This window comes from Rhizobium sp. SRI_017 (genome assembly GCF_057586295.1).
Window position 1 is genome coordinate 169962 of sequence record NZ_JBYCZP010000003.1, and the last position, 112094, is coordinate 282055.

The 112094-nt window shown below is 61.1% G+C and carries 113 protein-coding genes and 1 riboswitch (2 of these 114 cut by a window edge); of the genes, 64 read left to right on the forward strand and 49 right to left on the reverse strand.

Features of this window, described 5'->3' with window-relative positions; genetic code table 11:
* The 5 genes from AC2YI2_RS08515 to AC2YI2_RS08535 form a co-directional block, all read left to right on the forward strand.
* Positions 1 to 465: the 3' portion of a UPF0280 family protein gene (locus AC2YI2_RS08515; RefSeq protein WP_487386030.1), read on the forward strand. Its footprint begins 450 nt before the window's first position; 465 of the gene's 915 nt are visible here — the last part of the coding sequence; its start codon lies beyond the left edge, outside the window; it ends in the stop codon at positions 463 to 465.
* Complete coding sequence (locus tag AC2YI2_RS08520; protein WP_487386031.1) at positions 458 to 1042, forward strand: amino acid synthesis family protein; 585 nt, start codon at positions 458 to 460, stop codon at positions 1040 to 1042. The genes AC2YI2_RS08515 and AC2YI2_RS08520 overlap by 8 nt, the downstream gene beginning before the upstream one ends.
* Entirely contained in the window at positions 1039 to 1623 is a 585-nt protein-coding gene (locus tag AC2YI2_RS08525; RefSeq protein ID WP_487386032.1) for an amino acid synthesis family protein, read from the forward strand. Before AC2YI2_RS08520 ends, AC2YI2_RS08525 begins: the two co-directional genes overlap by 4 nt.
* A 64-nt stretch (positions 1624 to 1687) precedes the next feature.
* The gene (locus AC2YI2_RS08530; protein WP_487386033.1) at positions 1688 to 3751 is read left to right on the forward strand and encodes a hydantoinase/oxoprolinase family protein; all 2064 of its coding nucleotides are present in this window, start codon (positions 1688 to 1690) and stop codon (positions 3749 to 3751) included.
* Complete coding sequence (locus tag AC2YI2_RS08535; RefSeq protein ID WP_487386034.1) at positions 3748 to 5481, forward strand: hydantoinase B/oxoprolinase family protein; 1734 nt, start codon at positions 3748 to 3750, stop codon at positions 5479 to 5481. Before AC2YI2_RS08530 ends, AC2YI2_RS08535 begins: the two co-directional genes overlap by 4 nt.
* Here the strand turns inward: AC2YI2_RS08535 and AC2YI2_RS08540 are convergent.
* Positions 5475 to 6371, reverse strand: a complete 897-nt coding sequence (locus tag AC2YI2_RS08540; protein WP_487386035.1) for a L,D-transpeptidase — start codon at positions 6369 to 6371, stop codon at positions 5475 to 5477. The two genes, AC2YI2_RS08535 and AC2YI2_RS08540, sit on opposite strands and share 7 nt — an antisense overlap.
* A 247-nt stretch (positions 6372 to 6618) precedes the next feature.
* Between AC2YI2_RS08540 and ggt the strand changes: the two genes are divergently transcribed.
* Complete coding sequence (gene ggt / locus AC2YI2_RS08545; RefSeq protein ID WP_487386036.1) at positions 6619 to 8205, forward strand: gamma-glutamyltransferase; 1587 nt, start codon at positions 6619 to 6621, stop codon at positions 8203 to 8205.
* Here ggt and AC2YI2_RS08550 read toward each other — a convergent pair.
* Positions 8199 to 8726, reverse strand: coding sequence for a cupin domain-containing protein (locus AC2YI2_RS08550; protein ID WP_487386037.1), 528 nt, complete (start codon positions 8724 to 8726; stop codon positions 8199 to 8201). The genes ggt and AC2YI2_RS08550 overlap by 7 nt on opposite strands.
* A gap of 207 nt (positions 8727 to 8933) precedes the next feature.
* Between AC2YI2_RS08550 and AC2YI2_RS08555 the strand changes: the two genes are divergently transcribed.
* The gene (locus AC2YI2_RS08555; RefSeq protein WP_487386038.1) at positions 8934 to 11027 is read left to right on the forward strand and encodes a putative bifunctional diguanylate cyclase/phosphodiesterase; all 2094 of its coding nucleotides are present in this window, start codon (positions 8934 to 8936) and stop codon (positions 11025 to 11027) included.
* Here AC2YI2_RS08555 and AC2YI2_RS08560 read toward each other — a convergent pair whose 3' ends face one another.
* Positions 11028 to 12032: a serine hydrolase domain-containing protein gene (locus tag AC2YI2_RS08560; protein WP_487386039.1), complete on the reverse strand. Its 1005-nt coding sequence runs from the start codon at positions 12030 to 12032 to the stop codon at positions 11028 to 11030. It abuts the gene before it with no gap.
* Between the two features lie 175 nt (positions 12033 to 12207).
* Positions 12208 to 13134, reverse strand: coding sequence for a DMT family transporter (locus AC2YI2_RS08565; protein ID WP_487386040.1), 927 nt, complete (start codon positions 13132 to 13134; stop codon positions 12208 to 12210).
* Positions 13135 to 13590: 456 nt separating this feature from the next.
* Here AC2YI2_RS08565 and AC2YI2_RS08570 point away from each other — a divergent pair, with 456 nt between their 5' ends.
* On the forward strand, positions 13591 to 13821 hold the full coding sequence (locus AC2YI2_RS08570; protein ID WP_487386041.1) for a hypothetical protein: 231 nt from the start codon (positions 13591 to 13593) through the stop codon (positions 13819 to 13821).
* Here AC2YI2_RS08570 and AC2YI2_RS08575 read toward each other — a convergent pair.
* The 3 genes from AC2YI2_RS08575 to AC2YI2_RS08585 all read right to left on the reverse strand — a co-directional run bounded on the left by AC2YI2_RS08575 (position 13818) and on the right by AC2YI2_RS08585 (position 16210).
* On the reverse strand, positions 13818 to 14186 hold the full coding sequence (locus tag AC2YI2_RS08575; protein WP_487386042.1) for a response regulator: 369 nt from the start codon (positions 14184 to 14186) through the stop codon (positions 13818 to 13820). The genes AC2YI2_RS08570 and AC2YI2_RS08575 overlap by 4 nt on opposite strands.
* A 73-nt stretch (positions 14187 to 14259) precedes the next feature.
* Positions 14260 to 15087 (reverse strand): SDR family NAD(P)-dependent oxidoreductase, encoded by an 828-nt coding sequence (locus AC2YI2_RS08580; RefSeq protein WP_487386043.1) that lies wholly within the window; start codon positions 15085 to 15087, stop codon positions 14260 to 14262.
* 1 nt (position 15088) lies between these two features.
* Positions 15089 to 16210 carry a class II histone deacetylase gene (locus tag AC2YI2_RS08585; protein WP_487386044.1) on the reverse strand — a complete coding sequence of 374 codons (1122 nt, stop codon included), beginning with the start codon at positions 16208 to 16210 and terminating at the stop codon, positions 15089 to 15091.
* A gap of 21 nt (positions 16211 to 16231) precedes the next feature.
* On the opposite strand from AC2YI2_RS08585, the gene AC2YI2_RS08590 reads away from it, so the two are divergent.
* On the forward strand, positions 16232 to 16414 hold the full coding sequence (locus tag AC2YI2_RS08590) for a Fe-Mn family superoxide dismutase (RefSeq protein ID WP_487386045.1): 183 nt from the start codon (positions 16232 to 16234) through the stop codon (positions 16412 to 16414).
* A 50-nt stretch (positions 16415 to 16464) separates the two neighbouring features.
* Here AC2YI2_RS08590 and AC2YI2_RS08595 read toward each other — a convergent pair whose 3' ends face one another.
* The 3 genes from AC2YI2_RS08595 to AC2YI2_RS08605 all read right to left on the reverse strand — a co-directional run bounded on the left by AC2YI2_RS08595 (position 16465) and on the right by AC2YI2_RS08605 (position 19080).
* A complete protein-coding gene (locus tag AC2YI2_RS08595; protein ID WP_487386046.1) occupies positions 16465 to 16938 on the reverse strand; it encodes a group II truncated hemoglobin in 474 nt (157 codons plus the stop codon).
* A 75-nt stretch (positions 16939 to 17013) separates the two neighbouring features.
* On the reverse strand, positions 17014 to 18498 hold the full coding sequence (locus AC2YI2_RS08600) for a S10 family peptidase (protein WP_487386047.1): 1485 nt from the start codon (positions 18496 to 18498) through the stop codon (positions 17014 to 17016).
* A 150-nt stretch (positions 18499 to 18648) separates the two neighbouring features.
* On the reverse strand, positions 18649 to 19080 hold the full coding sequence (locus AC2YI2_RS08605) for a hypothetical protein (protein ID WP_487386048.1): 432 nt from the start codon (positions 19078 to 19080) through the stop codon (positions 18649 to 18651).
* Positions 19081 to 19304: 224 nt separating this feature from the next.
* On the opposite strand from AC2YI2_RS08605, the gene AC2YI2_RS08610 reads away from it, so the two are divergent.
* Entirely contained in the window at positions 19305 to 19757 is a 453-nt protein-coding gene (locus tag AC2YI2_RS08610; RefSeq protein WP_487386049.1) for a calcium-binding protein, read from the forward strand.
* A 43-nt stretch (positions 19758 to 19800) separates the two neighbouring features.
* Positions 19801 to 20382 (forward strand): hypothetical protein, encoded by a 582-nt coding sequence (locus AC2YI2_RS08615; protein ID WP_487386050.1) that lies wholly within the window; start codon positions 19801 to 19803, stop codon positions 20380 to 20382.
* 41 nt (positions 20383 to 20423) lie between these two features.
* Here the strand turns inward: AC2YI2_RS08615 and AC2YI2_RS08620 are convergent, their stop codons facing one another.
* From AC2YI2_RS08620 to AC2YI2_RS08630, 3 genes are all read right to left on the reverse strand, one after another.
* Positions 20424 to 21434, reverse strand: a complete 1011-nt coding sequence (locus AC2YI2_RS08620; RefSeq protein ID WP_487386051.1) for an NAD-dependent epimerase/dehydratase family protein — start codon at positions 21432 to 21434, stop codon at positions 20424 to 20426.
* 277 nt (positions 21435 to 21711) lie between these two features.
* A complete protein-coding gene (locus AC2YI2_RS08625) occupies positions 21712 to 22149 on the reverse strand; it encodes a cupin domain-containing protein (RefSeq protein ID WP_487386052.1) in 438 nt (145 codons plus the stop codon).
* Between the two features lie 27 nt (positions 22150 to 22176).
* Positions 22177 to 23484: a M10 family metallopeptidase C-terminal domain-containing protein gene (locus tag AC2YI2_RS08630; protein ID WP_487386053.1), complete on the reverse strand. Its 1308-nt coding sequence runs from the start codon at positions 23482 to 23484 to the stop codon at positions 22177 to 22179.
* Positions 23485 to 23755: 271 nt separating this feature from the next.
* Between AC2YI2_RS08630 and AC2YI2_RS08635 the strand changes: the two genes are divergently transcribed.
* Complete coding sequence (locus tag AC2YI2_RS08635; RefSeq protein ID WP_487386054.1) at positions 23756 to 26350, forward strand: mechanosensitive ion channel family protein; 2595 nt, start codon at positions 23756 to 23758, stop codon at positions 26348 to 26350.
* Here the strand turns inward: AC2YI2_RS08635 and AC2YI2_RS08640 are convergent.
* The gene (locus AC2YI2_RS08640; RefSeq protein WP_487386055.1) at positions 26347 to 27111 is read right to left on the reverse strand and encodes a class I SAM-dependent methyltransferase; all 765 of its coding nucleotides are present in this window, start codon (positions 27109 to 27111) and stop codon (positions 26347 to 26349) included. The two genes, AC2YI2_RS08635 and AC2YI2_RS08640, sit on opposite strands and share 4 nt — an antisense overlap.
* A gap of 83 nt (positions 27112 to 27194) precedes the next feature.
* Here AC2YI2_RS08640 and AC2YI2_RS08645 point away from each other — a divergent pair, with 83 nt between their 5' ends.
* From AC2YI2_RS08645 to AC2YI2_RS08660, 4 genes are all read left to right on the forward strand, one after another.
* A complete protein-coding gene (locus AC2YI2_RS08645; protein WP_487386056.1) occupies positions 27195 to 27965 on the forward strand; it encodes a helix-turn-helix transcriptional regulator in 771 nt (256 codons plus the stop codon).
* A 134-nt stretch (positions 27966 to 28099) separates the two neighbouring features.
* On the forward strand, positions 28100 to 28930 hold the full coding sequence (locus AC2YI2_RS08650; protein ID WP_487386057.1) for a response regulator: 831 nt from the start codon (positions 28100 to 28102) through the stop codon (positions 28928 to 28930).
* Positions 28927 to 29148: a hypothetical protein gene (locus AC2YI2_RS08655; RefSeq protein ID WP_487386058.1), complete on the forward strand. Its 222-nt coding sequence runs from the start codon at positions 28927 to 28929 to the stop codon at positions 29146 to 29148. Before AC2YI2_RS08650 ends, AC2YI2_RS08655 begins: the two co-directional genes overlap by 4 nt.
* A 91-nt stretch (positions 29149 to 29239) precedes the next feature.
* On the forward strand, positions 29240 to 30514 hold the full coding sequence (locus AC2YI2_RS08660) for a GGDEF domain-containing response regulator (protein ID WP_487386059.1): 1275 nt from the start codon (positions 29240 to 29242) through the stop codon (positions 30512 to 30514).
* Positions 30515 to 30530: 16 nt separating this feature from the next.
* Here AC2YI2_RS08660 and AC2YI2_RS08665 read toward each other — a convergent pair whose 3' ends face one another.
* From AC2YI2_RS08665 to AC2YI2_RS08675, 3 genes are all read right to left on the reverse strand, one after another.
* A complete protein-coding gene (locus AC2YI2_RS08665) occupies positions 30531 to 31574 on the reverse strand; it encodes a GlxA family transcriptional regulator (protein ID WP_487386060.1) in 1044 nt (347 codons plus the stop codon).
* Between the two features lie 253 nt (positions 31575 to 31827).
* Positions 31828 to 32016: a hypothetical protein gene (locus AC2YI2_RS08670; protein ID WP_487386061.1), complete on the reverse strand. Its 189-nt coding sequence runs from the start codon at positions 32014 to 32016 to the stop codon at positions 31828 to 31830.
* Positions 32017 to 32100: 84 nt separating this feature from the next.
* The gene (locus tag AC2YI2_RS08675; RefSeq protein WP_487386062.1) at positions 32101 to 32286 is read right to left on the reverse strand and encodes a hypothetical protein; all 186 of its coding nucleotides are present in this window, start codon (positions 32284 to 32286) and stop codon (positions 32101 to 32103) included.
* Positions 32287 to 32409: 123 nt separating this feature from the next.
* Between AC2YI2_RS08675 and AC2YI2_RS08680 the strand changes: the two genes are divergently transcribed.
* Positions 32410 to 33321 carry a LysR family transcriptional regulator gene (locus tag AC2YI2_RS08680; RefSeq protein WP_487386063.1) on the forward strand — a complete coding sequence of 304 codons (912 nt, stop codon included), beginning with the start codon at positions 32410 to 32412 and terminating at the stop codon, positions 33319 to 33321.
* Between the two features lie 60 nt (positions 33322 to 33381).
* Here AC2YI2_RS08680 and AC2YI2_RS08685 read toward each other — a convergent pair whose 3' ends face one another.
* The 9 genes from AC2YI2_RS08685 to AC2YI2_RS08725 form a co-directional block, all read right to left on the reverse strand.
* A complete protein-coding gene (locus AC2YI2_RS08685) occupies positions 33382 to 35460 on the reverse strand; it encodes an ASKHA domain-containing protein (protein ID WP_487386064.1) in 2079 nt (692 codons plus the stop codon).
* 129 nt (positions 35461 to 35589) lie between these two features.
* A complete protein-coding gene (locus tag AC2YI2_RS08690) occupies positions 35590 to 35892 on the reverse strand; it encodes a hypothetical protein (protein ID WP_487386065.1) in 303 nt (100 codons plus the stop codon).
* Between the two features lie 33 nt (positions 35893 to 35925).
* Positions 35926 to 36888, reverse strand: coding sequence for a methyltetrahydrofolate cobalamin methyltransferase (locus AC2YI2_RS08695; RefSeq protein ID WP_487386066.1), 963 nt, complete (start codon positions 36886 to 36888; stop codon positions 35926 to 35928).
* A gap of 73 nt (positions 36889 to 36961) precedes the next feature.
* Positions 36962 to 38017: a methylenetetrahydrofolate reductase gene (locus AC2YI2_RS08700; protein WP_487386067.1), complete on the reverse strand. Its 1056-nt coding sequence runs from the start codon at positions 38015 to 38017 to the stop codon at positions 36962 to 36964.
* A gap of 3 nt (positions 38018 to 38020) precedes the next feature.
* A complete protein-coding gene (locus AC2YI2_RS08705; protein WP_487386068.1) occupies positions 38021 to 38596 on the reverse strand; it encodes a methylenetetrahydrofolate reductase C-terminal domain-containing protein in 576 nt (191 codons plus the stop codon).
* The gene (locus AC2YI2_RS08710; protein ID WP_487386069.1) at positions 38589 to 38891 is read right to left on the reverse strand and encodes a virulence factor; all 303 of its coding nucleotides are present in this window, start codon (positions 38889 to 38891) and stop codon (positions 38589 to 38591) included. The genes AC2YI2_RS08705 and AC2YI2_RS08710 overlap by 8 nt, the downstream gene beginning before the upstream one ends.
* A gap of 121 nt (positions 38892 to 39012) precedes the next feature.
* Positions 39013 to 39681: an exopolysaccharide biosynthesis protein gene (locus AC2YI2_RS08715; RefSeq protein WP_487386070.1), complete on the reverse strand. Its 669-nt coding sequence runs from the start codon at positions 39679 to 39681 to the stop codon at positions 39013 to 39015.
* 156 nt (positions 39682 to 39837) lie between these two features.
* Complete coding sequence (locus AC2YI2_RS08720) at positions 39838 to 40452, reverse strand: DUF1638 domain-containing protein (RefSeq protein ID WP_487386071.1); 615 nt, start codon at positions 40450 to 40452, stop codon at positions 39838 to 39840.
* Between the two features lie 99 nt (positions 40453 to 40551).
* Complete coding sequence (locus AC2YI2_RS08725) at positions 40552 to 41211, reverse strand: hypothetical protein (protein WP_487386072.1); 660 nt, start codon at positions 41209 to 41211, stop codon at positions 40552 to 40554.
* A gap of 250 nt (positions 41212 to 41461) precedes the next feature.
* Between AC2YI2_RS08725 and AC2YI2_RS08730 the strand changes: the two genes are divergently transcribed.
* A complete protein-coding gene (locus tag AC2YI2_RS08730) occupies positions 41462 to 41605 on the forward strand; it encodes an entericidin domain-containing protein (protein WP_487386073.1) in 144 nt (47 codons plus the stop codon).
* Between the two features lie 32 nt (positions 41606 to 41637).
* Positions 41638 to 41781: an entericidin domain-containing protein gene (locus AC2YI2_RS08735; protein ID WP_487386074.1), complete on the forward strand. Its 144-nt coding sequence runs from the start codon at positions 41638 to 41640 to the stop codon at positions 41779 to 41781.
* A 72-nt stretch (positions 41782 to 41853) separates the two neighbouring features.
* Here the strand turns inward: AC2YI2_RS08735 and AC2YI2_RS08740 are convergent, their stop codons facing one another.
* Entirely contained in the window at positions 41854 to 42555 is a 702-nt protein-coding gene (locus tag AC2YI2_RS08740) for a corrinoid protein (protein ID WP_487386075.1), read from the reverse strand.
* A 373-nt stretch (positions 42556 to 42928) separates the two neighbouring features.
* Here AC2YI2_RS08740 and AC2YI2_RS08745 point away from each other — a divergent pair, with 373 nt between their 5' ends.
* Together AC2YI2_RS08745 and AC2YI2_RS08750 are read left to right on the forward strand one after the other, a co-directional pair.
* Positions 42929 to 44485 (forward strand): trimethylamine methyltransferase family protein, encoded by a 1557-nt coding sequence (locus AC2YI2_RS08745; RefSeq protein WP_487386076.1) that lies wholly within the window; start codon positions 42929 to 42931, stop codon positions 44483 to 44485.
* Between the two features lie 101 nt (positions 44486 to 44586).
* Positions 44587 to 45261, forward strand: coding sequence for a 4Fe-4S dicluster domain-containing protein (locus tag AC2YI2_RS08750; RefSeq protein WP_487386077.1), 675 nt, complete (start codon positions 44587 to 44589; stop codon positions 45259 to 45261).
* A gap of 9 nt (positions 45262 to 45270) precedes the next feature.
* Here the strand turns inward: AC2YI2_RS08750 and AC2YI2_RS08755 are convergent, their stop codons facing one another.
* Positions 45271 to 46152: a DMT family transporter gene (locus tag AC2YI2_RS08755; protein ID WP_487386078.1), complete on the reverse strand. Its 882-nt coding sequence runs from the start codon at positions 46150 to 46152 to the stop codon at positions 45271 to 45273.
* Entirely contained in the window at positions 46152 to 47024 is an 873-nt protein-coding gene (locus AC2YI2_RS08760) for a DMT family transporter (protein WP_487386079.1), read from the reverse strand. The genes AC2YI2_RS08755 and AC2YI2_RS08760 overlap by 1 nt, the downstream gene beginning before the upstream one ends.
* A 225-nt stretch (positions 47025 to 47249) precedes the next feature.
* On the opposite strand from AC2YI2_RS08760, the gene AC2YI2_RS08765 reads away from it, so the two are divergent.
* Complete coding sequence (locus AC2YI2_RS08765; protein WP_487386080.1) at positions 47250 to 47771, forward strand: RNA polymerase sigma factor; 522 nt, start codon at positions 47250 to 47252, stop codon at positions 47769 to 47771.
* Positions 47772 to 47967: 196 nt separating this feature from the next.
* Positions 47968 to 50013, forward strand: a complete 2046-nt coding sequence (locus AC2YI2_RS08770) for a vWA domain-containing protein (protein ID WP_487386081.1) — start codon at positions 47968 to 47970, stop codon at positions 50011 to 50013.
* 89 nt (positions 50014 to 50102) lie between these two features.
* On the opposite strand, the gene AC2YI2_RS08775 is transcribed toward AC2YI2_RS08770, so the two are convergent.
* Both AC2YI2_RS08775 and bmt read right to left on the reverse strand, forming a co-directional pair.
* Entirely contained in the window at positions 50103 to 50444 is a 342-nt protein-coding gene (locus AC2YI2_RS08775; protein ID WP_487386082.1) for a hypothetical protein, read from the reverse strand.
* Positions 50445 to 50509: 65 nt separating this feature from the next.
* Complete coding sequence (gene bmt / locus AC2YI2_RS08780; RefSeq protein WP_487386083.1) at positions 50510 to 51520, reverse strand: betaine--homocysteine S-methyltransferase; 1011 nt, start codon at positions 51518 to 51520, stop codon at positions 50510 to 50512.
* A gap of 198 nt (positions 51521 to 51718) precedes the next feature.
* Between bmt and AC2YI2_RS08785 the strand changes: the two genes are divergently transcribed.
* Positions 51719 to 52123: a host attachment family protein gene (locus tag AC2YI2_RS08785; protein ID WP_487386084.1), complete on the forward strand. Its 405-nt coding sequence runs from the start codon at positions 51719 to 51721 to the stop codon at positions 52121 to 52123.
* A 77-nt stretch (positions 52124 to 52200) separates the two neighbouring features.
* On the opposite strand, the gene AC2YI2_RS08790 is transcribed toward AC2YI2_RS08785, so the two are convergent.
* The 7 genes from AC2YI2_RS08790 to AC2YI2_RS08820 form a co-directional block, all read right to left on the reverse strand.
* Complete coding sequence (locus AC2YI2_RS08790; RefSeq protein WP_487386085.1) at positions 52201 to 53187, reverse strand: aldo/keto reductase; 987 nt, start codon at positions 53185 to 53187, stop codon at positions 52201 to 52203.
* 33 nt (positions 53188 to 53220) lie between these two features.
* Entirely contained in the window at positions 53221 to 53568 is a 348-nt protein-coding gene (locus AC2YI2_RS08795; protein WP_487386086.1) for an MmcQ/YjbR family DNA-binding protein, read from the reverse strand.
* 102 nt (positions 53569 to 53670) lie between these two features.
* Positions 53671 to 55278, reverse strand: a complete 1608-nt coding sequence (locus tag AC2YI2_RS08800; protein WP_487386087.1) for an ABC transporter ATP-binding protein — start codon at positions 55276 to 55278, stop codon at positions 53671 to 53673.
* Between the two features lie 3 nt (positions 55279 to 55281).
* A complete protein-coding gene (locus AC2YI2_RS08805; RefSeq protein ID WP_487386088.1) occupies positions 55282 to 56124 on the reverse strand; it encodes an ABC transporter permease in 843 nt (280 codons plus the stop codon).
* A gap of 13 nt (positions 56125 to 56137) precedes the next feature.
* Positions 56138 to 57085, reverse strand: a complete 948-nt coding sequence (locus AC2YI2_RS08810) for an ABC transporter permease (protein WP_487386089.1) — start codon at positions 57083 to 57085, stop codon at positions 56138 to 56140.
* Positions 57086 to 57230: 145 nt separating this feature from the next.
* Positions 57231 to 58826 carry an ABC transporter substrate-binding protein gene (locus tag AC2YI2_RS08815; RefSeq protein WP_487386090.1) on the reverse strand — a complete coding sequence of 532 codons (1596 nt, stop codon included), beginning with the start codon at positions 58824 to 58826 and terminating at the stop codon, positions 57231 to 57233.
* Positions 58827 to 59721: 895 nt separating this feature from the next.
* Positions 59722 to 60060, reverse strand: a complete 339-nt coding sequence (locus tag AC2YI2_RS08820; protein ID WP_487386091.1) for a hypothetical protein — start codon at positions 60058 to 60060, stop codon at positions 59722 to 59724.
* A 227-nt stretch (positions 60061 to 60287) separates the two neighbouring features.
* Between AC2YI2_RS08820 and AC2YI2_RS08825 the strand changes: the two genes are divergently transcribed.
* From AC2YI2_RS08825 to cobO, 10 genes are all read left to right on the forward strand, one after another.
* Positions 60288 to 61748, forward strand: coding sequence for a cobyric acid synthase (locus AC2YI2_RS08825; protein WP_487386092.1), 1461 nt, complete (start codon positions 60288 to 60290; stop codon positions 61746 to 61748).
* A 194-nt stretch (positions 61749 to 61942) separates the two neighbouring features.
* Positions 61943 to 63481 carry a peptidoglycan-binding domain-containing protein gene (locus AC2YI2_RS08830; protein ID WP_487386093.1) on the forward strand — a complete coding sequence of 513 codons (1539 nt, stop codon included), beginning with the start codon at positions 61943 to 61945 and terminating at the stop codon, positions 63479 to 63481.
* A 114-nt stretch (positions 63482 to 63595) separates the two neighbouring features.
* Positions 63596 to 63969: riboswitch (cobalamin riboswitch) on the forward strand.
* 43 nt (positions 63970 to 64012) lie between these two features.
* A complete protein-coding gene (locus AC2YI2_RS08835; RefSeq protein ID WP_487386094.1) occupies positions 64013 to 64201 on the forward strand; it encodes a CbtB domain-containing protein in 189 nt (62 codons plus the stop codon).
* A gap of 12 nt (positions 64202 to 64213) precedes the next feature.
* Positions 64214 to 64966 (forward strand): CbtA family protein, encoded by a 753-nt coding sequence (locus AC2YI2_RS08840; RefSeq protein ID WP_487386095.1) that lies wholly within the window; start codon positions 64214 to 64216, stop codon positions 64964 to 64966.
* 1 nt (position 64967) lies between these two features.
* Positions 64968 to 65492, forward strand: a complete 525-nt coding sequence (gene cobU, locus AC2YI2_RS08845; RefSeq protein ID WP_487386096.1) for a bifunctional adenosylcobinamide kinase/adenosylcobinamide-phosphate guanylyltransferase — start codon at positions 64968 to 64970, stop codon at positions 65490 to 65492.
* Between the two features lie 6 nt (positions 65493 to 65498).
* Positions 65499 to 66548 carry a cobalamin biosynthesis protein CobW gene (gene cobW / locus AC2YI2_RS08850; protein ID WP_487386097.1) on the forward strand — a complete coding sequence of 350 codons (1050 nt, stop codon included), beginning with the start codon at positions 65499 to 65501 and terminating at the stop codon, positions 66546 to 66548.
* 63 nt (positions 66549 to 66611) lie between these two features.
* Positions 66612 to 66893: a type II toxin-antitoxin system RelE/ParE family toxin gene (locus AC2YI2_RS08855; protein ID WP_487386098.1), complete on the forward strand. Its 282-nt coding sequence runs from the start codon at positions 66612 to 66614 to the stop codon at positions 66891 to 66893.
* Positions 66893 to 67204 (forward strand): HigA family addiction module antitoxin, encoded by a 312-nt coding sequence (locus tag AC2YI2_RS08860; protein ID WP_487386099.1) that lies wholly within the window; start codon positions 66893 to 66895, stop codon positions 67202 to 67204. The genes AC2YI2_RS08855 and AC2YI2_RS08860 overlap by 1 nt, the downstream gene beginning before the upstream one ends.
* 1 nt (position 67205) lies before the next feature.
* Positions 67206 to 70928: a cobaltochelatase subunit CobN gene (cobN, locus tag AC2YI2_RS08865; RefSeq protein ID WP_487386100.1), complete on the forward strand. Its 3723-nt coding sequence runs from the start codon at positions 67206 to 67208 to the stop codon at positions 70926 to 70928.
* Positions 70925 to 71557, forward strand: a complete 633-nt coding sequence (gene cobO, locus AC2YI2_RS08870) for a cob(I)yrinic acid a,c-diamide adenosyltransferase (protein WP_487386101.1) — start codon at positions 70925 to 70927, stop codon at positions 71555 to 71557. Before cobN ends, cobO begins: the two co-directional genes overlap by 4 nt.
* Positions 71558 to 71713: 156 nt before the next feature.
* Here the strand turns inward: cobO and AC2YI2_RS08875 are convergent, their stop codons facing one another.
* Both AC2YI2_RS08875 and AC2YI2_RS08880 read right to left on the reverse strand, forming a co-directional pair.
* Positions 71714 to 71992 carry a type II toxin-antitoxin system ParD family antitoxin gene (locus AC2YI2_RS08875; RefSeq protein WP_487386102.1) on the reverse strand — a complete coding sequence of 93 codons (279 nt, stop codon included), beginning with the start codon at positions 71990 to 71992 and terminating at the stop codon, positions 71714 to 71716.
* Between the two features lie 61 nt (positions 71993 to 72053).
* Positions 72054 to 72839, reverse strand: coding sequence for a TSUP family transporter (locus AC2YI2_RS08880; protein WP_487386103.1), 786 nt, complete (start codon positions 72837 to 72839; stop codon positions 72054 to 72056).
* A 145-nt stretch (positions 72840 to 72984) separates the two neighbouring features.
* Here AC2YI2_RS08880 and AC2YI2_RS08885 point away from each other — a divergent pair, with 145 nt between their 5' ends.
* From AC2YI2_RS08885 to AC2YI2_RS08920, 8 genes are all read left to right on the forward strand, one after another.
* Positions 72985 to 73899 carry a hypothetical protein gene (locus tag AC2YI2_RS08885; RefSeq protein WP_487386104.1) on the forward strand — a complete coding sequence of 305 codons (915 nt, stop codon included), beginning with the start codon at positions 72985 to 72987 and terminating at the stop codon, positions 73897 to 73899.
* 7 nt (positions 73900 to 73906) lie between these two features.
* A complete protein-coding gene (locus AC2YI2_RS08890; RefSeq protein ID WP_487386105.1) occupies positions 73907 to 74290 on the forward strand; it encodes a cobalamin biosynthesis protein in 384 nt (127 codons plus the stop codon).
* 118 nt (positions 74291 to 74408) lie between these two features.
* Positions 74409 to 75359: a nucleoside hydrolase gene (locus tag AC2YI2_RS08895; RefSeq protein ID WP_487386106.1), complete on the forward strand. Its 951-nt coding sequence runs from the start codon at positions 74409 to 74411 to the stop codon at positions 75357 to 75359.
* A 134-nt stretch (positions 75360 to 75493) separates the two neighbouring features.
* Positions 75494 to 76333 carry a uroporphyrinogen-III C-methyltransferase gene (gene cobA, locus AC2YI2_RS08900; RefSeq protein WP_487386107.1) on the forward strand — a complete coding sequence of 280 codons (840 nt, stop codon included), beginning with the start codon at positions 75494 to 75496 and terminating at the stop codon, positions 76331 to 76333.
* Positions 76330 to 77622, forward strand: coding sequence for a cobyrinic acid a,c-diamide synthase CobB (locus tag AC2YI2_RS08905; RefSeq protein WP_487386108.1), 1293 nt, complete (start codon positions 76330 to 76332; stop codon positions 77620 to 77622). Before cobA ends, AC2YI2_RS08905 begins: the two co-directional genes overlap by 4 nt.
* Entirely contained in the window at positions 77619 to 78632 is a 1014-nt protein-coding gene (cobD, locus tag AC2YI2_RS08910) for a threonine-phosphate decarboxylase CobD (protein ID WP_487386352.1), read from the forward strand. The genes AC2YI2_RS08905 and cobD overlap by 4 nt, the downstream gene beginning before the upstream one ends.
* The gene (gene cbiB / locus AC2YI2_RS08915) at positions 78633 to 79613 is read left to right on the forward strand and encodes an adenosylcobinamide-phosphate synthase CbiB (protein ID WP_487386109.1); all 981 of its coding nucleotides are present in this window, start codon (positions 78633 to 78635) and stop codon (positions 79611 to 79613) included.
* 155 nt (positions 79614 to 79768) lie between these two features.
* Positions 79769 to 80194, forward strand: coding sequence for a L,D-transpeptidase (locus AC2YI2_RS08920; RefSeq protein ID WP_487386110.1), 426 nt, complete (start codon positions 79769 to 79771; stop codon positions 80192 to 80194).
* Here the strand turns inward: AC2YI2_RS08920 and AC2YI2_RS08925 are convergent.
* Complete coding sequence (locus tag AC2YI2_RS08925) at positions 80184 to 80909, reverse strand: Crp/Fnr family transcriptional regulator (RefSeq protein WP_487386111.1); 726 nt, start codon at positions 80907 to 80909, stop codon at positions 80184 to 80186. The two genes, AC2YI2_RS08920 and AC2YI2_RS08925, sit on opposite strands and share 11 nt — an antisense overlap.
* Before the next feature lie 301 nt (positions 80910 to 81210).
* Here AC2YI2_RS08925 and AC2YI2_RS08930 point away from each other — a divergent pair, with 301 nt between their 5' ends.
* A complete protein-coding gene (locus AC2YI2_RS08930; RefSeq protein ID WP_487386112.1) occupies positions 81211 to 82131 on the forward strand; it encodes a glutaminase in 921 nt (306 codons plus the stop codon).
* A gap of 220 nt (positions 82132 to 82351) precedes the next feature.
* Here the strand turns inward: AC2YI2_RS08930 and AC2YI2_RS08935 are convergent, their stop codons facing one another.
* Positions 82352 to 82681, reverse strand: coding sequence for an ArsR/SmtB family transcription factor (locus AC2YI2_RS08935; protein ID WP_487386113.1), 330 nt, complete (start codon positions 82679 to 82681; stop codon positions 82352 to 82354).
* A 2-nt stretch (positions 82682 to 82683) separates the two neighbouring features.
* Positions 82684 to 83316 (reverse strand): SRPBCC family protein, encoded by a 633-nt coding sequence (locus AC2YI2_RS08940; RefSeq protein WP_487386114.1) that lies wholly within the window; start codon positions 83314 to 83316, stop codon positions 82684 to 82686.
* A gap of 167 nt (positions 83317 to 83483) precedes the next feature.
* On the opposite strand from AC2YI2_RS08940, the gene gndA reads away from it, so the two are divergent.
* The 3 genes from gndA to AC2YI2_RS08955 all read left to right on the forward strand — a co-directional run bounded on the left by gndA (position 83484) and on the right by AC2YI2_RS08955 (position 86525).
* The gene (gene gndA, locus AC2YI2_RS08945; protein WP_487386115.1) at positions 83484 to 84920 is read left to right on the forward strand and encodes an NADP-dependent phosphogluconate dehydrogenase; all 1437 of its coding nucleotides are present in this window, start codon (positions 83484 to 83486) and stop codon (positions 84918 to 84920) included.
* 199 nt (positions 84921 to 85119) lie between these two features.
* Positions 85120 to 85659: a YbhB/YbcL family Raf kinase inhibitor-like protein gene (locus tag AC2YI2_RS08950; protein WP_487386116.1), complete on the forward strand. Its 540-nt coding sequence runs from the start codon at positions 85120 to 85122 to the stop codon at positions 85657 to 85659.
* A gap of 29 nt (positions 85660 to 85688) precedes the next feature.
* On the forward strand, positions 85689 to 86525 hold the full coding sequence (locus AC2YI2_RS08955; protein WP_487386117.1) for a helix-turn-helix transcriptional regulator: 837 nt from the start codon (positions 85689 to 85691) through the stop codon (positions 86523 to 86525).
* A gap of 121 nt (positions 86526 to 86646) precedes the next feature.
* Here AC2YI2_RS08955 and AC2YI2_RS08960 read toward each other — a convergent pair whose 3' ends face one another.
* On the reverse strand, positions 86647 to 87687 hold the full coding sequence (locus AC2YI2_RS08960; RefSeq protein WP_487386118.1) for a LacI family transcriptional regulator: 1041 nt from the start codon (positions 87685 to 87687) through the stop codon (positions 86647 to 86649).
* Between the two features lie 441 nt (positions 87688 to 88128).
* On the opposite strand from AC2YI2_RS08960, the gene AC2YI2_RS08965 reads away from it, so the two are divergent.
* From AC2YI2_RS08965 to AC2YI2_RS09005, 9 genes are all read left to right on the forward strand, one after another.
* Positions 88129 to 89361 (forward strand): ABC transporter substrate-binding protein, encoded by a 1233-nt coding sequence (locus tag AC2YI2_RS08965; RefSeq protein WP_487386119.1) that lies wholly within the window; start codon positions 88129 to 88131, stop codon positions 89359 to 89361.
* Between the two features lie 68 nt (positions 89362 to 89429).
* Complete coding sequence (locus tag AC2YI2_RS08970; protein WP_487386120.1) at positions 89430 to 90326, forward strand: carbohydrate ABC transporter permease; 897 nt, start codon at positions 89430 to 89432, stop codon at positions 90324 to 90326.
* Entirely contained in the window at positions 90319 to 91215 is an 897-nt protein-coding gene (locus tag AC2YI2_RS08975; protein WP_487386121.1) for a carbohydrate ABC transporter permease, read from the forward strand. The genes AC2YI2_RS08970 and AC2YI2_RS08975 overlap by 8 nt, the downstream gene beginning before the upstream one ends.
* 4 nt (positions 91216 to 91219) lie before the next feature.
* Positions 91220 to 92308 carry an ABC transporter ATP-binding protein gene (locus AC2YI2_RS08980; RefSeq protein ID WP_487386122.1) on the forward strand — a complete coding sequence of 363 codons (1089 nt, stop codon included), beginning with the start codon at positions 91220 to 91222 and terminating at the stop codon, positions 92306 to 92308.
* 56 nt (positions 92309 to 92364) lie between these two features.
* A complete protein-coding gene (locus AC2YI2_RS08985; protein ID WP_487386123.1) occupies positions 92365 to 94815 on the forward strand; it encodes a beta-mannosidase in 2451 nt (816 codons plus the stop codon).
* A gap of 49 nt (positions 94816 to 94864) precedes the next feature.
* A complete protein-coding gene (locus AC2YI2_RS08990; protein WP_487386124.1) occupies positions 94865 to 95626 on the forward strand; it encodes a sugar phosphate isomerase/epimerase family protein in 762 nt (253 codons plus the stop codon).
* Positions 95627 to 95636: 10 nt separating this feature from the next.
* Positions 95637 to 96770 (forward strand): Gfo/Idh/MocA family protein, encoded by a 1134-nt coding sequence (locus tag AC2YI2_RS08995; protein ID WP_487386125.1) that lies wholly within the window; start codon positions 95637 to 95639, stop codon positions 96768 to 96770.
* Between the two features lie 205 nt (positions 96771 to 96975).
* Positions 96976 to 98028 (forward strand): L-glyceraldehyde 3-phosphate reductase, encoded by a 1053-nt coding sequence (mgrA, locus tag AC2YI2_RS09000; RefSeq protein WP_487386126.1) that lies wholly within the window; start codon positions 96976 to 96978, stop codon positions 98026 to 98028.
* A 272-nt stretch (positions 98029 to 98300) separates the two neighbouring features.
* Positions 98301 to 99911 (forward strand): glycoside hydrolase family 43 protein, encoded by a 1611-nt coding sequence (locus AC2YI2_RS09005; protein ID WP_487386127.1) that lies wholly within the window; start codon positions 98301 to 98303, stop codon positions 99909 to 99911.
* 54 nt (positions 99912 to 99965) lie between these two features.
* Here the strand turns inward: AC2YI2_RS09005 and AC2YI2_RS09010 are convergent, their stop codons facing one another.
* Positions 99966 to 100211, reverse strand: a complete 246-nt coding sequence (locus AC2YI2_RS09010; RefSeq protein ID WP_487386128.1) for a hypothetical protein — start codon at positions 100209 to 100211, stop codon at positions 99966 to 99968.
* Between the two features lie 442 nt (positions 100212 to 100653).
* Here AC2YI2_RS09010 and AC2YI2_RS09015 point away from each other — a divergent pair, with 442 nt between their 5' ends.
* Positions 100654 to 101478 (forward strand): c-type cytochrome, encoded by an 825-nt coding sequence (locus AC2YI2_RS09015; RefSeq protein ID WP_487386129.1) that lies wholly within the window; start codon positions 100654 to 100656, stop codon positions 101476 to 101478.
* 24 nt (positions 101479 to 101502) lie between these two features.
* Here AC2YI2_RS09015 and AC2YI2_RS09020 read toward each other — a convergent pair whose 3' ends face one another.
* Positions 101503 to 102447: a zinc ABC transporter substrate-binding protein gene (locus AC2YI2_RS09020; RefSeq protein WP_487386130.1), complete on the reverse strand. Its 945-nt coding sequence runs from the start codon at positions 102445 to 102447 to the stop codon at positions 101503 to 101505.
* A gap of 95 nt (positions 102448 to 102542) precedes the next feature.
* Between AC2YI2_RS09020 and AC2YI2_RS09025 the strand changes: the two genes are divergently transcribed.
* The 4 genes from AC2YI2_RS09025 to AC2YI2_RS09040 all read left to right on the forward strand — a co-directional run bounded on the left by AC2YI2_RS09025 (position 102543) and on the right by AC2YI2_RS09040 (position 107770).
* Positions 102543 to 103442, forward strand: a complete 900-nt coding sequence (locus AC2YI2_RS09025; protein WP_487386131.1) for an ATP-binding cassette domain-containing protein — start codon at positions 102543 to 102545, stop codon at positions 103440 to 103442.
* Positions 103432 to 104250 carry a metal ABC transporter permease gene (locus AC2YI2_RS09030; RefSeq protein ID WP_487386132.1) on the forward strand — a complete coding sequence of 273 codons (819 nt, stop codon included), beginning with the start codon at positions 103432 to 103434 and terminating at the stop codon, positions 104248 to 104250. Before AC2YI2_RS09025 ends, AC2YI2_RS09030 begins: the two co-directional genes overlap by 11 nt.
* Entirely contained in the window at positions 104247 to 104648 is a 402-nt protein-coding gene (locus AC2YI2_RS09035) for a Fur family transcriptional regulator (protein ID WP_487386133.1), read from the forward strand. Before AC2YI2_RS09030 ends, AC2YI2_RS09035 begins: the two co-directional genes overlap by 4 nt.
* Positions 104649 to 104830: 182 nt before the next feature.
* Positions 104831 to 107770, forward strand: a complete 2940-nt coding sequence (locus tag AC2YI2_RS09040; RefSeq protein ID WP_487386134.1) for a putative bifunctional diguanylate cyclase/phosphodiesterase — start codon at positions 104831 to 104833, stop codon at positions 107768 to 107770.
* 2 nt (positions 107771 to 107772) lie between these two features.
* Here AC2YI2_RS09040 and AC2YI2_RS09045 read toward each other — a convergent pair whose 3' ends face one another.
* Positions 107773 to 108300 carry a gamma carbonic anhydrase family protein gene (locus AC2YI2_RS09045; protein ID WP_487386135.1) on the reverse strand — a complete coding sequence of 176 codons (528 nt, stop codon included), beginning with the start codon at positions 108298 to 108300 and terminating at the stop codon, positions 107773 to 107775.
* A 169-nt stretch (positions 108301 to 108469) separates the two neighbouring features.
* Here AC2YI2_RS09045 and AC2YI2_RS09050 point away from each other — a divergent pair, with 169 nt between their 5' ends.
* On the forward strand, positions 108470 to 109159 hold the full coding sequence (locus AC2YI2_RS09050) for a TerC family protein (protein ID WP_487386136.1): 690 nt from the start codon (positions 108470 to 108472) through the stop codon (positions 109157 to 109159).
* A gap of 87 nt (positions 109160 to 109246) precedes the next feature.
* Here AC2YI2_RS09050 and AC2YI2_RS09055 read toward each other — a convergent pair whose 3' ends face one another.
* On the reverse strand, positions 109247 to 109507 hold the full coding sequence (locus AC2YI2_RS09055) for a hypothetical protein (RefSeq protein ID WP_487386137.1): 261 nt from the start codon (positions 109505 to 109507) through the stop codon (positions 109247 to 109249).
* Between the two features lie 161 nt (positions 109508 to 109668).
* On the opposite strand from AC2YI2_RS09055, the gene dusA reads away from it, so the two are divergent.
* Complete coding sequence (dusA, locus tag AC2YI2_RS09060) at positions 109669 to 110694, forward strand: tRNA dihydrouridine(20/20a) synthase DusA (RefSeq protein WP_487386138.1); 1026 nt, start codon at positions 109669 to 109671, stop codon at positions 110692 to 110694.
* 193 nt (positions 110695 to 110887) lie between these two features.
* Positions 110888 to 111178 carry a DUF1236 domain-containing protein gene (locus tag AC2YI2_RS09065; protein WP_487386139.1) on the forward strand — a complete coding sequence of 97 codons (291 nt, stop codon included), beginning with the start codon at positions 110888 to 110890 and terminating at the stop codon, positions 111176 to 111178.
* A gap of 66 nt (positions 111179 to 111244) precedes the next feature.
* On the opposite strand, the gene AC2YI2_RS09070 is transcribed toward AC2YI2_RS09065, so the two are convergent.
* On the reverse strand, positions 111245 to 111736 hold the full coding sequence (locus AC2YI2_RS09070) for a histidine kinase (RefSeq protein WP_487386140.1): 492 nt from the start codon (positions 111734 to 111736) through the stop codon (positions 111245 to 111247).
* 184 nt (positions 111737 to 111920) lie between these two features.
* Here AC2YI2_RS09070 and AC2YI2_RS09075 point away from each other — a divergent pair, with 184 nt between their 5' ends.
* Positions 111921 to 112094, forward strand: partial view of an ArsR/SmtB family transcription factor gene (locus AC2YI2_RS09075; protein WP_487386141.1) — the beginning only. It continues 192 nt past the right edge of the window; 174 of the gene's 366 nt are visible here — the first part of the coding sequence; the start codon lies at positions 111921 to 111923; its stop codon lies off the right edge, out of view.

Genomic DNA, 112094 nt, shown 5'->3' on the forward strand with positions numbered 1-112094 from the left:
ATCGGCATCGCGCGCGAGGACGGCGCTGATCTCGGCGCCTTCGCCATCTCCGCCGACAGCCCGACACGCGGCGTCGCGACGAGCGGCCGGGGCGGCCGCAGCCTGTCCATGGGCATTGCCGACTCGGTCACGGTGTTGGCGCGCAGCGCCGCCGAGGCCGACGCGGCTGCGACGATTGTTGGAAATGCCGTCGACTTGCCCGGTCACGCCGCGGTGACTCGCATGCCGGCGAGCGAGATCAAGGACGACAGCGATCTCGGACATCGGCTGGTGGTGGCCGGCTGCGGACCTTTGACCGCCGCCGAGATTGCGATCGCCTTGAATGCGGGTGTGCAGACATCCGAGCGCCTGATGGCGAGCGGGCTGATCCATCGCGCTGCGCTTTTCCTGCGCGATCAGGGCCGCGTGGTGAGCGAGGACGACCACATCATTCCTGATATGCTGGAGACGAGACATTATGCCTGAGCCGAAAGTGCGGAAATTCGTCACCGTGGTCGAGGAAATCCGCCACGAGGGCGGTCCAGTCGCCGACAAGCCGCTGCTCCGAGGCGCCGTATTGGCGGTGATCGAAAACCCGTTCGCCGGCAGCTATCACGAGGAGATCGCCGGCTTCATGAAGGATCTCGAGCCGCTCGGCCTCGAAATGGCGACGCGTCTGATCAAGTCGCTCGGCGGTGACAAGGGTGCGATCCAGGGCTATGGCAAGGGTGCTATCGTTGGGCAGGGCGGCGAACTGGAACATGGCGCGCTTTGGCATGTGCCGGGCGGCTATGCCATGCGCGAGGCGCTGGGCGATGCAAAGGCCATCGTGCCCTCGACGAAGAAGGTCGGTGGCCCCGGCACCCGGCTCGACGTACCGGTTACGCATATCAACGCGTCGTACGTCCGCAGTCATTTTGACGCGATGGAGGTCGGCGTGCCGGACGGGCCGCGTGCCAACGAGATCGTGCTCGCGCTGGTGATGACCACGGGTTCGCGCATCCACGCCCGTGTCGGCGGCTTGAAGGCAGCAGAGATCAAGGGCGAGGACGGATTGCGGTGAGCGCCGAGATCCGCAAGATCGCGGTCTTCGTTGAGGAAACCCGATCGGAGATGGGGCAAGCTGTATCGCCGCCCACGCGCAAGGCAGCCGCCGTTGCCGTGATCCGCAATCCCTTTGCCGGCCGTTATCAGGCGGATCTGACGGAACTCATGGATATCGGCGCAGAACTCGGCGGGTTGCTCGGCCGCAGATGCGTCGAAGCACTCGGCATTTCACCATCCGAAGTCGAGAGCTATGGCAAAGCGGCGCTCGTTGGTGAGAACGGCGAACTGGAACACGCCGCCGCGGTCTTGCATCCGTCTCTTGGTAAGCCGTTGCGCGACGCCGTCGAGAAGGGTGCGGCGCTGGTGCCATCCTCCAAGGCGATGGGTGGCCCGGGTACAATCCTCGACATCCCGCTCGGACACAAGGATGCAGCCTATGTCCGCAGCCATTTCGACGGGATGCGGGTGATGCTGAACGACGCACCACGCGCCGGTGAGATCATGGTCGCCGTGGCGGTGACCGATAGTGGCCGGCCGCTGCCGCGTGTCGGAGGTCTCAAGGCGAACGAGGTCCAGGGCAAAGACGGGCTGCGATAGCGCTTGACAGCGCCACATCGTCTCGTCAAATTCGTTCGTACACAAATGATATTGGGGATAAGACGTGAGCGAACCCGTAACGCGGCAAAGCCAGGTTGCCGGCATCGATGTCGGCGGCACCTTTACAGATCTCGTCCTGTTCGATGCCGTTAGTGGCACGGTGCGGCTCGCCAAGACCCCGACGACGCTGGAAAATCAGGCTTTCGGCGTGTTGAACGCGCTGGACGCGGCGGAAGCCGATATCGCGGCGCTCGATCTGATTGTCCATGGCACGACAACCACAACCAACGCCGTGCTGGAGCGCAATCTGTGTCGCACCGGCCTGATTACTACAATGGGCTTCCGCGACATTCTGGAACTCGGCCGCCGCACCCGTCCGCAACCCTATGGCATGAAGGGCGAGTTCCGGCCGATCATTCCGCGCGACCTGCGACTGGAAATTCCGGAGCGCATGGATGCGTCAGGACGCGTGCTCACCGTTCTCGACGAGGCAGCGTTGTGCGCCGCGCTTGAAGAACTGATCGCCAAGGATTGCGAGGCGCTGGTCATTCATTTCCTCCATGCCTATGCCAATCCGGCGCATGAACTGCGCGCTGCCGAGATCGCCAGAGAAATCTGGCCGAATGGCAATATTACGATGGGCCATGCGCTGCTCTCCGAAAGTCGGGAGTTCGAACGCGGTGTGACGGCGGCTGTCAACGCATCCGTGCAGCCGCTGCTGCGCCGCTATGTCGAGCGATTGGCCGACCAACTCGCTGGCCGCGGCTACAAGCATGACGTCCTGGTTATGAATGGCAATGGCGGCATGGTCTCGGCCCGTTTCGTGGCCAACGAGGCGGCAAAGACGGTCATGTCCGGCCCGGCGTCAGGCGTCATGGCCGCGGCCTACACCGGACGACGCGCTGGCATTCCCAACCTGATCACTTATGATATGGGCGGCACTTCGACCGATGTCGCGTTGATCCGAGACGCGGAACCCGCGGTATCCAACGAGATCGAGATCGAATATGCGATGCCGATCCATGTGCCGATGGTCGATGTCCGCACCGTAGGCGCGGGCGGCGGCTCGATCGCTCGTGTCACTGCGGCGGGACTTCTGCAAGTCGGGCCGGAAAGCGCCGGCGCTTCACCTGGTCCGATCTGTTATGGCCGTGGTGGCACGCGGCCGACGATTTCGGATGCCAATCTTCTGCTTGGCCGGCTCAATCCGGCGCGGCTGAATTCTGTCCCGGGTGGCATGTCGCTCGACGATATCCGCGCCATCTTCCAGAAGGAACTCGGCGACAAGCTTGGGCTCGATGCGATTGCCGCAGCCGACGCCGTGATCCGCATCGCCAATGCCCGCATGTCGGATGCCGTGCGCATGGTTTCTGTCAGCCTTGGCGAGGACCCGCGCGATTTTGCACTCTTCGCCTTCGGCGGTGCTGGCCCGCTGCATGCTTCGGCCATCGCTCGCGAGCTCGGCATCCCCAGAGTGCTCACGCCATCGCGCCCCGGTATCACCAATGCGCTCGGCTGCGTGGTGGCCGACCTCCGGCACGATTTCGTCAACACCGTCAACAAGCCGCTCGCCTTGGTCGATATCGCGGCCGTGCATGCGCTCTTCGCCAGGCAGTCGGAGGAGGGCAGGCGGCTGATCGGCAAGGAGGCGGTGGAGATTCGCGCAATCCGGGAGATCTGGTCGGTCGACATGCAGTTCATCGGCCAGACGCATCTATTGCGCGTAGCGCTGCCAGGGCCGACCCCTGATCTCGACGAATTGCAGACCCGTTTCGAGGAAGCCTACTTCAATCGCTTCCACGTTGAGCTCAAGGAAATCCGCGCCAACCTTGTCAATGTCAATACGTCAGTCATAGGCCGGCGTGCCGAAATCGACCTGTCGAAACTCATCGATCCCGCCGGGCGCAAGGTAACGCTCGCCGAGGCGCAGACTGGCAGCCGCTCGGTCTGGTTCGGCAAATGGATGGAGACGCCTGTCTATTGGCGTGATTACCTGCCTGCCACCGCCGCCATCGCCGGCCCTGCGATTGTTGAGCAGATGGACACGACCATCATCATCGAGCCCGGCGACCAAGCGACGCAGGATCATGACGGCAATATCATCATCGCGATCGGAGACGCGGCATGACCCTCGACCCCATCACGCTCTCGGTCATCCAATCCGGTCTGCAGCAGGTCTGCGACGAGATGGATCTCTCCTTTTCGCGCGCCGCTTTTTCGCCTGTTATCGCCGAGGCCAATGACCGATCGGATGGTATCTATTCGGCGGTCGACGGCGCGCTGATCGCCCAGGGCGCTTCCGGTCTCCCGGTCTTTGTCGGCACGATGCAATATTCCACCCGGGTGCTGATCGAGATGATCCGCGATGGCAAGGCGGTCGCACCGAAGCCCGGAGATATCTACATCGTCAACGACCCCTATCTCGGCGGCACGCATCTGATGGATGTACGGTTCGCCATGCCGGTCTATCGCGATGGCGAGATCTTCTGCTGGCTCTCCAATACCGGTCACTGGCCGGATACGGGTGGTGCCGTGCCGGGCGGGTTCTCGGCGTCGGCGACTTCAGTGGAGCAGGAGGGGTTGCGCCTGCCGCCGGTGCGGCTGTTCAAGCAAGGTGTGATCGATCCCGAGATTTACGCGATCATCTGCTCCAATATCCGCATCGCGGACCAGCGGATCGGGGACGTGAAGGCTCAGGCGGCAGCCCTCCTGGTTGGCGAGAAACGGCTCGCCCGCATTCTCGATCGCTATGGCGACGACACGGTCAAAGCGGCTATCGCCGAACTCAGCAAGCGGGCATCTGAGCAGATGCGCGCCAATTGCCGGCTGATTCCGGATGGCGTCTATCGCTCCGTCGCCTATGTCGATAGCGACGGCGTGGTCAACGAGCCATTGGAGATCCGGCTCTCGATCATGGCCAAGGACGGCATCCTGGATTTCGATTTCGAAGGCTCGTCAATGCCCTGCGCCGGACCGATGAATTCGGTGCTGGCGACGACTCTGTCATCGGTCTATCTCGCCATGCGTCATATCTTCCCCGATGTGCCGATGAGCGCCGGTGCCTTTGAGCCGCTTCGGGTGAAGCGGCCGGAAGGTACGTTTCTGGACGCGCAATATCCGCGACCCGTTTCAGGCTGTGCTGCTGAAGTCAGCCAACGTATCGCCGAGGCTGTGTTCCTGGCACTGGTCGAGGCCTTGCCGGATCGGGTGACGGCCGCCCCGGCCGGCAGTTCCGGCAACTTCGCGCTCGGCGGCCATGATCCGGAGCGCAATCGCGGCTTCGTCATGTACCAGATCTCGGGCGGCGGCTATGGCGGCTATGCCGGCGGCGATGGCATTGCCAATGGCTGCTCGACCATCGGCATTTCCAAGGCGCCGCCGGTGGAAATCATGGAGCAGCAGTATCCCGTTCTCTATCATCGCTATGCGCTGCGAGAAGGTTCCGGCGGCGCCGGCCGTCAGCGCGGTGGTTTCGGGCTCGATTATGAGATCGAGCTCCGTCGGGGCGAGGCGACCGCGAGTTTCGTGATGGATCACGGCCGCTTCGGTCCGCCGGGCGTGCTGGGCGGCAAGGATGGCGCGACCAATTCCGTGCGCGTCTACCAGAGTGGCAGGGAGATGGTGCCGGAGCATCTCTCCAAGGCACAGGATATTCCGCTCAAGCCCGGCGACCGTGTGCGTGTCGGCACGCCCGGTGGCGGCGGTTATGGTGATCCGCGCGAGCGTGATCCGTTGTCCGTTGCCGAGGATGTGCGGCTAGGACGCTACACACTGCAACAGGCGAAAACCCTGTTCGGCGTCGTGTTGACCGATACTTTCGAGCCGGATTTCAAGGCGACGGAAGCCGCGCGTCAGTAGCCTGGCACATAATAGGGATCGTCATAGGCCGGCTCGACATTGGGATCATCATCGAGGTAGCGGCGTCGGCGACGCGGGGATATGCGCGACGCGTCCGCCGACAGGTCGGGATCATCCATGTCATAGACCTCGTTCGGCCGGTAGGGCTCATAGATCTCCTGACCGCGCACGTCATCCAAGCTCTCGACGCCGGGACGGCTGAGATCGGTGACGACAACGGCTGTGCCATCAGGCACGCGGCTGTAGAGATCGACCACGTCCTGGTTGATCATGCGTACGCAACCTGACGACACCGATTTGCCGATGGTCCACCATTCCGGCGAGCCGTGGATGCGGTAGAGCGTGTCTTCCTTGCCTTGGAAAATATAGAGCGCACGGGCCCCGAGCGGATTGGCGAGGCCGGGCGGCATGCCGCCATTGTCGGCGCTGTATTTGGCAAGCTCGGGTTGGCGAGCCACCATCTCGTCCGGCGGGGTCCATTTCGGCCACTGCCGCTTGTACTGGATCTTGCCGCGGCCGGCCCAGGCAAAGCCGGCACGGCCTAGGCCGACGCCATAGCGCATCGCCTGACCGTTGGGATAGGTGAAATAGAGGAAATGTCCGCCAGTATCGACGACGAGCGTACCCGGCGCTTCGCCGGTCGGATCGCTGACCATCTGGCGATAGAATCTCGCGTCGATCTTCTGATAGGGGATGGCCGGCAGGGGGAATTGTTCGTCGGCCTTTGCAGCGTAGAGAAGTGCGCCTTCGGAGCGGCGAGCAGCGACGACTTGCGCGGCCTCGGTATCGACTGTTTCGCGCGTTCTGGTGGAGCATCCCGCAAGACCTGCCGCCGTGACGCTACCCATGCCGACAAGAAATGCCCGCCGATCAACCCCTGACTTCACCATTCGGTACTCCATACGTCCCCGATGGGTCGGCGACGACAATAACACAGACATGCAAGCCGCAGATTGGGTTTTTGTTCCATCACGTTGGCAGGAGCGAGTTCCGTTGCGACATCCTGCCACGCACCGAGTCTGCATCATCCGAGAGGAGGCCGACATGATGACCAATTGATGGCAGCGCGCTTCCCATCGCTGGCTTTCCGTGCGAGGGTCCTGACCATCCGATTTGCCAAAAAAGCATTTGCCTGCCATGCGTGATTTCCAGCTTCCCGGCCGCTCGCCGGTCCGCGCGACCGATGCCATGGTTGCCACCTCTCATCCGCTCGCCAGCTTCGCCGCCGTCGAAATGCTGCGCGCTGGCGGCAATGCCATGGACGCTGCCGTCACGGCGGCCGCTGTCCAGGCTGTCGTCGAGCCGCAATCGACGGGCATCGGCGGCGATTGCTTCGTACTCTATTCGCCGAAGGGACAGGGCGCGCCGATCGCCTTCAATGGCTCGGGCAGGTCGCCGTCTGCTGCGACACTGGATTGGTATCTCGAACGCGGTTTCACCGCGATACCGGAGACTGGGCCACATGCCGTGACTGTTCCGGGCGCGATCGACGCCTGGTGCCGGCTGCTGGAGGATCATGGCCGCAAAGGCATCGATGCGGCACTGGCGCCAGCCATCCACTATGCCGAGAAAGGCTATGTGGTGCATGACCGGGTGGCGTGGGATTGGGAAGAGATGGTTCCGATGCTGACGGCGGACGAGCATAGCGCCCGGATGCTTCTCACGGACGGCAAGCCACCCCAAGCCGGTGACATTCATCGCCAACCCGAGCTTGCCGAGTCGCTGATACGCATCGCCGCCAGCGGCAGGGCGGGTTTCTACGAAGGGCCCATAGCCGAGGATCTGGCCGCCCGCCTCGCCGAACTGGGAGGGCTCCATACGCTCGACGATTTCGCCGCGACGAAAGGCGACTATGTCGAGCCCATCAGCGTGCGCTATCGCGGTCATGACCTGTTCCAGATGCCGCCGAACAATCAGGGCCTCACTGCGCTGCTGATGCTCAACATCCTCTCGGGTTTCGATCTTGCCGGGCTTGATCCCGACGGCGCCGAGCGCCTGCATCTCGAAATCGAAGCCGGCCGGCTGGCCTATCGCGACCGTGATCGCTGGATTGCCGACCAGGACAAGGTCGACGTGCCGGTGAAGCAGTTGCTGTCTCCGGATTATGCGGCAGGCCTGCGCGCTGCGATCGATCCGAAGCGGGCGATGACCGGCTTGCCCGATGTCGCCTTCCCAAACAGCGACACGGTCTACATCTCGGTGGTGGACAAGGACCGCAACGCCGTTTCCTTCATCAACTCGACCTATACCTCCTTCGGCAGTGGCGTGACCGGACCCAAATCCGGTGTGGTGCTGCAGAGCCGGGGCCGCAGCTTCCGGCTCGAGCGCGATCATCCCAATGTCATCGCGCCGAACAAGCGGCCGATGCATACGATCATGCCCGGCATGGCGCTTAGGGATGGCAAGGTCGTCACCCCCTATGGCGTGATGGGTGGCGCCTATCAGCCGTTCGGCCACGTCCATTTCGTCACCAATCTCGTGGATTTCGGCATGGATCCGCAGCAGGCATTGGATGCGCCGCGCGTTTTCTCGCGTAACGGCGTGGTCGAGGTCGAACGCGGCGTCCCTGAGTCCGTCATGGAGGCGCTTGGCGCCAAGGGCCACAACGTCCAGCGATCGGACGAACCCTTCGGTGGCGGCCAGGCCGTGATCATCGACTGGGAGAAGGGCACGCTGACCGGCGCCTCCGACCACCGCAAGGATGGCTGCGCGCTAGGCTACTGACCCTTCTTATCGTCGGGATGTGTGTGGATCGGGTCGACCCAATAGACCTCTTCAGGCTTCTCGACCGGATCGACATCGGTGATGTTGACCACCACGGCGGTATCGTCTGATCGCACCAGCACGCATTCGAGCGGATAGGCGGGATCGGCATTGATCTCCTGGTGGGGTACGAAGGGCGGGACGAAGATAAAGTCGCCGGCATCGGCTTCGGCGACATATTCCAGCCGTTCGCCCCAGCGCATGCGCGCCTTGCCTTTCACGACATAGATCACGCTTTCCAACTCGCCGTGATGGTGGACGCCGGTCTTGGCATTGGGCTGGATAGTCACCGTGCCGGCCCAGATCTTCTGGGCGCCGACCCGCGCTGTGGTGATTGCGGCCTGGCGATACATGCCCGGCGTCTGCGGCGTGTTGTCGTCGAGCTGGTTGCCCTTGATGACGCGGATGCCGTTGTGCTTCCAGTAGTCCGGGTCGTTATGATGATGGTGATCCTCGTCATGGTCGTGGTGATGATCGCCCATGGCTTCCTCCGCATGTCTTGCCGGCATTATAGACAAGGTGGGCGGCAAGTCACCTACACTAAGCTGCGGCCGGCGGGGCGCCTATATTTCAGTCATGTTCAATTTTTGTGCACATGCATCAAATTTCGTCGTATCAACGTTCTGATTTTATTCACTTTTTTCTGTAAGAGTCGCCATCGTTTTCGATGACTGGACGATTTAACGACGATGACATTAGGCAAGAAACAAGATTCCGACTACGCTCCGCCGGTCGACGGCGATTTCCGCTCCCTGTTCGATATCCATCCATCGCCGATGTGGGTCTATGATCCCGGAACGCTCAAGTTTCTGATCGTCAACGAAGCCGCCCTCGCGCTCTATGGATATTCGCGACCGGACTACGAGCGCATGACCGTGCTGGACATAAGGCCACAACACGAACGCGATCGCATGCAGCAGGCGGTGCACGCGCGCACCGATATCGAGCGCGCAGAGCGCTGGTCGCACCTCAAGGCCGATGGCGAAGTCTTTCATGTGCTGACCTATGGCCGCGAGATCCGCTTTGAAGGTCGCGACGCCATTCTCGCCATCGTCCATGATCGCACCGAACTCACGGCCGCCTATCAGGAAGCCAGCGAGGCACGGAGTTTTCTCGACACGATCGTCAACAACCTGCCGATCGGCGTCTTCGTCAAGGATCTCGATCACGACGGCCGCTACGTGATCTACAATGAAGAATGCGCCTCGGTGATCGGCGCGCGGCCTCATGACGTCTTCGGCAAGAATGACGTGACCATCTTCGGCACCGCGAAGGCCGACATCCTGCGTGATCAGGATCGACACGTCTTTTATGCCGAAGGTACGCAGAGTTTCGAAGAGACGCAGCGCCGTGCGAACGGGCGAGTGACCACGCGTCGAACCGTCAAGAAGATGCTTCCGACCGCTGATGGCAGCCGGCCGCGATACCTGCTCGGGGTCGCGCAGGATATTTCCGAAGAACGGGCCGTCGAAGCGGAACTGGCGCGGCTCGCCATGCGGGACTCGTTGACCGGTCTCTGGAACCGTAACTATTTCTCGGGAGAGGTCAGCCGTCGCGCCGAGCAACTGGATAGAGAAGGACCGTTCGCGGTACTCTATATCGACGTCGACCATTTCAAACATATCAACGACTCCATCGGCCATTCCGCCGGCGATGCGCTGCTTCGCCAGATCGCGAGCCGGCTCCGCGTGCTGACGGAGGAGGGCGACGTCGTCGCGCGTCTCGGCGGAGACGAGTTTGCAATGCTGATTAATCTCTCCGATGGTGCATCCCGTGCACGGCAGATCGCCGACGGGATGCTGGCCATCATGGCCGACCCCTTTGAGCTTGACGGCATGCGCGAACATGTCGGCTGCTCGATCGGTATCGCGCTCGCGCCCGACGATGGCGACAATGTCGATGTGCTGATGCGCAATGCCGACCTCGCCCTCTACTCCGCAAAGGATGCGGGACGGGCGATGTTCAGCTTCTATGAAAGTCATATGCGCGTCGAGGCGGAGCGCCGCCATCAGCTCACCGTCGAACTGCGCCGCGCACTTGAGAAGCAGGAATTCGAACTTTATTTCCAGCCGATCTATCGGCTTGCAGGCCAGGAGCTTTCGGGCTTCGAAGCGCTGCTGCGCTGGCGCCATCCGGAGCGCGGGCTGATCCTGCCCGGTGATTTCATTGGGACGGCAGAGGACACCGGCCTCATCATTCCGATTGGCGAATGGGTGATGTTGGAGGCCTGCCGCACGGCGGCCACCTGGCCATCCGACATCAGGGTCGCGGTCAATCTTTCCGTCTCGCAGTTCCGCAGCACCAACTTGTTGCCGCACCTCGTCGATTGCCTCAGCAAGTCAGGCCTCAATCCGGGGCGGCTCGAGATCGAGGTGACGGAGTCGGTCTTCCTATCGGACAGCGCCCACAGCCTGCCGCTGCTCCGGACGCTGAAGGAACTTGGCGTCCGCATCGCCATCGACGATTTCGGCACCGGCTATTCGTCGCTCAGCTATCTTCGCTCGTTCGCCTTCGACAAGATCAAGCTCGACAAGAGTTTTGTCGCCGGTGTCGAAACCAATCCCGGCGATCTTGCCATCGTCCGCGCGGTGGCGGGCATGGCAGCGGGATTTGGAGCGGTTGCTCTTGCCGAGGGGATCGAAACCCGCGAGCGGGCCGCCTGCATCGGCTCCGAGGGCTTTGAGGAAGTGCAGGGCTACCTCTTTGGCAAGCCGATGCCACGGATAGATGCCGAGGCGCTGATCGCTGATCGGTTTCCGGAACCAGCGCGGTTGCGGGCGTAGTTATTGCAGGGCGTCGACGATCGCCCTGAACATCGCCAGGATTTTCACATCGAGCGGGTCATCAACCGGCAATGGCTGCGATGACAACTTGACGATGGTGACACCGGCTCGGCGGTCGATGTAGATCCATTGGCCATGAATGCCAATGGCGATCAACGTGTCGGGGTCATCTGATGGCACATACCATTTCGAGCGATAGCGGGCATGCTTGAGCAATCCGGTCATCTCGCCCCTGTTCCAGGCCTCTTCGCTGCCCTGGGTCAGGATGTCCTCGATCCAGGCTTTCGGAACGACCTGTCGGTCCTGGGCTTTTCCGCCTTCGCGCACCATTTCGCCGAACCGCGCCAGATCGTGCAGCGTCACGCAGATGCCGCCTGCCGTTCGGGCGGCGCCGAGCCGGTCGACGGTGATGTAGCCGTCACTTTCCGCGCCGAGTGGCAGCCAGAGATGCCGCGTCAGCAGTTCCGCAATCGAGGCGTTGCCGGCACGTTCCAGGATCCAGCCGAGCAGGTCGGAGTTGGGCGAAGCATACTCGAAGCGCTCGCCGTGCGGACCGCGGTCCTTCTTCAGCGTGCCGAGGAAGTGATGCAAACCGCCTTCATAGGGGAAGTTTGCAGGCGGGTTCCAATCCATCGCCACCCGATAGCGCGCAACATCGCCCTTGGGATCGAGATAGTCCTCGATAAAGCGCAGCGACACCGTCATGTCGAGCACATGCCGGATGGTCGCATCGCCATAAGCGGATGACTTGAGTTCCGGGATATAGCGCATCACGGGTGCTTCGGGGTCGAGCTCGCCGCGCTCGACCAGAACGCCGGCAAGCGTGCCGGTCACCGATTTGCTGACAGAGAAGATGATGTGGCGCGTGGTGGCACTCATGGTGGGGCCATAGTCTTCGGCAACCACCGCACCGTCCTTGAGGACGAGAAAGCCGTCCGTATTGCTTGCCGCCAGAAGTTGGGCGGCGCTTAGGCCGCCGACACGGACGGCGGCGAGATCGAGCATTGCGCCCGTCCTCAAGGGGGGAGGATTCGGCCCTGCTTTGATCGGTTGGCTGGCGATGATCCGGTCGACTTCAACGAACCCCCTGACATTGAATGGATGCTGGCGCCAATTGGCCAGAGTGGGTTCGGGCAGGGTGCTCATCAATATTGTCCCTAATTGGAAATACGTTGCATCGTTAGCCCGGTTTGTTCTCCCGCGCGCTCGGCGATGAGAGCGCCAAGAGGCCGGCGGCGATGATCAGGCCGGCGCCGGCGAGCGTGGTGAGATGCGGGATTTCGTTGAAGAACAGGAAGCCCCAGAGCGGCGCCCAGAGCATGCCGGTATATTCGAAGGAGGTGACGACGCTGGCCTTGGCGATGCGATAGGCGTTGGTGAGCAATGTCATGGCGATGGCGGCGATGACGCCGCAGGAGGCGATCAGCAGAAAATCCCTCAGCGAAGGCCAGACCCAGGGCCGGACGAGGAAATTGATCGAGGGGTGGCTCGCCTCGTGGATGCCGAGTACGCCACAGGCAGCGGCGATCAGCAGGGCGCCAACAAGATAGACACCGTTCTGGTAGAAGGCCATGACCGATGCCGTCGTCTCCGTGCCCAGCTTTCGCGCCATCAGCATCGAGAGCGCATAGGTAAGGGCTGAGAACAGCGACAACAGTGCCGCGGGTTCGAACAGGCCCGCGCCGGGCCGCAACATGACGATGACGCCGACAAAGCCTACCACTACCGCAGTGATCCGGCGCCAGCCGATGCTCTCGCCGAGGAACGGTACCGCCAGGGCCATCGCGAACAGCGGCACAGTGAAAAACAGTGCAACGGCGTCCGCGAGCGGCAGTGCGGGGAAGGCCATGTAATAGGTGGTATAGGCGATCAGCATCAGGAAGGCACGCGCGGCCAGGGGCCAGAAATCCTTCGAGAAGATGGAGCGGATTCCAGAGTCGAAATGCACCATGACCAACAGGATGGGTGCGGCGACCATGCAGCGGGTGGAAACGACCTGGGTGAGAGGATAGTCACCCGAGACGGCTTTGATGATCGCATCCTGCACTGAAAAAATGAGAATGCCGAGACAAAGATAGGCAACTCCCAAGGCGGCGCGATTCTGCACGTTCTTCTCCCGTAACGGGAGGATAGATACACAATCGAATGACCTCTGCCAGCCTTGCCGCGACACGACTGCCGCGAACCAGCATGCCGTGACAGAAATTCACGCGTTTAGCGCTTGGCCATGCACCGATCGGCGGCTCGAAGTGCTTCGCGATAGTTGGCGAAGGGACCTGAGAGGAAGGTTACGCAATCGCCGACTTGGATAAGCGCCGACTTCGAGATCGGGTCAAAAATGACACTGAATGGTGGTTGTTGTTGTTCGCGCATTACGGGTTTCCTGTGGCTCATTTGCACTGGAAACGTGGCGTTGTCGGTTCTGTTCCAGAATGACGCGGACTATTAAGCCTATGGTAAATTAACAATGAATCCCGGGATTTGCACGCAAGTCTTGCTATTGCCACTTTATCAGCGCAAACTCCGCGGCGCGTTGGGGACCACTGGAACCTGGAGGTTAGCCATGGATTTCCCGAGAGAAGCGAACCCGGGTGTCTTTCGTCCGGAACAGTTCGATGTCGTCAAACAAGTCTTTGATTCCGTAACATCCGAGGATTGGTTCACCCACTCGGAAAAGCGGCGCGAGCAGTTTGCGACCTATTTGCTGGATGCCTATCAGAACGGTCTGACCGATCCGTTCGAACTGAAGACGCTCAGCAGGGCAGCCGCCCGTGAGCGCTTCGCCGTTCATTAATGGTAGGTTGGACGGCCTAGGATGGATTGACCCAAGACGGTCAGGTTTGCCAGGTGCTGTGCCATGGTGTGCACCATGACGTGCTCCGGCACTTCCGTGCCGTCTTCGGTGCCCGCAAACACGAACGGAATTTCCAGATCGAGCAACGCGTCCGCGATGGTCGCCGCGGCTTCGGTCTCAAGTCCCGTATCCAGAATTGCAGCACCGATACCCTGTGCTTTGAGGATTGCCTCGATCTGATGCCGGACCGCTTGGGGCTCGCGACCCTTTCGACCGGTATATTCCAGCGCAAGTCGCATCTCCGCGACGAACTCGTTTTGAATCACCAGGATCTTTGGTTGGGGCGTGATCTGCGGTGCTTGCATTATTGTTCTCCTTAGAACTCTATAATCAGAGTGGAGGTGGTTTTGTTCCGCCGAGATTTCAAGCGCGTCCGGATCAATTCCGCTTGAGCGGGAGCATGCCGGTCGTCAGCCGGTCGCCGCTCTTCTCCAAGAGCCGTAGTGACGTATAGTCGAGGATCGACAGCCCGCCATCGACGATCAGCGTCTGACCGGTCACGAAAGAGGCTTCATCACTGGCGAGAAACGCTACGACCGAGGCGATCTCGGCCGGCGTGCCCATCCTGTCCAATACGCCTGGAGGCAGCTCCCATTCGCCGCTTTCCGTTCCGGCCGGATTTTCACTGGCGTCGAGGTCTGTGGCGATCCAACCGGGGCTCACGCAATTGACGCGAATGCCGGCAGGAGCGCCTTCGACGGCAAGCGCCCGCGTCAACGCCTCGACGCCGGCCTTGGCGATGCAGTAGCTGCCCCAATTGCCGTGCAGCGTCGCCGTCGATGAGATGTTGACCATGGCGCCGCCCCCACTGTCGCGGATCAGCGGCATGGCGTGGGCGGAGACGAAATAGGCGGCGTCGAGATTGGAGCCGCGCATCTTGTCCCAGCGCGTGCCAGGCCCGTCGGATGCTTCGATCCCTGAACGACGTGCGCCGACGCCGGCATTGTTGACGAGGATATGCAGGCCGCCCCAGCCGGCGATATCGGCGATGAGGCCCTTCACCGAACCTTCGTCCGACAGTTCGCATGGGAAGAAGCTGGCCCGCCCGCCCATCGCCGCTACCTCGGCCTCGACGGTCGCACCTTTCTCGGCATTCCGGCCGGCCAGCGCAACACGCGCCCCTTCGCGCGCAAAGTGATGAACGATGCCGCGGCCGATGCCGGAATTGCCGCCGGTGACCAGAACGACCTTGTCGCGGAAGCGCATGTCAGACCCTCCAAGGGCCAAAACCCACGGCCATCTTGTCGATCAGGCTCTTCTGATAGGCGGTGAAGTCGGCATCGGGCTGCTGGAAATCGAGCCGGAAGGCGAATGGATCCGGCGCATCGATCGACGATCCCGAAAGGGTTGCGATGACCGCGTGGCCACAGAAGGGCACATGCGCTTCGGAATAGCCGCCTTCGTGGACCAGCAGCAGCTTGCCGCCGCAGAGCTCGTCCGCCGCCTGCATCGTCATTCTCGTCATCTCGGCGAAGGTCGAGGACGACGCCATGGTGCGGGACAGGGGATCGACACCAGAGGCATCGAAGCCGCAGGCAACGACGATGGCGTCGGGTTTGTAGGCGTGAAGTGCGGGGATCACGATCCGCTCGAAGGCGTGGAGATAGCCGAAATGGCCGGTTCCGGGCACGAGCGGGACGTTGATATTGTAGCCTTCGCCCTTGCCGGCGCCGCGATCGGTGAGCTTGCCGGACTCGCGCGGATAGTTGTTTTCCTGATGGAGCGAGATCGTCAGCACGTCGGAGCGCTCGTAGAAGATGCCCTCGGTGCCGTTGCCATGGTGGACGTCCCAGTCGATGACAGCGATGCGGCCCGCGCGCTTTTCCGCCAAGGCCGCTTCGACGGCGATCGCGATATTGGCAAGCAGACAGAAGCCCATCGGCTTGTCGGGCAGGCAGTGGTGACCCGGCGGACGGGAGAGGGCGTAGGCGTTGCGATGCTCGCCCATTAGCACCTTGCGCAGGGCGGCAGTGGCGAGGCCTGCGGACAGGGCCGCGATATCATAGCCGCCGGGACCGAAGGGCGTACGCTCGCCCAGTTCACCGCCCTTGCCGTCGGAGAGCTCCTTGAAGGCGTGAAGATAGTGCGCCGGATGGACGCGGAGTAGTTCGTCGCGCGTCGCAGGCCCGGCTGAGGAGACCGCGAGTTCGTCAATCAAGCCCGTGACATGCAGCAGGTTCTTGAGGCGCCGCTTCGTCTCGGGATTCTCGGGCAGGCCACCGGAGGCGAGCGGCTGCACCAGACCGCCCACGGGCGCCAGAAAGGCGTAGGAGCCGCCCGAATGCCAGAAGCACTTTTCGTCCCACCAGAATGCCGTCGCTGCCTTCAAGATCGAATCCTCCAACCGTTCATGCCAAATTGCACCCTCGCGCTGGACGATCAAGCCACTGGCGGAAACCATTCAGGGATTGGCGGGTTTTGTAGGCCAGCCTATCTCGACATCGTTATCTGGGAGCACGGTTTTTGCCTCGACTACAAGAACCGCAAGCCCGAACATATCAAGGCAGTGCTCAGCAATATCGTGAACTGTTAGGTCGTCGCCGAGCGTGTCGCCAAGGGCAGAGCGCGATGGCGAAATCGGTCCTATTGCGCCTTCTTAGGAATGTACGGCCCGCCGGTCTCGCCCCAGCCCCATTTCGGCATCGGCGCATTTTCCCAGACCTTGGCGCCCGGCTGCGAATTGACGACCGCGAGCCGTGTGCCCCATTCGAGGTAGCTGACGAGAGCGGAGGCGAATTCCGGGTCGGCAGGCAGTTCGAGGTCGGTATAGGTGTCAAGCAGCAGATTGATCCAGCGCCGCCGCATCGGCTCGCTCAGATGCTTGCCGAGATGGTGCCGGACCATTTCGGGATGGCCGCCGCGCTCAGTCGAATAGAGCGGCGGACCGCCGAGCACTTCGGCGAGGAACATCGCCACATGCTGCGGGTGGCCCTCATCCATCCCGGCGAAGACCGGCGAGAGCAATTCGTCCTTGTGGACGCGGCGATAGAATTCATCTGTCAGGCGGTTCAGCGCGTCTATGCCGCCGATCCATTCGTAAAGCGTCGGTACTGTCACGTCGATCTCCCTTTTCCCGAGGGAGAATATGGGGCGCCGATATGGGTGATCAAGCGGGCAGCGCCGCCCGGCCCGCTATTCCGTCTTCGGCGCCCGCTCGTAGAAAGCTTTCGCATCGGCCGTCGCTGCCTTCAGAGAGTCGGGCCGGGTATAGAACATGTGCCCGCCGCGATAGAGCGTGAGCGCCGTGCGCCCATCCGCAAGTTCGAGCGGCAGGTGGTCGAGCACGTAGCGGCTCGCGCCATAGGGTGTCAGCACATCGCTGTAACCATGCATCACGAGCAGCCGGAAGCTCGGGATGGTGGCCAGGAGTTCGCGGATATCTTCCGAAGCGCCAGCATCGGCGCGGGTGTCCTCGCGGCCTTCCTTCCATTCCCAGCGCCGATTGACGTCGAGCGAGAGCAGCGAATAAGTCATTTCGCAGGGAAAGTTGAGTTCGTTGCGGGCATAGCCTGCAAAGAAGGAACCATAAGCACGGGTGTAGCCATCAAGGATCGGATCATCGGCACGGCTGACCGGCGCTTCAGGATAGGGGTCGGGCACGGTGTAGGACGCGTCGTAAGGACTCGCGATCGTGCCATCTTTGTTTTTGGTAAGCATGTCGCCGATGAAGCCGCGCGTGCGTTCGACCGCTTGGCGATCGATGCCGGTGAGGCGGGCGACCCTGTCGTAGAACTCTTGCGCCTCCGGTCCGCGCGGTGCGGCGCCGGCGAGTGCGACGAGATAATCACTCATCGCAAACTTTTCGGCCTCTGCCACGGCGTTCGGATCGAAGATCTTCTTGCGTTCCAGTTCTGCGGCGGCAATCGAGGGTAACTGCAGTGCGGCACCGAGCGGATAGTCGGTCGCGCCGAAGATCAGCTTTGCGTCGATCAGCGGCGACACCATGATGATGCCCGAAACCAGGATGCCTTGCCGCTCCTTGAGCGCGCTGGCGACCTTGGCGGCCCTGAAGCCGCCATAGCTTTCGCCGAGCAGGTACTTTGCTGTGCTCGCCTTGTTGGTTTGCTGGACATAGAGGGCAATCACCTTTGCAATCGCGTCGGCATCCTGTTGGACGCCATAGAATTCGCTGCCGTTGCCCACAGCGCGGCTCCATCCGGTTCCCACCGGGTCGATGAAGACGAGATCGGTGAAGCGCAGCCAGCTCTCGGGATTGTCTTTCAACTGTGCCGTGGTGCCGTCATTGCCAACGGGGCCGAAATCGACGAGGCGAGGGCCTGCCAAGCCGAGGTGGAGATAAGCGGAAGCGGCGCCGGGCCCACCATTGAAGGCGAAGGTGAGGGGGCGTTGCCCGCCGGTCTTGGAGACATAGGCGGTGTAAAAGACCTTGGCGGAGATTTTGCCGTCCTGACCCCGGATGGCGATTGTGCCCGCCGTCGCTTGATACGAAAGATCCCCCTCCTTGGTCTTCAGAACATGGCTGGTGGTCGCATCGGCGGGGAGAAGATCCAGTATTCCCTGTGCCTGCCCCCCATCCCGCATGGAATCCGCCGCTACCGGTGCAAGGCCAAGTGCGAGAAAGATCAGGATGAGCGATAGCAGGCGGGGAAATTTCATGATGCGAGGCTCCGTTTCGCCGAAACTGGCGGAAGCCTATGGCCGCAATCAGGCAAGCGATAGTCAATTCATCTTGAACAGTGGTGAGCGGTCCGCGAGCGGCCGTATCTCCAACCTCTTGCGGACCGGTCTTCTAGCAGTTGGCCCGCTTCAGCGCAGCCGTGACCGGACTGCGTCGACCAGCTGGGGCTGCAGGCGTGATACAAGGTCCGATAGGCGATCATAGGTTCGATCAACCTTGCTCGGATGCTGGACGACAGACAGTCGACCGATCAGGAAAGCTGCAGCAGAGGCTGCCAGAACCGAATAGAAAGGGTATTCTCGAACAGTCGTTGTGACTGTATCCGTCGTCGCCTCCGCAGCGTGGCTCACTGCCTTGGTGGCTTTGCCACTGGCCTTTGCGAGCGAGCCGCTGAGCTGCTCCACCTGCGTCCGCAGCGCCTTCAGGCTTTCGGTCAGCTGGGCAATCGTGGTTTCTTCGTCGGCCTTCATGCCATCCTCACTCTCGGGAGTTTCGTTGATACCGTCCTTGCCGACGACGGCGAGCGGGATTTTTTCGCCGACTTTACGTGTTCCTGCCATTGGAACCTCCTTTGCGTTCAGCGGTGTAACGCGTTCGACGCCTCTCGGTTCCGATCGGCTCTCCGGGACGGCTCAATCGGCGCCGGATCGCTACTCTGTGCACCTTGCAACAGATCGTTCTAAATCTAGGCGCGTATCTGATTGCATATGCAACTTGATTCCATCGTGGCTCCATGGTTTGATAAGGAGGGGTTGAGCGTGTCGAGGGCTTATTGGGGCGGGCAATGGCGACTGTTATTGGCGGTGGCGACAACGGTGTCATTTACGGATCGAGCCTGAAGGACAGGCTCTATGGCGGCGGCGGTGACGATATCATCCGGGGCTTTGGCGGCGACGACAGGCTGGTTGGCGAAAGTGGAAAAGACCGCATGGTTGGCGGGCAGGGCAACGACATTCTCACGGGCGATGGGTCGGACGACCGCGCGTATAAGGATACCTTCGTTTTCGGCGAAAATGCGGGCAGGGATGCCATCATGGATTTCGACGTCGGCAAGGACATATTGGAAATTGCCAGGGGTCTCAACGGGATCAAGTCTCCGGCCGACGTCATAGACCTCGCCAGGCAGAAGGGCGGCGACGTGGTGATCGATCTCGGCGGCGGCAACAAGCTCACGTTGAAGAACGTCGATCTTGATCAGCTCAAGAAAGATCCGGACGACCATTTCGACATCGTGTGACGGAGACGCTCGGCCTGAGCGTCATCGTGAAGGGGCATCTTGCATGATAGTCGGTCGCGTCGATGGGATGAGGAATGGCAAGGTCTATGGCTGGGCCTTCAATTCCGATGAACCCGATGAACATCTCGAAATCAAAGTCAGTCGCGGCGGGGTCGTCATTGCGACCAGTCTTGCCAACAGCCTTCGGAAAGATCTTCCGGATGCGGGGATCGGGAACGGCGATCATGCCTTCGATATCGCTCTCTCACCCGCCACTTCGTCATTTCATGGCGTGATGGTGGTGGCCCACTCGACGAAGGCGGGCGAGGCGCTGCTTCCCAATGCGACGAATGACGATCGCCGGATGGACGATCTCTTTCAAATCTTCTCTCGACGGTATGACGAGGCGCTGGTTGCGTTCAAGGCGGAGATTGATGGGCTCAAGAAGGCGGGCAGTCACATGCGCACCCCGAAGGCCGAATTGCAGCCGGACCTGGGGCGCAGGCTGTCGCAGCTTGAAAAGCGTATGGACGACATCGAAGTGTTTGTCGTTCGGCTGGATGCGATTGCGAAAGGCCTGCAGCAGCACTTCGACAGTTCGCGGTCGCGGGGGATTTTCTCTTCCCTTCTACAGAAGCGGCGCTAAGACCTCTTCGAGGCCTCATTGTCCGGGAAGTGACGCCGACATCAGCCTGCCGAGGCCTGCGATCGATACCATTCGACGAATGCGCGGACGCCGTCTGCGACTTCCACTTGCGGCACGAAACCGGTCAGCGCCTTGAGCAGGTCGGATGAAGCGAAAGTCTGGGGCACGTCGCCCTTTTGCATCGGCAGAAGTCTGGTCTTTGCCTTTCGTCCCAAGGCGCGCTCGACCGCATCGACGAGCGTCACGACATCGATCGGCCGGCCGGCACCGATATTGAGTGCCCGGAACGGTGCCTGGCGCGAGAGCGTGTCGACAGCGCCGTCCACGACCCGATTGGATTCCGAAGGCGGCACTTCGGCGAGGCGCAGCAGGGCCTCGATCAGATCGTCGATATAGGTGAAATCGCGGCGCACCTTGCCGTAGCCGTAGAGTTCGATTTCCTCATCCTTGAGCATCGCGCTCACGAATTTGAAGAGCGCCATGTCCGGCCGGCCCCATGGGCCGTAGACGGTGAAGAAGCGGAAAGCCGTCGTCGGCACCTTGTGAAGGTGCGAAAAGGAATGCGCCAGCAATTCCATTGACTTCTTGGTCGCAGCGTAAACCGTCAGCGGCTCGTCGGCACGGTCGGCTTCCTCGAAGGGGATCTTCTCATTGGCTCCATAAACGGAGGACGATGACGCGATCAGTAGGTGCTTGAGGCCGAGATCCTTGACGATGTCGAACAGATTCCACGAGCCGACAAGATTGGAATCGAAATAGGCCTGCGGATTTTCGAGGCTGTAACGGACACCGGCCTGTGCCGCCAGATGGACGACGATGTCCGGTGAGGCCTTGGCAATCGCTTGTTCGAGGGCAGCACGATCCTCGAGTTTCGCCACGACATGATCGAACCGTTCATATTGTTCGAGTATCGCCTGCCGGCGCTGCTTCAGCGTCACGTCGTAATAGGGCGTCATGGCGTCATAACCGAACACGTCATGGCCCCGCTCCAGCAGCGCGCGCGCAAGGTGGAAGCCGATGAAGCCGGCGCTGCCGGTGATGAAATATTTCACGTCATTGTCTCCATCGCCATCGATGCCTCTGGCAACGAACAGCGCAATTCATTGTCGCATGGGCTCTTGGCGTTGCGTGTGACACTCGCATGGGCAGCCAGCGTGAAGACAGGAACTCATGCGTGGGAGCTGCCTAGCAGCCTGCATACCTGTCTTCAAAATCCGCTTTCAACGGCGCGTCGCCTACGCAATCCAGTTCGCGCTGGGTTCTTAGCCGACTCCATACGGCGATACAATGACAGGCGGGCAGGTGATCGAAGGGGGCAATGTATAGATGTCAGCTGTCGACTGGCGTGCCCGGCTGCCATCCTTTAGGCGCCATGCGGAAGCCGGAGAACTCGAAGCCTGGCGCCACGGTGCAGCTCACCAGCGTCCAGTCGCCAAGGCTGCGGGCGCTCTGCCATTCACCCTTGCGCACAAGCCCTTGCGGTCGCTGGCCGGCAGCGAGATCGGCGCCGAGAACGAGCGTTCGGTACGAGTTCCCATCCTCGGAAAGGCCAAGTTCCAGCGGTGCACCGGTGTGGTAGTGCCAGATCTCCACGGCGTCGACCGTGTGCCAGTGCGAGCGGTCGCCGCCTTCGAGGAGATAGTAGATGGCGGTGGAATGCGCCCGCCCATCCTGTTCCTCGCCATCTCGAAACGTCTGGACATACCAGCCGCCCTCTGGATGGCGTTCGAGCTTGAGGATATCGATGATCTCGCGGGCTGTTGTCATGCGCTCTGTCCGGTTGCTGTTTTCGGCTCAGAGAAGAAAGTCTGTTGCGTCGAGCGTCAAGCTGCCTTCGAGCACGATCCGCATATCGGCATTGCGATCACCATTGACGTCGACCTCGATGATCGTCTCGCTACCGTCCTGGAACCAGCGGATTTCGGCGTGGCCGGTGAAGCTGGCATTCTCCGTGGCGAGAAATGTGAAGTCTCCAATTGCCGAGAGCGCGATTCGATCGGCGCCATTGCCGAAGTCGACAATCATGTCGCAGGTCTTTACCTTGCTGTCGCGCACTGCCGTGAAGGCGAAGATGTCGGCGCCAGTGCCGCCCGTGAGCGTATCGGCGCCCTGCAGCCCTGCGAGGATATCGGCGCCCACCTTGCCCGAGAGGCCATTGGCGCCCTTGCTGCCCAGAACGAGATCGTCATCGTTCCCGCCGTCGTCATAGCTCGTGCCATCACCGGAGACATTGGCAATGCTCTCGCTCGCGGCGAGGAGTTCCTCGACCTTTGTCTTGGCGGAGACACCGAGCGCCTTCAACGCCGTCTGGATCGCCGGCACCAATTCGCCACCAATTGCATCGATGCCGGGCATGCCCTTGGTCGCGCCGGCAGAATCCGGGTCGTAGCGATCGTCGTACCACAGCACCAACTCGTGATGCCGAGCCAGCATCTGCCCGGCCTGGATGGCTTCGGAAAAGCTGGCCTTTCCCTCGGTGTCGAACAGACCGAAGGTTTCTGCCTCGACATAGCGCCGGTTGGCGAGGCCCGCGATGCCGTTGCCATTGGAGTTGTAGCGGATTTCGTACCAGGCCTCGGCCCGGTCGCCCGCCTCAATCGCCGCCTTAAGCTTCGGCCCCAACAGGCTGGGTCCATTCCAGCACAGCGAGAACAGCGCCTCGCGCTCCCGCGAATCCGGGATATCAGAGAGCCAGTCGTCGATCCTGTCGTCATAAGTGGGCGCGAGTGCATTGAGGGCTTTTGCCACCGCAGCATCGTTCTTGAAGCGGAAGCTGTCCGCCACGTCGGCGTCCTTCGTGTCATGCCAGTTCTTCATCACCCGGTCGAGATTGGCCTGCAGTGTGCTGCTGGTATTGGGGGTGTAGGATTTGTCGACCTCGGCCTCGAGCCGTGCCAGCAGCGTGTCACTCCAGTTCGTGTTGCCGATCATGATGCGCAACACCGGTTCGAGATTGTAGACGAGGTTGTAGCCGATGCCGATCGTCGGATCGCCGACCGAGTCGACATAAGGGGTTAGCGTCGATCCTTCGAGCAACACGAGAAGTTCGGCGCGCTCTGTCGAGTAAGTCTTCGGGTTCTCGATCGTATTCCAATTCAGCATGGCCGTCCTCATTCGACGGCCACTCTAAGCCGCTTGGGTAAACAGTCCTTTGAGGTCGGAGCGGAAACTACGCCGCTCGACGGTATGAAATGACATTGCAAATGGACAACATGATTTGCCGAGCAAGGGGCTACAGGGTCGCGACCGGCCGTCTCGGAGGCGTCGCTTTCATCTGGCTGACATCCTGCCTCTGAATTGCCACAGTTTTTCCGCTTTGCCCCGCGCCGGCAATTCACTATGGAACGGTCATGAATATGCCGGAGGGAGCAATTTGGCAGGAAAACTGATCCGCAGTCTCGCCGCCGCGCTGCTGCTGGCGCTGCTGCCGGTCGCCGTGATGGCGCAGGCACCCGGAACCAACCAGGCCGACCAGACGCAGCAAGCAGTTGCCGCGGCAGTCGAGGCGTTGCAGACCAAGGTGAAGGGCGAACTCGAGGAAGCGGCACTGGCGCTCGAGGACCTCAAGGTCAAGGTCGATAAGGCGGTGTCCGCCGATGCCAGACTCGCCGAGCTCAAGATCGAGGTCGACAAGGTGTCGTCGGCGATATCGGCGGCGCTTTCTGAGATCAACGGTCGCCAGACGCTCGTTGCCAAGCGCATCGAGGAGCTTGGCAAGCCCGTCGAGGGCCAAGCCGAAGATGCGACGATCGCCGCCGACCGCAAGCGATTGCAGGACGAGCGGGCACAGATCACAGCCATCGCCTCCGACGGTGAGGTCATCCGCAACCAGGCGGTGGATCTTTCCGGTCGGATCATCGATCTTCGGCGCACGTTGTTTACCGAGACCATCTTCCGTCATACCGACGTCAATGGCGACCTCTTCGACAATGCCGGCAATGCTGCTGTCGAAGTCTGGCGGTCACTTCGCGCGACGACCTCAAATTCGCTGGAATTCATGTGGCGGTTCAAGAGCGAGGGCCTGTTCCTGGCCATCGGCGCCACCATCCTCTTCGCCATCGTGCTGGCGATCGTCCTCCAGCGCTTCTTTAGCCCGCTGATCCGTCGTGATCCTGACAACGCCAATCCGCATTACATCCATCGCCTCTCGGTCACCTTCTGGTCGGCGACGATCCCGGCGATGGCGCGGGCCTTCGTCATCCTGTGCGGGCTCGGTTTCCTTTACAGTTTCAACGTGCTGCGCTTGGACCTGTTCGACATCCTGCGTGCCGCGGCCTGGGCGGGTCTCGGTGTCTACTATGTCTGGAAGCTGGCGCGTGGCATCGTATCGCCAGGCAAGCCGCAATGGCGGCTGGTGGAGGTCTCCGACCGGGGTGCGAACCGCATCGTCGCCTTCGTGGTTGCGCTCGCTGCGATCAACGGGCTCACCTATGTGCTGGGCGTCATCAACGCTGCGCTCGATGCGCCCTTCGTGCTGACCGTGGCCGAGAGTTTCGTCGCATCGATCGCGACCGGCATCACGCTCATTCTGCTCTCCTTCCTTCGCCCTATGGACGGCGTGGCGCAGAACAGCGCAGCCTGGCCGAGGCTGATCCGCTTCCTGGTGCTGATGGTTGGCATCGGCCTGATCGTGACCGCGCTTTCCGGCTATATCGGCCTTGCGAAATTTGCGTCGTCACAGATCGTCGTGACAGGTGCGATCGCTGTGACCATGTATCTCGGCTTCCTGGCTGGCCATGCCGTCTCGCAGCACAATGCCTTTGCCCGGACGGCGCTCGGCGAGATGCTGACGGCGAAGTATCAGCTGAGCGAGGTCCGGCTCGACCAGTTCGGGCTGGTCACAGGCTTGCTGCTCTATCTCCTGGTCATGCTCGCGGGCCTGCCGCTCATCATGCTGACCTGGGGTTTTCGCGGCGCAGACATTTCGACGATCTTCGTCCAGGCCTTCACCGAAATTCATGTCGGCAACATCAATATCTCCCTGCTGGGCATCCTCGTCGGCATCCTGCTGTTCTTCGCCGGCCTGTTCGTCACGCGCTGGTTCCAGCGTTGGCTCGACGGCAATGTCATGGCGCGCTCGCAGATCGATACCGGCGTGCGCAACTCGGTCAGCACTGTGCTCGGCTATGCCGGCATCGTGATTGCCGCCTTGCTCGGCATTTCGGCCGCGGGTTTTGACCTTTCAAGCCTCGCGCTGGTCGCTGGTGCTCTTTCGCTCGGCATCGGCTTCGGCCTGCAGACGATCGTGCAGAATTTCGTCTCGGGTCTGATCCTGCTGGTCGAGCGGCCTTTCAAGGTCGGCGACTGGATCGTCAATGGACCGGTCGAAGGTTTTGTCCGCCGTATCTCGGTGCGCGCGACCGAGATCGAGACGTTTCAGAACCAGTCGATCATCGTGCCGAATTCGCAGCTCATCAACGCTGCCGTCGGCAACTGGACGCTGCGCAACAGCGTGGCCCGCAGCGAGGTCCCCGTGTCTGTCGCCTATGACAGCGATCCCAAGCAGGTAATGGATATCCTGCTCGACCTCGCGCGGAGCCACCCGTTGGTGCTTACCATGCCGGAACCAAATGTCGGCTTCCAGGCCTTCGGCCAGTTCTCGATGGATTTCGAACTTCGCTTCCATGTTGCCGACATCTTCCAGGGCGGGCCGGTGCGCAACGATATCCGTGTCGCGATCATCAAGCGATTCCGCGAGGAGGGAATCGAGATCCCGCTGCCGCAGCGAGAACTCAATGTACGGGTGAAAGGTGGCGTGCCTGCGGCCGCGCTTGAGGACGCACTCGCCGAAGAAGGACTGCCGTCTGAGGTTATTCGCAGGGTCGTCGAGCGCGCCGAGCACGGCGCACCGCGTCGCGGCCGCAAGGTCGACCTCGCCGACGACAATGATGGCAGCGCCTTCGATGGCATGCACCACGCGTTGCGCGATGAGGACGACGAGGCGGATGAAGGCGACGAGACCCGCTAGGCCGCGACGGCTTCGAACATGGCTGTGTCGAGCATGAAGGAACCGTCTGCCTCGATCGCGAAGTGACGGCGGACTTCCTCGGGCGCGCTGTCCTGCACTATGCGGATTGCGACAGCGAGCGCTTCCGGCGTCGCCATGCGGGCGATCCAGACCGGGAAGTCCATGCGCAGGCGCCAGGTGCTGACCTGCTTCACGGCAAAGCCTGCCTTCTCCAGCTTCTCCCGCCATTCAGCCTCGGAATAGTCGCGGACATGCGAGGTGTCGCGCAGCAGTTCGACGCCCTGCAAGTGAGTGTCGAGCAATGGTGACGCCGCCGCGACGACATCGACGAAGATCGCCGACGCCCCCGGCTTCAGCACGCGACGTCCCTCGCGCAGGCCGGCATCGACATCCTGCCAGTGGTGGGCGGAGAAGCGACAGCCCAGCATGTCGAAGCTAGCATCCTCCAAGGGTAGCGTCTCGACGGAGCTCTGCACGGTTTTGACGGTGGCGAACCCACGCGCCGTTGCCGTGTCCCTAACGGCCGCCAGCATGTCGGCCGAAAGATCGCAGGCGACAGTCTCGCCTGCGTGGGGCGCCATCGCATACGTCACATGCCCGCCGCCACATCCCAGATCGATCGCACGCGCTGGACGGATCGTAGCTGCGATTTCAGCAATACGTGCAAGATCGGCGCCTTGGGAATGCACGGCACTTTCGACATAGGCCTTGGCGCGCGGGCCGAACTGGGTGGTGACATTGGAATCATGGGCGGATTTCATCGGTCTCTCCTGTCGTTTGCATGCAGGGTGCACGAAATTTATTCTGTTACAAGAGTGCCATTTATCCTGTTATACATGCTTCCATGAACGACGATGAGCAGAGACGATTGCTGGGTACCTTCATCCGCACACGACGAGAAGCGATGGAACCCGGCGGTGGTGGGCGGCGTAGGACACCGGGCCTTCGACGGGAGGAGCTCGCCATGCGGGCTGGCATCAGCGCAACCTGGTGCGCCTGGCTCGAACAGGGTAGAGAGGTTCGCGCATCGCCGCATGCGCTGTCGCGTCTTGCCCATGCGCTGACACTCACCCAAGCTGAGCGCGCCTATCTCTTCGAGCTCGCGGGGCGGCACGATCCCGAAGCGCCGGTGCCGGCTGCTTCGTCTCCTGTACCGCCGTCGCTCGACGCTGCGGTGAACGCGATGGTTTCTCCCGCCTACGGGCTGGACCGGTTCTGGAACGCATGCTGCTGGAACGCCGCTGCCGAAGAACTCTTCTCCGGTTGGCTGGACAGGGGAGGACGTCCTAACCTTCTACGCTTCATCTTCCTCGATCCCGCTGCCAGGACTCTCGTTCCGGACTGGGAGACGCGCGCGCTGCGACTTCTCGCCGAGTTCCGATCCGATTTCGGCCGCGGGCTGAACGACCCTGACATGACCGGTATGGTCGACGACCTCGCCGCGGAAAGCTCGCTCTTTGCCCGCGGCTGGCAGCGGCAGACAGTCCTGGCGCGCGAAGGCGGCATGCGCACGTTTCGCAACGGAGACGGCGAGTTGCGCCGCTATGAGCAGCATACGCTCACGCCATCGGACCGGCCGGACCACAAACTCGTCCTGCTGGTGCCCAAAGCCTGAGACTTCCGGTTCACATCCGGCGGCAGGTTCAAAAATATGACAATATCCCGGATTCTCGGGGAACAATCTTAACCCTTCCGAAAAAAATTGCCTGTTATTGGTGGTTTTATGGGATGTTGCCGGAAAGGGCGGGCATGGATTTCCTAGGTGTTTCCGGAATGCATTATTCCGGTGAGTCTTTGAAGGGCAACCGGATCCTTGTGGCTGAAGACTCGAATGTCTTCACCTCAATGATCAAACAGCGATTTCGCGAGCTTCTCGAGATCGATGTCGAGATCTGCCGCAATTTCGAAGAGCTGCAATTGGCTAATGAGAAGTCGGATGTGCCGATCCGGCTGGCGATCTCGAACATGAATCTTCCCGGCGCGGAGCAGGGCGAGGCGCTCAACTATCTGGTCGATGTCTCCATTCCGACGATCGTATTCACCGGCACGCTTCATGAAACGGCGCGTGACAAGCTACTATCCAACCAGATCGTCGACTACATCATCAAGGACAGCGTTTTTGCCGTCGACATGCTGGTCGAGGCGGTTTGCCGGTTCCTGACCAACCATACGCATCATGTGCTGATCGTCGACGATAGCCAGACGGCGCGTGCGCTGCTCACCACGCGGTTGAAGCGCTACAATTTCAAGGTTAGCGCGGCGGAGGGCGGCCAGAAGGCACTTGATATCCTCAAGGCCAATCGTGACATCACCCTGATGATCACCGACTACAACATGCCTGATATAGATGGATTCGAACTGACGCGGCGCGTCCGCGCCCATATCGGCTCGCATCAGTTGCGCATCATTGGCGTTTCGTCCTCGACCGACCGCCTGCTGTCAGCCCGTTTCCTCAAGGCTGGCGGCAACGATTTCATGATGCGACCGTTCATCGACGAGGAGTTCTACTGTCGCGTCAACCAGAACCTGGACACGCTATCGCAAATGAAATTCTTGCTCGACCGTCAGAAGAAGGTTTGAAGGCCGGCGTCTCGGTACGGCACGACGGTGCCATCCAGCGGTTGATTATTTTTGAGGAGATTGGCCCTTATCACAACTCTGCCTCTTATTTTGGCACCTTCTTAACTGTTCCGAAAGCACGCAGGGAATATCGTTCGCCGATAGAATTCATGATGCTGGGAATCAGGCAGGAAGCGGTCTATCCGGTTGCTGCAACAGATACTGCATCAATCTTCTGACCTTGGGGCGAGTTACGGGGGACAGCCGGACGTGGGGTTTCGCAGTAACGCCAATAGCGCGGGACGGCCGAAATTATTCGAGGGGCAGCGCGTGCTCCTGGTCGAAGACACCCGGCTTTACAGCGTTGCAGTCCGCAGCTTGCTCGAATCTCGCTTCGGCCTTGTCGTCATTCACTGTGCTACCTTTTCCGCGCTCCGGCGGGAAATCGAGTCGGGTGGCGAAAAGTTCGATGTCACCATTCTCGATCTTTGCCTCGCAGACGCTCCGAACGGCGAGGCGCTGGACTATGTGATGCGCAGTTCCATCCCGGCGATAGTCTTCTCCGGCTATACCAGCGATATCAGACGCGAGGAGATCCTCGCCAACCTTGCCACCGAACTGGTCTACAAGAACTCCCCGCGATCGCTTGAAAATCTCGCCGATGCCATTGAGCGCCTGTTGTCAGCCAATCGGCCGAACGCCTTGCTGATCGATCCTGCCGACGAGGATGTGTCGGATATGCTGAAGGCAATGGACGGCAGCAATTTCCTGGTGACCCATTGCCAGACGAGCGAGGAGGCGCTTGCGACGCTCGACGCCTCGACAAGCGCGACCGAACTCGTCATCATCAGGCATGACGTGGCAAGTGCGAACAATTTTGCTGTGCTCGAGACGCTTGCCCTGCGGTTCGGTGAGGAGGCGGTCCGGGTTGTCGGCTTCGCATCCGAACCTGCGCCCGGCGAAGCGAACCGCTTCCTCAAGGCAGGTGGAGACGACTTTCTGCAGTTGCCGATGAGCACTGCCGATGTCGAAGGCCGGCTGGGCCATACGATGAATATACATCGTCAGATCCAGTCACTGCAGCGCATGGCATCACGTGACTATCTGACGGACATGCTCAACCGGCGCTACTTCTTCGATCGCGGTCCGAAAATGGTCGAGATGTGCTTGCGCCAATCGGCACCGGTCTGCGCGGCTCTGGTCGATATCGATCATTTCAAGCGGCTGAACGACACATACGGCCACGAGATCGGCGACCTTGTGCTCAAGGCGGTATCCCGCAGACTGCTGCAACTGGTCGGTGAGAAACAGCATCTTCCCGCGCGGATCGGCGGCGAGGAATTCGCGCTGCTGCTGACCAATATGGATATAGAGCAGGCTTACGAGTTCTGCGAGCGGATCCGAATTGACATCTCAAAAACCAAGATCGTTGTCGACGATGAGGACCTCTCGGTCACCGTGTCGATGGGGCTAGCCCATATTTCTGGTTCGGAAACCTTCGACAACTATCTCAATGCGGCCGACCAGTATCTCTATCTGGCGAAGCATTCCGGCCGCAACCGCGTCTTCTCGGACTATCAGGTCCTGAAGATCGCCGCGTCCTGAGACGCGGCGTCCTCAATTACATCACCGCACCGTTAATGCTCGGCATCGTCGAGAGATGCTTGCGGTCGGCGCGTTCCTGCTGCGGCGAGCGGCCGTAGAGTTCGCGGTAGCATTTGGAGAAGTGTGAGGCCGAGACGAAGCCGCAGGCGACCGCCACTTCGACGACCGGCATCGATGACTGCACGAGCAGGTGCCGGGCGCGGTCGAGACGGATCTCGAGATAGTAGCGCGCAGGCGAGCGGCCCATTTCCTGACGGAACAGGCGTTCGATCTGGCGGCGCGACAGGCCGGCCTTGTCGGCGATGTCGACCAGCGACAGCGGCTCGGCGAGATTGTTCTCCATGATCTCGATGATCGACAGCACCTTGGAGTTCTGGACGCCGAGTCGCGCGCGCAACGGCAGACGCTGGCGGTCGGAGGCGGACCGCACGCGGTCCGTCAGATGCTGCTCGCAGACTCGGTTGACGAGGTTGTCGCCGAAATCCTGGCGGATGAAATGCAGCACCATGTCGAGCGATGCCGTGCCGCCGGCGCAGGTATAGATGTTGCCGTCGATCTCGAAGAGGTCGGCATGGACGTCGGCCTGCGGGAAGGCTTCGGCGAAGCCCGGCAGGTTCTCCCAGTGAATCGCACAGCGCTTGCCATTGAGCAATCCTGCCTGCGCCAGGACATGGGCACCAGTGCAGAGGCTGCCGACCGCAATGCCGCGGTTGTGCACTTCACGCAAATAGGCGTTCACCGACTTGTTGCGGAATTCCTCGACATAGATGCCGGAACAGACCAGCACCATGTTGGGGCGGTTCTCGCCCGTCAGGTAGCGACGCTCGTCGGCAAGCGCGGTCTTGGCTTCGAGCGCGATGCCTGAGGACGAGTAGACCTTCAGGCCGTCGACCGAGGAAAGACGCCATTGATAGGCCTCGTAACCGAGCATGCGATTGGCGATCCGGAGGGTTTCGACCGCTGCCGAAAAGGGCAGCATGGTGAAATTCGGGACGAGGAAGAAGACGATCGTTCGCTTGATCGATGGCTTCTTGGGCAGGGGAAAGCTCTCGGGCCGCATGGTCTTCCTCTCAATGTCGCATGAGAACAAAGTCGTCTATATGCGCCACGAAACAATTGCGCAATAGCGACATGAACTTGACGGTTTGCGCCACGATCTTGAGAGAGTGAAGATCAGCGCGTCATTTCGGTCTGGGGAAGTGTCGCGGCTGGGATATGAAAACGGCAAAAGGAAATTGGATGCAATCTAAAATAGGAAACTGGTCCCGGCTCAGCAGTCGTTTGACTGTTGCCGGGACCGGATTACGGCTTTGTCACTTTGCATTCGTGCGCTCCGCAGCCCGAAAACCGATATCCTTCATAACGGAATAGGGCAGCGATTCGATATCGCGCATCATGCGGTATTCACGCCACTTGCCGACGATCGCAGCGACAAAGCCAGTCGTGGTAAAGTGTGTACGGGTCCGGCCGGAATGGCCTGTTCCATAAGTGGTGGTACGCATTTCAGTCTCTCCTTAGGTTTGAGGTCATCCTCAGTTTCGAAAGTAATTCACGTTGATACATAAGACAAACGAATATGACTGATGTTATCGATCAGAGAAATTGACGAATCCGTCCTGATCGGGTGCAACGCCGAGGTCGCGGGCGACATAGCTCGGCAGACGTGCCAGTTCGCGACGCAGACGAGCCTGGCGGCTGGAATGCCTCGCCTGACGCAGGCTGGTTTCGATTGCGCCGGCCAGAGCCGACGGGGTGAATGATGACAGTCTCATGGTCTTCTCCTTTCGAGTTTTCGAGGCTGCTTGTCCTGAACGTCTTGACCTTGCGCTTTATTTGATGTTCAATCAAACGAATTGAAGTGAAGCTATCATTCAGAAAAACTGATGGAGAGCCAGATGGCACAATCCCTGCCGGCATCCCTTCCGCTTCTCGAACTCGACGTGATGAAGACCTTCATCGCGATCGCGGAAACGGGGAATTTCACGACCGCCGCCGAGGCGGTGTTTCGCACGCCTTCCGCCGTGTCGATGCAGATCAAGAAGCTGGAGGATACGCTCCGCGTGCCGCTCTTTCGGCGCGACGCGCGCTCGGTTTCGCTCACGCATCATGGCGAGATGCTGCTCTCCTATGCCAAGCGGCTGATTTCACTCAATAATGAAGCGGTCTCCCGCTTCGTCGTTCCCGAGATGAGTGGTATCGTCAAGCTCGGCGCCCCCGACGATATCGGCGAACTGATGCTGACAGGCATCCTGGGCCACCTCGCGCAGACGTGGCCGCAGCTCGCCATCGACGTCACGATCGAATCCTCCGCAAACCTGCACAAGGGCGTTGAGGAGGGCAGGCTCGACCTCGCGCTTTATAATTTCCTCAACGCCGTTCGCGCCGATCCGGCGGAGAAGGTGATGAGCGAGAGGCTGGTCTGGGTCGGCAAGAAGCATGGCCAGGCGCATCTCAAGAAGCCACTGCCGATCTCGGTATGGGATGCGGGCTGCATCTGGCGCACGCGCGCGCTCGAGGAACTGACCAAGTCCGAGATCGAATTCCGCATTGCCTACTTCTGCGGCAGCCATATGGGCCAGACGGCGGCAATCCGCGCCGATATCGCAATCGCGCCGCTTGCTCGTTTTCTCGTCCGCGACGATATGGTGGTGCTCGGTGAGCGCGACGGCTTGCCGGATCTCGGCACCTATGACATCGGCCTCGCCGTCCGGAAGGGAGCGTCGCAGCCGGCACTGGCTGTGGCCGACTACATCCGTTCAGCACTGGGCGATTATGCCAACCAGCAGCCGACTGCAGTCGCCGCCTGACTACTTCTCGTCCACTCTAACCAAAAGCGCGCCATTCCGGCGCGCTTTTCGTTTTGAAGCTCAGCCCCGCTCGCGGCGCCGCCTGCGTCCGCCGCCTTCACCGTCACCACCAGCCGTGATCACCTTGCGCTCGGGCAGGGTTACGACCTTGGCAAGTTCGGGGAAGGCATCGACCTTGTTCGGCATCGCCATGGCGTCGATGAAGAGCTGCTGGAAATGCGGTTCAAGCGCGGTTTCGATCTTCTCGATCTTCGAGACCATCTTTTCGATTTCGCGGCGATGATCGCGGTTGAGCAGCGCCATCAGCGCACCGGTGCCTGCGGCATTGCCGACGGCCTTGACGTCGTTGAGATCGCAATCCGGGATCAGGCCGAGCACCATGGCGTATTTGGGATCGATGAACGAGCCGAAGGCGCCGGCGAAGCGGATCATGTCGACCTTCTCGACGCCCTGCTTTTCCATCAACAGCTTGATGCCGGCATAGAGTGCTGCCTTGGCGAGCTGGATCGCGCGGACGTCGTTCTGCGTCACCGTAATCCGCTGTTCGCCATCGCGGAGCATGTAGGAGAAGGTGCGACCGTTCGGAATGATGCGCGGGCTCTTCTCCGCCATGGCGCCGTCGACGACGCCGTCTTCCGAGATGATGCCCGAGAGATACATTTCTGCGACGACCTCGATGATCGCCGAGCCGCAGATGCCGGTGACACCGGTGCTGGCCGCGTCTTCTTCGAAACCATCCTCGTCGGACCACTTGTCGACGCCGATGACCCGGTATTTCGGTTCGAGGGTGACGGGATCGATGCGCACACGCTCGATCGCGCCAGGTGCGGCCCGCTGACCGGACGAAATCTCGGCGCCTTCGAAGGCGGGGCCGGTCGGGGAGGAGGCGGCGACGACACGCTGGCGGTTGCCCAGCACGATCTCCGCATTGGTGCCGACATCGACGAGCAGCATCATCTTGTCCTGGCGATAGGGACCCTCCGACAGCGTTGCACCGGCGGCATCGGCGCCGACATGGCCGGCGATGCAGGGCAGCATGTAGACGCGGGCGCCGCGGTTGACCGATATGTCGATCTCATGCGCCCAGTATTGCAACGCGCCGGAGACGGCGAGCGCGAAGGGTGCCTGGCCGAGTTCGGTCGGGTCGATGCCGAGGAACAGGTGGTGCATGATGGGATTGGCCACGAACACCATGTCGAGGATGTCGGTGCGGTCGGCTCCGCCTTCCTCGCAGACCTTGCCGATCAGACCATTGACGGCTTCGCGTACGGCGATTGTCATCGCTTCGCGGCCATCCGGGTTCATCATGACATAGGAGACGCGGCTCATCAGATCTTCGCCGAAGCGGATCTGCGGATTGGACGTGCCCGTCGAGCCGACGATGCGGCCGGAAAGCAGCGAGACGAGATGCATGGCGATCGTCGTCGAGCCGATATCGCAGGCGATGCCATAGGCCTCGTTCTTGAGGCCTGGATAGAGCGCGACGATGAAGGGGCGCGACGAATCCATATCGCGGTGAATGGCGGCGGTGACGCCCCAATTGCCCTTGCGCAGAATCGACTGGACCTGAGGTATCAGGTGAGGTGCGACCAACAGGTTCTTGAAACCCCAGTCTTTTTCGATCATCAGCTTCAGCCGGTCGAGGTCGCCGAGCGGTTTGTGCATGTCGGGTTCTTCGATCTCGACATAGCAGAGCTGGACCGCGGCATTGCGTTCGATGACGCGATCGGTCGCGGCCTTGCGGACGACCTGAGCATTGACCACGGTGTCCTGCGGCACGTCGATGACGAGGTCACCGAGGATCTCAGCCGAACAGGAGAGGCGGCGCCCCTCGGGCAGGCCGCGGACGCGGTCGTAGCGTTCTTCCTTGGCGCCACGCGCCGTGATGTGGTCATTCGACGAGACGATCTTGTGCTTGGCGAAGTTTCCTTCCTGCACTTCGACCTGACAGCGGCCGCAGGTGGCGCGTCCGCCGCAGACGCTTTCGACATAGACGCCGAGCTTGCGGGCAGCTTCGAGCACCGGCGTGCCGACCGGGAAGCGGCCGCGCTTGCCCGAGGGCATGAAGAGAACGAGGGGGTCTTTCTGCGTGCCTTCGGTCATGTTGTACTCGTTGTCGGCCGGGCCATCCGTGCGCATTTCAATCTTCTTTCCGAATACAGTCGGTATCAGACTGCACCTTCAATGCCGGTTACAATATTCAGATCCCGACATGCAAATATCACCCTGCAGCTTTCTGCAGGGTGATTGTGCGGTTTGGCCACGAAATCAGACGATTCCGAGCTTTACCGAGGTAACCACGGATATGATCGCGATTGCCGAAATGGCCGCATTCGCCCAAAAGGCTATCTTGATCATCCTCGTCTGTTGCTCGGGCCCAACCTTTTTGGCGAGGGCGTAGAGAAACAATCCCATCGAGAAAATAAGCAAAACGAAGAGGACCGGCACGAGATAGGTTTTCGATGCCTCGAAAAACCTGCGGAATTCCGCGGCGTCGGGAAAAATCAGAAATTTCAGAGTGAGTGCTATGGCTACCGCTATTGCGAACGTACCAAGCTGTGTCTTCATCATTCTGCCTGTTTCCCGGACGCCGTATCAATCCTCTTATACCGATGCGCCACCGGTGCGAGCCGCGCGACCGCCGCGGCGTCCCGGTGCAGCCGACGATGCAGCCGGGGTCGGCGCTTGCGCCACACCAGCTTCGGCGGGCTTATAGTCGCGATAGGTCTTGATCCAATGGGTGCAGTTCGGGTCGGTGCCGTTGAGCACGTTGGCCGCGCGGACGGCTTCCATTTCCTGCGGGCGGCACGGGTTCATGATCGCGGAGGTCATGCCGGCGCCGATCACCATCGGGATGAAGCCGCCATTGATGCCGTGGCGGTGCGGCAGGCCGAAGGAGATGTTGGAGAGGCCGCAGGTGGTGTTGACCTTGAGCTCCTCGCGCAGGCGACGCAGCAACGCGAAGACCTGACGGCCGGCATCGCCAAGCGCGCCGATCGGCATGACGAGCGGGTCGACGACGACATCCTCGGGCTTGATGCCATAGTCCATGGCGCGCTCGACGATCTTCTTGGCGACGGCGAAGCGGACGTCCGGGTCCATGGAAATGCCGGTCTCGTCGTTGGAGATCGCGACTACGGGCACGTTGTACTTGGCGCAAAGCGGCAGGATGGCCTCGAGCTTTTCTTCCTCGCCGGTCACAGAATTGACCAGCGGGCGGCCCTTGGCCACTTTCAGCGCGGCTTCGATGGCAGCCGAGACCGAGGAGTCGATCGAGAGCGGCACATCAACCAGGCCCTGGACGATTTCGAGCGTTTGCACCAGCAGGCCCGGTTCGGTCTCGTTCGGATTGACCGAGGTGACGCCCGCATTGACGTCGAGCATCGTGGCGCCGGCGGCCACCTGCTCGAGTGCGTCCTTGATGACGGTGTCGAAATTGCCTTCGATCATTTCGGCGGCGAGCTTCTTGCGGCCGGTCGGATTGATGCGCTCACCGATCACGCAGAACGGCTGGTCGAAGCCGATGATGATTTCCCGGGTAGCGGAGGCGACGATTGTGCGAGTCATTGTTGTTCCTTGGTGGATCGGGACTGAGGGTTCTTATAGGGATGTTTTGTTGAAGGCAAAGTCGCTGATCCGGTCAGTCCATCGAGTGATCGACGAGCGAGTCCGGCGTTTCCTCAAGCATCTCGCGCATGTCGCTGCGTGGTGTGCGCTTCCACGGTGTGCGTCCCTTGAGGACGCCGGACTCGTGGACGATTTCGGAGACATATTCTTCCTGGCGGTAGGCCATGACATGGATGCCCGATACGCCCTCGATCTCCTTCACCTCGTTGATGATGTCGATGCAGAGCTGCTTGCCTTCCTTCTTCTGGTCCTGCGCGCCTTCGAGACGGGCGATGATCGAATCGGGAATGTGGATGCCCGGGACGTTGGAACGGATCCAGCGCGCGGTCTTGGCCGAGGCCATCGGGCCGACACCAACCAGGATGAAGCACTTCTCGTGCAGGCCGAGATCGCGAACCCGCTTCATGAATTCCTTGAACATCGGGATATCGAAGCAATATTGGCTCTGCACGAATTGCGCGCCAGCCTCGATTTTCTTGCCGAGTTGGAGTGCCCGGAAGTCGAAGGGCGGCGCGAAAGGGTTGACGGCTGCGCCAAGAAACACTTTGGGCGGGGTCGTCAGCTTTCGCCCCGAGAGGAACTTCGAATTGTCGCGCATGATACGGATGGTCTCGAGCAGCGACATGCTGTCGAGGTCGAAGACCGGTTTGGCGCCCGGCTGGTCGCCGGCCTGCACGCCGTCGCCGGTCAGGCACATGATGTTGGCCACGCCCATGGCGGCTGCGCCCAGCACATCGCCCTGGATGGCGATGCGGTTCTTGTCGCGGCAGGCGATCTGCATGATCGGCGCATAGCCCATGCGTGTCAGCAGCGCGCAGATGCCGACCGACGACATGTGGCAATTCGCACCTGAGGCGTCCACTGCATTAATGCCGTCGACCCAACCCTCGAAGATCGCCGCGCGTTCATAGACATCCTCCGGATTGGCGCTATCGGGCGGATTGAGTTCTGCGGTGACGGCAAATTCGCCGCGGCGAAGCACGCGCTCCAGCCGGCCGAGAGAGGAGTGGCCGGGCAGGGGATCGAGCGGCAGGTGCGGCCCAAGCGGATTTTCATCGATATGGACCATCGATCAGGCGTCCTTGTTCTGCAACGCTTCGCGCTCGGCTGCCGCGACGGCAGTCACGCGCAGCCAGGCCGACGTCTCGCGCAATGCCTGGTCGACCGGCTTCTGCACGTTCAAGATCTTGTCGCCATGCACCATGTTGCGGGATCCTTCCCAGGCCTTCACCCACACACACGGCATGTCGGGCTCGACCTCACAGTTTCCGTTTGCCCTCACCCCGCCGCACGGACCGTTGCGGAGCTGCTTGGGACAGTTCATCGGACAGCTCATGCCGGTCGATGAGAGCACGCATTGCCCGCACATGCGACAGTCGAACATCAGGCCCTTGACCCGCTTCTCGACGGCCTTGATCGGCCATTCGACCCTGGAGTAGCCGATCGCCTTCCAGAGCGGATGTAGCATCAGGAAGGCGCTGGAGAATTTGTCGTAGAACCATTCGAGCATCCGCGAGTGGCGGATGGACCAGAGCCGGATCGTGTAGCTCCGTTTGCGCCGGGCCACGGCCGACACCCCGGCCGGTGTATAGGCGCCCGTCGTTGCCTTCTTGCCTGCGGCGGCGTTGCCGGGCCTTGGTTCAGACATTGTCGCGTCCCCCGGCTTTGACGAGCGCCACCAGACGGTCGCGGTCATAGGCAGCTTCGAGCTCGGCGGCGGCCTTGTCGGCCTCGGCCTCGAGATCATCGGAAACGGGCGTCGGTTCGGCCTTGCGCCATTCGGCGAGATAGTCGTCCGTTTCGGCCGCGCCAGTCCGCATGGCGCACATGTCGATCGCTTCGGTGAAGCGCAGCGAGAGCTCGCGCTTGGCGCTGGTCCGCCCCTTCTTGATGATCACCTGGGCAGGAATGTCGCGCCAGTAGACGATGATGCGGTCGGCCATGAAATCAGTACTCCCTTTCCCGGCACAATGGTGAGGAAAGGGCCAATCTGCACGGCTAGGCACGACGTCGCAATCGTCTTATTGCGACAGCCCCCCGTCGCGCACCGGGAAGTGCTGCTTTTCAGCCGAAGAAGTTGAGAAAGGCCTGCCAGTACACGGGTATCTGATGAATGAAATAGGGGATATTGGAGAGGATTTCGTAGCCGACATAGCTGACGACGATGGAAAAGACGAGACCGACGATCGCGCCGACTCCCATCAACAGACCGTCCCGTTCGGTAAGCCCAAGCCCCATGAGCGCGAGCGCCAGGGAAGGTCCCATGTTGCCGAGTGGTATCGGCAGGAAGACGATGAGCGCGAGGATCAGTGCGAACAGCCCCATCACGCGCTCGACCATCCGGTTGCCGCTGAAGAAGCGCGGCTTGATGATCTTTTCGGCCCTGTTCATCCACGGAATGAATTTGTCGAGCACGGCCGAAAATGCCTTGTTGTCGAAGGCGTAGTCGCGGAGCCGCTTGGGCAGCCAGATCGTGTCGAGCCGCGAAAACGCCATCTGGCAGGCGATGAACACTAACGGCAGCCCAAGGACGAATGTCGCGCCCGGGGGCAGCGGCACGAGGTTGGGAAGACAGAAGACGACAAGAAAGGCGCCGAACGACCGGTCGTCCATCGCGTTTGCGATCTGCCCCAGGGTAATCTTGTCGCCCGCGCTGTCGGAAACGTGACGCAGGAGTTCGGAAAGCTTTTCCGGCTTTTCGGAGGCTTTGCGATGACTCAAGCCGATATCCATTTCAATTTCCGACACTTTGCACCCACAGTCCGCTTGTCTTCACTCTAAGCCGGATAGCTTAAAGGTCATTTATCAATCGAATGAGACAACGGATGACAAAAGCCGCTTATTTGCGGCTTCTGTCAGAATGGACTGTCACGCATAGTGATTTATGAATCAAGCCGCCGCGTCCTTGAGAGCGGGTGTCAGGTCACCATAGCCAGTGAAACGATACTCGTAATCGAGCTTCAGATAGTCGGCCGCCCATTTTGCCTTGGCTTGAAGGGCTGGATCCTCGGTCTGCGCCAGGTAGACGACCTTGGTGTAATTGCCAAACACCATGTCGCGCAGCTCGGGATGCTTGTCGAGCTTGAGCGGCTCGATCACGAACGCCTCGAACTGGCGGGTGATGAGGTCGGTCAGGTAGAATGCGGTGAATTCTTGCTCGCACTCGGCGAGGAATTTCTCGGTGCCGGTGAAGAAGGCGTAACAGTGCGGGCCCGCGATGCGTTCGACCCCTTCCTCCTCGCAGATCTTGTCGAGCTGCCCCTGCGTGCCGCATTCGGCATAGCCGATGAAGATCCGCTCAATGCCTTCGGCACGCGCCTCGGCAATTTTCTGGCGCATCGCAGGCGCGATCTTCTCCGGATAGACATGCCAGATCGCCGGCAGACATTCGAGTTCGAGATGGTCGAGGCCATTGGCTGCCTTGATCGCCAGAACTTCGCGTGCGATTGCGCCGCAGGCGATCACGCGGAGTTTGTGGGGGGACTTTTCGGCAACGGCGTTCATCGGCGTTCCTGTGCTTTGATCATATCAATATAGGGGTGATCGATCGTCACTTGAATACTCAATGCGTCAGCCGCTGCCGCCAGCTGGCAAAGTCGTCACCTAGAGCTCACGGAAGATCGGCTTGCCGCTCCGGAGATAGGCGGCGATCTCATCTGTCGAGAGATTGTCGGCGTCGGTTATTGCCAGCCGGTCAAGCGATGTCGCTTCATCAAAGAAGGCTTCAACCCCTTCGCTGGAGTCGAAATGGTTGAACGGTAGGCAGTAGCCGACGCCATATTCCATCTCTGCTCTGACACCGAATTCCGCCCACATATCCCAGCCGAAGAAGAAGCGGGCAGTGATCGTGCCGCCAACATAAAGTAGCGAGTCGGGAAAGGCATTGAAGAGCATCTCTTCGACGGCCAAGTCTTCACCGATGATCTCGGCCTTGCCGTACTCATTCATGAAAGAACGGCAGCGCACGCTGCCCGTCACGATAAAGGTGCCGCCTCCATTTGCATCCTTGAAACTGCTGTCGATCAGCCCCTCGACGACGAGGTCACCGCGAATGAGAACATGAAATGCGGGTGCCTCGAAATCCCCCGCGACATGCAGGTTGCCGTCGTGGATCGCGCAAGCCACACCGTCCGAGCTCCGCAACGGATTGCGAAAGATCATATCGTGGTCGAGATTTTCCCAGGCACCCTGCAGGGGAGAGCGGAATCGAATGGAGTCGACAACCGTGAGAAGTTCTCCGAGTTCTACTATCCTGAACGGCATCTTTCACGACCTCCATGACCGGCGTCCGGAGGAGGACGGTTCAACAGGTTCGATTCTTCAGCAGCCGGATCCGGCGTGCATCATGACAATTCCGTAATGTCCATTGAAACCAAACTGCTTTTCGCGCGTTAACCGGCCGGGACAAACGCGCGACATCCGGCCTTCAGCCACCGCCGCTCGCCTTGCCCGATCATTTGCCGGAACGAAGCGCTCGCTCCGGCATATTCATATTCTTTCGGAGAGCACGGTCATGAACACATCCACCAAGATTGCGGCCGCCCTACTTGCAGTCCTGATGTTGGCGTCTTGCGGCAACACCATCCGCGGCGCGGGCCGTGACACATCCAATGCCGTCGACGCAACCCAGGATGCAGCCAAAGACGTTGCTAACTGATAGCCCCATTCACCGATATCTGGAGATATAACATGAACACCACCACACGTATCGCAGCCGCTGTCCTTCTCGTTTTTGCCCTGGCTTCCTGCGGCAATACCATCCGCGGCCTCGGTAAGGACACGTCCAACACCGTGGATGCGACCGAAGATGCGGCCAAGGACGTCGCGAACTAAACCAGGTCGAGAATCGAAAAGGGCCGCTGCAACGTCGCAGCGGCCCTTTTCATATTGAATGAATCTTGTCGATCAGGCGCCGGCAGCCAGCATGTTGTGCTTGCGCTTGATGAAGTCCTTGGCGGTTTCGACCGCGATCGCCGCATCGCGGCAATAGGCGTCGGCGCCGACGGCCTTGCCGAATTCCTCGTTGAGCGGCGCACCGCCGACGAGAACGACGTAATCGTCGCGAATACCCTTTTCCTTCATCGTGTCGATGACGACCTTCATGTAGGGCATCGTGGTGGTGAGCAGGGCGGACATGCCGAGAATATCGGGCTTTTCACGCTCGATCGCATCGAGATAGTTCTCGACCGGGTTGTTGATGCCGAGATCGATGACGTCGAAACCAGCTCCTTCCATCATCATGCCGACGAGGTTCTTGCCGATGTCGTGGATGTCGCCCTTGACGGTGCCGATGACCATCTTGCCCTGCTTCGGCGCGCCTGTGGCGGCGAGCAGCGGACGCAGGATGAACATGCCGGCCTTCATCGCGTTGGCGGAGAGCAGAACTTCCGGCACGAAGAGGATGCCGTCGCGGAAGTCGATGCCGACGATGCGCATGCCTTCGACGAGTGCCTGGGTCAGGACATCGTACGGTACCCAGCCGCGCTCCAGGAGGATGTTGGTGCCTTCCTCGATCTCTTCCTTGAGCCCGTCATAGAGGTCGTCGTGCATCTGCTGCACGAGTTCTTCGTCGGAGAGCTCCGAAAGAATGATTTCATCGTCTGCCATGGCGATCCTCGTCGAGAATTGATTTGCCGGTTTGCCGTAAACCGAATTGACCATTACAGATAGCGCCCAAGCTTTGCAAAGCGTTTTCGAATGCGACGCGGGACTGCGTGATTTACGACGGTCATGCTGTTCGGCTTTGAAAGCCTTGAATATTTCTAGGGCTAAGGGGTCGTTTCCTTTGATTTATTTTGAAGATCGACAGATGACGCCGCAGCAAGCGCCAGTTTTCGACCAATGCCGCAAATAGACAAAAACGTCACTTCGTTTCCAGCGGCATCATTGGCGCTTTTAGGAATGTTCGTTTTGCGGCATTGTTTAGGATCGCCCTGAACATTTCCGCCTCTCAGGGCCAATACGATAAAGAGGAAACGACATGGACCAGACAACCGATCAGGCAGAGGGTGGCGGTCGCCGTCCCCGCGGTGCCGCAGCACGGCGCGCAGCACGCACCGGTGGCGGTCCGGGCCCGTCGCTTCCCTATATCACTCGCAAGATCCGCGAATATGAAGTGCTTGACGAAGAGGGCCTTGAGCTCATCGAGCGCAATGCCGACCTCATTTTGGAAGAGATTGGCATCGAATTCCGCGAGGACGCCGAAGCGTTGGCCTTGTGGAAGCAGGCCGGCGCCGATGTGCGTGGCGAGCGCGTGCATTTCCCTCGGGGTCTTTGCCGTGAACTGCTCAAGACCGCGCCGCCGGTTTTCACCTGGCACGCGCGCAACCCCGAACGCAACGTGCAGATCGGCGGCAAGGCCACGGTGTTTGCGCCGGTTTATGGCCCTCCCTTCGTCCGCGATCTCGAAGGCGTCCGCCGCTATGCGACGATCGAGGATTTTCGCAATTTCGTGAAGCTCGCCTATATGGCGCCGTCGATGCATTCGTCGGGCGGCACGGTCTGCGAGCCGGTCGATATCCCCGTCAACAAGCGCCATCTTGATATGGTCTACAGCCATATCAAATATTCCGACAAACCGTTCATGGGCTCGGTCACGGCCCCGGAACGTGCGGAAGACACGATCGCCATGGCGAAGCTCGTGTTCGGCGACGATTTCGTCGAGAACAATTGCGTCACGCTCAACCTGATCAATGCCAACTCGCCGATGGTGTTCGACGAGACCATGGTCGGGGCACTCAAGGTCTATGCACGCCACAACCAGGCGACCGTGATCTCGCCCTTCATCCTGTCCGGCGCGATGAGCCCGGTCACGGTGACCGGCACGCTGACGCAGATCCTGGCCGAAGTGCTCGCCGGCGCCTCTTTCACGCAGCTGATCCGCAAAGGTGCGCCGGTGCTGTTCGGTACGTTCGCGGCATCGATCTCGATGCAGTCGGGCGCCCCGACTTTCGGCACGCCGGAGCCGTCGCTGGTCTCCTATGGCGCCGCCCAGCTCGCCCGTCGCCTCGGCTTGCCTTTCCGTACCGGCGGCTCGCTCTGCGGATCCAAGGTTCCGGATGCCCAGGCGGCGCACGAGTCGGCCAACACGATCAACATGACGCTGCTTGCCGGCACCAATTTCTCGCTCCATGCCGCCGGCTGGCTCGAAGGCGGCCTCGTGTCGTCCTACGAGAAGTTCATGATCGACCAAGACCAGCTCGGCATGATGCAGAAGATGGCCGAAGGCGTGGATCTCTCGGAAAATGCCCAGGCGCTCGACGCGATCCGTGAAGTCGGCCCGGGCAGCCACTATCTCGGCTGCGCCCATACCCAGGCCAATTTCCAGACTGCCTTCTACCGCTCGGCGCTTGCCGACAACAATTCCTACGAACAGTGGGAAGTGGAAGGCGAGAAGCGGATCGAGCAGCGCGCCAATGCGCTGTGCAGGAGCTGGCTTGAACAGTATGAAGCGCCGGCGCTTGATACGGCAATTGATGAGGCGCTGCTCGCTTTCATCAAGCAGAAAAAGGACTCGATGCCCGACGCTTTCACCTGAAAGGGTCCCGAAGCCAGGGAGAATGGCGGACGGTATCAGGTGGCCGACTGGATCCAGCGGGACGTCTGGCGTCCACACTACAAGCCTCCTGGCCGGACATAATGGGCAACCAAAATAGCAAGATAGACAAGATCCGTGCGGCGCTTTCGCCGCACGGAATTTTTTTGCGCGGTGTCTTGAATTTCGATGGTGACGGGCCTGACATGATCGGGGGTCGGGCACAGACGGTGGTGCTGCTCGGCAATGTCGGCGGCTCGATGTGGCCCGCCTTTTCGGTGTGGCGCGCGCGACATCCCAATGTCGCCGAGCCGCTCGATACTTGGTCCGCCGAGACAATACGTCCTCTGGCGGAGGCCATGGACGGAACGGCATGGTTTCCGTCAGAGCGCCCGTGGCAACCGTTCCAGCAATGGGCGATGCGGGCCGAGGGGCTGAAGCCATCGCCGCTCGGCATCCTCATCCATCCGGACTACGGTCTCTGGCATGGCTACCGCGGCGCTATCGGTTTCCTGGAGCGATTAGATCATCCGGTTGCAGTGACTCGCCCTCATCCCTGTGAGCAATGTCCCGAAAAGCCCTGCCTCACCACCTGTCCGGTCGATGCGGTCATGACCGACCGCTTCGATGTACCTGCTTGCCGGACTTATCTCGGCCGCGAAGGCGAGGAAACCTGTATGTCCAGCGGCTGCATCGCTCGCAATGCCTGCCCCGTCGGCACCGCGCACCGCTATCCGCTCGAGCAACTGCGCTTCCACATGGACGCGCTGTCGCGCTGATCGATCTGCTTACGATTGGTGGCTCGTTACCAGCCGCTGGCGCCTCTGGCTGAGAACAATGTGGAGGATCACGGCGAAGAGCACGATGAGCCCGCCCATCAGCGTCTGCGGCCCCATCTTCTCGCCGAAGGCGAGCCAGACCCAGAAAGGCGACAGCGGGGTATCGAGCAAAGAAATCAGTGCCGTTTCCATCGGTGGGAGGCGCCTGGAGCCGAGCGAATAAAGTGTCAGGCCTGCCGATGCATTGAGCAGGCCGAAAAGGACGAGATAGAGAAAGTGTGTCGGCGTCACCATAGCGAGATCGGCGAAGGGCAGAACGATTACGCCGCTTACGAAGGAGGCGATCGTCGAGCCGGCGGGGATGTTCACAGTGGGATAACGCCGGACAATGATCATGGATGCGGCCATGCTGGCCGTGCCGAGGAAGGACAGGATGTCGCCGAGAAGCGCACCGTCGCTGGAAAAGCCCACCATCACGACGACGCCGATCATGGCGATGAAGCTCGAGAAAATCGCCTCGCGCGATGGCAGCGAGTTGAGGAACATCCAGCCCAACAGAGCAGCGATGAAGGGCAGGGTGGCGAATATCACGGCGTTGTGGGCGATCGAGGTCTGACCCAGCGATGAGACGTAGCAGATGGTACCGAAGATGTAGTTGACGACAAACAAGCCGTCCCAGCGCTCCATGTTGCGGAACTGGCTGGTCCACGTTCGTGGTGCAAAGGCGATGATGATCGCCAGCATGCCGACGGCGCCGAATATGCCGCGACCGGCGATCATGGTGGGATAATCGAGATTGATCAGCCGGGTGAAGAAGCCTGCGCTGCTCCAGGTGACGGCACCTGCCGTCACGAAGATCACGCCAAGGAGATGGTTTCTGCGCTCATCCATCAGGCAATCGCTGCCGCCGATCGCCGCTGGCTTGCGATCACGTGGTAAATCACTGCCGCGAAGACGATACCGCCGCCGATGATCGTGTTGATGCCGGGCTTTTCATTGAAGGCGAGCCAGACCCACAGCGGCGCGAGCGGCGTGTCGAGCGCGCCGATCAGCGCGGTCTCGATCGCAGGGAGCCGCTTCGAGCCGACCGCGAAGAATGCCAGGCCCATGGCGGAATTGGTGATGCCGAACAGCGCGAGCTGAAAAAGCTGGACACCGGTCAACTCGAGTGGCGAACCAAGCGGCCAGCAGATCAACCCCGATATGATTGCGCCGATGCAGGCGGCGGCAAGCGCCGACATTTGCGGGTTCTTCCGCATGAGAATGATCGAAACCGCCATGCAGCACGTCATGCCAAAGGCGAGCAGGTCGCCGAGAAGGCCGCCATCCGAGCCGAAGCCGACCATCAGAATGACGCCGGATATGGCGACGAGGCTTGCGATGATCGCATTGCGGCGGGGAATCTCGCCGAGGAAAATCCATCCTAGAAAGGCGGCAAGGAAAGGGATCGTGGCATAGATCACGGCACCATGGGCCACCGACGTATGACCCAGCGAGGTGATGAACATGATCATGCCGGCCACAGTGACGGCGATATAGGCGAGTTCCGGCCTACCAATTCCCGAAAACTCCCGCCACCAGTCTCGTCCGCGGAAGAGCACCACCACAACGAAAAGGCTGGCCGCCCCGAATATGCCGCGCCAGGCGAGCAGGGTGAAACTGTCGAGCGGAATCAGCCGGGTGAAATAGCCGGCGAGGCTCCAGGCGACGGCCGAGAGCGTGACGAACAGGATGCCGAGTTGATAGTGCCGTTCGGGATGCATGGAAGACCTTCCGGTGCGGATCGAGTGGATTTGCCCTTGGATTCCATCAGGCAGAGTCACCCGCCGCGCCGCTTCCGCATCTACACGGATTTGGCGCGGCTGACTGCCTAAATTATTTGAACCCTCGGCCAAATATTTTCATGGCCCAATATTTTCACGGCCGCCCCCAAGGTTTCGTCAGCGGCAAACGTCTTACCTCCAGGAACGGAGCGAGAGGGGCGTTACTTGGAACCCGAACTCATCAGGAAGGCGAGCGGCGGCGATGCCCAGGCCTTCGGACAATTGGTCGAGATGAATTACGACTTCATACATTCCACCGCATGGAAGTGGACCCGCAATCGCGTTGACGCGGAAGATGTCGCGCAGGATGTTTGCGTGCGGCTCGCGACAGCGATCCGCTCGTTCCGGGGCGAGGGGCGGTTTCGCACCTGGCTCTATGCGCTGGTGCTCAACGCGGTTCGCGATCTTGCGCGCAAGGCGGTGCGGGACAGGAAGCGCGTCGAGGAATGGAGCAACGATCCGGCGCTTCAGGCCCAGAACGCCGATGAGGACGACATGCAGGAAATATGGACTGCCGTTCAGACCCTCTCGCCCAAGCAGCGCGATTGCGTGATGCTGGTGTATTCGGAAGGGCTGGATCACGCCGAGGCAGCCGAGGTGCTGGGCTGTTCCGAGCCAACGGTGTCCTGGCATCTCCACGAGGCGCGCAAGCGCCTGAGAATCATTCTTGGTCGCGAAGTGGCGTAAGGAGGCTGATATGGAAAACGATCTGAAGAAGCTCAGCCGCCTCTCTGTCCCGAAGGCATCGGACGAGGCCCGCGCACGCGCCATGGCGGCTGCCATGACGGCTTTCGAAAATTCAGAAAAAACTGCGACCACCCCCCAAGGAAGTGAGTCTGGGCGTCGTCAAAGCTCCATCGCAACCACACTTTGGAGCCTGTTCATGTCCCGCAAAATGATGCTCGCGAGCTCGGCGCTCGCCACCCTGCTGGTCGTTCCCGCTGCCGGCTATGTGACCTTCCAGATGATCAACGAACGGACGATCATCCTGACCGAAGAGCCGGTCGTGATCGATACCAAGAAGTCGGCCGATGATGCACGCCTGCGCCAGGAAACGCTGAAGCGCGAACAGACGGCAGCCGACAAGCAGACGGTTGCCGGCAAGGATTCACCCAAGCAGCCGGAGGTTTCCGGTCTCATCGACAAGACGGAAACCAAGCCGGACCCGGTCATTGCCGACCAGAAAGCCGATGAAACCGCTGGCCGCGCGGATACCGAGGTTGCGGCGCCCGTGGAAGAACAGCGCCTTGCTGCAGAGCCGAAGAAGGAGAAATCGGCTGATTTCGATACGACGGTGCCTGGCGACACCAATGCCGCCGCGACGACGGCAGAAGCGCCGGAGGGCGAGATGGACAAGATGGCGCTCGCTAAGCCTTCGACAGTGCAGGCCTATTCGACGAAGCGCCTCAACAATCTCGGCGGCACGATCGCCAATGAGGGCATCGTTGCCCAGCCGCCGGTCCTGTTGCCCGAAGAATCCGGCGACCGGTTCACGTCGAAGGACACCAACCCGGTGAAGTCGGTGCTATCAGAGCCGGTCTCGACCTTCTCGATCGATGTCGACACAGCGTCCTATGCCTATGCCCGTCAGGCGATCATGAATGGCGGCCACCTGCCGGAGCCGGACAGCGTCCGGGTCGAGGAGATGGTCAACTACTTCCCCTATGACTGGAAGGGGCCTGATAAGGCCGACGAAGCCTTCAAGGCCAATGTCACCGTCATGCCGACACCGTGGAATGCCAATACCAAGCTGATGCATGTCGCGATCAAGGGCTATGACGTCCAAGTCGCCCAGCAGCCTCCGGCCAACCTCGTCTTCCTGATCGACGTGTCGGGTTCGATGGACGAACCCAACAAGCTTCCGCTGCTCAAGAGCGCGTTCCGCCTGCTGGTCAATTCGCTGAAGCCGACCGATACGGTGTCGATCGTGGTCTATGCCGGCAATTCCGGTGTGGTCCTTGAGCCGACCAAGGTTTCCGAGAAGCAGAAGATCCTCGATGCGATCGACAATCTGTCGCCGGGTGGTTCGACTGCCGGTGCAGAGGGCATCGAAGCCGCCTACAAGCTGGCCGAGAAGGCCTTCCAGAAGGACGGCGTCAACCGCATCATGCTGGCGACCGACGGTGACTTCAATGTCGGTCCGTCGAGCGACGAGGATCTGAAAACGCTGATCGAGCAGAAGCGCAAGAGCGGGATCTTCCTTTCCGTGCTGGGCTTCGGCACCGGCAATTACAATGACGCTCTGATGCAGACGTTGGCGCAGAATGGCAATGGCGTGGCGGCCTATATCGACACGCTGTCGGAAGCGCAGAAGACGCTGGTGCAGGAAGCGACCAGCTCGCTCTTCCCGATCGCCAAGGACGTCAAGATCCAGGTCGAGTTCAACCCGGCCAAGATCGCCGAATATCGCCTGATCGGTTACGAAACCCGGGCGCTGAAGCGCGAGGATTTCAACAATGACAAGATCGATGCCGGCGAGATCGGTTCGGGCCACCGCGTGACAGCGATCTACGAAATCACGCCAGTCGGCAGCCCTGCCGTGCTCAATGATGACCTGCGCTATGCGGCGAAGGACAAGAAGGAAGAGACGGCAACCACGACCGATGCGACGACAACGGCCAATTCCGATGAACTCGCCTTCGTCAAGATCCGCTACAAGAAGCCGAACGAGGACAAGTCGAACCTCATCACGATGCCGGTGAAGGAAGAGCTGAGCAAGAAGATGGTCGACGACGCTTCACCCGATGTCCGCTTCTCGGTCGCTGTGGCTGCCTTTGCCCAGAAGCTCAAGGGCGCGAGCCAGGTCGCCGACTATAACTGGAGTGCGATCGAGGCGCTCGGCCTCGCCGCCAAGGGCGACGACCGCTATGGCTATCGTGCAGAGTTCCTCAAGATGGTCGCATTGGCCAAAAGCTTGAAGGGCGAGTAACCCCGTTCCAACCGAGGTAGGGTATCCCCTGGCTCATTACTCGTCCTTCTACCCTCTCCCCAGCCCCGCGGGGGGAGGGTTTTCCTTTGTCAGGCAGTCGGAAATGATTTTTCCAGGCCGCCGGAACGCTCGAGGCCATCCCGGAACGCGCGGTAGGCGGGGTGGTGGGAGGATTTGGCGGTTTCGTCCAGCCGGATCTGCAGCCGGGCGGGCGCGCTCGCGCCAAGCCATTCGCCGATCTTTTCAAGTTTCAGCGAGTTCAAGATGCGGGCGTCGGCCGCCTGATCGAGCCAGACAAGCAGCCCTTCCAGCAGGTTATCGTCCTGCGCCGCATTTTCCATCAACAGTTTGAGGAACGACTGATCCGCCTCGGTGAAGGCCGTCAGCTTGGCGGCGACCGCATCGCGGTCGGGGAAGGGGAGCGTGGTCATCTTTTGTACCATCCAGGTGAGGCGGAGCGCTTCCGCCTATCCCGAATTGGCTTCCCCCGCAAGACTCAGCCCCGGCTTCTGCCGCCGCGGCGCTCGCGCGGAGGCGCTTGTTCTTCGGCCGTCTTGTTACGCAGCGGGCCGATTTTCTCGACGATAACGTCGAGCGTCGGGCGCTGGCCGGCGACATGGGCGTCGACGGCTTCTCGGATCGCGGCGAGGTGCTCACAAGATGTGCCGCAGCAGCCGCCGATGATTTTTGCGCCGGCATCGATCGCGAGACGAGCATATTCGGCCATCAGCGGCGGCGTGCCGGAATAATAGATCTTCTCGCCGCGGAATTCGGGAATGCCGCAATTGCCCTTGACGATGATGGTCGCGTCCGACTTGGCTTCGGACATCGAAAGCAGCGTCGCGAGAATGTCGGAGGCACCGACACCGCAATTGGCGCCGACGGCGATCGGGCCTTCTCCGATATCGGGCGCGACGCCATGGATGTCCTTCGGCGCCAGACCCATCATGGTCTTGCCGGCGGTATCGAAGGAGCCAGTATAGACATAGGGCATGCCGACCTTGACGGCGGCTTCGGCCGCGGCACGGATCTCGTCCGGCGAAGACATGGTCTCGATCCAGGCGACATCGGCGCCGCCGGCCTTGAGGCCCTTGATCTGCTCTTCGAAGGCGTTGACCGCATCTTCATAGGACATCGCGCCGAGCGGGATCAGCAACTCGCCTGTCGGGCCGACCGAGCCGGCGACGATGACCTTGCGGGGCGCCTTGTCCGCAACGGCGCGGGCGATCGCCGCCGCCTTGCTGTTCAGTTCATGGACGCGATCCTGTGCGTGGTGCAGCTTCAGGCGATGACGCGTGCCGCCGAAGGAATTGGTGAGGATGATGTCGGCGCCTGCATCAACGAAGTCCTGATGCAGTTTGGTGATGTTCTCGGGCTTGGCTTCATTCCATAGCTCAGGCGCTTCGCCGGCCTCGAGACCCATGGCGAACAGCGAGGTCCCGGTCGCGCCATCGGCAACGAGAATCGTCTTTTCGGCGAGAAGATCGGAAAGCGGATTGGCGGACATGGACGTTCCTCGAATTGATTTGAGAGAAAGATATAAAGATATCTTTATGTGATGTCCAGTGCGGCGTTCCCTCTTCAGTGATCTTAGGCGAACGGCACGTGCCGTGAGGGAACACATGCTTGAGCTGATGTGTTCAGTAAGCCCATGAGAAAAATCTGCTCGCCGGCCGGCGGGCCATGGCTGAACAAGGACACCGATATGGAACTTCCGCGGAATACGATCGTCGCCGTTGCCGATGGCGAGAAACTCAGCATGTTTCAGAATGAAGGCGACGAAGCGAATCTGAAGCTTAGGGCGATACCGGCTGCCGAGATCGATAGTTCGAAAGTATCCTCCGGTGCGCGCCATGTGAGCAGCGCTGCCAATCCGGATGACAGCCAACAGAAGGAAGACGCCTTCGGCAACGGCGTGGCCGATATGCTCAACAGGCAGGTTCTCGACGGCACCATCAAGAATCTCGTCATCGTGGCGGCGCCCCGCACGCTCGGAGAATTGCGGAAGAGCTACCACAAATCTCTGTCAGAGGTGCTCATCGGCGAACTTGACAAGGACCTGACCGGCCATCCGATCCAGGATATCGAGCAGGCTCTTCGCGCAGCCTGATCACAGTCCCTGACAGTCCAATGCCATGGCGTTGGCGCCTTGCCGACACGGCGGAGCGCCAGCGCGTCAGCGAAATCTCACCATTTCTGATGGACGTGCGCTCTTATCAGGTCGTCATAGACCTTCCTAACCTGCGCCATTATTTCGTCCGAGATCGGGGCGAGGCCGGAAGCGGCCGCATTGTCCTTGGCCTGGTTCTTGTTCTTGGCGCCCGGAATGATGACGGTGACGGCGTCCTGCATCAGGATCCACCGCAACGCGAACTGCGCCATGCTCGCGCCGCCCGGCACGAGCGGACGGAGGCGCTCGACGGCTTCGAGGCCGGTGTCATAGGGCACGCCCGAGAAGGTCTCGCCCATGTCGAAGGCTGCGCCCTGACGGTTGAACGTGCGGTGGTCGTCCTGGGCGAACTCGCTGTCGGCCTTCAGCTTGCCGGTCAGCATACCCGAGGAAAGCGGCACGCGGGCGATGACCGCGACATTCTTCGCCTTGGCCTCGCGGAAGAAGAGCTCCTGCGGGCGCTGGCGGAAGATGTTGTAGATGATCTGGACCGAGACGACGTTGGGGAACTCAATGGCCTTCAGGGCCTCTTCGATCTTCTCGACCGAGACGCCGTAATGTCGGATCTTGCCCTTGGCGACAAGGCCTTCGAGGATCTCGAAAATGTCGGCGCGGTAATAGAGATCCCACGGCGGGCAGTGGAGCTGGACGAGGCCGAGCGTGTCGACGCCGAGATTGCTTAGCGAACGGTCGATCCAGCCTTCGAGATTCTCCTTGGTGTAACCCTCCACGACCTGCTTGGGCAGGCGGCGGCCGGCTTTGGTGGCGACCATCGGTCGGGTGCCGCCGCGCTCTTTCAGCACCTCGCGGATGATGCGCTCTGAGCGGCCGTCGCCATAGACGTCGGCGGTGTCGATGAAGGTCATGCCGGCGTCGAGTGCGGCGTGCACAGCGCCCTTGGCGTCCGCTTCGCTGACATCGCCCCAGGTGCCGCCGATGGCCCAGGCGCCAAAGCCGATTTCCGACACGCTCCATTGCGTGCGACCGAACTGTCTCGATTTCATGATCGTACTCCCGTCTTTTTCGGCGGGAACCTTTCAGGCACCCGGAGCCAAGTCAAGCCTTGACCTCCGCTTCTTCGGCAGCAGTGCCTGATAGGTGCGGTTGAGCATCGTGGTCACCGTCTCGGCATCGGCGCGGGAGAGGCGGATGAGTACCATCGGATAGTCGCGGTAGTGATCGGTGAAATAATAGAGCTCGGGAAAGGCTTCGCAGAGCATGGCGCGCTCATCCGGCTCGACGCCCTTGATCAGCAGGGAATCGCCATCTTCTCTGAGCCGCGTCAGCAGCTTGTCCTTCACCTTGAAGGAGGGCGTGCCATAGGAGGTGGAGGCCTCGACGAGGGGCCATTGCAACAGGATGTCGGTGAGTTCGGCGTAGGTCATCGCTCTCTATAACAGACCAAGTGCCGGCCTGAAATTGTCAGCATGGACCGGAAGAAAAAAGCCGCCCGGAGGCGGCTTTTCAGCATGGCGTCATCCTTGCGTTCAGACGATCTTGCGCTTGGCCAGAACGTCGGTCAGCCAGTCGGTCCGCATTTCCGGCACCGAGGAGAGGAGCTTTTCGGTGTAGGGATGGAAGGGCGGGTTGAAGATCTGTTCGGTCGGGCCTTCGGCCACGACTTCACCGCGCAGCATCACCGCGGTGCGGTGGGCGATCCGGCGGACGATGCCGAGATCGTGGGTGATGAACAGGTAAGCCAGCCCGAGGTCTTCTTGCAGCTTTTTCAGAAGCTTCAGGATATCTTCGGCGACGAGCTGGTCGAGCGCCGAGGTCGGTTCGTCGCAGATGACGAGATCCGGATTGGCCGCGAGCGCGCGGGCGATGCAGATACGCTGCTTCTGGCCGCCGGAGAGAGCGGTAGACAAGCGTCCGGCATAATCTTCGGGCAGGCCGACCTGGCGGAGCAGCTCGGCAACACGGGCCTTCACCTCGGCGGGCGACTTGTTGAAGTAGAAGGCATAGGGCCGGCCGATGATCTCGCCGATCGTCTGGCGCGGATTGAGCGCGACATCGGGCAGCTGGTAGATCAGCTGGATCTTGCGCAGATCGTCCTTGGTGCGGCTCTTGGTATGGGTCGACAATTCCTTGCCGCCGAACTTCACCGAGCCGGATTCACGCGGCAGGAGGCCGACGATCAGGCGGGCGAGCGAGCTCTTGCCCGAGCCGGATTCACCGACGACCGCGACCGTCTCGCCCTTGGCGACATTGATCGAGACGTTCTTCAGCACGGTGAAGTCGCCATACTTGCCGACGACATTGTCGACCGCGAGCACGGTCTCGCCGCGATGGTCCTCCTGGATGTCGCCGAAATGATCGGCGGCCTTGCGTTCGTTGACCAACGCCTGGGTATAGGCGTTTTCCGGCTTGTTGAGGATGTTCTCGGTCGTGTCGAGCTCGATCATTTTGCCGCCGCGCAGCACCATGATGCGGTCGGTCACCTGGGCGACGACAGCGAGGTCGTGGGTGATGTAGAGCGCTGCGGTGTTGAGCTCCTGGATCAGGCGCTTGACCAGTGCCAGCACTTCGATCTGGGTCGTCACGTCGAGCGCGGTGGTCGGCTCGTCGAAGACCAGGATATCCGGCCGGCAGGAGATTGCCATGGCGGTCATGGCGCGCTGCAACTGGCCGCCCGAGACTTCGTGCGGGTAGCGGCCGCCGAACGTGTCGGGGTTGGGCAGGCCGAGCGACCGGAAGAGTTCCACCGCGTTCTTCTCGGCCTCTTCCTTGCTCATCAGCCCATGCTGGATCGGCATTTCGCAAACCTGTTGCATGATCGTATGCGCAGGGTTGAACGATGCAGCCGCCGACTGGGCGATATAGGCGATGCGCTGCCCGCGCATGTCGCGACGGCCCTCCGGCGAGAGATCGCGGACGGAGACGCCGTCGATCTCGATCCGGCCGCCGGTGATGCGGCAGCCGGCGCGGGAATAGACCATCGAGGCGAGGCCGATGGTGGACTTGCCGGCGCCGGATTCGCCGATCAGGCCCACGACTTCGCCGCGCTTGAGTTCGAGCGAGACATTATCGACAAGGACAAGGCCGTTGACGGTCTCCACACGGAGATCGACGAGTTTAAGGATGTGATCAGCCATGTCTTACATCTCCGCCGAGGCGCCCGACGGACGGGCATTGATGGACAGGATCCAGTCGACGACGAGGTTCACGCCGATGGTCATCAGCGCGATCATCGAGGCCGGCCAGAGCGGCGCGAGACCGGGGTTCATCGGGTTCATGATGGCACGAGCGTTTTCGCGCACCATGCCGCCCCAGTCCGCATTCGGCGGCTGGATGCCCATTCCGAGGAAGGACAGGCCCGCCACGAACAGGAAGTTGAAGCAGAAGCGCAGGCCGAATTCCGAGATCATCGGCGGCAATACGTTCGGCAGAATCTCACGGCGCATGATGTACCAGTTGCCTTCGCCGCGAAGTCTTGCGGCTTCGACATATTCAAGCACCGCGACGTTCATCGAGACGGCCCGCGCTAAGCGAAACACGCGCGTCGAGTCGAGGATCGCGATGGTGATGATCAGTGTCGGGATCGACGAGCCGAACATCGAAAGGATGATCAGCGCGAAGACCAGGAGCGGGATCGACAGCATGATATCGACGAAGCGCGACAGCACCGTATCGACGACCGGACCGCCGATGGAGGCGAACAGGCCCGCGCACATGCCGATGGCAAACGACAGGATCGTCGTCGCAAGTGCCACGCCGATCGTGGTGCGGGCGCCGTAGAGCACGCGCGACAGCAGGTCGCGGCCGATATTGTCGGTGCCCATCCAGAACTGGGCCGACGAATGCGCCCAGGTGTCGCCGACGGTTTCCGCTTCGCTGTAAGGCGCGATCCAGGGTGCGAAGATGGCGATGAAGATGAAGAAGGCAACGATGACGATGCCGACCCATGCAGAGATCGTGGGTTTGCGTCCGAAAATTTTCATCTTGCTGTCCTCCTCACTTCGGTCTGCGCAGGCGCGGATTGACGAGGATGCTCAGTACGTCCGCAACCGTATTGAGAATGATGAAGGCCGAGGCGAAGATGAGACCGCAGGCCTGGACGACAGGCAGGTCGCGTTTCGACACGCCGTCCACCATATACTGGCCGACGCCGGGATAGACGAACACCACCTCGATGACGACGACGCCGACGATGAGGTAGGCGAGGTTGAGCGCGATGACCGCGATGATGGGTGCGGCGGCGTTGGGGAGCGCGTGATGGACGATGACGCGCGAGCGCGGCAGGCCCTTGAGGAAAGCCATCTCGATATAGGGCTGCGACATGATCGACAGCACCGAGGATCGCGTCATGCGCAGCATGTGCGCGGCAACCAGCATGGTCAAAGTGACCGCGGGCAGGGCGGCGACATAGAGGCGCGTGCCGAAGCCCATCGACTGGTAGACGGTCGCCAGCGACGGGAACCAGGCCAGCTTCACCGCGAAGACGAGGATCAGGATATAGGCGATGAAGAATTCCGGGACGGAGATGAAGGCCAGCGACACAATGTTGGAGGCCTTGTCGATCCACTTGCCTTCGTTGATCGCGGCGAGGATGCCGAGACCCACGGAAAGCGGCACGGCGATCACAGCAGCGAAGCCGGCCAGGAAGATCGTGTTCTCGAAGCGCGGCCAAAGCGTCTTGAAAATGTCACGCTTGTTTGTCAGAGCTACGCCGAGATCGCCGTGGAGCACACCCCACGCCCAGTCGAGATAGCGTACATAAGCGGGCCGATCGAGGCCGAGTTCGGCGCGAAAGGCTGCGAGTGTTTCAGGCGTTGCACCCTGGCCGAGAACGGCACTCGCAACGTCGCCTGGCAAAATTTCCGTGGCGGCGAAAATAAGCACGCTCACGGCAACGAGAGTTAACAATCCCAGTATCAACCGGGACACCAGCAGGCGAAGCATGGAGTCGTCCCCTTATTATTGTCGGGTCCTACCGAAATATGCTTGGGGCCAGCAATGCGGCGCGAGTTCCGTCATCCCCCTCGACCACCCAAAACCCCTAGCGAGGAAGGAAGGGCCGGTGAACCGGCCCCTCCAATAGTTATGATCAGGCGAACCAGGCCTTTTCGGCGACGCGGTTGTCGTCCATGTCGTAGCGCGCATGCGGCTTGACGCCCTGAACCTTCGGCGAGTAGCCGTCGAGGTAGTCGGTGATCGCAAAGCAGATCATGCCGCCGTCTTCGGAAATCATTTCCTGGCACTTGCCATAGATTTCCTTGCGCTTGTTGTCGTCGAGTTCGATGCGAGCCTCGGCAACGAGAGCGTCGAATTCCGGAACCTTCCAGTTGGAGTCGTTCCAATCCGAGTTGGATGCATAGACCTGGCTGAAGGTCTGGTCGGCGGTCGGACGGCGGCCCCAGTAGACGGCGCAGAACGGCACCTTGAGCCAGACGTTGTCCCAGTAACCGTCGCCCGAGACCTTGTTGACGGTCAGGTCGATGCCGCCTGCCTTGAGCGATTCCTGGTAGATCTGGGCGCAATCGACGGCCGAACCCCACGCGCCTTCCGAAGTCTGCAGTTCGATCTTGGTGCCCGCTGCGAGACCAGCCTTCTTGAAGTGGAAAGCGGCCTTGTCCGGGTCAAAAGTGCGCTGCGGCATCGTGGTGTTGTAGTAGGGGTTGTACGGGTCGAGCGTGTGGTCGTTGCCCGGGATCGCGTAGCCGTTATAGACCTGCTTGATGATCTTTTCGCGATCGATACCCCACTTCAGGGCAAGGCGCAGGTCCTTGTTGGTGAATGGGTCGTCGGTGACGCGGGAGACAAAGCAGAAGCGGTTGCCGGTGCCCTTGGTGCGGACGACGGCGACGTTCGGATCCTTCATCAGGAGATCGACGGTACGGGCGTCGAGACGGTTGACCGCATCGACCTGGCCGGACTGCAGCGCGGCTGTGCGGGCCGCGGGATCCTGGATGTAGAGGATTTCCACGGCGTCGAAGTGACCACGACCCTCTTTCCAGTAGTCGCCACGGTTCTTGAGCGCGATGCGCACGCCGGGCTCGAAGCTTTCCATGACATAGGCGCCGGTACCGATCGGGTTTTCCCAGTCGGAATGGTCCTTCGGGACAACGATGAGGTGGTAGTCGCCGAGGATGGCCGGGAAGTCGGCGTTACCGGCTGAAAGCGTGATGCCGATCTGGCTCGGGGAGATCGCCTTGATTTCGGCGATCTGCTCAAGGATGCCCTTGGCCGGAGACTTGGTCTCGCCGCGATGCAGCCCGATCGAGTAGATGATGTCGTCGGCGTCGAGCGTCTTGCCGTTCGAGAACTTGATGCCCTGGCGAACGTTGAAGACCCAATCCTGCGCGCCCGGCTGGACGTCCCAGCTCTCGAGCAGTTCACCGGTCGGGTTGCCGTCGGAATCGAATTCGACCAGGCCGTTCATGATGGCCAGCGAAGCCGCGATCATGACGGAGTCGGCGTAGGTGCGCGGGTCGAGCGAGTCAGATGCCGAGCCGCCTTCCATGCCGAGGCGGAAAGTGCCGCCCTTCTTGGGCTCCTGGGCCTGGGCCTTGGAGAACATGCTGGTCGCCAGCGGAATGGCGATACCGGCTGCTGCGGCGAGTTGCATGAAGTCGCGGCGCGACAGATTCCCCTTGCGGGCCATCTGTTCTGCCTCGCGCAGTTTGTGTTCGAATTCACTCATTGTCAGTCTCCCTTTTCTTAATGCTTCAAGACGATGCTCAGCATTGTTCCCCTGAGCTTGAAACCGAAGATTTCACGAACCCCCGATACCGTCAACAAGACAAAATCCTGCATTCGGCCCGAGGGTCGATGGCAGCCGATCACTATCAGGAAGAGTGCCTGTTCCGGACGACGAAACGGCCCTCCGGCATCTGCCGAAGAAGCGCGTCAAGATTTTGGTCGCGTCCAATATCCCAGTATTCCCCTGTATCCGGCAGACATGACGACATGCCTACCGGGGCCTGACGTGTTGCCCGGAGTCGCTGGTACGTTCCCTTATTGTTTTTTTGTTAGGGTCCAGCTCATCCGGTCGGGAGCCCGGCCGGCCCCCGCGGTATTGCTTTTTTGGACTGTGGTGGAACCCTGTCACCGACATATCCGTCTTCTTATGAGGCGACCTTACGGCTAATCTCAGATAAATCAACACCCCCGTCCGGGCGGTTGCCCCGCCGCTGGGCGGATAGTAACGGAGAAATCGCTCCGAGTTTCTATCTGTGATTGAACTATCTGTTCTAAGATGACGCAAAGGATGCGGAATTGGAGGCTGCTGCAAAATTTCCGGGGGCTGTCATGGCTGAGCTTTGACTCTTTCTGTCCAATCCGCGTCGCCGCAGTTCGACAACATTTTTTTTGGTCTAGCCCCAAAAAAAATTTAAATTGACCTTTGTCTACGCCCGATAACGATCCGGTAACAAAGTCCGCGGTAAGTGTCTGGGCACGGAGGACGCAAATCCCCCGTCTCCGGATCAGGTCTTGCGTACCGGAGCTTACTTTTTTTCTCAGACTTCCGTGTCGCTGGCATGACGATTCCCTCGCTCGAAGAAGGAGCGAGGTTGTTTCCGGTTCTGGATATCGCGTCAGTTGGTGAGCATCAGCCCCTTGGCGATGCCGCCCTCAGGACCGTAGCGTGTCATTCCCTGCTTGCAAACATAGCCACTATTGCGCCGTGGGATCCTGCGCATGTCGTAGGCCGCTCGCTTGAGGAACCAGCGCTCGTCGCGGGAGCCGGGCGTGAGGTCGATGCCGTTCAGCATGGCAAACCTGTCGAGCGCTTTGCGGTCGACCTTCAGTGCCGGGCAGAGGCTCGTGAATTTGTAGACCTCGGACACCTTTTCATGCGGCGAGAGCGGCTGGGCTTGCGCCGGAGCGGCCAAGATCAGGAAGGCAGGCATGAGGAGGGATGCAATCTTCGGCATGCGAAACCCCGGCTGCTGTGCCGGCGAGTCCGCCGAAAAAATAGGAATCGGCATCGCCGGTCTGTCATAAAAATGTTACGATTCAGCGTGTGCTAAAGCAATGGGCGGAGGCCTGTTAAATTTAGCCGGCGAAAGTTTGTGGCGTCGGAAAGCGTCGCGCAAGGCCGGCTTGGCCGCTTGCGCCCGGGCGATGCGGATGGCATGTGCGAAGCATCAAGGGAGCGCGCATGGCCAGAGCCATCATGTTGCAAGGAACCGGTTCGGACGTCGGCAAAACCGTGCTGGTCGCGGGCCTCTGCCGGCTGGCCGCCAATCTCGGGCTGAAGGTACGGCCGTTCAAGCCGCAAAACATGTCGAACAATGCCGCGGTGAGCGATGACGGCGGTGAGATCGGCCGCGCCCAGTGGCTGCAGGCCATGGCGGCGCGGGTGCCGAGTTCGATCCACATGAATCCAGTGCTGCTCAAGCCGCAAACGGACAATGGCAGTCAGATCATCGTGCAGGGCCATGTCTACGGGCAGGCGAGGGCACGGGACTATCAACGGCTCAAGCCGGAACTGCTCGGCAAAGTGCTGGAGAGTTTCGAGATCGTCGGGGCCGATGCGGATCTGGTCATCGTCGAAGGCGCGGGCTCGCCGGCCGAGATCAATCTCAGGGCAGGAGACATCGCCAATATGGGTTTTGCGCGGGCGGCCAATGTGCCGGTGGTTCTGGTTGGCGACATCGATCGTGGCGGCGTGATTGCGTCGCTCGTGGGCACGCATCTCATCCTGCCGCCAGAGGACCGCGCGATGGTGTCCGGTTATATCATCAACAAATTCCGCGGCGACGTGAGCCTGTTCGACGACGGTATCACTGCAATCGGTGGATACACCGACTGGCCTTGTTTCGGCGTGGTGCCGTGGCTGAAGCACGCATCACGGCTGCCGGCCGAGGATTCGGTGACGCTGGAACGGCTGGCAAAAGGGGAAAGCCGGGCGCTGAAGATCGCCGTGCCGGTGATGCCGCGCATTGCCAATTTCGACGATTTCGATGCACTGGCCGGCGAGCCTTCGGTCGAACTGGTTTTCGTCAAGTCTGGCGAGCGCATGCCCGATGACGCGGGATTGGTCGTGCTGCCTGGGTCGAAGGCGACGATCTCAGATTTCCTGGCACTGCGCGCGGAAGGATGGGACCAGGAGATCAAGGCGCATGCGCGGCGCGGCGGCCGGGTGATCGGCATCTGCGGCGGCTACCAGATGCTGGGACGCATGATTCGCGATCCTGACGGCACCGAAGGGGACGTCATGCAAGTCGAGGGGCTGGGGCTGCTCGATGTGGAGACGATCATGGCGCCGGAGAAGCGGCTTGCCAATTCCAAGGCGCATTCGCTCGCCTATGATACCAGCCTCCAAGGGTATGAGATTCATCTCGGCCGAACGGAGGGGCCTGATCACCAGAGGCCCTATGTCGAGATCGAGGGTCGGCCGGATGGCGCTATGTCGGGCGACGGGCGAATTGCGGGAACCTATCTTCACCGGCTGTTCGACAGCAACAGTTTTCGCGCCCGGCTGCTCGAGAGCTTTGGCATCAGCGGCGGCGCCAGCGACTACAGGCAGTCGGTCGATGCGGCGCTGGATGGCGTGGCGGCCGAGCTCGAGGCCCATCTCGACGGGCACTGGCTCGATGGCGTTCTTGCCACCGCCTGATACGATCCATTCAGCAACCGTTCATTCAAGATCCATAAAGTTGTTGCTGAATAAATCCGCAGCATGAGACGTAGAGATCGTTGAACGGACGTGCATCGCGTCTTTTCTCGTGCTTTTTGTTTCAATTGCGCTATTGTTAGAACATCCGAACATAGCCCAACTGAAACAAAGATTTCAGACAAACGGGGGAAAATATGTCCTTGCCCAAGTATTTCAACGTACTGATGGCCTCTGCCGTCAGCTTCTCGATCGTCGCAACGCCCATTGGTATTTCCCCGGCCTTCGCCCAGAGCGCGCCCGCCGCCGAGGCCCCCGGCGATTCCGGCTGGCAGAAGGAATTCGAACTGTGGCGGACCTCCAACAAGGGTGGCAAGGTCGCTGATTACCAGAAGTATCTCCGGCTTTATCCGGGCGGCAAATTCGCCAACGTCGCCAAGCGTCGTATCGAGGAGCTGAATGCCTCGGCGCAGACGACAAACAGCGACGAAACCGCCGCCGTGGCTGATACGACGAAGAATGTGACCGAAGGCGACGGCACCAAGGACCTCGAAATGTGGCGCCAGGTTTCCAAGTCCGGCAAGCTCGAGGACTATAAGAAGTATCTCAAGGATTTCCCGCAGGGGAAATTCGCCAAGGTTGCCAAGACCCGCATCGAGAACCTGACCGCGACGGCTCCGGCCGACGACCAGCAGGACACGGATGTCGCGATCAAGAAGACGCAGAATACCGCGCCGGCTGATGATGCGCAGGATGGGGCCCAAGATCAGGCTCAAGATCAGGCTCAGTCCGATGACGCGCAGGATCAGACCGAGGACCAGGCACAGTCCGACGAGACGCCAGCCGATGCAGCGAACAGCACCGAGACGGCGCAGACCAACGACCAGGGACAGGGCGCCGACTGGGAGCAGGAATATGCCCTCTGGAAGGCCGCTTCCGACGGCAATACGGTCACGGAATACGAGGCCTATATAAAAGTCTATCCGAACGGCAAGTTCGCCGCGATCGCCCAGGCGCGTATTGCCCAGCTCGCTGCCGCCGAGACGCCGGATCCGACGATTTCGGAAGGCGACCAGCAGGACACGGCAACCAAGAACGACGGCAAGCGCCAGAAGAACAACAACCAGAGCGATGACCAGCAGGCTAGCCAGGAGGTCGAGCAGCAGCCTAGCGACGATCAGGCCCAGCAGGACGTAGACCAGGGCGGCCCCGAGGAACAGCAGGCCAATTCCAATATGGGCGGCCTGAAGACGAAGCAGAACCAGAACGCTCAGGACCAGCAGCAGACGGAGTTCACCGAGGGCTCGGAGGACGTCGAGGATGCAACGCTTGACAAGGAAACGAGGGCGGAAATCCAGGGTCGCCTAAGCTCGCTCGGCTACGACACCCAGGGCGCCGATGGCGTGTTCGGCAATCGCAGCCGCGACGCGATCGCCTCCTGGCAGCAGGACAACGGTGCGCCGGTCACCGGCTACCTCTCCGAAGACCAGACGGAGGCGATCTTCGCTGCTTCGGCTGCGACCTATGCGGGCTGGCTCGCGAGTCGCGTGCCGGTCCGGGTCCATCGCGTACGTCCGCGTACCGAGTGGGTGCTGGTCCGTCCGCGCAACAAGGTGCTGATCGTCAAACGTCGTCCGGCGGTTGTTGTGGTCAAGCCCTTCAAGAACCGGTTCAAGAATCGCGTGAAAGTCAAGGTGCGGTTCAACGGCGGTTGCCGCAAGAAGCGCCGTTGCTGATCGGGTTTCATTGCCATTCGACGGGGCGCTTCGGCGCCCCGTTTTGATTCCTGGATGGCGCAAACGGACAAGGCGGGCGTCGATATGTCGATTGACTTGGTTCGGCGGTGGTTCTAATGATCGATAACGTTTGGTTCCCAGCGGGTGTAAGCCCAAGGGATCAAAAGGGAATGGGAGGAATGGACCCAATCAGGGCGTTTTCATCCCGGCCGACCCCGCGACTGTAGAGCGGATAAGCAGAAGCCCGGCGGTTTTTTCGCGCTGGCATCGTGAGCCAGGACATCGTGTCCGGCGCGGTGTGAGACGGAAGAGCCGAAAAGTCACTGAAGCGGCCATTGCGGCAACACGGGGCGGGACGCCTCTTTACTCTACGAATCGTCCCCCACGCGCAAAGGCCAGCAAGCTTCGGGAAGGCGAGGGCGATGCGATGGCGTGGCGACACGCCGTTACCCGCGAGCCAGGAGACCTGCCAAACGAAACGGGGGCGCTTCCGCGCCAAAGGTCTTCATTGCCAGCAGCACGGAGGTTGTCATGGCTCATTCTGCAGTTTCTACCAAATCTACTACTCTGGCCGGTTCTCTTTCGGATCGTCTCGTCGCGGGCGTTCTTGCGCTCATGCTCGGTTCGTTCCTGATCTTCGGCGCTGGCTTTGCGCATTCGTCCGTGCTGCATGATACCGCGCACGACGTTCGCCACGCCAATGGCTTCCCCTGCCACTAAAAGGGGGCTCCCATGATCGTCAAATATCTCCTGGCTGCGCTTGTGGCCGGGCTGATCGCTGGTGCGCTCCAGACCGTGGTGCAGCACGCGAAGGTCATTCCGCTCATTCTCGAAGCCGAGAAATATGAGGGCGAAGCGCCGGCGGCCCATGAGCATACGAGTGGCCTCCAGCTTTCCATCGCGACTGCTGCGCAAGCGCAGCAGTCAAAGACTGAGGCCACGACCGCAGCACCTGCCGCTGCCGCCGAGGAAGAAGAGGGCGGCATGCTGTTCGGCGTCGGCCGTACTACCGGCACGCTGATGGCCAATCTTGTTGCCGGCGCCGGCTTTTCGCTGCTGCTAATGGCTGCCGTCGTCGTAACCGGCCGCTCGCTGACGCTCGCCAACGGCGCACTGTGGGGTGCGGCGGCGTGGCTCACTTTCCACCTGATGCCGTCTGTCGGACTGCCGCCGGAGCTTCCGGGCTTCCCGGCAGCAGAGCTGTTCGACCGGCAGGCCTGGTGGATCGGGACGGTGATTGCGACCGCCGCTTCGCTCTATCTCATCGTGCTCCGCAAGGAGCCTGTGGCGAAGGCGGCGGGTGTCGTGCTGATGCTGGTGCCGCATGTGATCGGCGCACCGCAGCCGACCGATATCACCAGCAACGTGCCGGCCATTCTGGCCGCCGAATTTGCGGTCGCGACGCTGTCGGCCGGGCTGCTGTTCTGGATTGTGCTGGGGCTCGCGATGGGCGCCATCAATGACCGCTGGGTCAAGACGGCCTGATATGACAACTGCTCCGTCTGGTGCCGTCCTCGTGCTCGGCGGGGCGCGTTCCGGCAAATCCGCCTTTGCCGAGAGGCTGGTCGCCGAGACCGGCCTCTCGCGCCATTATCTGGCAACCGGCCGCGCCTGGGATGAGGAGATGCGCGAGCGCATCACACGTCATCAGGCGGACCGCGGCGAGGGCTGGCAGACGCATGAGGAGCCGGTCGATCTCGTCGGACGGCTTGAAGCGCTCGATGATCCGGCCCATGTGATACTGGTCGATTGCTTGACGCTCTGGGTCACCAACCTGATGATGGAAGAGCGGGTGATGGCCGAGGAATTCGCGCGGCTTGCTGCGCATTTGCCCCGGGCGCGCGCCAAGCTCGTCCTGGTTTCCAATGAAGTCGGACTGGGTATTGTACCGGAGAACCGCATGGCGCGGGATTTTCGCGATCATTCCGGCCGGCTTCACCAGGCGGTCGCGGCAAGCGCGACGGACGTCTATTTCGTGGCGGCAGGATTGCCGCTCAAGATGAAGGGTTAAGCCACCATGCAGAAGATACCGGCCACCGTGATCACCGGCTTTCTCGGCGCGGGCAAGACGACGATGATCCGCAACATGCTGATGAATGCCGAGGGCCGCAAGATCGCGCTGATCATCAACGAATTCGGCGATCTCGGCGTTGACGGCGATGTGCTCAAGGGCTGCGGCGCCGAGGCCTGCACCGAGGACGACATCATCGAGCTCAACAACGGCTGCATCTGCTGCACCGTTGCCGACGACTTCATTCCGACCATGGAAAAGCTGCTCGCCCGCGACGTGAAGCCCGATCATATCGTGATCGAGACGTCGGGCCTGGCGCTGCCGCAGCCGCTGGTGGCCGCCTTCAACTGGCCGGGCATCAAGACGGCCGTCACTGTCGACGGCGTGATAACCGTGGTGGATAGCGCCGCTGTCGCCGCCGGCCGGTTCGCCGATGACCATGACGCGCTCGACGCCCAGCGGGTTCAGGACGAGGGCCTCGACCACGAGAGCCCGATCGAGGAGCTGTTCGAGGACCAGCTGATGGCCGCCGACCTTATCATCCTCAACAAGGCCGACCTGCTCGACGAAGCAGGCCTGAGAGCCGTTCGCGAGATTGTGTCCAATGCGACGTCACGTAAGCCGCGCATGATCGAGGCCCGCAACGGCGAGCTCCCGGCATCCGTCCTGCTCGGCCTCGGCGTCGGCACCGAGGACCATATCGAGCTTCGCAAGTCGCATCATGAGCTGGAGCACGAGGGCGCCCCGCATGATCACGATCACGACGAGTTCGAGAGCTTCATCGTCGAACTCGGCGCGCTTGAGGACGCCAACGCTTTCGTCACTGCGCTCAAGCCGGTGATCGACAGCCACGATATCCTGCGCCTCAAGGGCTTTGCCGAGGTGAAGGGCAAGCCGATGCGGCTGGTGATCCAGGCTGTCGGCTCGCGCGTCGATACCTATTTCGACCGCGCCTGGCAGCCGGGCGAGGCGCGCGGCACGCGGCTGGTGGTGATCGGCCTTCATGACGAGATGGACGACGTGGCGATCATGAGCGAGATGAAGGCGCTGGGTTGAGATTTGTATCGTCGCATGATACATTTCGCCTAGTCGCTTTCGTATCTTGGCCGGGAGGCGGATTTGATTGTCGCCTATCGCGACAAGCGAAGCGCGGATATCGCCGGCGGGAAATCGCCCAAGGGGTTTCCGCCGGACGTGCTTCAATCGGCGCGACGAAAGTTGACCGTGCTCCATTATGCAAAGTCGCTGGAGGATCTGAAATTTCCGCCGGGCAACAGGCTTGAAAAACTGAAGGCAGATCGCGACGGCCAGTATTCGATCAGGATCAATGCGCAGTGGCGCATCTGTTTTCGTTGGACCGAACTTGGCCCAGATGACGTTGAGATCGTGGATTACCACTGATGGAAAAAGAAAAGTTCTACGCGGAGTTGCCGCCCATTCATCCCGGAGAAATCCTGCGGGAAGAATATCTCAAACCGCTTGCGCTGAGCGCAGGCGCGCTCGCAAAGCGGCTGGGTGTTCCGCGCACGCGCATCGAGCGGCTCGTGGCCGAGGAGACATCGGTGACGATCGATACAGCACTGAGACTCGGTCGCTTCTTCGGAACGAGCCCGGACCTGTGGATGTCGATGCAGACGGGCTATGATTTCAAGATCGCTTCGGTGGAAAAGGCTGAGACTTTGAAGGCCATTACGCCTCTCGAAGCCGCCTGACATGCACCTCCTTCTCGCCCAAAAAGGTTCGATATCTGATGGCGACGAGGCGTTCGATCTCGGCCAGTCGCCTGGCGATATCCTGTTCCTGTCTGCTGCCGATACCGAGATTGCCAGTGTCGCGGCTTTCGCCAATCGCGGCGAGACGCGCTGGCGGCTGGTCAATCTCGCGAGCCTCAAGCATCCGATGTCGATCGATATGTGGATCGACAAGACGGCGCGGCATGCCAAGCTCGTCGTGCTGCGCGCGCTGGGTGGCGTCAGCTACTTCTCCTATCTGATCGAAGCGCTGATGGCGGCTGCAAAGGCGCATGGCTTCCAGCTGGCTGTGCTGCCGGGCGATGACCGGCCCGATGTAGGGCTGGATCCGTGGTCGACCGTTGCTGCCGGGGACCGGGCGCAACTCTGGTCCTATCTGGTCGAAGGTGGCGAGACGAATATGGCGCGCCTGGCCGATATGGCTGAGGCGCTAGTGTCGGATGGCGCGCGGCCCGACGCGGCGGAGACACTGGCCAAGGCCGGGATCTGGTGGCCGGGCAGGGGGGTGATTGGGGTCGACGCTTGGAAGCAGTCGTGCGCGGGGTCTTTACCAAGTGGAAAACCGCTCGCTGTCATCACCTTCTACCGTGCGCTCGTCCAGAGTGGCCAGACGCAGCCCGTCGAGGCATTGATCGAGGCGCTCGCAGCGCGGGGCCTGCGCGTGCTGCCGATCTTCGTCTCCAGCCTCAAGGAACCCTTCTCTGCAGGGCTGATACGCGATCTTTTCGGCAGGCTTTCGCCCGACATAGTGCTGAATTCGACCAGCTTCGCCGTCGTCTCGCCTGGCGCGGCCCAGACGGGCACGGTGCTCGACGAGACCGGCGCGCAAGTATTCCAGGTGATCTTCTCCGGTTCGACGCGCGAGAGCTGGGAGGCGTCGAGCCTTGGGCTTGCGTCGCGCGACCTCGCGATGAATGTGGCACTGCCTGAAGTCGATGGGCGCGTGCTGACGCGGGCGGTATCCTTCAAGCGCGCGGCGCGGTTTGACGAGAAATCCGAGGTCAATATCGTCACGCCCGAGCCGGCGGCGGACCGCGTCGCCTTCGTCGCAGATCTCGCGGCTGCCTGGGCGCGGCTGCGGCATCTCAACAATTCGGACAAGCGGGTCGCCCTGATCCTCGCCAATTATCCGAACCGCGACGGGCGGCTTGGCAACGGGGTCGGGCTCGACACGCCAGCAGGGTCGCTTGAGGTGCTCAAGGCCATGCGTGATGCGGGCTATGTGACTGGTGATCTGCCGGAAGGTGGTGACGCGCTGATTGCGCATCTGATGGAAGGCCCGACCAATGCCGCGACCGATGGACGGGTGATCCGAGAGACGCTTTCGCTCAGTGATTACAAGGCTTTCTTCGAGTGCCTTCCTATTCGGATTCAGCAAGGGGTCGCTGCCCGCTGGGGTGCGCCCGAAGGCGATCCGTTCTTCCACGAGGGAGCCTTTGCGCTTTCGCTCGCGCGTTTCGGCAATGTCATGACCGGCATACAGCCGGCGCGCGGCTACAATATCGACCCGAAGGAGACCTATCACTCGCCGGACCTGCCGCCGCCGCATGGCTATCTCGCCTTCTATGCCTACCTGCGCCGCGAATTCCGGGCCGATGCCGTGATTCACATGGGCAAGCACGGCAACATGGAGTGGCTGCCGGGCAAGGCGATGGCGCTTTCCGACGGCTGCTATCCGGAGGCGGTGTTCGGCCCGACTCCGCATCTTTATCCGTTCATCGTCAACGATCCCGGCGAGGGCACGCAGGCGAAGCGTCGCGCCTCCGCCGTCATTATCGATCACCTGACGCCGCCGCTGACGCGGGCCGAGAGCTATGGCTACCTCAAGGATCTCGAGGCGCTGGTGGACGAATACTACCAGGCGCAGGGGACCGATCCGCGGCGTCTGAGGTTGCTCACGAAGCAAATTCTCGAGCTTGCTGGCGATACCGGTCTTGGCACGGATGTCGGCATTGCCGGGCTCGACGAGGATGACGCATTGCAGAAGCTTGATGCCTGGCTCTGCGACCTCAAGGAGATGCAGATCCGCGACGGGCTGCATGTATTTGGCGTGTCTCCCGAAGGGCGGCTGCTGACGGACCTGACGGTGGCACTGGCGCGGTCGCCGCGCGGCGATGGCGAGGGGCGGGGGCAGAGCCTGCAGCGCGCGATTGCGGCTGATCTTGGGTTCGCGATTGATCCCCTCGATTGCGAAATGGCAGTGCCGTGGACCGGATCGAGGCCCGAGATGCTCGCCGATCTCTCGGAAGCTCTTTGGCGCACGAACGCTGACGCCGTCGAGCGCATCGAAGTGCTGGCGGTGCGCCTGGTCTCGGGTGAGCTCTCGCTACCGGCTGAATGGACGCAGACGCGGCTGGTGATGGACGAGATCGAGACTCGCCTGAAGCCGTCGATCGTCGAATGCGGTCCCGCGGAAATCGCGGCCCTGATGACTGGCCTCGCCGGTCGCTTCGTGGCGCCCGGCCCGTCCGGCGCGCCGACACGGGGGCGGCCGGATGTGCTGCCGACGGGGAAGAATTTCTATTCGGTCGATACGCGCTCGGTGCCGACCCCGACGGCCTGGGAGCTGGGGCGGAAGTCGGCGGAACTGCTGGTGACACGTTACGTACAGGACCATGGCGACTGGCCGACCTCTTTCGGCATCACCGCCTGGGGCACCGCGAATATGCGCAGCGGCGGCGACGACATTGCCCAGGCGCTGGCGCTGATCGGCGCCAAGCCCGTCTGGGACATGGGGTCGGCACGGGTGACCGGCTACGAGATCACGCCCATGGCGACGCTCGGCCGTCCGCGGGTCGATGTGACGCTCCGGGTGTCGGGCTTTTTCCGCGATGCTTTTCCCGAGCAGATCACACTGTTCGACAAGGCGGTGCGCGCCATCGGCGCGCTCGATGAGGACGAGGGCGATAACCCGATTGCGGCGCGGATGAAGCGGGACGCCGAGGCGCATGGCAAGCGCGAGGCCGGTCATCGGGTCTTCGGTTCGATGCCGGGCACCTACGGTGCAGGCTTGCAAACCCTGATCGATGAAGGCATCTGGCAGGATCGTGACGCGCTGGCCGAGGCCTTCCTTGATTGGGGCGCCTACGCTTATGGCAATGGTGCCGAGGGCGAGGCTGTGCGGTCGGTGTTTGCCGAGCGCATCAAGTCGATCCAGGCGGTGGTGCAGAACCAGGACAATCGCGAGCACGACCTGCTCGATTCCGACGAATATTACCAGTTCGAGGGCGGCATGGCGGCGGCGGCGGAACATCTCTCAGGCGCGCGGCCGACGATCTATCACAACGACCTCTCGCGCGTCGAAAAGCCCGTCATCCGCACGCTCGAGGAAGAGATTTCCCGGGTGATGCGCGGACGGGTGACCAATCCGAAATGGATTTCTGGCGTGATGCGCCACGGTTACAAGGGCGCATCTGAAATAGCGGCGACGGTGGACCTGATGTTCGCCTTCGCGGCCACGACGGGGGCCGTGAAGGATCATCATTTCGAGGCTGCGTATCAGGCATTTTTGGCCGATGACGCAGTCCGCGACTTTCTGGCCGAGAAGAACGCGCCTGCATTGCGCGAAATCGCCCGATCATTCATCGAGGCCGAGCGCCGAAACCTCTGGACGCCGCGGTCGAACTCGGCGCGGTTCGAGCTGGAGGAATTGGCTCAGATGGCCAGGGAAGGAATAGCAAAGTGACCGAAGACTCCACCGAAACCGTCGTCCATGACGATACCAGGCATGCCGAGAAGATGGCCAAGAAGAAGGCCGCGCGGGATAAGATCATGGCCACCAAGACCGGCGAGAAGGGTCTGGTCATCGTCCATACCGGCAAGGGGAAGGGCAAGTCCACGGCCGGTTTCGGCATGATTTTCCGGCATATCGCCCATGGCATGCCCTGTGCGGTGGTGCAGTTCATCAAGGGCGCGATGGCAACGGGTGAGCGCGAGCTGATCGACCGCCACTTTTCCGATCTTTGCGAGTTCCACACGATGGGCGAGGGCTTTACCTGGGAGACGCAGGATCGTGTGCGGGATGTCGCGTCGGCGCAGGCGGCATGGGGCAAGGCCAAGGAACTGATCGCGTCAGGCGAGAAGAGCATGGTGCTGCTCGACGAGATCAATATCGCGCTGCGCTACGACTATATCGACGTCGCCGAGGTGATTTCGTTTCTTCAGACCGAAAAGCCGCCGATGTGCCATGTCGTGCTGACCGGCCGCAACGTCAAGGACGAGCTGATCGAGATTGCCGATCTTGTGACCGAAATGGAGTTGATCAAGCATCCATTCCGGTCCGGGATCAAAGGTCAGAAAGGCGTCGAGTTCTAGGACCGGCCAATTGAGCGGCTGACGTGGCTCAAGCATGAATGGGAAGTGATGCTTGTCGGCCACTGCTCAGGGCTGCCGCTGAATGGACGATCATCGAAATGCTGGGCGATCGCCCCACGCGCGAGGCGGATCATTAGAGCTGGAAACCGCGTACGCTCAGTGCCGGCGACCGGAGGGCACGTCCGATTCGAGTTCTGCGTCGAGATCCTCGATCAGGCGCTCGAGCGAGAGGTCTTCGACGAAAGGCAGGTCGTCCAGAGAGGCATCGCCTGCTTCGAGATGGGCGATCAGCAAAGACAGCTTGGCTTCCCGGGCCTCGAGCGAGCGCAGCGCCTCGCGGATAACTTCGTCGGCCGTGCTATATCGGCCGGTGGCCACCTGCTTGTCGATGAAACGGTCCCAGTGAGCGCCGAGGCTCAGGTTGCTGGCAGCCATTATCAGACTCCTCTTCTTCTGCAGGCAAGAAAACATAGGAGGCTGGAGCGTAGCTGGCACGTCAAACGCCGAGCCAGAGCCGAAGCGGGTTGGCCGGATCGGCAAGCAGGCGAGTGGCGAGCGCAACGCAGCCGATCACGAGCAGCGGGCGAATGATCCTCGTGCCCGACCGCATGGCGAGGCGTGAACCCGCCTGCGCGCCGAGAAATTGGCCGACGCCCATCACAAGGCCGGCTTTCCAATGAATGACTCCGGAAAAGGCAAAGACCGCGAGAGCGCCGATATTTGAGGCGAAGTTCAGCATCTTGGTGTGTGCCGTGGCCTTTAGCATGCCGAAACCGAGGAGAGTGACGAAGGCGAGCATAAAGAACGAGCCGGTGCCGGGACCGAAGATGCCGTCGTAGAAGCCGATCAGAGGCACGAGCGTGAGGCCGAAAAGGAAAGGCGTCATGCGCTGATGCTTGTCTGCATCACCCAGATTCGGTTTCAGCAAGAAGTAGAGTGCGATGACAATCAGCAGGATCGGCAGCAGGGCTTTCAGTATGTCGCCGGGAACGAGGGTCGTCATCATCGCGCCGACCGCCGAGCCGAGAGCGGACATGGTTGCCATTGAAAGCTGAGATTTCAGATCGACATGACCGCCGCGGGCATAGGCGAGCGTTGCCGAACCCGAACCAAACACAGATTGCAGCTTGTTGGTCCCGAGCATCTCAATGGGCGGGAAACCTGCAAGCAGCAAGGAGGGTACGGTAATCAACGCCCCCCCGCCGGCGATCGAGTCGACGAAACCGGCAACGAAGGCGGCAAGGAAAAGCAGCGTGAGAATGTAGAGGGTAATTTCAGGCAAGGCGGGCTCGATTCGAGAGTGCAGCACCCCGGCCTAGATGGCATGCGCGGATGCCGGACCGCTTTTACCTTGACGCGGCGGGGATGCAAATGCCAATCCTCCTGCCGAATTCAGACGATTGGCACCATGTGCCGCAGGCCAAGCGATGTCCCGCAAGATCATTCTCCATTGCGGAGCCCCCAAGACCGGCTCCACCAGCTTCCAGCACATGCTCTATGACAATAGGGAGCGGATGCTGAAGGCGGGCTTCTATTACCCCGCCGTGTCGCGCAAGAAGCGGGAAGAAGACGACATCCGCATCGTGCTCTCGAACCTCAAGGGCGAGGGGAACCGCAAGAAGGAAGTCAAGCAGGTCCGCAAGCTCATCGAGAAGCTGTTCGCCGAAAGCGGTGCACATACGATGCTGATCTCGAATGAGGGCCTGCTCGGCAAGCCGGCGATCAAGGGCAATAAGACCTTCCTGCCCAAGGCGGACGATTCCGCTCGTCTGATGGCCGAGGCGCTCGAAGGCTACGACGTCGAGGTGCGCTACTTCATCCGCGACTTCGCGGGCTTCCTGCCGTCCTGGTATGTCCAGCAGGTCCGCATGGGCAATGAGATGGACTTCGATCGCTTCACCAAGGCCTATAATCTCGATCGCGCCAGCTGGGCGCCGGCGGTGGCGGCGCTCCGGAAATATTTCGGCACCGAGCGTGTGCAGGTCTTCGACCATGCCGCTCTGGTAAAGGATGCCCATGGCGTTTTCTGCCGGGCCTTCCCTGAGATCATGGAAGCGCTCGGCGAGGCCGGCCGTAATCCGCCCAACAAGAACACTTCGATCGGCAGGGGCATGGTCAATGCCTACCGCCGCTGGAACGCGATTTCCGAGCGGATCGGCTGGTCGCAGAAGTCGAAGAAGTCCATCCAGCATATCGGCAGGCGCTACTTTCTCCTGCCTTTCGAGCGCTTTTCGCGTTCGGAGAAGATCAAGTTCGACCCCGAGACCGCCAAGCAGATGACGGCCCGCTACAAGGCTGATATCGAGGCGATCAAGGCGGCGGCACCCACTCCTACCTTGTGAGGCCAGAATGGCACGGACCGTGGTGATCGGCATCGGCGTCACGGAAACGGCCTCCGCGCGCGAGGCGGTGACGCTTGTCGAGAAGATCCTGACTGGTCCGCTCGAAGACGCGCGGCCGGTGGCAATCGCGACGATTTTCGGCCGGGCGGAACATATCGCCGTCCAGGGCGTGGCCGGGTATCTTGGTGTGCCTGTCGTCGTGTTCGATGCGGCGCGCCTGGAGCGCGAGACGCCACGGCTGATGAATCCATCAGATAGCCTCTTCGAACGCATCGGCTGCCATGGCGTCGCCGAAGCTGCAGCGCTTGCCGCTGCAGGTGCCGGGGCGAGCCTGCTGGTCGGCAAGACCAAGGACGGTGGCGTGACCATCGCTGTCGCTGCGACAGGCTGAATCCTGAGCCTTCCGAAAAATTGCTGGCATTTTGATGCTGGCTTTGTCAAAGGTCGGTTCACCTCGTGCGGCATGCCGCGCGACGAGCGATAACAATAAAGAACTGGACGGGATTCCCATGCATAAAGTGATTTTCGACACCGATCCGGGCGTCGATGATGCCATGGCTTTGCTCTTTCTGGAGCGCCACCCTGATATCGACCTGATCGGCATCACCACCGCCTTCGGCAATGCCTCGATCGAGACGACCACCCGCAATGCGCAGTATCTCAAGCAGCAGTGGAACCTGTCTGCGCCGATCGCCAAGGGTTCGGCCGAGCAGTTCGAGCCGAACAGGCGGACGCACCCGTTTCCGGCGCATATCCATGGCGACGATGGCCTTGGCAATATCGGCGTGCCCGATGTCGTCGACATCGAGCTCGATCCGCGTCCGGCGCATCAGTTCATCATCGATACTGTGAAGGCCAATCCGGGCGAGGTCGTTCTCGTCGCGGTCGGCCGCATGACCAACCTCGCCAATGCGCTGAAGGCCGCGCCGGAAATCGCCGGCCTGGTCAAGGAAGTCATCATCATGGGCGGCGCGGTCGACGTGCCGGGCAATGTCAATCCGGCAGCCGAAGCCAACATCCATGGCGACCCGGAAGCGGCCGATTACATCATGATCGCGCCCTGGAAGGTCGTCGTTGTCGGCCTCGATGTAACGCTCAAGACCGTGATGTCACGTGCCGAACTCGCCGAACTCGGCAAGCAGGGCGGCGAGCCGATGCAGTTGCTCGACCGGCTTTCGCAGTTCTATATCGATTTCTACAATGGCGAAGTGGTCGATAGCATGGTGGTGCACGATACCTGCGCCTGCGTCTATCTGGTGGCGCGCGAGCTTTTCACCACCCGCTCGGGTCCGGTGCGGGTCCTCACCACCGGTATCGGCGAAGGCAAGACGATCCAGCGGCCGGATGGCCAACGCTTCGGACCGAGCGAATGGGACGACAAGCCGAGCCAGCTCGTTTGCACGGGCGTCAGGGCCGATGCCGTGATGAAGCTCGTCAAGGATACGCTGGTTCGTCAGTGAGGCTCGCCTCGGTTCATGGCGCGTACGCGACAAAGCGTTTGCCGCTTTCCGAAGGTCCATAACCGTGGTGCTCGCCTAGTCTTAGACGGGTGTTGCCGATTGCCTTTGCGCCGGCGCGGGCATAGGAAATGACGATGGAAGAATTCTTCAGCGAACTGCCGGTTTTCGAGCCCGGCACGGTCTGGCTGACCGGTGCCGGTCCCGGCGATCCCGGGCTGTTGACGCTGCTTGCCGTCAAGGCGCTCCGGGAGGCGGATGTCGTCGTCTACGATGCTCTGGTCGATGAGAGCTGCCTGAAGCTGGCGAACGCCGGCGTGACGCTCGAATATGCGGGCAAGCGTGGCGGCAAGCCGTCGCCGAAGCAGCGCGATATTTCTCTTCGGCTCGTGGAACTGGCGCGCGCGGGCAAGCGCGTGCTCAGGCTCAAAGGCGGCGATCCCTTCGTTTTCGGTCGCGGCGGCGAAGAGGCATTGACGCTGGTCAACCACGGGATCGGGTTCCGCATCGTGCCTGGCGTTACCGCCGGCATTGGTGGCTTGGCCTATGCCGGCATTCCCGTCACGCATCGCCAGATCACCCACGTGGTGACATTTCTCACAGGCCATGATTCCTCGGGCCTCGTACCGGATCGCATCGACTGGCCGTCGATCGCCAAGGGTTCTCCCGTGATCGTCATGTATATGGCGATGAAGCATATCGGCGAGATCGCCCGCAGGCTGATGGACGCGGGACGCGCGGCTTCAGAGCCCGTCGCTTTCGTCTGCAATGCTTCGACCGGGGAGCAGAAGGTGCTCGAGACAAGGCTTGGCAGTGCCGTGGAAGACGTCGCTGCCGCCGGACTGGAACCGCCCGCGATCGTCGTCGTCGGCGAGGTGGTGCGGCTCAGGCAGGGACTTGACTGGCTCGGCGCGCTTGCAGGTCGAAATCTGGTCGCCGATCCGCTTGGCACCGACGGTCTCAGGGACCGGGCATGAACGGTCTCCTGATCGCGGCGCCATCTTCGGGTTCTGGCAAGACGACGGTGACGCTTGGCTTGCTTCGGGCGCTCAGCCGGCGCGGCGTTGCAGTCACACCAGGCAAGGCCGGTCCCGACTATGTCGACCCGGCATTCCATGCCATTGCCTGCGGACGGACTTGCCTGAACTATGATCCCTGGGCGATGCGGCCGGAACTGCTGGCACATCAGGCGGCGGGAGAGGGGCCTTTCGTCATCGAGGCAATGATGGGCCTGTTCGACGGCGCCGCCGACCATACCGGCTCGCCTGCGAGCCTTGCCAAACTGCTCGGGCTTTCGGTCGTGCTGGTGGTCGATTGCGCGCGGCTCTCGCATTCCGTGGGTGCGATGGTGCGCGGGTTCCTGTCGCATGATCCCGAGATCCGCATTGCCGGGCTGATCCTCAACAAGGTCGGCAGCGCGCGACATGAGTCCATGCTGCTTGCGGGTCTTTCCGGGCTCTCAGTGCCGATCTTCGGCATGATCAGGCAGGACAAACTGCTGGGACTGCCGGAGCGGCATCTCGGGCTGGTGCTGGCGCAGGAGATCGATGGCATCGAAGCCTTCATGAACCATGCGGCCGATATCGTATCCGAGACCTGTGATCTCGAGGCGCTGGCTGCATTGTCGACGCGCCAGGCTGAACGCGTTTTGCGGCCCGATTGCCTCGTGCCGCCGCTGGGCAATCATATCGCCATTGCCCGCGACCAGGCTTTTGCCTTCACCTATCCGCATTTGATGGAGGGTTGGCGGGCTGAGGGGGCGAGCCTCTCCTTCTTCTCTCCTCTGGCGGATGAGCGGCCGGACGATGGTGCCGGCGCGATTTTCCTGCCGGGCGGGTATCCGGAACTTCATGCAGGTCGCCTGAGTGCTGCTGCGGGGTTCCGCGCAGGGATGCAGGATGCGGCTGGCGCCGGCAAGGTGATCTATGGCGAGTGCGGTGGCTACATGACTCTGGGTGAGGCGCTTGTCGATGCGTCAGGCACCGAGTGGCCGATGCTTGGGCTTCTGCCGCTGACGACGAGCTTTGCGGCGCGAAAGCGGCATCTCGGCTATCGACGGCTCAACGCGCTTGCCGGGCCGTTCGCCGGCATGCGGCTTAATGCCCATGAGTTCCACTATTCCACGGTCGTGCATGAGGGGCAGGCGGAGCGGCTCTTTGATGCCGTTGATGCTGCCGGTGAGGTCGTGGGGCTCGCTGGCCTGGCAAGGGACAATGTATCCGGCTCCTATATGCATCTGATCGATCTTGCCGGAGCGACGGCCTGATGGCTGGTGTCTTCCACGGCGGCGGCCTCGCGGCGGCGATGGCAACCTATGGCGGATCGCCGGAGGACTGGCTGGATCTGTCTACTGGCATCAATCCGGAAATGGCGGAATTGCCGGAGATTCCGCAGCGAGCATGGAACCGGTTGCCGGATCGGGATCTGGAAATGGCTGTGCGGGAGGCGGCGTGGGATTGGTATGTCGGCGCGGGCGTTGGACCCAAGCGGTTGCCGCTTGTCGTTCCCGGCACGCAGGCGCTGATCCAGCTTTTGCCGAAGCTTGTTCTATCGGAGCGCCCAGTCGCGATTCTCTCGCCGACCTATGGCGAATATGCGCATTGCTTTCGCCGTACCGGCTTCGTCGTCGAGGAAATCGCTGACCTCGACGGGCTTCGCTCCGATCATGGCGCGGTCATCGTGGTCAATCCGAATAATCCGACAGGCCGGACATTTCGACGCGACGACCTGGTTGCGCTGGCCGAGCGCCTGCGAGCCCAGGGCACGCACCTTCACGTCGATGAGGCTTTTTGCGATGGCCCGGGCGAGCTTTCGATTTCAGGCCATGCTGCAATGACTGAGGGCATCACCGTTAGCCGGTCCTTCGGCAAGTTCTTCGGTCTTGCCGGCATCCGGCTTGGCTTCGTCTTCGCCGTCCCCGCTACGCTCGACGCCATCGCCGCCGAACTCGGTCCTTGGCCGGTCTCGGGGCCGGCGCTGCATATCGCGAACCACCTGCTGCGGCGCGACAGCAGGGCTTTCGCCGCCAGGATTGCAGAGCGTGCACTGGCGCTCGAGACGGTGCTTTCGGGTGCCGGGCTCGACATCATCGGTGGCACGGATCTCTTCAAGCTTGTTCGGCATTCCCGCGCCGGGCACCTCTATGAACATCTGGGGCGCTCGCATATATTGGTGCGCAGGTTCGATTATGCCGGGGGCTGGCTCAGGATCGGGCTGACGCCAGACGAACAGGGGGACCGGCGGCTCGCGCAAGCGATCGCCTCATCAGGGTACTGAATGTACACGCTTTATGTGCTTTTTTTCGCCCTCGTCGTCGATCGCGCGGTGGGCGATCCTGAAAATGCGTGGCAGCGCGTGCCGCATCCGGTCGTCCTGTTCGGGCGGGCGGTTTCGTTTTTCGAGAAGCATTTCAATCGCAAGGGGCTCAACGATCGCGACCGCCGCGCCTACGGCATGATGGCGATCCTGGCGCTGCTCATCGGCAGCGTGCTGGTCGGATTCCTGATGTCACGGCTGCTTTCCTATGCCGGGCTGTTTGGTATCTTGATTGAAATCGTCATTGTCGCCGTGCTGCTCGCGCAGAAGAGCCTCGCTGATCACGTCTTCGCCGTCGGTGAGGGACTGCGCAGGGAGGGGATTGCGGGCGGCCGCAAGGCGGTTTCGATGATCGTGGGTCGTGACCCGAACCTGCTCGACCGCGCCGGCGTATGCCGCGCGTCGATCGAAAGCCTGGCGGAAAACTATTCCGACGGCGTGGTGGCGCCGGCCTTCTATTATGCGCTGTTCGGTCTGCCCGGGCTCCTGGCCTACAAGATGCTCAATACGGCGGATTCGATGATCGGCCACAGGACGCCGCGCTATCGCGAGTTCGGCTGGGCCTCGGCGCGGCTCGATGATCTCGCGAACTGGCCGGCGGCACGGCTCTCGGCGCTGTTCATCACGCTCGCCGCCTGGTTCAGGCGCGGGCGTCCGTCGGCGCGCAAATCGGTGAGCGTCGCATTGCGCGATCACGGTCTGCACCGCTCGCCCAATTCCGGCTGGCCGGAATCGGCTATGGCGGGTGCCCTCGACATCGCGCTTGCCGGCCCGCGCGTCTATGCCGGCGAGCAGGTCATGGAGCCGATGCAGAATTCAGCCGGGCGTAAGAATATCGGCCCGACCGATGTTGATCTGGCGATCGAAGTATTTTGGGCGGCGTGTACTGTGCTGACTGTCCTTGTCATCGTTTCGGGCCTTGCCATCGAGATCATGATCTGATCGTATCGATGGGACATATTGGTGCATATTAACCTTGCGTTGCGTTTGAGTTCGATTAACCAGGCCGATTAACGCCTTTCTGATCAATCCAGTCTATGTATCGATGAGACGTTGGTGGCGCACTCTTGCGCGCCAAGAATCAGGGGAAGTGCATCATGCGGAAGTTCTTTATGGCCGCGATGGCCTTGTTTGCGTTCAGCTTCTATTCCATTGCCGAGGCGGGAACCGTTACTGCGAAGATCTCGCTCTCATCCCAGACCATGACCGTGACGCAGAACGGTGTTGTCCTGTACAAGTGGAAGGTCTCCACGGCGCGCCGCGGATATAGTACGCCGACCGGCAGCTATCGTGCCTATTGGGCGTCCCGCCATCATCGCTCGCGCAAATACGACAATGCACCGATGCCCTATGCGATCTTCTTCAAGGGTGGATATGCGGTGCATGCCACGTTCGACGTGAAGCGCCTGGGCCGCCCGGCCTCGCACGGTTGCGTCCGCCTGCATCCAAGCAACGCGGCGACCTTCTTCAGCTTGGCTCAGAAATACGGTCTGAAGAACACGAAGGTCGTCATCACGCGGTGATGCCGGCCGCAATGGCCAGTTCGCCCATGCTGTTGATCGTGATGTGCGTCTTGCGCTCGATCGAGATTAGGCCGTCGCGTTTCAGTCCGCCTAGTTGGCGGCTGATGGTCTCGACGGTGAGGCCGAGATAGCTTCCGATTTCCGCCCGCGACAGGGGAAGCTCTATGCGGGCGATTTGCGTTGATGTCGACTGGCGCTGGCCAATGCGATAAAGCAGCCCAGCCACGCGCTGCCGGGCGTCACGCTGTGAAAGCGCCAGCATCAGTTCCCGCGTCTCCTCTAACTCGGTCGAGACCAGCCGATGCATGAGATGGGCAACGTCGGTGTTGGAATCGGCGAGCCGGTCGAGTGCCGTCTTCGAGACCCGGCAATATTCGACTGAGGTGGCCGTCTCGGCCGTGAAGGTTATCTCGTGAGCAAAGCGCTGGCCGATAAAGTCGCCCGAAAAACGCAGACCCACGATCTGTTCGGCGCCATCGTTGAGTGTTGCCGTCAGTTTGACCGTGCCGTCGAGCACATGCACATAGGACGAGTTCAAGACACCCTGTGTCATGATCTGCTCGCCGGCCGGCAAGCGCTTACGAACCACATAAGGATGCATTTTGGCGAGCTCTGCTCCGGTAAGACCAGCGCAAAAACCTTCACGTCGGGAAATACAGTCGCGGCAACGCGATGGAGCGCCTTCGTCGCTGATGCGTTGAACTGCAGCCGCCATGTATTTCCGTCCACCGGTCTATGTTTCTCCGCGACTCGGCTGCCGCAGACTCTCCAGCTTTGAGATTAGTATTTGTTGAAGCCATGATAAATCGCAAGAAATGGGGAGGCGCACATAACATTGTACATCTTTCTAGAGCGCGATCCGGGAAAACAACTGCCCTGATATGACAGATGTTCACATTATGTTAATCCTGTGCGCGATGGGCTGGATTGCATGAGGACGATGATGCGCTCTTTCGGTTTGGTGTTGAATGGGCTAACCGGTAGCGCGGGAACGGGTTCCACATCGGAAGGTACGGATGGATCTGGAAGCGGTACTGGAAGGCGTCTACGCCGACGTGTCGAGTCATATCGGCGAGGGCAAGGTGGCCGACTACATCCCGGCACTCGCCAAGGTGGACCCGTCGAAATTCGGCATAGCTGTCGTTACGGTCGAGGGTGAGGTGTTCATCCGCGGCGACGCGGAGGAGGCGTTTTCGATCCAGAGCGTGTCCAAGGTCTTCACCTTGACGCTGGCGCTCGGCCGGGTGGGCGAGGGGCTGTGGAAGCGGGTCGGGCGCGAGCCCTCCGGGACGCCCTTCAACTCCATCGTCCAGCTCGAACAGGAGCATGGCATTCCACGCAACCCGTTCATCAATGCCGGCGCGATCGTGGTCGCCGACACGCTGCTGTCCGGCCACGAGCCGCGGGAGACCCTGGGCGAGGTCCTGAGCTTCATGCGCCATATCGCCAGCGACGATACTGTGATCATCGATCGCGAAGTGGCGCGCTCGGAGCAGCAGACCGGTTTCCGCAATGCGGCGCTCGCGAATTACATGTTCGCCTTTTCCAACATCCGCAATCCGGTAGAGAAGACGCTTGGTGTCTACTTTCACCAATGCGCCCTGTCGATGAGCTGCGTGCAGCTCGCCAAGGCCGGTCTGTTTCTCGCCAATCGTGGGCGGCTCGCCTCGGGTCATTCGGTCGTGTCGTCCGAACGGGCGCGGCGCATCAATGCGCTGATGCTGACCTGCGGCCATTACGACGCGTCAGGCGATTTTGCCTTCCGCGTCGGGCTGCCCGGCAAGAGCGGCGTCGGCGGCGGCATTCTCGCAATTGCACCCGGCAAGGCGGCGATCGCCGTCTGGTCTCCCGGCCTCAACGCCAACGGCAATTCTGCGACGGGAACGCGTGCGCTCGAAAGTCTCGCCAAGAGGACTGGCTGGTCGATTTTCGGCTAGGCCCGTCAATAGGCCGACCTATCAGGGTGAACTGATCCTTCAGGGCGCCGGATTCAGCCACGTGCAAACTGATCATGAGTGTGACGGCATTGTTCTGAATGTCGAGGGTGCCGACGGCAGCATCGACTCATCGAAGCCGAATTTTTCGAGATCCTGTTCTGGCACGTATCCCTCACAGCAAGAAGGGCAATGCCAGCCCCGCATACTGGCATTTCCTGCTTTACTCGGACCGTTCGCGTCTGCCCCGCGCCACCTCCGTCGCCAGCGCTTCGAGTTTGTGGGCCCAGAAGCGGCGGAACTGGTCGAGCCATTGATCGACCCCGCGGAATGGTTCCGGATCCAGGCTATAGAGACGGCGCGCGCCGTCGGGGCGGACGGTCGCGAAGCCGCAATCGCGCAGCACCCTGAGATGCTGCGAGACGGCGGCCTGGGTGATGCCGAACTCCTGCTGGATGACGGTGACGACATCGCCGGACGATTTTTCCCCGGCGCCGATGATTTCTAGGATCCGCCGCCGGACAGGATCTCCAAGGACATCGAAGGCGTGCATCGCTAGGCCTCGCCCGTGTAGAATTTGCGGGTCCGCTCGGCTGCCTCGGCTGCCCAGCGCGGATCGGCGCCATTCACAATGACCGCTTCACGCCAATCGTCGCTGCTGCCCCGCACATAGGTCTTGCCGTCGTCCGACGCCATCCACGCCGCGCTCTCTTCGGGCGGGTTGGAAGCGCCGGTGTCGATATGCAGTGCAAGCCCCAAAAGGCCGAGGTCCCAGCCGACTCCGACGGCGCCAGGGCCATATTGGTCCCAGAACTCCTTCGGCACATGGGCCGTGTGTTCGAGCATGAGGCGGGTGCGCATACTGGTTTCGGCCTCGAGCGTAACCTGAACCCAGGATGTGTCGCCGGCATATTCCCATGTGACCGCAAGCTGCCTGGGCGGCTCGCAGCCGGTGACGATGCCGCCGGCGTTGCCCTTGAGCTGGTAGCGGCCGCCGAGGCGGAGATCGCCTTCGATCGGCATGAACCAGCGTGGGATTCTGTCCGCTGATGTGAGCGCATTCCAGAGGTCGTCGATATCGGTGTCATAGCTGCGCATGGCGATCACCGCCGTTGCCGGCCTGCCGTCGCGATCCACGGTCTTGACGCTCCGGATAACGGCACCGAGATGGTGGACGAGGTTCTCCATTGGCTCTCTCCCTTTTGCTTGTCGCCTTGTTATAAGTCAGGACTTATATAAGTCAATGCCTGTATGTTTTTGTCGCCGAAGGGCGATGATAGTGCCTTGCTTACGGTTGCGGGCCGCGCCTATAGTCCCGCCAAAATCATCATATTGAAGACAAAGGGAGACGCGGCGTGGAACAGGCGGAAATCGGTCTGATCGGACTTGCTGTGATGGGCTCGAATCTGGCGCTCAATATCGCGGAAAAGGGCAACCGCATCGCCGTCTTCAATCGCAGTCCTGATAAGACCGACACGTTCTATGCCGAAGCCGGCGAGCTGCGCGATCGAATCATTCCCTGCAAGACGATGGAAGAGTTTGTCGCTTCCATCCGTCCGCCGCGGCCCGTCATCATCATGGTGCAGGCCGGTGCGCCGGTCGACCAGGTGATCGAAGGCCTCAAGAAAGATCTATCCGGCGGCGACATCATCATCGATGCGGGCAATGCCAATTTCCGTGACACGATCCGCCGCTTCAAGGATCTCGACGGCACCGGCCTGACCTTCATCGGCATGGGTGTGTCGGGCGGCGAGGAGGGCGCGCGCCACGGACCGTCGATCATGGTCGGCGGCGCCGAGGCGAGCTACAAGCGTGTCGAGAAGGTCCTGACCTCGATCTCGGCAAAGTTCAAGGGCGAGGATTGCTGCGCCTGGCTCGGCGAGAACGGGGCAGGGCACTTCGTCAAGACGATCCATAACGGCATCGAATATGCCGACATGCAAATGATTGCCGAAATCTACGGCATCCTGCGTGATGGCCTCGGTCTGTCGGCCAAGGAGTGCTCCGACATCTTCGGCAAATGGAACAAGGGCCGGCTTGAATCCTATCTCATCGAGATCTCAGAGCTCGTACTGAGCAAGAGCGATCCCATTACCGGCAAGGCGATGGTCGACATGATCGTCGACAAGGCGGGCCAGAAGGGCACCGGCAAGTGGTCGGCGATCGAGGCGCAGAACATGGGTGTGCCGGCAACCGGCATCGAGGCCGCCGTTGCCGCCCGCTCGTTGTCCTCTTTCAAGACCCAGCGTGAGAATGCCGAGAAGGTTCTGGGCCTGCCATCGGCGGACCAGATCAAGTCGATCGACCGCAATCAGCTGATTGCGGACCTCGAACTGGCGCTGCTTGCCGGCAAGATCGGCGCCTACGCCCAAGGTTTTGCCGTCATGGCCGAGGCCTCCAAGGAATTCGGCTGGAAGTTGCCGATGCCGACAATTGCCCAGATCTGGCGCGCCGGTTGCATCATCCGCTCGCAGTTCCTTGACGACATCACCTCGGCTTTCCGCGCCATGCCGGACGCCGACAATCTCGTCATTACCCCGGCGTTCGCCTCTTTGGTCAAGGAAACCGACAGCGCGCTGCGCCGCGTTGTCTCTACGGCCACCTTGAATGGCCTCGCGGCCCCGGCGCTCGCTTCGGCACTCGGCTATTTCGACAGCTATCGCCGCGGTCGAGGGACGGCCAACCTGATCCAGGCCCAGCGCGATTTCTTCGGTGCGCATGGTTTCGACCGTCTTGATGGCGTCGACAAGCATCACGGTCCTTGGGGCAGTGGCCTCGCCGATTTCGCTTGAGGCGACGAGGATGAAGATTTCGAGCGCGCTTCAGATATTCCTGGCCAATGCGCCCGACCATGCAAAGGCCTGGATGGGATTGGCCCGAGGCGGCGAACGAAGCTGATCGTTTCGGCACCAAAACTGACGAGCGCGGGCATAGAGGCCCGCGCTCTTGCTTTATAGGCTTCTTTCATCGTTTGCATGAAAGGAGAATGAAATGAAACGCTTGCTCGCCGTTCTTGCCATTTTGAGTCTGCCGTCGGCCGCCCTGGCGTCGGACTTCAAGGTCGAGGTTCCGGCCTTTGCCGACGGCACGCTCAAGCCTGCGCAGTTTGCCGCTGGTATGGGCTGCACGGGCGGTAATGTCTCGCCGGTTGTCCAGTGGTCGGGTGCGCCTGAGGGCACCAAGAGCTTCGTCGTCACCCTCTATGACAAGGATGCACCAACCGGCTCCGGCTTCTGGCACTGGGTGGTCGTCGACATTCCTGCAGACGCCTCGTCGCTCCGGGAGGGTGCCGGCAACGATGCGTCCGCGCTGCCGGATGGGGCACATATGACCAACACCGATATGAGCGCGCCCGGCTTCCTCGGCGCCTGCCCGCCGCCGGGCGAGACGCATGAATACCGGATTACGGTCAAGGCGCTCAAAGTCGCCAAGCTCGAACTGCCTGACAATGCGTCACCGGCGCTTGTCGGCTTCATGTCGAACATGAACAAGCTCGCCGAAGCCAGCGTTGTCGCCAAGGGCGGCCGCTGATAGGTTTCGCGCAAAGGAGGGCGGTCGCGATGGATGCGCAATACCGGCACATGGTAGCTGAACGGCCAGGGATCGGCGCGACCGGCCACATCACCCAGGCGACGCGCCTGAACTTCACGTCGCTCACCACGACGCTGCCGATGATCATCATCGTCAGGCGTGGACGGAAGGTCATTCAGTCTCCGAACTATGCTTTCGAGCTGGAGGCGGGCGAGGCGATCGCCATCGCCCAGGGCCAAGTCTTCGACTTCGAGAATATCCCGGCGGAGGACGGTGATTACGAGGCCCGCTGGCTCGTGATTGATCCGGCTGCCATTGCCGCGTTCGGCGAACCGGAAGGCGCGCAGCCGGTGGCGCCGGCCCGGTTTCTAGGGAGGATGAGTCCCGGACTGTCAGACGCGTTCGAGAATGCGGTGCTCGCGCTGCAGGACGATGGCGACTTGCCTGATGTCGTCGTGCGCCATCGGGTCACCGAACTGCTCGCCTGGCTCGGTGCCTTCGGTGCGCATTTCTCGCTGCTCCTGCCGGACAGTTATGCGGCGCGCATCCGCCGGCTCGCCGGGCGACGGCTGGATCACGACTGGACGGGCCCGGAGATCGCCGGGCAGCTCGGCGTCAGCGAGGCGACGCTTCGCCGTCGACTGCAGGAGGAGGGTGCCAGTCTGCGCGAAGTGCTGACTGATATCCGCATGACGCATGCAATGCAGCTGCTGCAATCTTCCAACATGCCGGTCTCGGCCATCGCGGCGAGCGCCGGCTTCGAATCCCAGAGCCGGTTTGCGATCCGCTTTCGCAGTCGTTTCGGCTTTCCGCCCACGGCGGTGCGTGGGCAAAGGCAAACGGCGCAGCAGCTTGCGGCGGAGTGAGATCAGGCCTTTTGTTGGTGTCGGCGGCGCCGGTCACTGCGAGAAAGCCCACGACAGAAGCCGCGGGCCGCAATAGGCCTGTTGAAAGTTGACATCGGCGCGGCCAGCGCACCGCTCCCCCTCAGTGCTGGAACACCAGCTGGCCGTCCGGCTTGAAGATGCTTTGCAGCTCTTCAGGGGCCAGCCCATCGATGCGGCCAATGACGGCCTTGGCGAGCTCCCGGCCTGCGAGGCGGATATCCTCGAAGACGGACATAATTTCCGGCCTGATGAAGCGCATGAGGTCGGCCGGCTGCTTGGAGATCATGTCGATATCGCGGCCGACCTGGCGGCCGGTTGCGGCAATAGCGGAGGAGATCGCCACGGCGCCGGAGCTCGATCCGCAGATGATGCCGTCGGTTTCGGGGTGATCCCGCAACAGGGCCATCGCCGCCTGGTAGACGACCTGGAGCGGATCATGCACTGTCGCATCCCTGATAGGGACCTGCTCGCAGCCGAAATCCCGCAAACCGGCCGTGAAGCCTGCATGCATGTGGTAGTAGAAAGTGAAGCGCGGGGACGGCTCGAGGATCGCGATGTGGCGGCGGCCGCGCTCGGCGAGGCGGCGCACAGCCTCGTAGGCATAGGCCTCATTGTCGAAGTCATGGTATGGGTGGGCGACACCGAATTCCGTTCGGCCATGTGTGGCGAAGGGCAGGTTGCGCTCGATCAGCAGTTTTACCCGAGGATCCTGCGGCTCGATCGAGGACAGGATCACGCCATCGGCTGAGCCGGTGTCCAGAATATAGCGCACGGGAAGGATCGGATCACGATCGCGGCTGTAGGGCGTGACGATCAGATGGTAGTTCGTGGAGGCGAGGACCTCGGAAATGCCATAGACGATGTGCGAGGTGAGGCCCATCAGTTCTTCATCGATATTGAGGATGAGACTGATGACATTTGTCTTGCCGGTGCGAAGGCGCACGCCGGCGCGGTTCGGGTGATAGCCGATCTGGGTTGCGACCAGACGCACGCGTTCCTTGGTCTCCTGGCTGATGTCGGGCGCGTCCTTGAGCGCTCGCGAAACCGTGGTGACGCCAAGGCCTGTCATGAATGCGATGGTCTTCAGCGTCGGGCGCTCGCCCATCGGCAGCCCCAGAGCCACCGGTGCGGTGCTTCTCATTTCTCCGTTCCCCATATGTGCCGGATGTCTAAGGCAGATTCGAGCCAGACACCACTCTCCTCCACAGGAACTGGAAAAATCTGTAACGATACAGGAGAAAAGTCGAGCGATATTTGCGACCTGTTTCCAGATTTCTATCCTGCGGTGCAATAAAGCGCACTGCGAAAAAATTTTGCGCCTGCGAACATTATTTCGCATCTCAAAATAATTTAAAACATTTCAAGGGCCTGAGATATGCGGGCTTTGAGGAAAAATGAGGTGTGGATAAGGCAGAGTGAATTTAAACCGATTTAGAGAATTTTTTCCTGCGTATATGCGCCCTCAGGTTGTAGTTCATTACAAATGAAGAAATTTTCTGTTGCCCCGTTGCGTGCCAAGTTCAATTCGCATAAGTTTTTCCGGCAACGTTTCAGTGAACGTTTCTCTGAGGGAGGAGAACTCATGAAGGCTCGTTTTTTTGCGGCCGCGCTTGCGGCTTCCGTGGCATTTTGCACGGGGACTGCCCACGCCGTCGATCTAGAAGTAACGCATTGGTGGACGTCTGGCGGTGAGGCTGCCGCCGTGGCCGAACTCGCCAAGGCTTTCGATGCGACCGGCAACAAATGGATCGACGGCGCAATCGCCGGCGGCGGCGGCACGGCCCGTCCGATCATGATCAGCCGCATCACCGGCGGCGACCCGATGGCCGCCACCCAGTTCAACCACGGCCAGCAGGCACTCGAACTCGTCAAGGCCGGGCTGATGCTCGACCTGAGCGACATCGCCGAGCGCGATAAATGGAAGGAAATCATTCATCCTGCCAGCCTGCTTGATTCCTGCACGGTCGACGGCAAGATCTATTGCGTACCGGTCAACATCCATTCGCCCGAATGGCTGTGGCTCTCCAACAAGGCCTTCGAAGACGCTGGCGTGCCGGTTCCGAAGAACTGGAATGAGTTCGTTGCGGCTGCGCCGGCCCTCGAAAAGGCTGGCAAGATCCCGCTCGCGCTCGGCAACCAGCCCTGGCAGTCGAACCTGGCTTTCGGCGCGCTGACTGTCGCCGTCGCAGGTCTCGATACCTGGAAGAAGGTGAACGTCGAAAAGAACATGGACGTTGCCGGCGGCCCCGAGATCGCCAAGGTCTTCCAGGCTGCCGCCGAAGTCCGCAAGCTCGCTGCCAAGTCCAACGTTCAGGATTGGAACCAGGCGACCAACCTCGTCATCTCCGACCAGGCCGGTGGCCAGATCATGGGTGACTGGGCGCAGGGTGAATTCCAGGTTGCCAACGAAGTGGCCGGCAAGGATTATACATGCCTTCCGGGTCTCGGCCTGAACAAGTACCTCTCGACCGGCGGTGACGCCTTCTACTTCCCGAAGCTGAATGATCCGGAGAAGGAAAAGGCGCAGAAGGAACTGGCTGCCCTCATGGTGTCCAAGCAGGTCCAGGTCGCCTTCAACCTCAAGAAGGGCTCCCTGCCGATCCGCGGCGACATCGACATGTCCACCGCCAACGATTGCATGAAGCAGGGTCTCGAGATCCTCGCCGGCGGCAACATCGTTCCGTCGGGCGACCAGGTCTGGTCGCCGGATGTGCAGAAGCAGAACGAAGACTTGCTCGTTGAGTTCTTCAAGTCTGAAATGACCCCTGAAGATGCCCAGGCCAAGTGGGTTGAGAACCTGAAGAGCGGCGGCTGATCCGTTCGTCGAGTTCATTGCTGCCCGGGGGATGACCCCGGGCAGTCATCTTGCAGGGAGGACTATTCATGGCGCATGCCACGCGGCCCTCGCGGCTGTTCCGCAATCTCAACGGCAAGATCGCGGCGCTTCCGATGATCTTCACGACACTCGTGGTCTTCCTTGGCGGAACGATCTGGACGGTTGTCTATTCATTCACGAATTCGAAACTGCTGCCACGCTTGGATTTCGTCGGCCTCGCGCAGTATACACGTCTCTGGGGCACCAGCCGCTGGCTGATCTCCATCGAGAACATCTTCATCTACGGCGCGTTGTCGCTGATTTTCACCATCGTTATCGGCTTCCTGCTTGCCGTGCTGATGGATCAGAAGATCCGTTTCGAAGACACGTTCCGCACGATCATGCTCTACCCCTTCGCGCTGTCGTTCATCGTCACCGGTCTGGTCTGGCAATGGATCCTGAACCCGGAATTCGGCGTCCAGGCGATCGTACGGAGCCTTGGCTGGGCAAGCTTCACCTTCAATCCGCTCTACGACAAGGAAATCGTCATCTACGGTATCCTAATCGCGGGCCTCTGGCAGGGCACGGGCTTCGTCATGTGCATCATGCTGGCCGGTCTGCGCGGCATCGACGAGGATATCTGGAAGGCCTCGCGGGTCGATGGCATTCCGCGGTGGCGGACATATCTCTTCATCGTCATCCCGATGATGCGGCCGGTTTTTATCACGGCGCTGGTTCTCATCGCGTCGGGTATCGTCAAGCTCTACGATCTTGTCGTGGCACAGACTTCGGGTGGACCCGGCAATGCGTCGGAAGTTCCCGCCAAGTATGTCTATGACTACATGTTCCAGGCCCAGAATCTGGGGCAGGGTTTCGCAGCCTCCACGATGATGCTGCTCACGGTCCTGATCGTTCTGATCCCTTGGGCCTATTTGGAATTCGGCGGGAGGCGGAACAATGGTTGATCAGGCAATGTCCGGCCCGCGGGGTGCCAAACCTCGGCCAGTTCTCTCCCCGCGCAATATCATCCTCTACGGCCTCCTGATCCTGGTCAGCATGTACTACCTGCTGCCGCTCTGGGTGATGATGGTCACATCGCTGAAGGGCATGCCGGAAATCCGGATCGGCAATATCTTCGCCCCACCGGTAGAAATCACCTTCGAACCTTGGGTAAAGGCCTGGGCGACGGCTTGCACCGGGCTCAACTGCGACGGTCTTTCGCGTGGCTTCTGGAATTCCGTCCGTATCCTGGTACCGTCGGTGATCCTGTCGATCGCAATCGCTTCGGTGAATGGCTATGCTCTGGTGAACTGGAAGTTCAAGGGATCGGAAATCTTCTTCACGATCCTGATCTTCGGCGCCTTCATCCCTTATCAAGTGATGCTCTATCCGCTGGTCATCATCCTGCGTGAAATGGGCCTTTACGGCAGCGTCAGCGGCCTCGTCATCGTGCACTCCATCTTCGGCATGCCGATCCTGACCCTGCTGTTCCGCAACTACTTCGTGTCGCTGCCGGAGGAGCTGTTTAAGGCGGCGCGCATTGACGGCGCAGGATTCTGGCAGATCTATTTCCGCATCATGCTGCCGATGTCGCTGCCGATCTTCGTGGTCGCCATCATCCTGCAGGTCACGGGTATCTGGAACGACTTCCTGTTCGGCGTCGTCTACACCAAGCCCGACTATTATCCGATGACGGTTCAGCTCAACAATATCGTCAATTCGGTGCAGGGCGTGAAGGAATACAACGTCAACATGGCCGCCACGCTGCTTACCGGCGCGGTCCCTCTCATCGTCTATTTCCTGTCCGGACGCCTGTTCGTCCGTGGCATCGCCGCCGGCGCAGTCAAGGGTTAAGCGAATGTCCAACATTTCCGTTTCCATCAAGGACCTCTCACTCAGCTTCGGCGCCGTCAGCGTGCTCCAGAACCTCGACCTCGACGTCGCCGACGGCGAGTTCATCGTCCTGCTCGGCTCGTCCGGTTGCGGCAAGTCCACGCTGCTCAACTGCATCGCGGGCCTGCTCGAGCCGACCGACGGGCAGATCTTCATCAAGGGCAAGAACGTCACCTGGGAAGAACCCAAGGACCGCGGCATCGGCATGGTGTTCCAGTCCTATGCGCTCTATCCGCAGATGACGGTGCGCAAGAACCTCTCCTTCGGCCTGCAGGTCGCGGGCTTCGCCAAGGCGGAGATCGACAAGCGTGTGGCCCGCGCCGCCGACATCTTGCAAATCCAGCCGCTGCTCGACCGCAAGCCTTCGGCGCTTTCGGGCGGCCAGCGCCAGCGTGTCGCCATCGGTCGTGCCTTGGTGCGCGACGTGGACGTCTTCCTGTTCGACGAGCCGCTGTCGAACCTCGACGCCAAGCTCCGTGCCGAGCTCCGTGTCGAAATCAAGCGCCTCCACCAGTCGCTTCAGAACACGATGATCTACGTTACCCACGACCAGATCGAGGCGATGACGCTGGCCGACCGCATCGCGATCATGAAGAGCGGTGTGATCCAGCAGCTCGCCGACCCGGGCACGATCTACAACAAGCCGAAAAACTTGTTCGTTGCCGGCTTCATAGGATCGCCCTCGATGAACTTCCTCAGGGGCGAACTGGTTGGAGTCGATGGCGGCCTGGCCGTGCAGGTCGATGGCGTGAAGATTCCGGTCGCGGGCTACAAGGCGGACGAGGCCATGACCGCCGGCCGAAAGGTCGTGCTCGGCGTCCGGCCGGAACATATCGGCGTCGATGTCGCCGGTGCGGCGACTGCCTACGACGCTGTCGTCGACATCGAGGAGCCAATGGGCGCCGATAACCTCTTGTGGCTGAAGTTTGCCGGCCATACCGTCGGTGTCCGCATCGCCGGTTCCCGGCGCTACGCACCTGGAACGCATATCAAGCTTTCCCTCGACATGAGCTTGGCCTCGCTGTTCGACGCCGGCACTGAACTCAGGATCTAGAGTGTGTTGCAGCCAGCTGCAACATCCTTAAACGAGGGGTTTCCCGGACCCGGAGAATGACAATGCCCGCAACCACCCAAATCGATCTCGGTGGCGTCTGGTCACTCGTTTCCGAGGGGCAGCCCTCTGGCCTGACGATCACGATTCCCGGTGACGTCCATTCCGCGTTGCAGGGGCATGGGGTCATCCCCGACCCGTATTTCGGTGCGAACGAAGCCAAGGTTCAGTGGGTCGCGCACCAAGACTGGACGCTTGCCCGCACCTTCCAATTGGAAACGGGTGATCTGGACGGCAACTGGTATCTCGATCTCGATTATGTCGACACGGTTGCGACAGTCCGCGTCAATGGCGAGATGGTGCTCGAGGCGGACAATTTCTTCCGCCGCTATCGTCCCGAGGTGAGCGCCCATCTCAAGGAAGGCGAGAACACGATCGAGGTGATCCTGCATTCGCCGGTGCGTGCGGGCAAGGAAGTCTATGACCGTCAGCCTTTCGAGGTGCCGTGGAGCAAGAACTGCCCGATCCCTTATGGCAACATGCTGCGCAAGCCGGCCTGCGATTTCGGCTGGGACTGGAACATCGCGTTGGCGCCGATGGGGCTCTATGGCAGGGTCAAGCTCTGCAAGCTTGATCCGGCCCGCATCGAGCATGTGATGGTCAAGCAGATGCACCGTGCAGATGGCGGGGTCGAACTCGATATCGCGGTGACTCTATTTGCCGTTGATCCTTGCATCGTCTCGATCGATTTTGCGCTGGATGGCGAAAAAGTGCGTGTCGATTGCGGCGCTAATGCCGGCGAAACGCTCGTGCACCACATGTTCGTCATCGACCAGCCGCGGCTCTGGTGGCCAGCCGGCAGTGGCGAACAGGCGCTCTACGATATCGATGTCATCATTCCAGGCGATCACGTCCGCCGCCAGGTCGGCATCCGCAACGTCGAACTGTTGACAGATCCGGACAAAGCGGGAAGCCGCTTCGCCTTCCGCGTCAATGGTCGGGAAATCTTCTGCAAGGGTGCTAACTGGATCCCGGCAGACGCGCTCTATTCGCGCACCAGTCCGGCCAAAACCGAGGCGCTGCTGCGTTCGGCCACCGACGCCAACATGAACATGATCCGCATCTGGGGCGGCGGCTGGTACGAGCAGGACTGGTTCTACGACATCTGCGACCGGCTGGGGCTGATGGTCTGGCAGGACTTCATGTTCGCCTGCAATCTCTATCCGTGCTCGACGGATTATCTCGACAATGTCGCAGTGGAGGTGGATTACCAGGTTCGCCGCCTCTCGCACCATGCGTCGATCGTCGTCTGGTGCGGCGACAACGAACTTGTCGGCGCGATGGGCTGGTATGATGTTTCGCGCAAGGACCGCGACCGCTATCTCGTCGCCTATGACCGCCTAAACCGCACGATCGAGGTTGCGGCCAGGAGGGCCAACAACGAGATGATCTGGTGGCCGTCGAGTCCGTCCTGCGGCTATCTCAATTTCGGCGATGCCTGGCACGCCGATGGCTCGGGCGACATGCATTTCTGGTCGGTCTGGCACGAGAACAAGTCGTTCGACCATTACCGCACCGTCAAGCCGCGTTTTTGTTCGGAATTCGGCTTCCAGTCCTACACGTCGAATGTGATCGTCGACAGCTTCACCGACAAGAAGGATCTCAACATCGCCTCCCCGGTGATGGAGGTGCACCAGAAGAATGTCGGCGGCAACGAGCGGATCGCCGGCACGATGTTCCGCTATTTCCGTTTTCCCAAGGATTTCCCGAATTTCGTCTATCTCAGCCAGATCCAGCAGGGTCTGGCGATCAAGACGGCGGTGGAATACTGGCGGTCGCTGAAGCCGCATTGCATGGGCACGCTCATCTGGCAGCTCAACGACACCTGGCCGGTGGCCTCCTGGGCGAGCCTTGATTACGGCGGCAACTGGAAGGCCATGCACTACCAGGCGCGCCGCTTCTTCGCACCGGTCAGCGTCTTTGCGATCCCCTCAGAGGACGGCGAGACGATCGAAATCGCCATGGTCAATGACTCGACCGGCATTGTCGAAGTGACGGCGGACTTTTTCACGGTAGGCATGGACGGCGTGTCGACGCCGCTCACCCACGCGACCGGTACCTGCCGCCATGATGCGTCCTCGACGCTGCTGGCGATTCCGACGAGGAGCATCCCCGACGGATCTATCCTGATGTGGAACTTCAGTAGCCAGGACGGATCCGAGGGCAGGGGCCATCATGCCAACGGCACCTATAAGCAGCTCGAACTCGAGCCTGCGGGCCTCTCGGCACGCACGACCCGCAAGGCAGATGGCGCGCACGAGATCACGCTTGCCTGCAAGGGTCTGGCGCTGTTCGTGATGATCGAGGCAAACATTACCGGCCGCTTCTCCGACAATGCCTTCGACATGACGACGGGTGAGAGCCGCACCATCGTCTTCACGCCCGACGATGCCGGCGCCGTGGCCGAATTCACCATCCGTGACCTCCATTCCTGCCAGACGGCGGATTGAATCTGCAATCCGGGCGATCTCCCGCGCCCGCAATGAAGAGGACAGACCTATGACAGACGTTTCCTTCCAGCTCTACAGCGGCCGCAATTTCCCACCGCTTTCCGACCTGATCAAGCTTATCGGCTCGCTCGGCTATGCGGAAGCCGAAGGCTTTGGCGGCATCTATGGCGATCTCGATGATGCCAGCCTCAATGCGCTCAAGGCGGAACTCGATGCTGCCGGCGTGAAGATGGCAACCGGCCATTTCGGCATCGACCAGCTCGAGCAGCAGACCGAGAAGATGCTCAAGGTCGCCAAGACGCTCGGCATGGACGCGGTCTACTGCCCATTCATCATGCCCGACCAGCGTCCCACCGACGCTGCCGGCTGGACGGCCTTCGGCGCCCGACTCGATAAGGCCGGCAAGCCATTCAAGGACGCCGGCTTCGACTTCGGTTGGCACAACCATGACTTCGAATTCGTCGCACTCTCCGACGGATCGTTGCCGCATGACCGCATCTTCGAAGGCGGCCCAGGCCTGTCCTGGGAAATGGATGTCGCCTGGGTGGTGCGCGGCGGTGCCGATCCGCTCAAGTTCATCGACGCCTACAAGGACAGGATCACGTCCGCCCATATCAAGGACATCGCGCCGGCGGGCGAGGCGGAAGACGAGGGCGGCTGGGCCGATGTCGGCCATGGCACCGTCGACTGGCCGACCATCTGGCAGGCGCTGAAGGCTACCAAAGCCCGCCACTTCGTGGTCGAGCATGACAATCCCAATGACATCAAGCGCTGCGCATCGCGCTCGATCGCGTCCATCAAGGCATTCTGAGGATAGAACCATGACGAAAGAATATGGCGTCGGCATCATTGGATGCGGCAATATTTCGGCGGCCTATTTCAGGCTGATCCCGATCTTCAAGAACCTGAAAGTGTTGGCTTGCACCGACATCAACATGGAGGCGGCAAAGGCGCGCGCCAGCGAATTCGGCGTCCAGGCACAGGAAATCGACGATCTGCTCGCCAACCCCGCGATCGACGTCGTGGTGAACCTGACCATTCCGGAGGCGCATTACGCCGTTTCCAAGAAGGCACTCGAAGCAGGCAAGCACGTCTATTCTGAGAAGCCCTTCGTGCTCTCGATCGAAGAAGGCGAGGATCTGCGCAAGATCGCAGATTCGAAGGGCCTGAAGGTCGGTTCGGCGCCGGATACATATCTCGGCGGCTCGCATCAATATGCGCGCCACCTCATAGATTCCGGCAAGATCGGCAAAGTGACATCGGGCTCCGCCCACGTGCTCGGGCCGGGCATGGAAATGTGGCATCCGAATCCGGACTTCTTCTTCCGTCCCGGCGGCGGCCCGATCCTCGATATGGGTCCCTATTATGTCAACAACCTCGTCAACCTGATCGGCCCTGTGAAGCGCGTCGTCGCACTTGCCAACAAGGGCAAGGAAGAACGCATCATCTCCAACGGCCCGCGTACAGGCGAGAAGGTACCGGTCATCGTGGCGACCAATGTGCACGCAATCCTGGAATTCGTGAACGGTGCCCATGTCGCGCTGACGTCGAGCTGGGACGTCTGGGCGCATCGCCACCAGAATATGGAGCTCTATGGCACCGAGGGTGCGATCTTCGTGCCGGACCCGAATTTCTTCGGCGGCAAGGTCGAAGTCGCCGGTACCGATCGTGACCCGAAGGAAGTCGAGGTCTGGGATCATCCGATGACCGCGAAGAATTACGATTTCGACTGGGGCAAGCAGGCAAATTATCGCGGCGCCGGCCTCTCGGACATGATGAACGCAGTCGAGAACGGCGGCGACTATCGCTGCTCGCTCGACCGTTCGCTGCACACGATCGACGTGCTGACCTCGATCCTGAAATCGGCGGAAGAGGGCAAGGCGATCGATATCAAGACCACCTGCACCCAGCCCGCGGCGTTTGGGATCGATGAGGCGAAGGCGCTTCTGCGCTGAGGCGAAGACCCCGCCCCAAACCCTCCCCACAAGGGGGAGGGGCTTAACGCGCTGCACGACCTGGTCGTCTGGAAACGTTGCCATCTGCTGCAAGCTTGCTGGAGAGCAAGGGTGATTGTGAGGGTTAGTCCCTCCCCCTTGTGGGGAGGGGTTAGGGAGGGGTATTAGCCTCCTGCAGAAAGTCATTTTTTGGGAGATTTCCGCCATGGCCTGGCAACCCGCCGAGAGCAGATACGAAAAGATGAAATATAACCGACTTGGCAAGAGCGGGCTGAAGCTGCCGGCGATTTCGCTTGGTCTCTGGCACAATTTCGGCGGCGACACGCGGCACGACCTCAAGCGCGAGATCTGCCGTACTGCCTTCGACCTCGGCATCACCCATTTCGACCTTGCCAACAATTACGGGCCGCCTCCGGGCAGCGCTGAAACGGCGTTCGGCGAAATTCTGCGCACAGATTTCCGCGATCTGCGCGACGAGATGATCATCTCGTCCAAGGCGGGCTACGAGATGTGGAAGGGCCCTTATGGCGAATGGGGCAGCCGCAAATACATGATCGCATCCTGCGACCAGAGCTTGAAGCGCACCGGCCTCGATTACTTCGACATCTTCTATTCGCACCGCTTCGATCCGGACACGCCGCTCGAAGAGACGATGCTGGCGCTCGACCATATCGTGCGGTCGGGCAGGGCGCTCTATGTCGGCATTTCCTCCTACAATTCCAAGCGCACCCGCGAGGCCTACAAGATTCTCAAGGAACTCGGCACGCCTTTCGTCATCCACCAGCCGAGCTATTCGATGATCAACCGCTGGATCGAGGAAGACGGACTGATCGACACGCTCGAGGACCTCGGCCTCGGCTCGATCGTCTTCTCGCCGCTTGCCCAGGGCATGCTGACATCAAAGTATCTCGGCGGCCTGCCGGAAGGCAGCCGGGCGACGCAGGAAAAGTCGCTCAACAAGGATTTCCTGAACGAGAAGAATGTCGAGAACATCCGCAAGCTCAACAGCATCGCCGAGAAACGCGGCCAGACGCTGGCACAGATGGCGCTCGCCTGGGTGCTGCGTGGTGGCCATATCACCTCGGCGTTGATCGGTGCTTCCAAGCCGAGCCAGGTGGTGGATTGCGTGGCGGCGATCGACAAGCCCGATTTCACCAAGGCGGAGTTGGAGGAGATCGATAAATATGCCCGCGAGGCCGACATCAATCTCTGGGCCGCGTCCGCCGAACGCAAGGGGCCGGCGCGGAAGAAGAAGTAGCAGGGATACTCGCATCGGGCGCACCCCTCACCAAGTGCGCCCTGATGCTCGGCTTTGCTTCGCATGGGCTTACTATCCTCTCCCACAGGGGGAGAGGTAGGGTGCCACAAGCTCGGCTCTAGCTTGAGGCACCGATGGAGCCGCGAGTCTACCGCTCCCCCTGTGGGAGAGGATACGTAGGCCGGGTGAACGAGAGTGAACCCTTGGCCTAAGTTGGTGAGGGGTGAACGCCACTGCGAAGATGACCGAAGCTGGGCAATATTGGAGGACCAATGATCATCAACCCCATCCTGCCCGGCTTCAATCCGGATCCCTCAATCGTCCGCGTCGGGGATGATTACTACATCGCGACCTCGACCTTCGAATGGTATCCGGGCGTGCAGATCCATCACTCCAGGGATCTGGTGAACTGGACGCTCGCCAAGCGCCCGCTTGACCGCAAGAGCCAGCTCGACATGCGCGGCAATCCGGACTCGTGCGGCGTCTGGGCGCCGTGCCTCTCCTACGCCGATGGGCTGTTCTGGCTGGTCTATACCGACGTCAAGCGTTTCGATGGTTCGTTCAAGGATGCGCACAACTACATCGTCACCGCGCCCGTAATCGAGGGGCCGTGGTCGGATCCCGTCTATGTCAATTCCTCAGGCTTCGACCCTTCGCTCTTCCATGACGATGATGGCCGAAAATGGTTCATGCAGATGCAGTGGAACCATCGCAAGGAAGCTTTCAATACTCCGGGCCGGCATCCGGCCTTCGACGGCATTCTCTGCCAGGAATGGGACCAGAGGGCGAAGAAGCTCGATGGGCCGGTACACAATATCTATGGCGGCACCGAGCTCGGCCTCGTCGAGGGCACGCATATCTTCAAGAAGGACGGCTGGTATTACATCACCGCGGCAGAAGGCGGCACTGGCTATGACCACGCCATCTCGATGGGCCGCTCAATGAGCGTTCTCGGCCCCTACGAAATCCATCCCGACAAATATCTGGTGACGTCGAAGGACGCGCCGCATGCCATCCTGCAACGCGCCGGCCACGGCCAATATGTCGAGACGCCCGACGGACAGGCCTATGTTACGCATCTGCTCGGCCGACCTTTACCGCCGCATCGGCGCTGTACGCTCGGCCGCGAGACCGGCATCCAGAAGATCACCTGGCACGCCGATGGCTGGCCGCGGCTGGCCCATGGCAGCATGGTGCCGGCGGTTGAGGTGGTCGCGCCGGGCGACACCAAGCCGGTCGAGCGGCCGAAGACCGTATCCTATGGCTTTAACGAAAGCGCTCTGCATCAGGACTTCCAGTGGCTCCGCACGCCGGAGCCCGAGCGCCTGTTTTCGACGACGGCTAGGGCAGGTCACCTCAGGCTCACAGGCCGGGAGAGCATGGGCTCGTGGTTTGAATTCGCGCTTGTCGCACGACGCCAGGAGGATCATCGCTTCCGTGCCGAAACGGTGGTGGAATTCTCGCCCGAGACCTACCAACAGACAGCCGGCCTGACCCATTACTACAATCGCTACAAGTTCCATGCGCTCGGCATCACGCTGCATGAAAAGCTCGGCCGCGTGCTGGTGATCCAATCCTGCCCGGGCGAATATCCCTCCGGCAAGCTGAGCTTCCCGATCGACGGCGGCATTTCCATTCCGGATGGCCGCATCCATCTCGCGGTCGAAGTTGACGACAACGACCTGCAATTCTTCTGGCACACGGAAAGCGAGACGGAATGGAAGGCGGTCGGCCCGGTGCTCGACGGTGGCGTCGTATCCGACGAGGGCGGCGTGGGCGAGCATGGCTCCTTCACCGGAGCCTTCGTCGGCATGTTCGCCTATGACATTACCGGTGGTGGCAAGGCCGCGGATTTCGACAGTTTCAGCTATGCGAGACTTTGAGAATTCGACCCGGCCGGTTGGGGCATAAGCCACGTTGGCCGGGTCGCAAAGGGTTTAGTTGGCGAACTTGATGCCTGCCTTGACTTCCGTGATCGCCAGGCTGATCAGCGAGCGCGCCTTGACGCGGTGACCGCCCTTGTTGTCGTTGGCTTTGGCGAGATAGGCGTCGGCGGCGACGAGGTGGTCAAGTGCCGCCTTCATGTTGGGCTGGCTCTGTGCGATCGCTGTGACGCTTGCGCCGCCGACAATGCCGACCGCCATGGAAATGGCGATGATGGCCGAAGTCTTGATCTTGGTCATTGAGGCATCCTTCCCTGATAATCCTGACTTTCCCGTTCGTCTGTAACGGACGTCGGCAGCCTAGGATGGCGCGGCACCAAGCGCCAGAGGGTCTCGCGGCTTACCGATCACTTATCCGTAAGAATGCGGGCGCTTGGCCCTGGTAGCAAACGTTACAGCGCGAAAATCGCCTTTCCCTAAAAGTCGCGGGGCCACATCATTCGGGATGTGGCTCATCCCTCGCGAGCAGCGAGAGACTTGGAGGCTTTGAAATGAACATCAATTCACGGAGGGCGCCGACGGCATCATGCTTCGGCTCACATCTGATCCAGCATCATCCGTCTTCGCGGGCAGAAGCGATTGCTTCCGCCACAGCCCGTATCGGCACCTATCGGGCGCCGCCATCTATGCATGCCGAACCTCTGACATCCTTGATCGCCACGAGCCCATCGAGGGCGCGCGCATGAGGGTGATGAAATGGATCAAATATGCACTCATCGGCCTTGTGGTGATCTGCCTGGTCGCGGTCGGTGGCATCTATGCAGCGTCGGAATTGCGCCTTGCCAAGAGCTATGACTCGCCGGTCAAGGCCTTCGATGCCAAGGCATTTGGTATCACGCCCGCTGAGGCCGAGCGCCGCGCTGTAAGCATGATGTGTGCCGACTGCCACCAGAAGGCCGGACAAGTCCTGTTCGAAGCCGACGGGGTCGGTCGGCTCGTCACGTCGAATCTCACCCGTGTCGCAAAGGACTACACCGACGGTGAACTCGATCGTCTCATCCGCAAGGGCGTCAAGAAGGACGGCACGGCCGCACTCATCATGCCGGCGAAGACCTATGCCTATCTCGCCGACGAGGATGTGGCGGCGATCATCACCTGGCTGCGCAACCAGAAGGAGGAGGCGGATGCCGTGCCCGGTGGCACGACCTTCGGCCCGCTCGGGCGGCTGGCGCTGGCAACCAACCAGTTGCCCTTCGAGGCCGATCACCTGCCGGAGGTCGAGCCAGCGAAGGCGCGGCCGGATGATGTTGGTCGCTACCTGGTCAATGTGGCTTGCCTGCATTGCCACCAGATGAAGTCGGAACACGACACCGGCTTCATGAAGACGCCGGCCCTGGCCGCGATGGCGCAAGGCTACCGTTACGACCAGTTCGTGACGCTGCTGGCCACCGGAAAGGCGATCGGCGGGCGCGAAATGCCCTTTATGTCGAAGGTGTCGCGCGAAGCCTTCGCCTTCTACAGCGAAGCTGAGAAGCGGGCGATCTACGACTATCTCTCGGCGCAATAGCGAACAATCGGGATGTCGGCGCTGTCATGGCGCCGACAGGCATGCCTTGATCGAGCCGGCCAGCCCACGCATCAGCTCGATATAGAGATCCGGCCCTGCGGGGAGGGTGGCCGCTTCCGGATCGAGCGTGCCGCTCTTGGCCTGCGTGCCTTCGAGCACGACATTGACCAACTTCGGTTCGAATTGCGGTTCGGCGAAGACGCAAGAAGTTCCGAGCGTCTTGAGCTTTTCATGGATTTGGGAGATGCGCGCCGCGCCGGGCAGGGTCTCGGGCGAGACCGTGATCGAGCCCGCGACACGGATGCCGAACTCCTTCTCGAAATATTGGTAGGCGTCGTGGAAGACCACGATTGGCTTGTTCTTGACCGGCGCGACCGTGGCCTTCAGTTCCGCCGAGAGTGCGTCGAGTTTGGTCTCGAGCGCTGCCAGATTGGCGTCGTAGCGCGGGGCGTTGGCCGCATCGGCCTTGCCGAGAGCAGCCGCGATCGCCTTGGCGATCACCTTGGCGTTGCCGGTGTTCAGCCAGACATGGGCATCATATTCGCCGTCGTGATGATCATGCGCTTCTTCGGCATGCCCTTCGTCGCCGTCGTCATGCGGTTCGAAGGTGCCACCCTCGCGCATCGGCAGTCTTGCTAGGCCTGGAGCATCTTCGAGCTCGACCACTTTGGCGTCTGAAGACAGTGACTCGATCGGCTTTTCGAGGAATTTTTCAAGCTCCGGTCCGACCCAGAACACCAGGTCGGCATTCTGCAGCATCTCCGCATCGGCGGGCTTCATCTGATAGGTATGCGGCGAGCCGGCGCCCTTGAGGATCAGTTCCGGCTCGGCGATTCCCTTCATGATCGAGGCGACCAGGGAATGGATCGGCTTGATCGAGACCACGACCTGCGGCGCCGCCAGAGCGGCTGCAGGTGGGATCAACATCGTTGCGGCCAGCAGTCCCAGGGTCGGAAACAGTTTCCTCATCGCAGTACCTCGCTTGTAATGTTATGTTATTACATCAATTGCGTAATGCTATAACGTATGCGATAAGGGCTGCCAAGACGGCTTCAGGAAAAAAGATGCTGCAGAGAAATCCGACTGACGAATACCTCGTCGCTCTCGATGGCGCGGGCATCAGCCGCGCTGGCCGCTGGCTGGTGCGCGGCGTGACCTTCGATGTTCGCCGCGGCGAGATCGTCACCATGATAGGGCCGAACGGCTCTGGAAAATCGACCAGTGCGCGTATGGCGATCGGCCTCTTGCGACCCGACGAAGGCGAGGTGATGACCCGCGCTGGCCTGAAGATCGGCTATGTGCCCCAGAAGATGTCTGTGGATCGCACGATGCCGCTTACCGTCGAGCGGTTGATGACACTGACCGGGCCATTGCCGCGCAAGGAGATCGATGCCGCACTCTCCGAGACCGGCGTCCGTCATCTCGCCAAGGCCGAAGTGCAGAACCTCTCCGGCGGCGAATTCCAGCGCGCGCTGCTCGCCCGCGCCATTGCCCGCAAGCCGGATCTGCTCGTCCTCGACGAACCGGTGCAGGGCGTCGACTTCACCGGCGAGATCGCGCTTTACGAACTGATTACCGATATCCGGAACCGCACCGGCTGCGGCATCCTTCTGATCTCGCATGACCTTCATGTCGTGATGGCGGCGACCGACACGGTGATCTGCATGAACGGCCATGTCTGCTGTCGCGGCACGCCGGAAATGGTCAGCCAGTCGCCCGAATATCGCAGCCTGTTCGGCGGGCGTGCAGGCGGGGCGCTTGCTTTCTACAGCCACCACCATGACCACACCCATCTGCCGGATGGGCGGGTGCTGCATGAGGACGGGAGCGTGACGGATCATTGCCATCCGGAAGACGGGCATCACCAAGAGCATGAGCATGGCCCGGATTGCGGTTGCGGCCACGATCATTCGCGGCTGGTGAAGCCACATGTGTCGGGCGAGGACGCATCCGATGCTCGATGATTTCTTTACCCGTGCGCTGGTCGCCGGCATCGGCATTGCCATGACCGCTGGGCCGCTCGGCTGCTTCATCATCTGGCGGCGTATGGCCTATTTCGGTGACACGATGGCCCATTCGGCGTTGCTCGGCGTGGCCTTGTCGCTGTTGCTCGATATCAATCTCATCGTCGCGGTCTTTGCGGTCGCTTCGCTGGTCGCAATCCTGCTTCTGCTGTTGCAGCGGTCGGTGACGCTGTCGGCTGATTCGCTGCTCGGCATCCTCTCGCATGCGTCGCTCTCGGTCGGGCTGGTGCTGCTCGCCTTCATGACCTGGGTCCGGGTCGATCTCGTCAGCTTCCTGTTCGGCGATATCCTGGCCGTCAGCCGTTCCGACATCGACGTGATCTGGGGCGGCGGCGTGCTGGTGTTGATGGCGCTGGTCTATCTCTGGCGACCGCTGATTGCCTCGACGGTATCCGAGGACATCGCCGAAGCCGAGGGGCTCTCGCCCAAGCGGGCTCGGCTCTATTTCATGCTGCTGCTGGCGCTCGTTATCGCGATCGCCATGAAGATCGTCGGCATATTGCTGATCACCTCGCTTCTCATCATCCCCGCTGCAACTGCACGCCGCTGGTCGGGCTCTCCCGAAGTCATGGCGATCCTGTCTGCCGTGGTGGGCGCCGTGGCGGTGGTTGGCGGGCTCTTCGGCTCGCTCAGATTCGACACGCCGTCCGGGCCGTCGATCGTCGTGGCGGCGCTTGCGATCTTCGTGGTCAGCCTGCTGCCGCTCGGCCGCATGATCCGCCCCATGCCCGAAGGAGGCCTGCGATGAGCGCCTCGCCCGAACTCACCCGCAACCAGTCGCTGGTGCTCGGCATTCTCAAACAGACCGGCGCGCCGCGAAGCGCCTACGACATCCTCGACAGCCTGCGCGACGATGGCTTCCGCGCGCCGCTACAGGTCTATCGCGCACTCGACAAGCTGATGGAAATCGGCCTCGTTCACCGCCTCGAAAGCCTCAATTCCTTCGTGGCATGCTCCGATCCGCATGATCACGAGGCGCACAGCCATGGTGTCACAGCCTTCGCGATCTGCGACGATTGTGGCTCTGTCACCGAGTTCCATGATGATGCGATCGAAGGGCGTTTGACGGCCTGGCAGAAGTCCGAGCACTTCAAACCGGAGAAAACGACGATCGAAATCCGTGGCCATTGCCGGGCCTGCTCTTGATTAAGCAGTCGTTTGTGCTTGGTTGATCGCAAGTTAATCGAATCTCAAGTTGTGACACGTAATGATTCTCCCTCAGGACGCAGGCGCTTCGACCTGCAGAAACCGGGTGAGGGATGGGCAACCCGTTAGGAAGCCGAGGCAGCAAGTTTCGCGAGTCGAATCTGCGCTTCCGCTACAAAGTCATGCTTGGGGTCAGTGTTGCGGTGGCGATTTCGCTCTTCGCCGGCGCAAACGCCATTTTCAATGTCCGCCGCGTCGAGCAGTCGGTAACCTTCTCCTCCGAAGCCGCGTCGCCCCTGCTGATCGGTGTCATATCCCTGTCGGAGAGCTATCAGAAGCTCCAGTCAGTCTTCGATCCCGTCATCCGCAACTGCGCCGGACTGGAAGGCGCGACGCGGTTCCTCGCCAATTCGCAGACCGAGCAGAAGAAGAAGCTCGATAGCCTCAAGCGGATGGCGCTCGAGGCCAATGCGCTCAAGGAACTCAAGCGCTACGAGTTCTCGGGCCAGAAGATCTTCCGCACCCGGCAGGCACTGCTCGATCTGTGTCACGATTACACGACGACCCGAAGCCATTTTTCGTCGGCTGAGAAATCCATCCGCGTCGCCACCAATGCAATAGGCCTCAACGCCTCGACGAGTGTCTTTGCGCTCGAACAACGGATCGCCGATCTCTGGCGCAAGAAGACCTCACCGATGCCGCGCGGCACGCTCGCCAACTATGGTCTGTCGCGGACTCTCGACAGCGAGATCGGCGCTTTCTGGCGGCAGATCCGCGATTTCTACAAGATCCGCGTTCTCGTCACCGAACTCGGCGGTGCGGGAACCGTCATCGCCAATACGACCAAGTCCTATGAATTGGATCGCAGGCGCCGCAGCTACCTCACGAAGCTTCTTGCCTTCGAAACCACGATCGCCGCCGCCCGTCCCTATTACGTGAAGATCGAGCGCGGGCCGGAATATGCCATGCTGACTGCCATGGTGAGGCAGATGCGGTTCATGTTCGAAGACGGCCCTCGTTCGCTCTTCAAGTCGGCGTCGCTGCTTCATGAGATCGAAGGCCGACGCCAGAGCCTGGTCGAACGGCTGCAGCGCGAGCACGGCCAGTATTCGGTGGCCCTGCTCAACATCATGGATGTCGCCCAGCGCATCAACCGGCGCGCGCAGGTGCAGACGGAAAAGGACGCCAATCGTGCGAGTTGGGAGATCGGTAGCACTATGGCGGTCTTCACCATGTTCATGCTGCTCGTCGGCTGGTATTTCAAGAATGCGGTCACCCGGCCGCTTGAGATCCTCACCGGCAATGTTGACCGGCTGCGCCTGGCTCTACGCGACGATGGCGATCCGGTGGATGCGGCGCTGCTGAGGCGCGGCGACGAGATCGGTGACCTTGCTATCCAATTCTCCCGGACCTTCCAACTCCTGACACAGGCCCGGCGCGAACTGCAGGAAGCCTCACGTGCCGAAATCAGCCTGCAGCGCGACCGCCTGTATGGCGCGATCGAGAATATGCCGCAGGGCCTCTACATGCTCGATAGGGACGGCAAGATCATTGTCGCCAACCGGCGTCTGGCACAGATCTACAATCTCGACGACCGCAGCGACTTGGCGGGGCTGACCGTGCGGGATTTCATTTCGCTTTGCCGCCAGAACGGTGCGGGCGTGAAGCGGGTCATCTCCGACGAGACCGACAAGAACGACCGTACGCTCGACACCTCTCATCGTGTCGTCGAGCTCGACGACAGCCGCATCATGACGATGAAGGTCATGAAGCTGCCCGATGGCGGCCACGTGGTCACGCATGAAGACGTCACCGAAAAGCAGATGGCGAGCGAGAAGATCGCCCATATGGCGCTTCACGATGCCCTGACGGGTCTGGCGAACCGTGTCCTGTTCCGCAACCATGTCGATGAAGTGATCGCGCAATCAGGTGACGCGGCTGCGGCTCTGCTCTTCCTCGATCTCGATCGCTTCAAGATCGTCAATGACACGCTTGGCCATCCGATCGGCGATGCACTTCTCGTCGAGGTCGCGAACCGCTTCTGCCGCACGCTCGGGGACGATTGCTTTGCTGCCCGGCTCGGCGGCGATGAATTTGCGATCTACCATATCGGCAAGACGGAGGATGTCGAAGATCTAGCCCGCCGCATCATCGCTTGCATTGCGCAGCCTTTCGAGATCGAAGGTCACCACATCATCATCGGCACGTCGGTCGGCATTGCCCTGTCGCCGAGCGACGGCCGGGATGCCGATGAATTGCTGAAAAATGCCGACATGGCGCTCTATCGCGCCAAGCAGGAAGGGAAGGGCGGCTATCGCTTCTTCGAACCGGACATGGACCGGCGGATGCGCGACTGGCACGACATGGAGCGCGACCTGCGCGAGGCAATCGCGTTGGAGCAGTTCGAACTCTACTATCAGCCGCTGGTATCGCTCGAAGACCAGCGTGTTCTCGCCTTCGAGGCACTGATCCGCTGGCATCATCCGCTCCGCGGTTTCGTCTCGCCCGCCGAGTTCATTCCGGTTGCGGAAGAGACCGGCCTGATCAACGAGATCGGTGGCTGGGTGCTCGAAGCCGCCACCAAACAGGCCCTGTCGTGGCCGTCGGATATTTCCGTCGCGGTCAACGTTTCCCCTGTCCAGTTCCGCACTGGTCAGCTTCAGTTCAAAGTCGTCAGTGCGCTCAACAAATCGGGACTGCCGGCCGAGCGGTTGCTGCTGGAAATCACGGAAGGGGTATTCCTGCAGGATGGCGAGCAGACGGGTGCGGTGCTCAATGACCTCAAGGCACTCGGCGTGCGCTTCGCCATGGACGATTTCGGCACCGGCTACTCGTCGCTGAGCTATATCCGCAAATTCCCGTTCGACAAGATCAAGATCGATCAGAGCTTCGTGCGCGGCATGAACGACGATCCCGAATCCAAGGCCATCGTTCGCGCCGTCACCAATCTTTGCCGCGACTTGGGCATGAAGTCGACGGCCGAGGGCGTCGAGACGGAGGAGCAGGCGGCAATCCTGCGCAGCCTCGGTTGCGATACCGCCCAGGGCTATTACTTCGGCCGTCCGATGCGCGCTGTCGACACGCTCGCCCTGTTCGAGCAGCCCCAGCGCGCTACGGGCTGATTTCAGAGCGGCTTCAGGTCCCTCGCGAATCGACGCGCATTGGCGACATAGTGCTCGGCGGATTTGGTCAGGGCTTCAGCAGCCTTCTCGTCCAGTGTTCGAACGACCTTGGCCGGCGCACCGACGATCAGCGAATTGTCTGGAAATTCCTTGCCTTCGGTCACCAGCGAATTGGCCCCAACCAGGCAGTTCTTGCCGATCTTCGCACCGTTGAGGATGGTTGCACCCATTCCGATCAGCGAGTTGTTGCCGATCGTGCAGCCATGGATAATCGCATTGTGGCCAACCGTGCAATTGCTGCCGATCGTCGCCGGAAAGCCCATGTCAGTATGAATGGTGACTCCCTCCTGGATATTGGTGCCGGCGCCGATATCGATCAACTCATTGTCACCGCGGAGCACAACGCCAAACCAGATACCGACGCCCGAGCCCAATCGCACCTTGCCGATCACATGAGCGCCGGGCGCCACCCAATAGTCGCCATTGTCGGGCAATTGCGGCCGATCGTCGCCGAGGGCATAGAGCGTCATGCGAAATCCTTTTGATGGTTCCATGTTGGCGGAGGAACGGTGGCGGTCGCTTCGGCGTTAGCAGACGGGCTTGTGAGGCGCGCGGCAGTTGACTCGTCGGGCGATTCCGTCCAAGTGCTCGCACAAAGTCCGTGAACGCCACGCCTTTCCTAGGAGATTAGATCAGACCATGTTGGGCCTCGATTATGCGGCGCTTGCCGCCTTCCTGCAAGTCATCATGATCGACCTCGTGCTTGCGGGGGACAATGCCATCGTCATCGGCATGGCGGCCGCAGGCCTCGCACCGGACCTGCGTCGCAAGGCGATCCTGATCGGAATTCTCGCCGCCACCGTACTGCGCATCGTCTTCGCGCTGATGACCACCTGGCTGATGGGCATCATCGGCTTGATCCTGCTCGGCGGCATCCTGCTGCTATGGGTCTGCTGGAAGATGTACCGCGAACTCACGACCACCGAGCACCAGGTGCACGAGGCCGAGGAGGCGCTGGACAATTCCGACACCAATGCCGATGGCAGAATTGGCAGCAGGCCAGGCACCAAGACTCTTCGTCAGTCCGTGGTCCAGATCATCATCGCCGACGTGTCGATGTCGCTCGACAATGTGCTCGCCGTTGCCGGCGCGGCGAAGGATCATTTCTGGGCGCTGATCTTCGGTCTCGGCCTCTCCGTCGTGCTGATGGGCGTTGCCTCTGCCTTCATTGCCAAGCTTCTCAACCGCCACAAGTGGATTGCCTGGGTCGGCTTCGTCATCATCCTCTATGTCGCCGTCCGCATGATCTATGAGGGCGCCGACCAGGTGCTCGGCCATACGCTGCCGGCCATTCCGCTGCTCAAGAGCGGCGTGCCGGCGGTCCACTAGGAGCCGGCAAGAGAGAGTGCGTCCAAAACAAAAGGCGGCCCGCGCAAATGTCGGGCCGCCTTTCTGTTTCGGATCGCCTATTGCACCTCAGTTCAGCCGGTCGGTGGGCCATCGCTTCGGGTTCTGTGCCTCTTCGATGTCGACGGGCTTGCTGATGGGTTGAACACCAGCGGCTGCGACCTCGTCCATGACAGGATCGTCGGCGGGTGTCGAAACATTCGACCTGTCTCCGTCCGCAGCCCGGCGCATGGCGGTCCAGACGTCATCATTGTCTTCTTCCACAGCTCGCGGCGGAGGCGGTGGTGCTTCGCCGAAAATGGTGGCCTTGATCCTTTCGAGCAATGACATGTTCTGCTCCTTCTGTTCGATTGGGTCGTTTGCATTCTGACAATTCAATGGGCTCATGGTCGGAAGGTTCCGCCATCGCCTTCACGCGATTTGAAGCCCGAGTCGGTCCAGCCTATGGAAAATTGGCGACTGACGCGCTAGATGACCGGGAAAGTGGAAAGATGAAAGCGCTCATGAAGGCCGACACCTCGCTCTATAGGCTCGCTCCGGGACGGAAGCTGCTAGCCATTGCTCCGATGATGGACTGGACGGATAGGCATTGCCGGTTTCTCCATCGGTTGCTGACGCGCGAGAGTCTCCTCTATACCGAGATGGTGGTGGCCGATGCAGCGATCCACGGTAAGCGCGACCGGCTGCTCGGCTACGATCCGTCGGAGCATCCTGTTGCCCTCCAGCTCGGGGGCTCCGACCCAGTAAAGCTCGCTGAGGCGACCCGGATCGGCAGTGCGTTCGGCTATGACGAGATCAATCTCAATGTCGGCTGTCCGTCCGACCGCGTTCAGTCGGGGACGTTCGGTGCCTGCCTGATGCGTGAGCCGCGGCTGGTGGCGGATTGCATTGCCGCGATGAAGTCCGCGTCGGATGTGCCGGTGACGGTGAAGTGCCGCATTGGTGTCGATGACCAGGATCCTGAGATCGCTCTCGATACGCTGGCGGCGGATGTGCTCGCGGCGGGGGCCGATGCGATCTGGGTTCATGCCCGCAAGGCCTGGCTGCAGGGCCTGAGCCCCAAGGAGAACCGGGACATTCCTCCGCTCGACTATGACCGCGTCTATCGGCTGAAGCAGAAATATCCCGATGTGTTCATCGGGATCAATGGCGGGATCGCTAGTCTGGACGAGGCGGAAGCGCATTTCGCCCATGTCGACGGCGTGATGCTTGGGCGTGCGGCCTATCACAATGCAGCGCTGTTGGTGGATGCAGACCGTCGCGTCTATGGCGCGCCGAAAACCGTGGCAGACTGGGCCTTTGTCCGCGATGCGATGATGGAACATGCCGCGGCTCATATCGCCTCCGGCGGCCGGCTGGGTCACGTGACCCGCCACATGGTTGGCCTTTTCCAGGGCGTTGATGGGGCCCGCCGCTATCGCCAGATCCTTTCGACCGAGGCGACGAGGCCAGGCGCGGGGCCGGAGGTCATTGTCCGGGCTTTTGAGGCTGTGATGCCGTCGCTTCTGGCCGCCTAAACCGGGGGCTTTTCGCCCAGGCAACAGGTCGGCGCAGGCGCCTTTCCCTTGAGTTCGATGGAGCCGCGAGGTTCGAGCCGATACTTGCGGCTTGGCTCGCCCATGGATGCCGCCGGACGAAAGCAAGCCGGAACCATTCGGTCTCGGAGGCATTGGCCGATATCGGCAGATGCCGGATCGAAAGGAGAGACTTATGAAAGCGAAGCTTTTCGCCGTGACGCTGGCCGCGGCCACCACCCTTGCCGTGACCGCCCGGGCGGAAGATGTGATCGTGGTTCCCGGTGAGGTCGACAGCTATGTCGCCGAGCAGCCATTTGACGATACCGCCGTGTATGATGAAGACGTTGTCGTCGGCGACACGTTGCCTGAAGACGTCGTCATCAGGGACGTGCCGGAATATGACGATTACGGCTACGTGATTGTCAAGCGGCACAGGGTGATCGTTGAGCCGCGGACCCGTAAGGTCCTCAAGATCTATCAGTGATCTCAGTCGCTTGTTGAAAACGCCGCCCTGTTTCCGGGCGGCGTTCGTGTCTCTCCTGGCTAGCGTCTATTGAGCGGGCTTGATCGAGTTTATGATGCCGTTCATGGCAGCGCCATTCTTTTCCTGCTCTCCCTTGGTGCCCCAGTAGGTGATGACCAGAACCTTGTCGGCAGTAACCGCAATCAGCGCTAGGCTGATCGAGACGTCACCATCCTTGTCGGTGCCGGACCAATCGACATTGACGGCTTCCATGCCGTTGAGCTTGCCCTTGGATTCCTTGGCCGTGGCAGTGTCGACGGTCACGCCCTGATCCTTCAGCCAGGTTACGGCATCGGTCACGGTCTGGTTGGTGGCCTTCGGTTCGGCAACATCGACCGAGATGTAAATCGACTCGTCTGGCGCCGTCGCGTCGATGCCGGTGTCCGTTTCCTTCTCGCCCCAGCCATCCGGGAAGGTGACGGACGCGACGGGCGCGTCGGACGGGAATTTGATTTCGCCGGCATAGGCGGAGCCGGTGGCGAGCAGCAGGGCGAGGGTGGCGAATGCGGCGGTCTTCATGGACGGTCTCCCTTGGTATTTGTCAATAATCTAGACATAACCGATGTTTGGCCGATCTGCGCGTGACAATTCGATGTCGGAGCAGACGCGCCCAAAAAAAGTCGGATGGAGGCTGGGTGGCAATTGCCGCTGATATTTAACCAGATGGTTGACAGTTTCGTTGCCGTCAAATACATTTAACCGCATGGTTGAATTACAAACATTTCAGATGGACACCATCTTCCACGCCCTCGGCGATGCCACGCGGCGGCGCATGCTCTACGACCTGAGCCGAGGGGAGCGCACGGTCGGACAACTGGCGGAGCCGTTCGAGATATCGCTCGCGGCTGCCTCCAAGCACATCAAGACGCTCGAGAAT

Bases quoted from the DNA above. Each gene is read 5' to 3' on its own strand.
- AC2YI2_RS08630 (WP_487386053.1), bottom strand. From the start codon at position 23,484: ATGCTGAATTGGAATACGATCGAGAACCCGAAGACTTACTCGACAGAG.
- AC2YI2_RS08675 (WP_487386062.1), bottom strand. From the start codon at position 32,286: ATGAGACTGTCATCATTCACCCCGTCGGCTCTGGCCGGCGCAATCGAA.
- AC2YI2_RS08820 (WP_487386091.1), bottom strand. From the start codon at position 60,060: ATGCCGAAGATTGCATCCCTCCTCATGCCTGCCTTCCTGATCTTGGCC.
- AC2YI2_RS08835 (WP_487386094.1), top strand. From the start codon at position 64,013: ATGGCTCATTCTGCAGTTTCTACCAAATCTACTACTCTGGCCGGTTCT.
- AC2YI2_RS08830 (WP_487386093.1), top strand. From the start codon at position 61,943: ATGTCCTTGCCCAAGTATTTCAACGTACTGATGGCCTCTGCCGTCAGC.
- AC2YI2_RS08715 (WP_487386070.1), bottom strand. From the start codon at position 39,681: ATGGATATCGGCTTGAGTCATCGCAAAGCCTCCGAAAAGCCGGAAAAG.
- AC2YI2_RS08605 (WP_487386048.1), bottom strand. From the start codon at position 19,080: ATGGCAGGAACACGTAAAGTCGGCGAAAAAATCCCGCTCGCCGTCGTC.
- dusA (WP_487386138.1), top strand. From the start codon at position 109,669: ATGAAAGCGCTCATGAAGGCCGACACCTCGCTCTATAGGCTCGCTCCG.
- AC2YI2_RS08600 (WP_487386047.1), bottom strand. From the start codon at position 18,498: ATGAAATTTCCCCGCCTGCTATCGCTCATCCTGATCTTTCTCGCACTT.
- AC2YI2_RS08825 (WP_487386092.1), top strand. From the start codon at position 60,288: ATGGCCAGAGCCATCATGTTGCAAGGAACCGGTTCGGACGTCGGCAAA.
- AC2YI2_RS08925 (WP_487386111.1), bottom strand. From the start codon at position 80,909: ATGGCGGCTGCAGTTCAACGCATCAGCGACGAAGGCGCTCCATCGCGT.
- AC2YI2_RS08785 (WP_487386084.1), top strand. From the start codon at position 51,719: ATGGAACTTCCGCGGAATACGATCGTCGCCGTTGCCGATGGCGAGAAA.
- AC2YI2_RS08875 (WP_487386102.1), bottom strand. From the start codon at position 71,992: ATGGCTGCCAGCAACCTGAGCCTCGGCGCTCACTGGGACCGTTTCATC.
- AC2YI2_RS08980 (WP_487386122.1), top strand. From the start codon at position 91,220: ATGTCCAACATTTCCGTTTCCATCAAGGACCTCTCACTCAGCTTCGGC.
- AC2YI2_RS09040 (WP_487386134.1), top strand. From the start codon at position 104,831: ATGCTTGGGGTCAGTGTTGCGGTGGCGATTTCGCTCTTCGCCGGCGCA.
- AC2YI2_RS08995 (WP_487386125.1), top strand. From the start codon at position 95,637: ATGACGAAAGAATATGGCGTCGGCATCATTGGATGCGGCAATATTTCG.
- bmt (WP_487386083.1), bottom strand. From the start codon at position 51,520: ATGTCCGCCAATCCGCTTTCCGATCTTCTCGCCGAAAAGACGATTCTC.
- AC2YI2_RS08680 (WP_487386063.1), top strand. From the start codon at position 32,410: ATGGCACAATCCCTGCCGGCATCCCTTCCGCTTCTCGAACTCGACGTG.
- AC2YI2_RS08815 (WP_487386090.1), bottom strand. From the start codon at position 58,826: ATGAGTGAATTCGAACACAAACTGCGCGAGGCAGAACAGATGGCCCGC.
- AC2YI2_RS08795 (WP_487386086.1), bottom strand. From the start codon at position 53,568: ATGACCTACGCCGAACTCACCGACATCCTGTTGCAATGGCCCCTCGTC.
- AC2YI2_RS08775 (WP_487386082.1), bottom strand. From the start codon at position 50,444: ATGACCACGCTCCCCTTCCCCGACCGCGATGCGGTCGCCGCCAAGCTG.
- cobU (WP_487386096.1), top strand. From the start codon at position 64,968: ATGACAACTGCTCCGTCTGGTGCCGTCCTCGTGCTCGGCGGGGCGCGT.
- AC2YI2_RS08640 (WP_487386055.1), bottom strand. From the start codon at position 27,111: ATGAAATCCGCCCATGATTCCAATGTCACCACCCAGTTCGGCCCGCGC.
- AC2YI2_RS08840 (WP_487386095.1), top strand. From the start codon at position 64,214: ATGATCGTCAAATATCTCCTGGCTGCGCTTGTGGCCGGGCTGATCGCT.
- AC2YI2_RS08975 (WP_487386121.1), top strand. From the start codon at position 90,319: ATGGTTGATCAGGCAATGTCCGGCCCGCGGGGTGCCAAACCTCGGCCA.
- AC2YI2_RS08575 (WP_487386042.1), bottom strand. From the start codon at position 14,186: ATGCAAGCACCGCAGATCACGCCCCAACCAAAGATCCTGGTGATTCAA.
- AC2YI2_RS09055 (WP_487386137.1), bottom strand. From the start codon at position 109,507: ATGTCATTGCTCGAAAGGATCAAGGCCACCATTTTCGGCGAAGCACCA.
- AC2YI2_RS08690 (WP_487386065.1), bottom strand. From the start codon at position 35,892: ATGATGAAGACACAGCTTGGTACGTTCGCAATAGCGGTAGCCATAGCA.
- AC2YI2_RS08800 (WP_487386087.1), bottom strand. From the start codon at position 55,278: ATGGCTGATCACATCCTTAAACTCGTCGATCTCCGTGTGGAGACCGTC.
- AC2YI2_RS08670 (WP_487386061.1), bottom strand. From the start codon at position 32,016: ATGCGTACCACCACTTATGGAACAGGCCATTCCGGCCGGACCCGTACA.
- AC2YI2_RS08745 (WP_487386076.1), top strand. From the start codon at position 42,929: ATGGACCAGACAACCGATCAGGCAGAGGGTGGCGGTCGCCGTCCCCGC.
- AC2YI2_RS09030 (WP_487386132.1), top strand. From the start codon at position 103,432: ATGCTCGATGATTTCTTTACCCGTGCGCTGGTCGCCGGCATCGGCATT.
- AC2YI2_RS08755 (WP_487386078.1), bottom strand. From the start codon at position 46,152: ATGGATGAGCGCAGAAACCATCTCCTTGGCGTGATCTTCGTGACGGCA.
- AC2YI2_RS08955 (WP_487386117.1), top strand. From the start codon at position 85,689: ATGGATGCGCAATACCGGCACATGGTAGCTGAACGGCCAGGGATCGGC.
- AC2YI2_RS08810 (WP_487386089.1), bottom strand. From the start codon at position 57,085: ATGCTTCGCCTGCTGGTGTCCCGGTTGATACTGGGATTGTTAACTCTC.
- ggt (WP_487386036.1), top strand. From the start codon at position 6,619: ATGCGTGATTTCCAGCTTCCCGGCCGCTCGCCGGTCCGCGCGACCGAT.
- cobW (WP_487386097.1), top strand. From the start codon at position 65,499: ATGCAGAAGATACCGGCCACCGTGATCACCGGCTTTCTCGGCGCGGGC.
- AC2YI2_RS08935 (WP_487386113.1), bottom strand. From the start codon at position 82,681: ATGCACGCCTTCGATGTCCTTGGAGATCCTGTCCGGCGGCGGATCCTA.
- AC2YI2_RS08695 (WP_487386066.1), bottom strand. From the start codon at position 36,888: ATGACTCGCACAATCGTCGCCTCCGCTACCCGGGAAATCATCATCGGC.
- AC2YI2_RS08805 (WP_487386088.1), bottom strand. From the start codon at position 56,124: ATGAAAATTTTCGGACGCAAACCCACGATCTCTGCATGGGTCGGCATC.
- AC2YI2_RS08890 (WP_487386105.1), top strand. From the start codon at position 73,907: ATGGCACGGACCGTGGTGATCGGCATCGGCGTCACGGAAACGGCCTCC.
- AC2YI2_RS08970 (WP_487386120.1), top strand. From the start codon at position 89,430: ATGGCGCATGCCACGCGGCCCTCGCGGCTGTTCCGCAATCTCAACGGC.
- AC2YI2_RS08650 (WP_487386057.1), top strand. From the start codon at position 28,100: ATGGATTTCCTAGGTGTTTCCGGAATGCATTATTCCGGTGAGTCTTTG.
- AC2YI2_RS08885 (WP_487386104.1), top strand. From the start codon at position 72,985: ATGTCCCGCAAGATCATTCTCCATTGCGGAGCCCCCAAGACCGGCTCC.
- AC2YI2_RS08905 (WP_487386108.1), top strand. From the start codon at position 76,330: ATGAACGGTCTCCTGATCGCGGCGCCATCTTCGGGTTCTGGCAAGACG.
- AC2YI2_RS08645 (WP_487386056.1), top strand. From the start codon at position 27,195: ATGAACGACGATGAGCAGAGACGATTGCTGGGTACCTTCATCCGCACA.
- cbiB (WP_487386109.1), top strand. From the start codon at position 78,633: ATGTACACGCTTTATGTGCTTTTTTTCGCCCTCGTCGTCGATCGCGCG.
- AC2YI2_RS08860 (WP_487386099.1), top strand. From the start codon at position 66,893: ATGGAAAAAGAAAAGTTCTACGCGGAGTTGCCGCCCATTCATCCCGGA.
- cobN (WP_487386100.1), top strand. From the start codon at position 67,206: ATGCACCTCCTTCTCGCCCAAAAAGGTTCGATATCTGATGGCGACGAG.
- AC2YI2_RS08965 (WP_487386119.1), top strand. From the start codon at position 88,129: ATGAAGGCTCGTTTTTTTGCGGCCGCGCTTGCGGCTTCCGTGGCATTT.
- AC2YI2_RS08750 (WP_487386077.1), top strand. From the start codon at position 44,587: ATGGGCAACCAAAATAGCAAGATAGACAAGATCCGTGCGGCGCTTTCG.
- AC2YI2_RS08770 (WP_487386081.1), top strand. From the start codon at position 47,968: ATGTCCCGCAAAATGATGCTCGCGAGCTCGGCGCTCGCCACCCTGCTG.
- AC2YI2_RS08665 (WP_487386060.1), bottom strand. From the start codon at position 31,574: ATGCGGCCCGAGAGCTTTCCCCTGCCCAAGAAGCCATCGATCAAGCGA.
- AC2YI2_RS08705 (WP_487386068.1), bottom strand. From the start codon at position 38,596: ATGTCTGAACCAAGGCCCGGCAACGCCGCCGCAGGCAAGAAGGCAACG.
- AC2YI2_RS08760 (WP_487386079.1), bottom strand. From the start codon at position 47,024: ATGCATCCCGAACGGCACTATCAACTCGGCATCCTGTTCGTCACGCTC.
- AC2YI2_RS08625 (WP_487386052.1), bottom strand. From the start codon at position 22,149: ATGACAACAGCCCGCGAGATCATCGATATCCTCAAGCTCGAACGCCAT.
- AC2YI2_RS09020 (WP_487386130.1), bottom strand. From the start codon at position 102,447: ATGAGGAAACTGTTTCCGACCCTGGGACTGCTGGCCGCAACGATGTTG.
- AC2YI2_RS08570 (WP_487386041.1), top strand. From the start codon at position 13,591: ATGGATTTCCCGAGAGAAGCGAACCCGGGTGTCTTTCGTCCGGAACAG.
- AC2YI2_RS08725 (WP_487386072.1), bottom strand. From the start codon at position 41,211: ATGCCGTTCAGGATAGTAGAACTCGGAGAACTTCTCACGGTTGTCGAC.
- AC2YI2_RS08960 (WP_487386118.1), bottom strand. From the start codon at position 87,687: ATGAGAAGCACCGCACCGGTGGCTCTGGGGCTGCCGATGGGCGAGCGC.
- AC2YI2_RS08950 (WP_487386116.1), top strand. From the start codon at position 85,120: ATGAAACGCTTGCTCGCCGTTCTTGCCATTTTGAGTCTGCCGTCGGCC.
- AC2YI2_RS08740 (WP_487386075.1), bottom strand. From the start codon at position 42,555: ATGGCAGACGATGAAATCATTCTTTCGGAGCTCTCCGACGAAGAACTC.
- AC2YI2_RS08895 (WP_487386106.1), top strand. From the start codon at position 74,409: ATGCATAAAGTGATTTTCGACACCGATCCGGGCGTCGATGATGCCATG.
- AC2YI2_RS08985 (WP_487386123.1), top strand. From the start codon at position 92,365: ATGACAATGCCCGCAACCACCCAAATCGATCTCGGTGGCGTCTGGTCA.
- AC2YI2_RS08685 (WP_487386064.1), bottom strand. From the start codon at position 35,460: ATGCGCACGGATGGCCCGGCCGACAACGAGTACAACATGACCGAAGGC.
- AC2YI2_RS09005 (WP_487386127.1), top strand. From the start codon at position 98,301: ATGATCATCAACCCCATCCTGCCCGGCTTCAATCCGGATCCCTCAATC.
- AC2YI2_RS09070 (WP_487386140.1), bottom strand. From the start codon at position 111,736: ATGAAGACCGCCGCATTCGCCACCCTCGCCCTGCTGCTCGCCACCGGC.
- AC2YI2_RS08550 (WP_487386037.1), bottom strand. From the start codon at position 8,726: ATGGGCGATCATCACCACGACCATGACGAGGATCACCATCATCATAAC.
- mgrA (WP_487386126.1), top strand. From the start codon at position 96,976: ATGGCCTGGCAACCCGCCGAGAGCAGATACGAAAAGATGAAATATAAC.
- AC2YI2_RS08790 (WP_487386085.1), bottom strand. From the start codon at position 53,187: ATGAAATCGAGACAGTTCGGTCGCACGCAATGGAGCGTGTCGGAAATC.
- AC2YI2_RS08590 (WP_487386045.1), top strand. From the start codon at position 16,232: ATGCCAAATTGCACCCTCGCGCTGGACGATCAAGCCACTGGCGGAAAC.
- AC2YI2_RS08735 (WP_487386074.1), top strand. From the start codon at position 41,638: ATGAACACCACCACACGTATCGCAGCCGCTGTCCTTCTCGTTTTTGCC.
- AC2YI2_RS09025 (WP_487386131.1), top strand. From the start codon at position 102,543: ATGCTGCAGAGAAATCCGACTGACGAATACCTCGTCGCTCTCGATGGC.
- AC2YI2_RS08555 (WP_487386038.1), top strand. From the start codon at position 8,934: ATGACATTAGGCAAGAAACAAGATTCCGACTACGCTCCGCCGGTCGAC.
- AC2YI2_RS08520 (WP_487386031.1), top strand. From the start codon at position 458: ATGCCTGAGCCGAAAGTGCGGAAATTCGTCACCGTGGTCGAGGAAATC.
- cobA (WP_487386107.1), top strand. From the start codon at position 75,494: ATGGAAGAATTCTTCAGCGAACTGCCGGTTTTCGAGCCCGGCACGGTC.
- AC2YI2_RS08560 (WP_487386039.1), bottom strand. From the start codon at position 12,032: ATGCTCGATCTCGCCGCCGTCCGTGTCGGCGGCCTAAGCGCCGCCCAA.
- AC2YI2_RS08535 (WP_487386034.1), top strand. From the start codon at position 3,748: ATGACCCTCGACCCCATCACGCTCTCGGTCATCCAATCCGGTCTGCAG.
- AC2YI2_RS08710 (WP_487386069.1), bottom strand. From the start codon at position 38,891: ATGGCCGACCGCATCATCGTCTACTGGCGCGACATTCCTGCCCAGGTG.
- AC2YI2_RS09050 (WP_487386136.1), top strand. From the start codon at position 108,470: ATGTTGGGCCTCGATTATGCGGCGCTTGCCGCCTTCCTGCAAGTCATC.
- AC2YI2_RS09015 (WP_487386129.1), top strand. From the start codon at position 100,654: ATGAGGGTGATGAAATGGATCAAATATGCACTCATCGGCCTTGTGGTG.
- AC2YI2_RS08730 (WP_487386073.1), top strand. From the start codon at position 41,462: ATGAACACATCCACCAAGATTGCGGCCGCCCTACTTGCAGTCCTGATG.
- AC2YI2_RS09065 (WP_487386139.1), top strand. From the start codon at position 110,888: ATGAAAGCGAAGCTTTTCGCCGTGACGCTGGCCGCGGCCACCACCCTT.
- AC2YI2_RS09035 (WP_487386133.1), top strand. From the start codon at position 104,247: ATGAGCGCCTCGCCCGAACTCACCCGCAACCAGTCGCTGGTGCTCGGC.
- AC2YI2_RS09010 (WP_487386128.1), bottom strand. From the start codon at position 100,211: ATGACCAAGATCAAGACTTCGGCCATCATCGCCATTTCCATGGCGGTC.
- AC2YI2_RS09045 (WP_487386135.1), bottom strand. From the start codon at position 108,300: ATGACGCTCTATGCCCTCGGCGACGATCGGCCGCAATTGCCCGACAAT.
- AC2YI2_RS08700 (WP_487386067.1), bottom strand. From the start codon at position 38,017: ATGGTCCATATCGATGAAAATCCGCTTGGGCCGCACCTGCCGCTCGAT.
- AC2YI2_RS08610 (WP_487386049.1), top strand. From the start codon at position 19,305: ATGGCGACTGTTATTGGCGGTGGCGACAACGGTGTCATTTACGGATCG.
- AC2YI2_RS08940 (WP_487386114.1), bottom strand. From the start codon at position 83,316: ATGGAGAACCTCGTCCACCATCTCGGTGCCGTTATCCGGAGCGTCAAG.
- AC2YI2_RS08615 (WP_487386050.1), top strand. From the start codon at position 19,801: ATGATAGTCGGTCGCGTCGATGGGATGAGGAATGGCAAGGTCTATGGC.
- AC2YI2_RS08720 (WP_487386071.1), bottom strand. From the start codon at position 40,452: ATGAACGCCGTTGCCGAAAAGTCCCCCCACAAACTCCGCGTGATCGCC.
- AC2YI2_RS08990 (WP_487386124.1), top strand. From the start codon at position 94,865: ATGACAGACGTTTCCTTCCAGCTCTACAGCGGCCGCAATTTCCCACCG.
- AC2YI2_RS08540 (WP_487386035.1), bottom strand. From the start codon at position 6,371: ATGGTGAAGTCAGGGGTTGATCGGCGGGCATTTCTTGTCGGCATGGGT.
- AC2YI2_RS08920 (WP_487386110.1), top strand. From the start codon at position 79,769: ATGCGGAAGTTCTTTATGGCCGCGATGGCCTTGTTTGCGTTCAGCTTC.
- AC2YI2_RS08930 (WP_487386112.1), top strand. From the start codon at position 81,211: ATGGATCTGGAAGCGGTACTGGAAGGCGTCTACGCCGACGTGTCGAGT.
- AC2YI2_RS08580 (WP_487386043.1), bottom strand. From the start codon at position 15,087: ATGCGCTTCCGCGACAAGGTCGTTCTGGTCACCGGCGGCAATTCCGGC.